At 57.8% G+C, this 115,343-nt stretch carries 98 protein-coding genes and 4 tRNA genes (2 of these 102 running past the window's edge); 35 read left to right on the forward strand and 67 right to left on the reverse strand.

From position 1 onward, the window contains the following. Nucleotides 1-22, forward strand: the final stretch of a protein-coding gene (locus FXO11_RS11460) for an aldo/keto reductase (protein WP_148863098.1). 833 nt of this gene lie to the left of the window's left edge; the window shows 22 of its 855 coding nt (coding positions 834-855); its start codon lies beyond the left edge, outside the window; its stop codon occupies nucleotides 20-22. Between the two features lie 127 nt (nucleotides 23-149). Here FXO11_RS11460 and FXO11_RS11465 read toward each other — a convergent pair whose 3' ends face one another. From FXO11_RS11465 to FXO11_RS11490, 6 genes are all read right to left on the reverse strand, one after another. Further along, nucleotides 150-1,895 carry an ABC transporter substrate-binding protein gene (locus FXO11_RS11465; RefSeq protein WP_148863099.1) on the reverse strand — a complete coding sequence of 582 codons (1,746 nt, stop codon included), beginning with the start codon at nucleotides 1,893-1,895 and terminating at the stop codon, nucleotides 150-152. Between the two features lie 318 nt (nucleotides 1,896-2,213). Then, on the reverse strand, nucleotides 2,214-2,489 hold the full coding sequence (locus tag FXO11_RS11470; RefSeq protein ID WP_148863100.1) for a DUF2160 domain-containing protein: 276 nt from the start codon (nucleotides 2,487-2,489) through the stop codon (nucleotides 2,214-2,216). An 11-nt stretch (nucleotides 2,490-2,500) separates the two neighbouring features. Beyond that, a complete protein-coding gene (locus FXO11_RS11475) occupies nucleotides 2,501-3,301 on the reverse strand; it encodes a carbohydrate ABC transporter permease (protein ID WP_227546145.1) in 801 nt (266 codons plus the stop codon). 14 nt (nucleotides 3,302-3,315) lie between these two features. Next, on the reverse strand, nucleotides 3,316-4,182 hold the full coding sequence (locus FXO11_RS11480) for a carbohydrate ABC transporter permease (RefSeq protein WP_148863102.1): 867 nt from the start codon (nucleotides 4,180-4,182) through the stop codon (nucleotides 3,316-3,318). After that, nucleotides 4,179-5,294: an ABC transporter ATP-binding protein gene (locus FXO11_RS11485; protein ID WP_148863103.1), complete on the reverse strand. Its 1,116-nt coding sequence runs from the start codon at nucleotides 5,292-5,294 to the stop codon at nucleotides 4,179-4,181. Before FXO11_RS11485 ends, FXO11_RS11480 begins: the two co-directional genes overlap by 4 nt. 6 nt (nucleotides 5,295-5,300) lie before the next feature. Beyond that, entirely contained in the window at nucleotides 5,301-6,404 is a 1,104-nt protein-coding gene (locus FXO11_RS11490) for an ABC transporter ATP-binding protein (RefSeq protein WP_148863104.1), read from the reverse strand. Between the two features lie 303 nt (nucleotides 6,405-6,707). Here FXO11_RS11490 and FXO11_RS11495 point away from each other — a divergent pair, with 303 nt between their 5' ends. Further along, nucleotides 6,708-8,588: a sigma-54-dependent Fis family transcriptional regulator gene (locus tag FXO11_RS11495; RefSeq protein ID WP_148863105.1), complete on the forward strand. Its 1,881-nt coding sequence runs from the start codon at nucleotides 6,708-6,710 to the stop codon at nucleotides 8,586-8,588. A gap of 43 nt (nucleotides 8,589-8,631) precedes the next feature. Here FXO11_RS11495 and glpK read toward each other — a convergent pair whose 3' ends face one another. Then, complete coding sequence (glpK, locus tag FXO11_RS11500) at nucleotides 8,632-10,113, reverse strand: glycerol kinase GlpK (RefSeq protein WP_148863106.1); 1,482 nt, start codon at nucleotides 10,111-10,113, stop codon at nucleotides 8,632-8,634. A gap of 298 nt (nucleotides 10,114-10,411) precedes the next feature. Here glpK and FXO11_RS11505 point away from each other — a divergent pair, with 298 nt between their 5' ends. Both FXO11_RS11505 and glpD read left to right on the forward strand, forming a co-directional pair. Further along, on the forward strand, nucleotides 10,412-11,170 hold the full coding sequence (locus FXO11_RS11505; protein WP_148863107.1) for a DeoR/GlpR family transcriptional regulator: 759 nt from the start codon (nucleotides 10,412-10,414) through the stop codon (nucleotides 11,168-11,170). Between the two features lie 283 nt (nucleotides 11,171-11,453). Then, a complete protein-coding gene (gene glpD / locus FXO11_RS11510; RefSeq protein WP_148863108.1) occupies nucleotides 11,454-12,977 on the forward strand; it encodes a glycerol-3-phosphate dehydrogenase in 1,524 nt (507 codons plus the stop codon). A 59-nt stretch (nucleotides 12,978-13,036) separates the two neighbouring features. Here glpD and FXO11_RS11515 read toward each other — a convergent pair whose 3' ends face one another. Then, complete coding sequence (locus FXO11_RS11515) at nucleotides 13,037-14,233, reverse strand: M24 family metallopeptidase (RefSeq protein ID WP_148863109.1); 1,197 nt, start codon at nucleotides 14,231-14,233, stop codon at nucleotides 13,037-13,039. Nucleotides 14,234-14,537: 304 nt separating this feature from the next. Between FXO11_RS11515 and FXO11_RS11520 the strand changes: the two genes are divergently transcribed. Next, complete coding sequence (locus FXO11_RS11520; protein ID WP_148863110.1) at nucleotides 14,538-15,788, forward strand: ABC transporter substrate-binding protein; 1,251 nt, start codon at nucleotides 14,538-14,540, stop codon at nucleotides 15,786-15,788. A gap of 156 nt (nucleotides 15,789-15,944) precedes the next feature. Here FXO11_RS11520 and FXO11_RS11525 read toward each other — a convergent pair whose 3' ends face one another. From FXO11_RS11525 to edd, 3 genes are all read right to left on the reverse strand, one after another. After that, the gene (locus FXO11_RS11525; protein ID WP_148863111.1) at nucleotides 15,945-16,505 is read right to left on the reverse strand and encodes an LOG family protein; all 561 of its coding nucleotides are present in this window, start codon (nucleotides 16,503-16,505) and stop codon (nucleotides 15,945-15,947) included. 106 nt (nucleotides 16,506-16,611) lie between these two features. After that, on the reverse strand, nucleotides 16,612-17,634 hold the full coding sequence (locus tag FXO11_RS11530; protein WP_227545871.1) for a glucokinase: 1,023 nt from the start codon (nucleotides 17,632-17,634) through the stop codon (nucleotides 16,612-16,614). Continuing rightward, entirely contained in the window at nucleotides 17,631-19,451 is a 1,821-nt protein-coding gene (gene edd, locus FXO11_RS11535; RefSeq protein ID WP_148863112.1) for a phosphogluconate dehydratase, read from the reverse strand. The genes FXO11_RS11530 and edd overlap by 4 nt, the downstream gene beginning before the upstream one ends. Nucleotides 19,452-19,767: 316 nt before the next feature. Between edd and gap the strand changes: the two genes are divergently transcribed. Both gap and pyk read left to right on the forward strand, forming a co-directional pair. After that, complete coding sequence (gene gap, locus FXO11_RS11540; protein WP_148863113.1) at nucleotides 19,768-20,775, forward strand: type I glyceraldehyde-3-phosphate dehydrogenase; 1,008 nt, start codon at nucleotides 19,768-19,770, stop codon at nucleotides 20,773-20,775. 54 nt (nucleotides 20,776-20,829) lie between these two features. Then, nucleotides 20,830-22,278, forward strand: a complete 1,449-nt coding sequence (gene pyk, locus FXO11_RS11545) for a pyruvate kinase (RefSeq protein ID WP_148863114.1) — start codon at nucleotides 20,830-20,832, stop codon at nucleotides 22,276-22,278. Between the two features lie 334 nt (nucleotides 22,279-22,612). On the opposite strand, the gene FXO11_RS11550 is transcribed toward pyk, so the two are convergent. Genes FXO11_RS11550 through zwf form a run of 3 tightly spaced genes read right to left on the reverse strand, consistent with a single transcriptional unit; the run spans nucleotide 22,613 to nucleotide 25,472 of the window. After that, nucleotides 22,613-23,269, reverse strand: coding sequence for a bifunctional 4-hydroxy-2-oxoglutarate aldolase/2-dehydro-3-deoxy-phosphogluconate aldolase (locus tag FXO11_RS11550; RefSeq protein ID WP_148863115.1), 657 nt, complete (start codon nucleotides 23,267-23,269; stop codon nucleotides 22,613-22,615). A 21-nt stretch (nucleotides 23,270-23,290) separates the two neighbouring features. Then, entirely contained in the window at nucleotides 23,291-24,010 is a 720-nt protein-coding gene (gene pgl / locus FXO11_RS11555) for a 6-phosphogluconolactonase (RefSeq protein ID WP_148863116.1), read from the reverse strand. Continuing rightward, nucleotides 23,997-25,472 (reverse strand): glucose-6-phosphate dehydrogenase, encoded by a 1,476-nt coding sequence (zwf, locus tag FXO11_RS11560; protein ID WP_148863117.1) that lies wholly within the window; start codon nucleotides 25,470-25,472, stop codon nucleotides 23,997-23,999. Before zwf ends, pgl begins: the two co-directional genes overlap by 14 nt. Nucleotides 25,473-25,745: 273 nt before the next feature. Here zwf and FXO11_RS11565 point away from each other — a divergent pair, with 273 nt between their 5' ends. From FXO11_RS11565 to pulA, 3 genes are all read left to right on the forward strand, one after another. Then, nucleotides 25,746-26,618 (forward strand): MurR/RpiR family transcriptional regulator, encoded by an 873-nt coding sequence (locus FXO11_RS11565; protein WP_148863118.1) that lies wholly within the window; start codon nucleotides 25,746-25,748, stop codon nucleotides 26,616-26,618. Between the two features lie 320 nt (nucleotides 26,619-26,938). After that, complete coding sequence (gene lamB, locus FXO11_RS11570) at nucleotides 26,939-28,213, forward strand: maltoporin LamB (RefSeq protein ID WP_227545873.1); 1,275 nt, start codon at nucleotides 26,939-26,941, stop codon at nucleotides 28,211-28,213. 208 nt (nucleotides 28,214-28,421) lie between these two features. Then, complete coding sequence (gene pulA / locus FXO11_RS11575; RefSeq protein WP_148863119.1) at nucleotides 28,422-31,592, forward strand: pullulanase-type alpha-1,6-glucosidase; 3,171 nt, start codon at nucleotides 28,422-28,424, stop codon at nucleotides 31,590-31,592. A 146-nt stretch (nucleotides 31,593-31,738) separates the two neighbouring features. Here the strand turns inward: pulA and FXO11_RS11580 are convergent, their stop codons facing one another. The 10 genes from FXO11_RS11580 to FXO11_RS11625 all read right to left on the reverse strand — a co-directional run bounded on the left by FXO11_RS11580 (nucleotide 31,739) and on the right by FXO11_RS11625 (nucleotide 41,828). Next, nucleotides 31,739-33,604 carry a SurA N-terminal domain-containing protein gene (locus tag FXO11_RS11580; RefSeq protein WP_148863120.1) on the reverse strand — a complete coding sequence of 622 codons (1,866 nt, stop codon included), beginning with the start codon at nucleotides 33,602-33,604 and terminating at the stop codon, nucleotides 31,739-31,741. Between the two features lie 298 nt (nucleotides 33,605-33,902). Continuing rightward, on the reverse strand, nucleotides 33,903-34,175 hold the full coding sequence (locus FXO11_RS11585; RefSeq protein ID WP_148863121.1) for an HU family DNA-binding protein: 273 nt from the start codon (nucleotides 34,173-34,175) through the stop codon (nucleotides 33,903-33,905). Between the two features lie 237 nt (nucleotides 34,176-34,412). Beyond that, nucleotides 34,413-36,830, reverse strand: coding sequence for an endopeptidase La (lon, locus tag FXO11_RS11590; RefSeq protein ID WP_148863122.1), 2,418 nt, complete (start codon nucleotides 36,828-36,830; stop codon nucleotides 34,413-34,415). 371 nt (nucleotides 36,831-37,201) lie between these two features. Further along, complete coding sequence (clpX, locus tag FXO11_RS11595) at nucleotides 37,202-38,485, reverse strand: ATP-dependent Clp protease ATP-binding subunit ClpX (RefSeq protein WP_148863123.1); 1,284 nt, start codon at nucleotides 38,483-38,485, stop codon at nucleotides 37,202-37,204. 188 nt (nucleotides 38,486-38,673) lie between these two features. Then, nucleotides 38,674-39,309, reverse strand: coding sequence for an ATP-dependent Clp endopeptidase proteolytic subunit ClpP (clpP, locus tag FXO11_RS11600; RefSeq protein ID WP_148863124.1), 636 nt, complete (start codon nucleotides 39,307-39,309; stop codon nucleotides 38,674-38,676). A gap of 394 nt (nucleotides 39,310-39,703) precedes the next feature. Beyond that, entirely contained in the window at nucleotides 39,704-41,014 is a 1,311-nt protein-coding gene (gene tig / locus FXO11_RS11605) for a trigger factor (RefSeq protein ID WP_148863125.1), read from the reverse strand. A gap of 218 nt (nucleotides 41,015-41,232) precedes the next feature. Beyond that, nucleotides 41,233-41,317 (reverse strand) — tRNA-Leu (locus FXO11_RS11610). A gap of 74 nt (nucleotides 41,318-41,391) precedes the next feature. After that, nucleotides 41,392-41,467: transfer RNA gene (locus FXO11_RS11615), tRNA-His, on the reverse strand. A 167-nt stretch (nucleotides 41,468-41,634) separates the two neighbouring features. Next, nucleotides 41,635-41,711 (reverse strand) — tRNA-Arg (locus tag FXO11_RS11620). A gap of 40 nt (nucleotides 41,712-41,751) precedes the next feature. Beyond that, a tRNA-Pro gene (locus FXO11_RS11625) sits at nucleotides 41,752-41,828 on the reverse strand. Nucleotides 41,829-42,132: 304 nt separating this feature from the next. Between FXO11_RS11625 and folD the strand changes: the two genes are divergently transcribed. Beyond that, nucleotides 42,133-42,990, forward strand: a complete 858-nt coding sequence (folD, locus tag FXO11_RS11630) for a bifunctional methylenetetrahydrofolate dehydrogenase/methenyltetrahydrofolate cyclohydrolase FolD (protein ID WP_148863126.1) — start codon at nucleotides 42,133-42,135, stop codon at nucleotides 42,988-42,990. Nucleotides 42,991-43,078: 88 nt separating this feature from the next. Here the strand turns inward: folD and FXO11_RS11635 are convergent, their stop codons facing one another. The 3 genes from FXO11_RS11635 to FXO11_RS11645 form a co-directional block, all read right to left on the reverse strand. Further along, on the reverse strand, nucleotides 43,079-45,259 hold the full coding sequence (locus FXO11_RS11635; protein WP_148863127.1) for a malate synthase G: 2,181 nt from the start codon (nucleotides 45,257-45,259) through the stop codon (nucleotides 43,079-43,081). Between the two features lie 154 nt (nucleotides 45,260-45,413). Further along, a complete protein-coding gene (gene cysS / locus FXO11_RS11640; RefSeq protein WP_148863128.1) occupies nucleotides 45,414-46,796 on the reverse strand; it encodes a cysteine--tRNA ligase in 1,383 nt (460 codons plus the stop codon). Between the two features lie 43 nt (nucleotides 46,797-46,839). Next, nucleotides 46,840-48,516, reverse strand: a complete 1,677-nt coding sequence (locus tag FXO11_RS11645; protein ID WP_148863129.1) for a glutamine--tRNA ligase/YqeY domain fusion protein — start codon at nucleotides 48,514-48,516, stop codon at nucleotides 46,840-46,842. A gap of 190 nt (nucleotides 48,517-48,706) precedes the next feature. Here FXO11_RS11645 and FXO11_RS11650 point away from each other — a divergent pair, with 190 nt between their 5' ends. The 15 genes from FXO11_RS11650 to phnP all read left to right on the forward strand — a co-directional run bounded on the left by FXO11_RS11650 (nucleotide 48,707) and on the right by phnP (nucleotide 60,781). Further along, entirely contained in the window at nucleotides 48,707-49,216 is a 510-nt protein-coding gene (locus FXO11_RS11650; RefSeq protein WP_148863130.1) for a peptidylprolyl isomerase, read from the forward strand. After that, nucleotides 49,213-49,938: a UDP-2,3-diacylglucosamine diphosphatase gene (locus FXO11_RS11655; protein ID WP_148863131.1), complete on the forward strand. Its 726-nt coding sequence runs from the start codon at nucleotides 49,213-49,215 to the stop codon at nucleotides 49,936-49,938. Before FXO11_RS11650 ends, FXO11_RS11655 begins: the two co-directional genes overlap by 4 nt. Before the next feature lie 211 nt (nucleotides 49,939-50,149). Next, nucleotides 50,150-50,989: a phosphonate ABC transporter ATP-binding protein gene (gene phnC / locus FXO11_RS11660; RefSeq protein WP_148863132.1), complete on the forward strand. Its 840-nt coding sequence runs from the start codon at nucleotides 50,150-50,152 to the stop codon at nucleotides 50,987-50,989. A 66-nt stretch (nucleotides 50,990-51,055) separates the two neighbouring features. Beyond that, nucleotides 51,056-52,045 (forward strand): phosphonate ABC transporter substrate-binding protein, encoded by a 990-nt coding sequence (gene phnD, locus FXO11_RS11665; protein ID WP_148863133.1) that lies wholly within the window; start codon nucleotides 51,056-51,058, stop codon nucleotides 52,043-52,045. A gap of 106 nt (nucleotides 52,046-52,151) precedes the next feature. Then, complete coding sequence (gene phnE, locus FXO11_RS11670) at nucleotides 52,152-52,916, forward strand: phosphonate ABC transporter, permease protein PhnE (protein WP_148864895.1); 765 nt, start codon at nucleotides 52,152-52,154, stop codon at nucleotides 52,914-52,916. 57 nt (nucleotides 52,917-52,973) lie between these two features. Then, entirely contained in the window at nucleotides 52,974-53,687 is a 714-nt protein-coding gene (gene phnF, locus FXO11_RS11675) for a phosphonate metabolism transcriptional regulator PhnF (RefSeq protein WP_148863134.1), read from the forward strand. Then, on the forward strand, nucleotides 53,684-54,136 hold the full coding sequence (gene phnG / locus FXO11_RS11680; RefSeq protein WP_148863135.1) for a phosphonate C-P lyase system protein PhnG: 453 nt from the start codon (nucleotides 53,684-53,686) through the stop codon (nucleotides 54,134-54,136). Before phnF ends, phnG begins: the two co-directional genes overlap by 4 nt. Next, nucleotides 54,133-54,744, forward strand: coding sequence for a phosphonate C-P lyase system protein PhnH (gene phnH / locus FXO11_RS11685; RefSeq protein WP_148863136.1), 612 nt, complete (start codon nucleotides 54,133-54,135; stop codon nucleotides 54,742-54,744). The genes phnG and phnH overlap by 4 nt, the downstream gene beginning before the upstream one ends. Next, nucleotides 54,744-55,859 (forward strand): carbon-phosphorus lyase complex subunit PhnI, encoded by a 1,116-nt coding sequence (locus FXO11_RS11690; protein WP_148863137.1) that lies wholly within the window; start codon nucleotides 54,744-54,746, stop codon nucleotides 55,857-55,859. The genes phnH and FXO11_RS11690 overlap by 1 nt, the downstream gene beginning before the upstream one ends. Next, nucleotides 55,856-56,731: an alpha-D-ribose 1-methylphosphonate 5-phosphate C-P-lyase PhnJ gene (locus FXO11_RS11695; RefSeq protein WP_148863138.1), complete on the forward strand. Its 876-nt coding sequence runs from the start codon at nucleotides 55,856-55,858 to the stop codon at nucleotides 56,729-56,731. The genes FXO11_RS11690 and FXO11_RS11695 overlap by 4 nt, the downstream gene beginning before the upstream one ends. Then, complete coding sequence (gene phnK, locus FXO11_RS11700) at nucleotides 56,721-57,551, forward strand: phosphonate C-P lyase system protein PhnK (protein ID WP_148863139.1); 831 nt, start codon at nucleotides 56,721-56,723, stop codon at nucleotides 57,549-57,551. The genes FXO11_RS11695 and phnK overlap by 11 nt, the downstream gene beginning before the upstream one ends. A gap of 58 nt (nucleotides 57,552-57,609) precedes the next feature. Continuing rightward, on the forward strand, nucleotides 57,610-58,317 hold the full coding sequence (gene phnL / locus FXO11_RS11705; protein ID WP_148863140.1) for a phosphonate C-P lyase system protein PhnL: 708 nt from the start codon (nucleotides 57,610-57,612) through the stop codon (nucleotides 58,315-58,317). Continuing rightward, the gene (locus FXO11_RS11710; RefSeq protein ID WP_148863141.1) at nucleotides 58,314-59,459 is read left to right on the forward strand and encodes an alpha-D-ribose 1-methylphosphonate 5-triphosphate diphosphatase; all 1,146 of its coding nucleotides are present in this window, start codon (nucleotides 58,314-58,316) and stop codon (nucleotides 59,457-59,459) included. The genes phnL and FXO11_RS11710 overlap by 4 nt, the downstream gene beginning before the upstream one ends. Continuing rightward, nucleotides 59,449-60,054 carry a phosphonate metabolism protein/1,5-bisphosphokinase (PRPP-forming) PhnN gene (phnN, locus tag FXO11_RS11715; RefSeq protein WP_148863142.1) on the forward strand — a complete coding sequence of 202 codons (606 nt, stop codon included), beginning with the start codon at nucleotides 59,449-59,451 and terminating at the stop codon, nucleotides 60,052-60,054. Before FXO11_RS11710 ends, phnN begins: the two co-directional genes overlap by 11 nt. Then, nucleotides 60,026-60,781: a phosphonate metabolism protein PhnP gene (phnP, locus tag FXO11_RS11720; protein WP_148863143.1), complete on the forward strand. Its 756-nt coding sequence runs from the start codon at nucleotides 60,026-60,028 to the stop codon at nucleotides 60,779-60,781. The genes phnN and phnP overlap by 29 nt, the downstream gene beginning before the upstream one ends. Before the next feature lie 142 nt (nucleotides 60,782-60,923). On the opposite strand, the gene FXO11_RS11725 is transcribed toward phnP, so the two are convergent. Continuing rightward, a complete protein-coding gene (locus tag FXO11_RS11725; protein WP_148863144.1) occupies nucleotides 60,924-61,694 on the reverse strand; it encodes a ferredoxin--NADP reductase in 771 nt (256 codons plus the stop codon). A 126-nt stretch (nucleotides 61,695-61,820) separates the two neighbouring features. Here FXO11_RS11725 and FXO11_RS11730 point away from each other — a divergent pair, with 126 nt between their 5' ends. After that, complete coding sequence (locus tag FXO11_RS11730) at nucleotides 61,821-62,702, forward strand: LysR family transcriptional regulator (RefSeq protein WP_148863145.1); 882 nt, start codon at nucleotides 61,821-61,823, stop codon at nucleotides 62,700-62,702. A 5-nt stretch (nucleotides 62,703-62,707) separates the two neighbouring features. On the opposite strand, the gene miaE is transcribed toward FXO11_RS11730, so the two are convergent. Next, nucleotides 62,708-63,340: a tRNA-(ms[2]io[6]A)-hydroxylase gene (gene miaE, locus FXO11_RS11735; RefSeq protein WP_148863146.1), complete on the reverse strand. Its 633-nt coding sequence runs from the start codon at nucleotides 63,338-63,340 to the stop codon at nucleotides 62,708-62,710. A gap of 449 nt (nucleotides 63,341-63,789) precedes the next feature. On the opposite strand from miaE, the gene FXO11_RS11740 reads away from it, so the two are divergent. Then, nucleotides 63,790-66,384 (forward strand): bifunctional aconitate hydratase 2/2-methylisocitrate dehydratase, encoded by a 2,595-nt coding sequence (locus FXO11_RS11740; RefSeq protein ID WP_148863147.1) that lies wholly within the window; start codon nucleotides 63,790-63,792, stop codon nucleotides 66,382-66,384. Nucleotides 66,385-66,688: 304 nt separating this feature from the next. Then, complete coding sequence (locus FXO11_RS11745; RefSeq protein WP_148863148.1) at nucleotides 66,689-67,159, forward strand: YchJ family protein; 471 nt, start codon at nucleotides 66,689-66,691, stop codon at nucleotides 67,157-67,159. Here FXO11_RS11745 and thpD read toward each other — a convergent pair. From thpD to FXO11_RS11905, 32 genes are all read right to left on the reverse strand, one after another. Then, nucleotides 67,156-68,124 carry an ectoine hydroxylase gene (gene thpD / locus FXO11_RS11750; RefSeq protein WP_148863149.1) on the reverse strand — a complete coding sequence of 323 codons (969 nt, stop codon included), beginning with the start codon at nucleotides 68,122-68,124 and terminating at the stop codon, nucleotides 67,156-67,158. The genes FXO11_RS11745 and thpD overlap by 4 nt on opposite strands. A 225-nt stretch (nucleotides 68,125-68,349) precedes the next feature. After that, a complete protein-coding gene (locus FXO11_RS11755) occupies nucleotides 68,350-69,393 on the reverse strand; it encodes a sodium:calcium antiporter (protein ID WP_148863150.1) in 1,044 nt (347 codons plus the stop codon). 13 nt (nucleotides 69,394-69,406) lie between these two features. After that, nucleotides 69,407-70,852 carry an NADH-quinone oxidoreductase subunit NuoN gene (gene nuoN, locus FXO11_RS11760; RefSeq protein WP_202980222.1) on the reverse strand — a complete coding sequence of 482 codons (1,446 nt, stop codon included), beginning with the start codon at nucleotides 70,850-70,852 and terminating at the stop codon, nucleotides 69,407-69,409. Next, nucleotides 70,849-72,399 (reverse strand): NADH-quinone oxidoreductase subunit M, encoded by a 1,551-nt coding sequence (nuoM, locus tag FXO11_RS11765; protein ID WP_148863151.1) that lies wholly within the window; start codon nucleotides 72,397-72,399, stop codon nucleotides 70,849-70,851. The genes nuoN and nuoM overlap by 4 nt, the downstream gene beginning before the upstream one ends. A 136-nt stretch (nucleotides 72,400-72,535) precedes the next feature. Next, nucleotides 72,536-74,407: an NADH-quinone oxidoreductase subunit L gene (gene nuoL / locus FXO11_RS11770; protein ID WP_148863152.1), complete on the reverse strand. Its 1,872-nt coding sequence runs from the start codon at nucleotides 74,405-74,407 to the stop codon at nucleotides 72,536-72,538. Continuing rightward, nucleotides 74,404-74,712, reverse strand: a complete 309-nt coding sequence (gene nuoK, locus FXO11_RS11775) for an NADH-quinone oxidoreductase subunit NuoK (RefSeq protein ID WP_148863153.1) — start codon at nucleotides 74,710-74,712, stop codon at nucleotides 74,404-74,406. Before nuoK ends, nuoL begins: the two co-directional genes overlap by 4 nt. After that, nucleotides 74,709-75,251, reverse strand: a complete 543-nt coding sequence (nuoJ, locus tag FXO11_RS11780; protein WP_148863154.1) for an NADH-quinone oxidoreductase subunit J — start codon at nucleotides 75,249-75,251, stop codon at nucleotides 74,709-74,711. The genes nuoK and nuoJ overlap by 4 nt, the downstream gene beginning before the upstream one ends. 46 nt (nucleotides 75,252-75,297) lie before the next feature. After that, nucleotides 75,298-75,840, reverse strand: coding sequence for an NADH-quinone oxidoreductase subunit NuoI (nuoI, locus tag FXO11_RS11785; protein WP_148863155.1), 543 nt, complete (start codon nucleotides 75,838-75,840; stop codon nucleotides 75,298-75,300). Then, nucleotides 75,840-76,832: an NADH-quinone oxidoreductase subunit NuoH gene (gene nuoH, locus FXO11_RS11790; RefSeq protein WP_148863156.1), complete on the reverse strand. Its 993-nt coding sequence runs from the start codon at nucleotides 76,830-76,832 to the stop codon at nucleotides 75,840-75,842. The genes nuoI and nuoH overlap by 1 nt, the downstream gene beginning before the upstream one ends. Then, entirely contained in the window at nucleotides 76,829-79,603 is a 2,775-nt protein-coding gene (gene nuoG, locus FXO11_RS11795) for an NADH-quinone oxidoreductase subunit NuoG (RefSeq protein ID WP_148863157.1), read from the reverse strand. Before nuoG ends, nuoH begins: the two co-directional genes overlap by 4 nt. A 4-nt stretch (nucleotides 79,604-79,607) precedes the next feature. Next, nucleotides 79,608-80,978, reverse strand: a complete 1,371-nt coding sequence (gene nuoF, locus FXO11_RS11800; RefSeq protein ID WP_148863158.1) for an NADH-quinone oxidoreductase subunit NuoF — start codon at nucleotides 80,976-80,978, stop codon at nucleotides 79,608-79,610. After that, nucleotides 80,975-81,499, reverse strand: a complete 525-nt coding sequence (nuoE, locus tag FXO11_RS11805; RefSeq protein WP_148863159.1) for an NADH-quinone oxidoreductase subunit NuoE — start codon at nucleotides 81,497-81,499, stop codon at nucleotides 80,975-80,977. The genes nuoF and nuoE overlap by 4 nt, the downstream gene beginning before the upstream one ends. Next, the gene (gene nuoC, locus FXO11_RS11810) at nucleotides 81,499-83,283 is read right to left on the reverse strand and encodes an NADH-quinone oxidoreductase subunit C/D (protein ID WP_148863160.1); all 1,785 of its coding nucleotides are present in this window, start codon (nucleotides 83,281-83,283) and stop codon (nucleotides 81,499-81,501) included. Before nuoC ends, nuoE begins: the two co-directional genes overlap by 1 nt. A gap of 115 nt (nucleotides 83,284-83,398) precedes the next feature. Continuing rightward, nucleotides 83,399-84,079: a NuoB/complex I 20 kDa subunit family protein gene (locus FXO11_RS11815; protein WP_148863161.1), complete on the reverse strand. Its 681-nt coding sequence runs from the start codon at nucleotides 84,077-84,079 to the stop codon at nucleotides 83,399-83,401. Between the two features lie 203 nt (nucleotides 84,080-84,282). Beyond that, nucleotides 84,283-84,696: an NADH-quinone oxidoreductase subunit A gene (gene ndhC, locus FXO11_RS11820; protein WP_148863162.1), complete on the reverse strand. Its 414-nt coding sequence runs from the start codon at nucleotides 84,694-84,696 to the stop codon at nucleotides 84,283-84,285. Nucleotides 84,697-84,843: 147 nt separating this feature from the next. Further along, nucleotides 84,844-85,836 (reverse strand): zinc-dependent alcohol dehydrogenase family protein, encoded by a 993-nt coding sequence (locus FXO11_RS11825; RefSeq protein ID WP_148863163.1) that lies wholly within the window; start codon nucleotides 85,834-85,836, stop codon nucleotides 84,844-84,846. Between the two features lie 39 nt (nucleotides 85,837-85,875). Further along, nucleotides 85,876-86,622: a sulfite exporter TauE/SafE family protein gene (locus FXO11_RS11830; RefSeq protein WP_148863164.1), complete on the reverse strand. Its 747-nt coding sequence runs from the start codon at nucleotides 86,620-86,622 to the stop codon at nucleotides 85,876-85,878. Nucleotides 86,623-86,655: 33 nt separating this feature from the next. Next, a complete protein-coding gene (locus FXO11_RS11835) occupies nucleotides 86,656-88,848 on the reverse strand; it encodes a TRAP transporter permease (protein WP_227545875.1) in 2,193 nt (730 codons plus the stop codon). Between the two features lie 339 nt (nucleotides 88,849-89,187). Beyond that, nucleotides 89,188-90,222, reverse strand: coding sequence for a TAXI family TRAP transporter solute-binding subunit (locus FXO11_RS11840; RefSeq protein ID WP_227545876.1), 1,035 nt, complete (start codon nucleotides 90,220-90,222; stop codon nucleotides 89,188-89,190). A 279-nt stretch (nucleotides 90,223-90,501) separates the two neighbouring features. Then, nucleotides 90,502-91,977, reverse strand: a complete 1,476-nt coding sequence (gene putP, locus FXO11_RS11845) for a sodium/proline symporter PutP (protein ID WP_148863165.1) — start codon at nucleotides 91,975-91,977, stop codon at nucleotides 90,502-90,504. A gap of 246 nt (nucleotides 91,978-92,223) precedes the next feature. Beyond that, complete coding sequence (locus FXO11_RS11850) at nucleotides 92,224-92,961, reverse strand: AraC family transcriptional regulator (protein WP_227545878.1); 738 nt, start codon at nucleotides 92,959-92,961, stop codon at nucleotides 92,224-92,226. Between the two features lie 109 nt (nucleotides 92,962-93,070). Then, a complete protein-coding gene (locus FXO11_RS11855) occupies nucleotides 93,071-94,399 on the reverse strand; it encodes a phospholipase effector Tle1 domain-containing protein (RefSeq protein ID WP_148863166.1) in 1,329 nt (442 codons plus the stop codon). Between the two features lie 435 nt (nucleotides 94,400-94,834). Next, on the reverse strand, nucleotides 94,835-95,476 hold the full coding sequence (tmk, locus tag FXO11_RS11860) for a dTMP kinase (RefSeq protein ID WP_148863167.1): 642 nt from the start codon (nucleotides 95,474-95,476) through the stop codon (nucleotides 94,835-94,837). Nucleotides 95,477-95,507: 31 nt separating this feature from the next. Then, nucleotides 95,508-96,545 carry an endolytic transglycosylase MltG gene (mltG, locus tag FXO11_RS11865; protein ID WP_227545880.1) on the reverse strand — a complete coding sequence of 346 codons (1,038 nt, stop codon included), beginning with the start codon at nucleotides 96,543-96,545 and terminating at the stop codon, nucleotides 95,508-95,510. A 2-nt stretch (nucleotides 96,546-96,547) separates the two neighbouring features. Beyond that, nucleotides 96,548-97,360: an aminodeoxychorismate lyase gene (pabC, locus tag FXO11_RS11870; protein WP_168203163.1), complete on the reverse strand. Its 813-nt coding sequence runs from the start codon at nucleotides 97,358-97,360 to the stop codon at nucleotides 96,548-96,550. 8 nt (nucleotides 97,361-97,368) lie between these two features. Then, nucleotides 97,369-98,610, reverse strand: a complete 1,242-nt coding sequence (fabF, locus tag FXO11_RS11875; protein WP_148863170.1) for a beta-ketoacyl-ACP synthase II — start codon at nucleotides 98,608-98,610, stop codon at nucleotides 97,369-97,371. A gap of 331 nt (nucleotides 98,611-98,941) precedes the next feature. Beyond that, the gene (gene acpP, locus FXO11_RS11880; RefSeq protein ID WP_004581833.1) at nucleotides 98,942-99,175 is read right to left on the reverse strand and encodes an acyl carrier protein; all 234 of its coding nucleotides are present in this window, start codon (nucleotides 99,173-99,175) and stop codon (nucleotides 98,942-98,944) included. 120 nt (nucleotides 99,176-99,295) lie between these two features. Then, nucleotides 99,296-100,039 (reverse strand): 3-oxoacyl-ACP reductase FabG, encoded by a 744-nt coding sequence (gene fabG / locus FXO11_RS11885; protein WP_148863171.1) that lies wholly within the window; start codon nucleotides 100,037-100,039, stop codon nucleotides 99,296-99,298. A gap of 40 nt (nucleotides 100,040-100,079) precedes the next feature. Next, on the reverse strand, nucleotides 100,080-101,015 hold the full coding sequence (gene fabD, locus FXO11_RS11890; RefSeq protein WP_148863172.1) for an ACP S-malonyltransferase: 936 nt from the start codon (nucleotides 101,013-101,015) through the stop codon (nucleotides 100,080-100,082). 189 nt (nucleotides 101,016-101,204) lie between these two features. Continuing rightward, nucleotides 101,205-102,176, reverse strand: a complete 972-nt coding sequence (plsX, locus tag FXO11_RS11895) for a phosphate acyltransferase PlsX (protein ID WP_264766227.1) — start codon at nucleotides 102,174-102,176, stop codon at nucleotides 101,205-101,207. A 94-nt stretch (nucleotides 102,177-102,270) separates the two neighbouring features. Beyond that, nucleotides 102,271-102,450 (reverse strand): 50S ribosomal protein L32, encoded by a 180-nt coding sequence (gene rpmF, locus FXO11_RS11900; RefSeq protein WP_148863174.1) that lies wholly within the window; start codon nucleotides 102,448-102,450, stop codon nucleotides 102,271-102,273. A 127-nt stretch (nucleotides 102,451-102,577) separates the two neighbouring features. Next, a complete protein-coding gene (locus FXO11_RS11905; protein ID WP_148863175.1) occupies nucleotides 102,578-103,126 on the reverse strand; it encodes a YceD family protein in 549 nt (182 codons plus the stop codon). A gap of 142 nt (nucleotides 103,127-103,268) precedes the next feature. Here FXO11_RS11905 and FXO11_RS11910 point away from each other — a divergent pair, with 142 nt between their 5' ends. Beyond that, nucleotides 103,269-103,886 carry a Maf family protein gene (locus tag FXO11_RS11910; RefSeq protein ID WP_148863176.1) on the forward strand — a complete coding sequence of 206 codons (618 nt, stop codon included), beginning with the start codon at nucleotides 103,269-103,271 and terminating at the stop codon, nucleotides 103,884-103,886. Here the strand turns inward: FXO11_RS11910 and sppA are convergent. The 3 genes from sppA to rluC form a co-directional block, all read right to left on the reverse strand. Beyond that, a complete protein-coding gene (gene sppA, locus FXO11_RS11915; RefSeq protein WP_148863177.1) occupies nucleotides 103,862-104,893 on the reverse strand; it encodes a signal peptide peptidase SppA in 1,032 nt (343 codons plus the stop codon). The two genes, FXO11_RS11910 and sppA, sit on opposite strands and share 25 nt — an antisense overlap. 124 nt (nucleotides 104,894-105,017) lie before the next feature. Further along, the gene (locus FXO11_RS11920; RefSeq protein ID WP_148863178.1) at nucleotides 105,018-105,668 is read right to left on the reverse strand and encodes an HAD family hydrolase; all 651 of its coding nucleotides are present in this window, start codon (nucleotides 105,666-105,668) and stop codon (nucleotides 105,018-105,020) included. 299 nt (nucleotides 105,669-105,967) lie between these two features. Further along, complete coding sequence (gene rluC / locus FXO11_RS11925; RefSeq protein WP_148863179.1) at nucleotides 105,968-107,023, reverse strand: 23S rRNA pseudouridine(955/2504/2580) synthase RluC; 1,056 nt, start codon at nucleotides 107,021-107,023, stop codon at nucleotides 105,968-105,970. Between the two features lie 607 nt (nucleotides 107,024-107,630). On the opposite strand from rluC, the gene rne reads away from it, so the two are divergent. Both rne and FXO11_RS11935 read left to right on the forward strand, forming a co-directional pair. Next, nucleotides 107,631-110,930: a ribonuclease E gene (gene rne / locus FXO11_RS11930; protein WP_148863180.1), complete on the forward strand. Its 3,300-nt coding sequence runs from the start codon at nucleotides 107,631-107,633 to the stop codon at nucleotides 110,928-110,930. Between the two features lie 278 nt (nucleotides 110,931-111,208). Beyond that, nucleotides 111,209-111,748 carry a YecA/YgfB family protein gene (locus FXO11_RS11935; RefSeq protein WP_148863181.1) on the forward strand — a complete coding sequence of 180 codons (540 nt, stop codon included), beginning with the start codon at nucleotides 111,209-111,211 and terminating at the stop codon, nucleotides 111,746-111,748. On the opposite strand, the gene FXO11_RS11940 is transcribed toward FXO11_RS11935, so the two are convergent. Continuing rightward, on the reverse strand, nucleotides 111,733-112,605 hold the full coding sequence (locus tag FXO11_RS11940) for a PHP domain-containing protein (RefSeq protein WP_148863182.1): 873 nt from the start codon (nucleotides 112,603-112,605) through the stop codon (nucleotides 111,733-111,735). The two genes, FXO11_RS11935 and FXO11_RS11940, sit on opposite strands and share 16 nt — an antisense overlap. 78 nt (nucleotides 112,606-112,683) lie before the next feature. Here FXO11_RS11940 and FXO11_RS11945 point away from each other — a divergent pair, with 78 nt between their 5' ends. The 3 genes from FXO11_RS11945 to FXO11_RS11955 all read left to right on the forward strand — a co-directional run bounded on the left by FXO11_RS11945 (nucleotide 112,684) and on the right by FXO11_RS11955 (nucleotide 114,511). Continuing rightward, a complete protein-coding gene (locus FXO11_RS11945) occupies nucleotides 112,684-112,983 on the forward strand; it encodes a YciI family protein (protein WP_148863183.1) in 300 nt (99 codons plus the stop codon). 410 nt (nucleotides 112,984-113,393) lie between these two features. Then, nucleotides 113,394-113,987: a TIGR04211 family SH3 domain-containing protein gene (locus FXO11_RS11950; protein WP_227545883.1), complete on the forward strand. Its 594-nt coding sequence runs from the start codon at nucleotides 113,394-113,396 to the stop codon at nucleotides 113,985-113,987. A 233-nt stretch (nucleotides 113,988-114,220) separates the two neighbouring features. After that, nucleotides 114,221-114,511, forward strand: coding sequence for a PilZ domain-containing protein (locus FXO11_RS11955; protein WP_148863185.1), 291 nt, complete (start codon nucleotides 114,221-114,223; stop codon nucleotides 114,509-114,511). An 80-nt stretch (nucleotides 114,512-114,591) separates the two neighbouring features. On the opposite strand, the gene rraA is transcribed toward FXO11_RS11955, so the two are convergent. Together rraA and ppsA are read right to left on the reverse strand one after the other, a co-directional pair. Beyond that, nucleotides 114,592-115,077, reverse strand: coding sequence for a ribonuclease E activity regulator RraA (gene rraA, locus FXO11_RS11960; protein ID WP_148863186.1), 486 nt, complete (start codon nucleotides 115,075-115,077; stop codon nucleotides 114,592-114,594). 101 nt (nucleotides 115,078-115,178) lie between these two features. Next, on the reverse strand, nucleotides 115,179-115,343 hold the end of the coding sequence (ppsA, locus tag FXO11_RS11965) for a phosphoenolpyruvate synthase (protein ID WP_406565650.1). The gene runs 2,172 nt beyond the window's last position; only the last 165 of its 2,337 coding nucleotides appear in the window; its start codon lies beyond the right edge, outside the window; its stop codon occupies nucleotides 115,179-115,181.

Below are 115,343 nucleotides of genomic sequence, written 5' to 3' on the forward strand. Positions count from 1 at the left end.
TCGTGGGGAGGAAGTGCCCTAGCGAGGCCAACTATATGGCCGTCGCGTCTCGCATGTAGCCGCTAGTAAGCCCAGTTCCTGCCCTCTTCATGAAAAAAGCCACCGGAGAACGCATCGTCCGGTGGCTTCTGCTTTAACCCATCAACAACTCAACTCTCAGCCTCTTCCCAGCTCTTCAGCAGTTCCTGATAGGGAACGGTTTCGCCCTTCGGCTTCTCGTTCTCAAGCTTGGGTTTTGGCGCACCCGGTTGGTCCAGCCAGTAGCTGGCTTCTCGCGGCTCGTTCAGTTTGGGGCCGCAAGTCGCCATGACCTTCGCCCGCTCCAGGCGCATCATGATGTTGTCTTGGGCTTCGGCCAGGCCATCGAGTGCCTGCTGCGGCGTCTGCTCGCCACTGGCGACCTGTGAAATATACTGCCACCACAACTGAGCCAGCTTGGGATAGTCAGGCACGTTGGTGCCGGTCGGGCTCCACTGCACCCGTGCCGGGCTGCGATAGAACTCCACCAAACCACCCAGTTTGGGCGCGGCTTCGGTCATGGCTTCCGAGTTGATATCCGACTCGCGAATTGGCGTCAGACCTTCCAGCGTCTTTTTCAGCGAAACGGTCTTGGACGTGGCGAACTGAGCATAGAGCCACGCCGCCAGCCGGCGTTTCTCCGGCGTGGATTCCATGAATGTCCATGAGCCCACGTCCTGATAGCCCAGCTTCATGCCCTCTTCCCAGTATGGACCGTGGGGCGAAGGCGCCATCCGCCACTTGGGCGTGCCGTCTTCGTTGACCACCGGCAGGCCTTCCTTGGTCATGCTGGATGTGAATGCTGTGTACCAGAAGATCTGCTGGGCCACGTTGCCTTGCGCTGGCACCGGACCGGCTTCCGAGAAGGTCATGCCTTGGGCTTCGGGAGGCGCATACTTATCCAGCCAGTCGACATATTTCTGCGTGGCGTAGACCGCGGCCGGTCCGTTGACCGCGCCGCCGCGGGTGACGCTGGAGCCCACCGGATGGCAGTCCTCGACGCGAATACCCCACTCGTCCACCGGCAGACCGTTCGGCAGCCCCTTATCGCCAGCGCCGGCCATGGAGAACCAGGCGTCGGTAAAACGCCAGCCCAGGGAAGGATCTTTCTTGCCGTAGTCCATGTGGCCATAGACCTTCTTGCCATCAATTTCTTTGACGTGCTCGCTAAAGAATTCGGCAATGTCCTCGTAAGCGGACCAGTTCACCGGCACACCCAGATCGTAGCCGTAGATCTCTTTGAACTGCTTCTTCAGATCGTCGCGCTCGAACCAGTCGGCACGGAACCAATACAGGTTCGCAAACTGTTGATCCGGCAGCTGATAAATCTTGCCATCCGGCGCTGTCGTGAAATCAAGGCCGATAAAGTCGTCCAGGTCCAACGTGGGCGAGGTGTATTCCTTGCCCGCCCCTTCCATCATGTCGGTGATCGGCACGACCTTACCGTAACGGAAGTGAGTACCGATCAGATCGGAGTCGTTGACGTACCCGTCGTAGATGTTGCGGCCCGATTGCATCTGGGTCTGCAGCTTCTCGATGACGTCGCCTTCCTGGATCAGGTTGTGCGTGAGATTAATGCCGGTGATTTCCGAAAAGGCCTTGGCGATGACGTTGGCTTCGTATTCGTGCGTGGCAATAGTTTCGGACACCACGTTGATATCCATACCGCGGAATTCTTTGGCGGCTTCGGTAAACCACGCCATTTCCTCAAGCTGCTCTTGCTTGCTCAAGGTCGACGGCGTGAATTCGTTCGTCACCCATTTCTCGGCCGCGTCGGAATACTGGTCGGCGCCGGCGTGCATACTGAACCCGATACTGAGTGCGCCAACCGCAGTGCTCAGCAACAGGGCCCGCGGATAGTTCTTATTGTTCAACATATCCAACCTCGTCTCTGTATTGTTAGTTTTGTCGACCTTCGGGCCGTCGCCAGCCCCATTTCCATCCATAGGCCCGTGCTTGAGGCAACCGCCGGGACACAGATCGAAAACCCTTCGCTCTCGTTTGCGATTACTTTCCAAACAATAGTTCGTTTTTTAAACACTAGTTCGTTTGCGAAAAACATACAATTTCGAACGTACGCTCCAGCGTCTTTCAGTACCCCTCTTTATCGTGGCTTTTTATCATTCCTTTTCATCGCCCCTATTCATCATTCCTTTTCATCATTCCCTGTCATCACCCCCTTTTCATCATTCCTTTCAGCCCCAGCGAAGAAGGACGCCCAGCCAAATCACCGAGAGGGCCAAGGCTATCCACAGGGACAGTTCCGTTAATCCCAGAAAAGCCAGATGGATATAGGCGCTGCTGACCAGGCCGATGAACAACCGGTCGCCCCGCGTGGTCGCAATGGGCAGGAAGCCCTTGCGCTCAACACATGGCGAAACCACTTCGAAAACAGTCATCGCCAGTAAAATGGCGCCGATAACGGCAAAGAAGATTGCGGTCGGTAGGGTCCACTGCATCCAGGCAATCATTGCGAGCCTCCTTAAACCCGACCCAGGGCAAAGCCTGTGGCCACATGGTTACGTACAAACCAGACCACCAGCAGGCCAGGAATAATGGTTAGCACGCCGGCCGCAGCCAGCACGCCCCAGTCGATCCCGCTGGCGCCAACCGTACGCGTCATGATGGCGCCGATCGGCTGGGCATCCACCGACGTCAGCGTTCGCGCCAATAGCAACTCCACCCAGGAAAACATGAAGGCAAAGAAGGCCGACACGCCGATACCCGAACGGATCATCGGGATAAAAATCTTGATGAAGAAGCGGGGAAAGCTATAGCCATCGATATAGGCCATCTCGTCATATTCCCGCGGCACCCCCGAGATGAAGCCTTCCAGAATCCACACCGCCAGCGGCACATTGAACAGGCAGTGGGCCAGCGCTACGGCAATGTGGGTATCGAACAAACCGATCGAGGAATACAGCTGAAAAAAGGGCAGCAGGAACACCGCCGGTGGTGCCATACGGTTGCTTAACAGCCAGAAGAACAGATGTTTGTCGCCTACGAACTTGTACCGGCTGAAGGCGTAAGCCGCCGGTAGCGCAACGATCAGGGTAATGACGACGTTGATGGACACGTAGATCATCGAATTGATGTAGCCGGAATACCAACTCGGGTCCGTGAAGATCACGGCATAATTGTCGAGGGTGAAAGTCTTCGGCCACAGCGTCAGCGAACTCAGAATTTCCTGATTGGTCTTGAACGACATGTTCAGCAGCCAGTAAATCGGCAGCATCAGGAACAAAATGTAGAAGGCGATGCCGAAACCTTTGCGTTGATTCATCTTCATGATGGCCCCTACTTGTCTCTATCCGGATAGGTAATGGCGGTAAAGAACAGCCAGGAGACCAGCAGCACGATCAGGAAATAAATCAGCGAGAACGCTGCTGCGCGGCCGATATCGAACTGCCCCACGGCCATGGTGGTCAGCGTCTGGCTCAGGAAGGTGGTTGAGCTGCCCGGCCCGCCACCGGTGAGCACGAAGGGCTCGGTGTAAATCATGAAGCTGTCCATGAAGCGCAGCAGCACGGCGATCACCAGCACGCTTTTCAAGCGTGGGAGCTGGATATAGCGGAAGATCGCCCAGCGCGAGGCGCGGTCAATCTCCGCCGCCTGATAGAACGCCTGAGGAATCGCCCGCAACCCGGAATAGCACAGCAGCGCCACCAGCGGCGTCCAATGCCAGACGTCCATAAGCAGAACCGTAAGCCAGGCATCGACGGTATCGGCGGTATAGTTGTAGTCGAATCCGATTTCGTTCATGGCCCGCCCGAACAAGCCAATATCACCGCGGCCGAAAATCTGCCAAATGGTGCCGACGACGTTCCAGGGGATCAGCAGTGGAATCGCCAGCAGGATCAGGCACAGAGATGCCCGCTTACCGGCCGTCGGCATCATCAGCGCGACGCCAATACCCAACGGAATCTCGATCAACAACACAGCGGACGAAAACACAATCTGGCGCCCGAGGGATTCCTGTAAGGCCTCGTTGCGCAGCACATCCCGAAACCAGTCGATACCGACAAAGTAGGCGCTATTGGGACCGAAGATGTCCTGCACCGAATAGTTCACCACGGTCATCAATGGAATCAGTGCTGAGAACGCCACCAGTAGAAAGACCGGCAAGACCAGCCACCAGGCTTTGTTGTTGGGTATTTTTTTCATTCCGCCTGCTCCTCCGTCACGCGGCCGTCGACCAGAAATTCATCGACGTAGAGCTTCATCCACTGTCGGGGAAAGCCGACGTGAAGCGTTTTGCCTGCGATGTCCTGATCTTCGTCCACCCTCGCCTTCAGGGTCTGCTCGCCCAGCGCCAGGGTTACGATTTTGTAGGTGCCCAAATCCTCGACGTCGTGCACTTCACAGGGGTAGGCATCGTCCGCGGGCGATGTCGACAGCTGCACGAATTCCGGGCGAATACCCAGCTTGATATTGCCGCTCCGATTTGCGCGAACGCTGTTCATCAAGGTGTCGTTCAGCGGCACGGTAATCCCGCTAAACTGCACACCCTCCTCCACAGGCTGGGCTTCGATGAGATTCATCCCCGGACTGCCGATAAAGAAGCCCACAAAGGTATGGTTCGGGTTTTCGAACAGTTCACGCGGCGTGCCGAACTGAACAATCTGGCCGTCGTACATCACGGCAATCTTGTCGGCGAATGTGGAGGCCTCGAGCTGATCATGGGTGACGTAAACCATGGTGATGCTGAACTGCTCGTGGATCTGCTTGAGCTTACGCCGCAGTTTCCATTTCAGCTGCGGATCGATCACGGTCAGTGGTTCGTCGAACAGGATGGCCGAGACATCGTCCCGCACTAGACCACGCCCCATGGAAACCTTTTGTTTCTCATCCGCGGTAAGCCCTTTCGCCTTTTTATGCAGCACCGGTTCGAGCTCAAGAATGGCGGCGATCTCTTCGACCTTGGCCTTGATCCTGGCTTTAGGCATGTCTGCATTCTTGAGCGGGAACGCCAGGTTGTCGTAGACGGTCATGGAGTCGTAAACCACCGGGAACTGGAATACCTGAGCGATATTGCGGTCCTTCGGCGACAGCTCGTTCACCTTGACGTTATCGAACAGCACCTCGCCTTCGGAAGGCTGCAATAACCCAGAGATAATATTGAGCATCGTGCTCTTGCCGCAGCCGGACGGGCCGAGCAGCGCATAGGCACCGCCCTTGTGCCAGGTATGGCTCATTCGCCGGATCGCGTAATCCTCCGCACCGGACGGCTCGCGACTGTAGCTGTGGGCAAGCGAATTCAACTGGATCTCGGCCATCGTCGCTTACTCCTCGTTGGCTGGGACGGAACGAACGTGGGCCGGCGCATGGACGAGCTCTCCGGCCTTGTCGAAAACGAACAGCTTGCCGATGGGCAGGTAGATCTTGATCGGCGTTTCGGTGTGGTATTCGTGCACGCCCATCAATTGCAGCACCAACTCGAAATGCTCGTTCTTCACGTGCATAAAAGTCTCGGAGCCGCTGATTTCCGCTAATTCCACCGTCATCGCCAGCTCCAGGTCGTCGTCATGCTGGGGCACCAGGCTGATATGGCTGGGGCGAATGCCGAAAGTGTAATCGTCGGGCTTGAGCTGACTCAGCTCGCGAGTCAGCGGATGGTGGGCGTACTCGTCGAAGCTGACGTCGGTTTCGGTCACTCGCCCGGGCATGAAATTGATCGGCGGCTCGCTGAACAGCCCCGCAGCCACGCGGTTGGTGGGCTTGCGGTAGACCTCCATCACCGGACCGCTTTGGATTATCCGCCCTTCGTGCAATAACGTGGTGACACCGCCCAGGGCCAGCGCCTCGTTGGGTTCGGTGGTGGCGTATACGCCAACGCAGTTGCGCGCCTTGAACAGTTCGCGCAGCTCGGCCCGCAACTCTTCACGCAGCTTGTAGTCCAGGTTCACCAGCGGTTCGTCAAACAGGATCAACGTGGCGTCTTTAACCAGCGCCCTTGCCATGGCCGTGCGTTGCTGCTGGCCACCGGAGAGTTCCAATGGGTAACGCTTGAGTAAGGGCTCGATCCGCAACATTTCGGCCGTTTCCCGTACCCTGCGGTCGATCTCGGCAGGCGGCATCTTGGCCAGCTTCAGGGGCGAAGCAATGTTGTCCCAAACCGTGAGATTGGGATAGTTGATGAATTGCTGGTAAATCATCGAGATGTTGCGCTTCTGCACGGACTCGTGCGTCACGTCCCGGCCCTCCACCAGCACACGGCCCTGATCCGGCTTGTCCAAACCGGCCATCAAACGCATCAATGACGTTTTGCCCGCGAGCGTACGCCCAAGCAGCACGTTGAAGGATCCCGCCTCAAACGTAATATTGGCATCAGCCACATGGGGTACGCCGTCCACAATGCGGGAGACGTTATCCAGAGTGAGCGACATTGAAAGTTGTCCTTGTTCTTATTCTGGATGAGAACCACCGGCACCCTTCACTTCACCGGCCACGTTCGCTTTCGAATACAACAAGGCAATGAACATACCAAAGCGCGGCCAGCTTTCTGCTGGATTACTTAACAGACTGTTTTCATGAATGTATTAAGCGACCGCTCAGTTTTCCTATTTGGTTTCACTTTTTCGTTTACGAATACGCCTGTTCAGATTGAACATTGACAAGCGAACAGTGTGAACACACTATTGAACAAAAGTTAACATTCCGATAAGCATAAAAAGACAGGATGGTCGACGGTGAAACCAGCGAGCACGAATGAGGAATTTGCGGAAGTGATCGCCGCGTCATGGGCGCGCTGCCAAGCCTTCGGCCTGACCCATGCCACGGAGCCGGAATGCGGCCCCCTCGATCGTCCTCAGCGCGCCCTTTTGCGAGAACAGCATCAAGCGTTGCTGGAAACCACAGAGTGCGAGGTCTTGCCCTACTACGAAAACATCCTGGCGAACAGCCGCTCGCTCATCATGCTATCCGATGCCCAGGGCCGCCTGCTGAGCCACTGGGGCGATCGCCGTTTTGTCGAACCCGGACGGGAAGCGTTGTTTCAGGAAGGCACCAGCTGGCAGGAGCAGATCAACGGCACCAATGCCATTGGTACCGCCATTGCCTGCGGTCAGGCGGTTCAGGTTCGGCGCAACGAACATTTCCTGACCGCCAACCGCTTCATGGTCGGCTGCGCAGCCCCTATTCTAGACGTGAAACAGCAGTTGGTCGGCGTGCTCAATGTCTCCAGCGACGCCTACTTGCCTCAAGCACATACACTGGGCATGGTGAAGCTGATGTCGATATCGGTGGAGAATCGGTTGATGGCCCGGACCTACGGCGCCGACTGTTACCTGCTGACGCTCAACACTAATCCGGACAATCTGGACAGCCAATGGTCGGGACTCATCGCTTTCGATGCCGCAGGCGAGGCCGTAGCGGTAAATCGCCGGGCGAGCCAGCTGCTGGGTACTCACAAGCTGCATCAGCCCGTCACCGCGCTGTTCGATACCGAGCTCGACACACTACTCGATCACGCTGAAACAGGGGCTTTCCAACTGAGTACGAACGCTCGACGCCGGCTCTATGGCTCATTGAAGAAGCCCGTCTTTGCCGACGCCAGCGTAGCCGCAAAGCAGGAGCGCCCCCTTAAACCGGGGGAGACGCGTATCCTCCATTTTAACCAAATCGAATTTGGCGATCTGAAAGTGCAACGCTGTATCCGTCAGGCGTTGCGGGTCGCTGACAAGAACATACCCCTCTTAATCCACGGCGAAACCGGGGTGGGTAAAGAAGTATTCGTGAAGGCACTGCACGCATCGAGCGAACGCCGCGATCACCCGCTGGTGGCTGTCAATTGTGCAGCCATACCTTCGGAGCTGGTGGAATCGGAGCTGTTTGGCTATGAGAAAGGCGCTTTTACCGGCGCGAGCAGCCAGGGCGCGAAAGGCTTGATCCGAAAGGCGCACTGCGGGGTGCTCTTCCTGGATGAGATTGGCGAAATGCCGCCCCGCGCACAAGCACGATTGCTACGTGTATTGCAGGAACGGGAAGTCACGCCGTTAGGTTCGACCGAAGCCTACCCGGTGGATATCCGGCTGGTGTCGGCCACCAACCAACCGCTGCGCGAACAGGTCGAAGCCGGCCACTTCCGGCAAGACCTCTACTACCGCATCAACGGCCTCAGTATCGAGCTGCCGCCGTTAAGAGCACGAGTCGACAAGCGCGCGCTGTTTCGTCAGGTACACACGCTTTACCGTGAACCGAACCAGCCCGGCGAATTGCAGGATGCCATCCTCGATATCTTCGAACAGCATCCCTGGCCCGGCAACATTCGGCAACTGATCAACGTAATGCAAGTCGCGTTAGCCTTAGCTGACCGGGAACCGGTGGAAACCTGGCATCTACCGGACGACTTCCTGCGTGATATACAGTCGACGAACGCCGCTCGTCTAGAACGTCCCATGCCACAGACCGAGTCAACATCGACGGATCGCCCCACCAGAAGGACCAATCCACTGGAAACGTTGCTCGATGTCTATAACCAGCACCAGGGCAACGTTTCCCGCACCGCACGGCACTTTGGCTTTAGCCGGAATACTGTCTACAAGCGACTACGGGAATTGGGGGTGCGATAGTGTTCGCCCTATAGCGCCACCAGCATGCTAGCCTCGCCGACGCTTAATGAGTCTGCAGGCGATCCACCGCTTCAACCCAACCCTCGTACAGCCCATCGCGCTGCGCCTTGGTCATCTCCGGCTGGAAACTGTGTTCGCATTGCCATAGCTCTTCCAGAGCGTCCAGAGACTCGAAAATACCCGCCTTGAGGCCGGCCAGATAGGCCGCGCCCAACGCCGTGGTCTCAATCAGTTTGGGGCGATCGACCGTCGCGCCCAGAATGTTGGCCAGGAACTGCAACAGCCAGCTATTCTCAACCATGCCACCGTCGACCCGCAGCGCCGTTGGGCGCAATCCATCCTTTTCCATCGCCTTTTGCAGATCCTTTGTCTGGTAACAGACGGATTGCAGACCCGCCGTGACGATTTCCTTAATCCCGGTGTCTCGGGTGAGGCCGAAGATGGCGCCTCGCGCCTTCGGGTCCCAGTGCGGCGCCCCCAGTCCGGTAAAGGCCGGAACCAGGTAGACGCCGTGATTCGCTGGCGTCTGCGCGGCCAGGGACTCGGTTTCCTGGGCCATGCGGATGAGCTTGAGTCCGTCGCGCAGCCATTGGATGGCGGCTCCAGCAATGAAAATACTGCCTTCCTGAGCGTAGGTGGGTTTGCCGTTAATCCGGTAGGCAACGGTCGTCAGCAGCCGGTAGTTGGAACGCAAGGGTTTGTCGCCGGTATTAAGCATCAAGAAGCAACCGGTGCCATAGGTACTTTTGGCCATCCCCTCACGAAAACAGGTCTGTCCGAACAGGGCTGCCTGCTGATCGCCTGCCATGCCGTAAACCGGGACCGACGTACCCAGCCATTCAGCGTCGATATCGCCGAATGCGTCAGACGAATCGAGCACGTCCGGCAGCAGCTCGGCCGGTATATTGAACAGCTTCAGTAATTCCGGGTCCCAGGCTTGGTCGTGGATATTGAACAACAGCGTGCGCGAAGCGTTGGTGGCATCGGTGTAATGGGATTTGCCGCCTGTCAGGCGCCATAACAGAAACGTGTCAATCGTGCCGAATGCCAGCTCGCCATTTTCTGCGCGCGCCTGAGCGCCGGGAACCTGATCGAGAATCCAGCGGATCTTGGTGGCAGAGAAGTAAGGATCAACCAAAAGGCCCGTTTTGTCCTGGATCTTTGGCTCATGCCCATCGGCTTTCAGCTGTTCGCAGAATTTGGCGGAACGCCGGTCCTGCCAGACGATAGCCTTATATATTGGCTCGCCCGTAGCCCGGTTCCAGATGACGGTCGTTTCCCGCTGGTTGGTAATCCCGATACCGGCGATATCGCTGGCGCTCAGACTGGCTTCTTTGAGCGCGTTACGGCAGGTGTCCAGCACCGAGGTCCAGATATCTTCAGGATCGTGCTCGACCCAGCCGCTTTCGGGAAAGTGCTGCGGGAATTCCTGCTGGCTGGTGGCGCGACATTCGCCTGTATCATCGAAGATCATGGCCCGGGAACTGGTGGTTCCCTGGTCGATCGCCAAGAGGTATCTCGTCATGATCGCACCTTTCCTTGTCGTATTATCGATTTTTGTTTGACCGCATTCTTAACCTTTTCGAAAACGAATCCAACCGCTTTTTTTCGTTTTCGATGACCGGTTTTCGCTGGGTGGTGGTGACAGTATGGGCAGAGAATGTACCGCAGCCGCAACCCGGCTGCCTTATTAGTCCGTCGATTCCCTGCTATCCTGCACAGGTAATCTCATGATTTGCGTCCATTAATTCCCGTCGCGGATCACCGTAGCGCCGTTTTCGCAACACCGCAGACGGCGAACCAGAACCCACTGAGCAGCAGGTATGGCACAAAAACATCGACACGACCTGATCATGGAGCTTATCCAGAAGAACGGTTTCGTTACCACCGAGCAGCTCGTCGATCATTTCCAGGTGACCCCGCAAACCATACGCCGGGACCTGAACCAGCTCGCCAAGCAAAGCCGCGTACGGCGCCATCACGGTGGCGCCGGTATCGATTCGAGCACGGTTAATACCGCCTACCAGACCCGCAAAATCATGGAGCTGGAAGCCAAGGAGCGCATCGCCGAAAGTCTGGCGTCGATGATTCCCGACGGAGCCTCGCTGTTCATCAATATCGGCACCACCACCGAAACCATCGCCCGCGCGCTGCTCAACCACAACAATCTCCGTGTCGTCACCAATAACCTGCACGTGGCGTCAATCCTGGCCACTCGGGAGGACTTCAATATCATCATTGCCGGCGGCGAAGTGCGTAACCGCGATGGCGGTATTGTCGGCGAGGCCACCCGGGACTTCATCAATCAGTTCAAGATGGATTTCGGTGTCATCGGTATCAGCGGCATCCACACAGATGGCTCCCTACTCGATTTCGACTACCGCGAAGTCCGCGTGGCGCAGACCATCATTGCCAACTCCCAGCAAGTCCTGCTAGCAGCCGACCACACCAAATTCGGCCGCAACGCCATGGTACGGTTGGGCAGTATTACTCAGGCGGATCACTTCTTTACCGACCAAAAACCGCCCCATGAGATTCAGCGCCTGCTGACTGACAACGACGTCGAAGTTCATGTTGTTTGAACCCTATTCCGGGGCAAAGGATAGCGCGGCATTGACCCTGCAATCGCTTCGGTACGCATTCAGATCGTCATTATTTTCGAGCTAACCAGACAGTGCACCGGCGAAGAAAAGCCGGATTCGTGCCACATCACAGTGTTCGTTTTTATTCTTTGTTTTCCTTTACGAATACCCCTCTTTTTCGCATACTGCATGGACTGGCCATTTAATCATCAGAATTAAACGCCGCCGAGCCCCAAACATCACGACTTCGCCCTAACGACGCCAAGGCAGGAGATCCTCCAGCATGAGTTCTGAGACCCCAGAATACGATCTCGTCGTCGTCGGCGGTGGTGTCAACGGTACCGGCATCGCCATGGATGCGGCCGGTCGGGGGCTCAAGGTCATGCTTTGCGAGATGCATGACCTCGCATCGGCAACATCCTCCAGTAGCAGTAAATTGATCCATGGCGGCCTGCGCTACCTGGAGCATTACGAATTCAAGCTGGTACGCCAGGCGTTGGCCGAGCGCGAGTCACTGCTGCGCAACGCCCCCCACATCATGTGGCCCATGCGGTTCAGGCTGCCCTATCAATCGCACTTGCGTCCGGCCTGGATGATACGCACCGGTCTGTTTCTCTATGACCACCTGGCGAAACGGGAGCTGCTCAAGGGCTCCAACAGCATTCAGTTCAATGGCGGCAGTCCCCTGGTCAGCGAGATCAGTAAAGGCTTCGAATATTCAGACGGTTGGGTAGACGATGCGCGCCTGGTGGTGCTGACGGCCAAGGCCGCTCAGGAGCAAGGGGCGGACGTACGGACGCGCACCCGGTGCACCCGCGCAGAACGGGACGGAAAATACTGGAGCGTCACCCTGACCGATCAGATAACGGGGGATCAAAGCCACCTCCGCTGCAAGGCGATGGTTAACGCTACCGGCCCCTGGGTCAGCGCCCTCTTCAAGGACACCCTGAACATCCCCGCGCCCAAGCAAATCCGCATGGTCAAAGGCAGCCATATCGTGGTGCCTAAAATTCACGATGAGCCGGAAGCCTACATTCTACAAAATGCGGACGAGCGTATTATTTTTGTCATTCCCTACGAGGATGATTTTTCGCTGATTGGCACGACGGATGTGGATTACGAAGGCGACCCTAAGAAGGCGGTCATCTCCCAAGAGGAAACCGAGTACCTGATCGGTATCGTCAATGACTACTTCAAGAACAAACTCTCGCCCAGCGACGTCGTCTGGTCCTATTCCGGTGTACGCCCGTTAATGGACGATGAAGGCGGCTCAGCCCACACGGCCTCACGGGATTACACGTTCGAGGTCGATGAAGAAAAGGGCAAAGCACCTCTGATTTCGGTCTTTGGCGGTAAGATTACGACCTATCGAAAGCTGGCCGAAGCAGCGACGGACAGAATTTGCGGCTTTTTCCCGAAGGCCGGCGAGAGCTGGACACGACATGCGCCTCTGCCGGGTGGCGATTTCACTAGCCAAGAGGACTTGCTTAACGCGTTCAAGATTGAGTATCCCTGGCTGCCCTCGGGCCTTGCCCACCGTTACGTTAGGACCTACGGCACACGAACACGGGTCATGCTCGAGGGCTGTGAGTCCATGGGCGATATGGGCAGGCATTGCGGGGGCAATCTCTACGCTCGCGAAATCGATTACTTGCTCAACCACGAATGGGCGCGGGATGCCGAGGATATCGTGTGGCGTCGCACAAAGCTTGGCCTACGGCTCACCGCGCCTGAGCTTAGCGGCATTCAGGACTACCTGGACCACCATTCGCAGCAATTTTCGAGGAAGGTTGTCCATTCCGCCTGACTCTCGTCAATTCATCGTCAATCATTATTGACGTCCTTTAGCGAGTCTCTGAACAATGCCTAGTGTGCTTGCGACGCCAGTTGCCAGTGGTTACGCGTCAAGGGCTGCCCACCCTCGGCGCCAACGCATACAGTCTCGCTAAAAGCCATGCCCCACTTCCCCGGAATCCGGAAACACAAAGGCAAGTGAAACACCATATTCTCCTCGAACCGATCCTGCTGTCCCGCGGCGATGAAGCCTGAGCCTTCGACCCACGACGGCGGGAACTGGGCGCCGACCGTATAACCGTATACGCCCGAAAAGAAAGCTTCGTCCGTGTACCTCTGCCAAGCGTCGGCTGCGCGGCGGGCCGCATCGTCAAAGGTATTGCCGGGCACCATAGCTTCGACCAGGGTTTCATAAACCCGGCGGCAAATGTCAGCCCATCGCTGCATATTCGAATCAATGGGGTTATCCCCGGCAACCACCGTGTGCATCATCGGAGCCGTGTAGCGCTGATAGGTAGAACCCAGCTCCAGGAAGACGGAGTCGCCAGCCTGAATCGGGAATCGACGATGGTTGGTATGGATCACGCCACTTCGCCTGCCGGCCACGACAATCGGCTGCATACTCATAAACTCGCTGCCCGCCGCCAACATGGCGTTTGCCGCCGCAGCCGCTACCTCACTGTCGGTCACTCCCGGCGAGACAGCCTCGCGGGCGCTGCGTATGCCGGCTTCGGTCATCCGGGCCGATTGCTCCAGGCAAGCGATCTCTTCATTAGACTTGATGCGCCGGATGCGCCCCAGCAACCCTGAGCCATCCACCCATTCGTGGTCGGGCAAGCGTTGCTGCAAACCCAAAACAATACCGCTGCGCAAACCGCCGCCCCAGTAATCCAGCCCGATCCGCTGCCCCATGCCCGCCAGGGCATCCGCCAGAGGATCGAGCACCTCGCGCGGATCTTCCCAGCGGTAACCGAGGATAGAGTCACAACGAGACGTCGCGACCGCGGGCCCCGTTTCGATAGAGGGTACTTGCAGTACGGCACGGCCGGGCGCGTAAGCCAGTGCCGTATGGACGGATACTTCGAAGGTGTTGTAACCCGTGAGGTAGTAGATATCGGCCGGCTGGGTAATGAGTAGCGCGTCCAGGCCGGCCTCGGCCAGCCGCCGATCCAATGCCTGGCAGCGACGATCGTATTCGGCATCGGTGAATGCAGTCTCACGCGCAGTTAGCGTCTCCCGGAGCCGTTTCTCGTAGGTCGTGAAATCCATTCGCTACCTCCTGCGCTGCTTTCCTGCAGTTTAGGGATAAGCGGCGTACGGACACAACCCCATAGCCGAGCGACGGGACACAAACCCCGTCACCAAACCAGATCGAAAAACGCTTACAACCCGTTACCCACCACAACCTTTCTACTGAATACTTTGACCTAAGTATCGTTGTATCGGGCTACGGCCCGGAACAGACTCAGTTGTGTAGAAGTACTACCCATTCTAAAAAACACTATTCATTCGAAAAACAATAGGGCTCGCCGCCGGAGCAGGACCGGCTTCCGTGCCACGGAGAAAACACAACATGTCACTCGCGCGATTGGTATTGGCCAGCCTGATGCTTACCTTCGTCTGCGCCATGCAGGCAGCCGCCGCCGTAAATATCGGCTTCAATTATCCTCAGACCGGCCGCTACAAAGACCAGGGCCTGCAGGAACGGCTCGGGGCTTTTATGGCGGTGGAGGAGATCAACCAGGCCGGCGGCATCATGGGCCAGCCCATAGAACTGGTGATTCGCAACAACAGCAGTGACCCCGAGCAAGGCGCGGCCAACACCGCCGAGATGATCGATAAGCACGACGCCAAGATGGTCTTTGGCGGCGTATCCAGCGCAGTGGCCATCTCCTCCGGAGAAGCCGCCCGCCAGCGTGATCGACTCTATTTCGGCACCCTGACCTATTCCAACGCCACCACAGGCAGCGCCGGTCACACGCACATGTTCCGCGAGCCCTACAACGCCTGGATGGCTGCCAAAGCCATCAGTAAGTATCTGGCCGCCAAACACGCCGGTCAGAACTACTACTATATTACCGCCGACTACACTTGGGGTTGGTCCACCGAAGACTCCATGCGCCGCTTCACCGACACCTTGGACAAACAGGCGCACCCCGGGGTAAAGACGCCTTTTCCGCGAGCCCATCTCAGCGATTTTCGCGATGCCTTGGAATCGGCTGCCGCCAGCGATGCCGATGTGCTGGTGATGGTGCTGTTTGGCGACGACATGGTCCGCGCTCTGAACATGGCTTACGAAATGGGCCTTAAAGACAAGATGCAGGTTGTGGTCCCGAACGTCACCCTGGGTATGGCCCAGGACGTCGGCCCAACTATCATGGAAGGCGTCATCGGCGGTGCGCCCTGGGTTTGGGAAGTGCCCTACCAGTACAACTACCCGCGAGGTCAGAAATTCGTCGAGGAGTTCGTGCAACGCTATGAGATGCGCCCGTCCTCCGCCGCCGCTTCCGCCTATAGCATCCTGTATCAATATAAGGACGCGGTCGAACGCGCCGGTACCTTTCAGACCGCCGCGGTTATCCGGGCGCTGGAAGGCTATCGCTACAGTTTGCTGAAGGACGAACAGGAATGGCGCGCGTTCGACCACCAGAACGTACAAACCGTGTACGTGGTCAAAAGCAAACCGCGTGAAGAGGTTATGAAAGACCCGCTGGGCGCGGACTACTTCGAAATCGTAGACACCCTGGACGGCAACTCAGCCGCGAAAACCCTGGAAGAATGGCAGGAAGAACGCCGTGCCGCGGGTAAGCCCACGAATCTGTAGTACCAAATAAAGCGAGTACCAAAAAAGCTAGTACCAAAAAAGCTAGTACCAAAAAAGCTAGTACTAAGAAATTAGTATCAAAAACTCCGGCGGTTCATTTTAGCCGCCGGAGTTTTGCCTGCCGGATTTGTCAGCGCAACCTCACAGATTGCCAGCTCAACCCCACTTGGTCTGAGGTGAACGATAGCCTTCGAAGCTAGCCAATATTCTGCCTGGGTCGTCTTGAACGATGAGCATGTCACGATACAGAGGTTTCAGAAAACCGTTGTCGCGCATGGTATCGAAGAAACCAAACAGCTGATCGTAATAGCCGGCCACATTGAAAAAGGCGCAGGGTTTGTCGTGGTAGCCCAATTGCGCCCAGGTCCAGACTTCGAAGATTTCCTCAAGCGTGCCAGGTCCGCCGGGCATCGCGATAAACGCGTTGGCCAGGGCGTTCATGCGCGCCTTTCGCTGGTGCATGTCGTCCACCACCAGCAGCTCGGTTACGCCAGCGTGAGCCACCTCCCGTTCCTTGAGCATATGCGGAATCACGCCGATCACTTCACCGCCATGTTCAAGCACTGAATCCGCCAGTATCCCCATCAGGCCGACTTTACCGCCGCCAAAAACCAAGCCGTGGCCGGCCTCGGCGATGGTTTTGCCCATAAGCCGGGCACCTTCGGCGAAAACCGGATCTTCGCCGGGGCTGGAACCACAAAAAACTGCAATCCTCATCGTCTATCCGTTCCTTCAACACTGCGAACGTTAATGAAAGCAGATCGACGGCCGGGACACAAACAAGGATGCCCGGCGAAAGCCGGGTTCTCAGGGGCCACGAAGGTCACGACACTTCGCGGTTACGTAACGCTTCGGCAGCACCCAAAAGGCCGGTGTACGGCTCCATAACCATATACACCGGGGTCGATTCCATCAGCGGACGCATCCGGCCCTTGTCTTCAAACGCTTCGCGAAATGGGCTTTCGACGAAGAAGTCCAGGAAACGGGGCAGTATGCCGCCACACAGATAAACACCGCCAACGCTGCCAACGGTTAGCGCGGCATTCCCAGCCGTGCGTCCCAGGATTTCGCAAAAATGCCGCAGGGTATGCCTGGCCAGCGGGTCATTCTCTTTTATCGCGGCTGTCGTTATCTTCTCGGGCGCATCCAGTGGCGCCGAAACACCCTGAATCTCCGCGTGAGCCTGGTACAGGTTAAGCAACCCCTGGCCACAGAGAATGCGCTCTACCGATACGCGACCGAAACGGGCTTTGAGAATCTGCAGTATGGTGATCTCCGTTTCATCGGTGGGCGCAAAATCAACATGCCCGCCTTCGGTCATCAAGGGCACCCAGCCGTCCTGGATGGGCACTAGCCCGGAAACACCCAATCCGGTGCCCGGTCCAATCACCAACTTTGCCCGCGACTCGTCGCCGGGGCCGCCGCACACATGGACAAGCTGGTCTTGCCCCACATTCGGTACACCTAACGCCATCGCGGTAAAGTCGTTGATCAACTTGAACGACCGTAGCCCAAATTGTTCGCGTATGGCTTGCAGTCCGAAACGCCAGTGATTGTTGGTCATACGGAACTGCGCATGAGGATCTTTCGAGGAAGGCACCGGCCCCGCCACGGCGAGACAAACATCCTTGACCCGTTCGATGCCGACTTTTTGCATATAGGCCTTGATGGCGCTATCCAAATTATCGTATTCGCCACAGGGCAGAACCTCGATGGCATGCAGATGCACGTCACCTTCCCGGGTCAGCGCGAAGCGGGCGTTGGTCCCACCGATATCGCCGACCAGTTCTAGCACGGTTTGATCGGTAATGGGGGGTTGATCAGTCATGGAGGCTTGGTCAGTCATGCGTCATGATTCCAGAAAAAACTTGCGCCCTCCTCCGGCGTCCCGGCGGAACGACGGAGCCACCCGAACAATTCTCGACCCAATCCGGTATGCGCCCGGGAGAGGTCAACCTGCGCCGGCTCCCGCGTGACCAATTCCTCGTCAGGGACCTCGAGGTCCAGACGCCCTTTAACCGCGTCCACGCAGATCGTGTCACCCGCCTTCACTTTAGCCAGCGGGCCCCCATCCAACGCCTCGGGATAAACATGAATCGCTGCCGGCACTTTACCGGATGCGCCCGACATGCGGCCGTCTGTGACTAACGCGACCTTGAAGCCACGATCCTGGAGGACGCCGAGGTACGGTGTCAGTTTGTGCAGCTCCGGCATGCCGTTGGCTTTCGGCCCCTGGAAACGCACCACCACAATGCAATCCTTATCCAAGTCGCCAGCATCGAACGCCTTTGCCAGATCGTTCTGGTCATCGAAAATGACCGCGGGCGCGCGCACCACATGGTGCTCCTTCTTCACGGCGGAGACCTTGATCACACCGCGCCCCAGGTTGCCATCGAGCACCCGGAGGCCGCCCTCCGGTGCGAAGGGATCGCTGGCAGAACTCAGCACGTCCGGATTTCCGGTTTCCTTGGCTGCGGGCGTCCAGACTAGTTTTTCGCTCTCCAGCGACGGCATACGGGTGTAGCGATCCAGCCCACGGCCCACAACGGTTTCCACGTCCTCATGCAGATAGCCATGCTCCAGCAGCTCCCGAATCAGGAACGGCGTGCCGCCTGCGTCGTGGAACGCATTCACGTCCTCCTGGCCATTGGGGTAGATCCGTGTCATCGACGGTACCGCTGAAGACAGCTCGGAATAGTCGTTCCAATCGATCGTGATCCCTGCCGCTTTGGCAATCGCGATCCAGTGCATGGTGTGATTGGTTGAACCGCCGGTCACCAGCAACGCAACCAAGGCGTTGACGATACTCTTCTCGTCCACCATGTTACCCAGGCCAAGCTTGCCACCGTTGGGCCGGGACAGCCGGATCACCTGTTCGGTAGCCTCGCGGGTCAATGTATCGCGTAGATCGGTATTGGGATGAATAAAAGCCGAGCCCGGTACATGCAGCCCCATGACTTCCACCAGCAGCTGGTTGCTGTTGGCGGTGCCGTAGAACGTACAGGTGCCGGGACTATGATAGGACTGGCTCTCGGCTTCAAGCAGCTCGTCCTTACCGACCTTGCCCTCGGCATAAAGCTGGCGCACGCGCTGCTTCTCTTTATTGGGCAATCCGGATGGCATGGGGCCTGCAGGCACCAGGATCGTCGGCAGGTAGCCGTAGCTCAGTGCGCCAATCATCAGGCCCGGCACAATTTTGTCGCAAATCCCCAGCAGTAATGTGGCGTCGAACATATTGTGACTCAGCGCCACCGCCGTACTCATAGCGATCACATCGCGCGAGAACAGGCTCAGCTCCATGCCTGGCTGACCCTGTGTCACACCGTCGCACATGGCGGGCGTACCGCCGGCAAACTGGGCTACCGAACCCATGCCATGAGCCGCTTCGCGGATAATATCGGGGAAACTCTGGTAAGGCTGATGGGCGGACAACATGTCGTTGTAGGCCGAAACGATAGCGACGTTGGCCTGGTTCATAAGCTTAAGCGTGTCTTTGTCGGACTTTCCGCATGCGGCGAAGCCGTGGGCGAGGTTGCCACATGACAGTGTGCCCCGTTGCGGCGACTGCTCACCGAGTTGTGCCATGCGCTGCAAATAGTCCTCACGCTCCGCCCGGCTGCGATCGATTATCCGCTGGGTTACTTTTTCCACGATCGGATGCATGTATCTCTCCTAAATGTCTACCGCTGCCTGAATGTCTACCACTGCACAGTCCCCTGAATTGCCGGCTCGCGCTTGAGCGTTGCGCCGGGAACGTGCAGAGATCACCCCAGTCTAATTTTTAACCAAAATCCGCCAATAAGAGCGATTATGGATGTAATGCTACGTAATTCATTTGCAATTTTCACGAAATAATCTACATAAAACGAATTTATTTTGTTATGTTTACTACATCAATTTGGCATACCGACCTGGAGAGGTCCCGATCCCCCTCCAGGCCGCCGACATAGACAACAAGCAGAGTCCGCGGAGGCCTGATATGACTATTCGAATCGCTATCAACGGTTTTGGACGCATTGGCCGCAACACATTGCGTGCCCTTTATGAAAATAACTACCGGAACGACATGCAGGTTGTCGCCATCAATGACTTGGGCGACGCCGAAACCAACGCTCACCTGCTCAAGTACGATAGTGTTCATGGACGCTTCGGCGGTGATGTCAGCCACGATTCGGAATCGCTATCGGTCAACGGCGACCGCATCGCCATTATCGCCGAACGCGATCCGGCAAAGCTTCCCTGGAAAGACTATCACGTCGACGTCGTTCTCGAATGCACCGGGATTTTCACCTCCCGTGATGAAGCCGCCGCTCATATCCAGGCCGGTGCCGACAGCGTGATCATCTCAGCCCCTTCCGGAGACGCCGATGCCACCATTGTTTACGGCGTCAACGATGACGTGCTGACCGCTGAACATCAGATTATTTCCAACGCATCCTGCACCACCAACTGCCTCGCACCGGTGGTTAAAGCCATACACGAGGGTGTGGGCATCGAAAGCGGTCTGATGACCACGATCCATTCCTACACCAACGACCAAAAGCTCAGCGATGTCTACCACAAGGACATCTACCGGGCGCGTTCGGCGACCCAATCCATGATTCCCACCAAGACCGGAGCGGCTGCCGCTATCGGCTTGGTGCTGCCCGACTTGGATGGCAAGCTCGATGGCCTGGCCGTGCGCGTGCCGACGATCAACGTCTCTCTGGTGGATCTGAGCTTCATTGCCAGCCGCGAAACCACAACCGACGAAATCAACGCCCTGGTTCGCGAAGCGGCCGAGAAGAATCCAATTCTGGGCTATAGTGAAGAAAAACTCGTCAGCATCGACTACAACCATTCTGCCTTGTCGAGTGTTTTCGATGCCAATCACACGCGGGCACTGGGCCGTCACGTGAAAGTCATGGCGTGGTACGACAATGAGTGGGGCTTCTCCAACAGAATGCTCGATAACACCCGTACCCTCATGGCGGCCCGTAATAAGTAAGGCCCCAACCCCGCGGCCGCAAAGCACTCACTTAAAAGAACCAGAGGATTTTCAATGCTCAGGCGCACCAAGATCGTCGCCACACTGGGACCCGCCACCGACTCCCCCGAATCGCTCGCCGCCATCATTGCGGCGGGCGTCGATGTGACCCGTCTGAATTTCTCCCATGGCAGCGCCGAAGACCATATGGAGCGCGCGCGTCGTGTGCGGGAAGCTGCCGAGGCTCAAGGCCGGTTCGTTGCCCTGTTGGCCGATCTGCAAGGTCCGAAGCTTCGGATCGCCCGCTTCACGGATAATAAAATTACCGTACAGGCTGGCCAAACGTTTGTTCTCGATGCCGCGATGGACAAAGAGGCCGGCACCGAGGAAAGGGTCGGTATAGATTACGAGCAACTGATTCGAGACGTGGTTCCCGGCGACATTCTGGTGCTGGACGATGGCCGCATCGAGATGGAAGTCGAACATGTGGACGATCACAGTATTTCGTCCCGCGTATTGATAGGCGGCCCCCTGTCGAACAACAAAGGGCTGAACAAGCGTGGCGGCGGTCTTTCGGCCGATGCGCTGACCGCCAAAGACAAGCAGGACATCAAGACTGCTGCCGCCCTGGGGGCCGATTATGTGGCGGTGTCTTTCGTCCGCACTGCGGATGATATGCACACCGCCCGGGCGCTTTTGCGTGAGGCCGGCTCTCAAGCTGCTCTGATTGCAAAGATCGAGCGTGCGGAGCTTGCGCATAACACCGACCAGCTTGATGCCGTTATCGAAGCCTCCGACGCCGTCATGGTCGCTCGCGGCGATCTGGCGGTGGAGATTGGCGACGCCGAACTGGTCGGGGTGCAGAAACACATCATCAGCCGCGCACGAAGCCTCGACCGTGTAGTGATTACGGCCACCCAAATGATGGAATCGATGATCGAGAACCCGATGCCAACCCGGGCCGAAGTATCGGATGTCGCAAATGCCGTCATGGACTACACCGATGCCGTGATGCTGTCTGCCGAAACCGCGGTGGGGGATTACCCCAGGGAAGCCGTCGACGCTATGGTGCGCATCTGTCTGGGCGCGGAAAAGCAGCCTTCGATGCACCAATCCAACCATCGCATCCATGAACGCATGGAACGCGTCGACGAAGCTATCGCCCTGTCGGCCATGTACGCCGCCAATCACTTGGAAGACGTCAGTGCCATCATCTGTTTGACGGAGACCGGCGCCACTCCCCTGCTGATGTCGCGGATTAAGTCGAGCCTGCCCATCTACGCCTTCTCTCGGCACCACAGCACTCAGCACAAGGTTGTGTTGTATCGTGGTGTGCAAACCGTACCTTTCGACTCAGAACTGGTTCCCAACGAAGAAACCAACGCGCGCGTGGTAGCGGAGCTGGTAGACCGTGGCGTGGTCAAGGAAGGTGACCTCGTGGTGGTCACTAAAGGCGATTACGTTAATGCCCAGGGCGGCACGAATACGATGAAGATTGTTCGGGTAGGCGCGGCTATCCAATAGGGTCCGCTTACAGGATAGATCTCACCCGAAAGACTGACGACTGCGTTTGGTGCTCCCACCATCGTGGACTTTGGCAGGGAAACCCCTCTCCCAGAGGTTTCTCCTGCCCTTTTTATTTCTTCTTTTTTCTTCCTTTCCCTTTTTCCCTCTCATACCGCTAGCGCTAGTCATACCGCTAGCGCAAGCACGCCTAGAGTTATCCCATTCGCCAGTTAGCGCCGAAGGTAAGCATTTAGCACTGATGAAAGTGGTGAAAGTGAAGAAAGTGAAGAAAGTACGCTTATAAAAAAAGCGCCCGCAGGCGCCTTTCCAATCGTTTTTTTGAACTTGGCATTCAGCCTTTCAGCAAAGCCAGGCTCTCTTTCGCGATCGATGTAATCCGGTCCCAGTCTCCAGCGTCAATCGCATCTTGCGGCGTCAGCCAACTGCCGCCGACAGCGGCGACGTTTTCAAGACTCAAGTAGTCCGAGGCCGTTTCCTTCTTGATCCCTCCCGTCGGGCAAAAGCAGACATCCGGGAACGGGCCTGCGAACGATTTCAATGCATCGACGCCCCCCGAAACCGCAGCCGGGAAAAACTTGAAGTGGCGGAATCCGCGCTGATAGCCCATCAGCATTTCGGACATTGTGGCTACGCCAGGCAACAATGGCGCTCTCGCGGTGATCGCATGCTCCAGCAGTGATTCGGTCACGCCAGGGGTAATCACGAACCGGGCGCCAGCCTTGTCCACATCGCGGTATTGCTCGATTGTGGTGACGGTGCCGGCACCCACCCAAACTTCGGGCAACTCGGTACGCAATTCGTGGATCGCATCCAGGCCATACGGCGTACGCAGAGTAATTTCCAGGATATTGATACCGCCAGCCACTAGCGCCCGACCCAGCGGGAGGGCATGTTCCGGCTTGTTGATGGCGATAACCGGCACCAGAGGACAGGCTTCCAGCAATGCCTGAACCTGGTTGCGGTGTGCTTCTGTCAGCAATGAGGGCATCAAAATTTCTCTCTTTAAAATTCAGGGGCTCCAGAACAAACGGACACCGGCGCCGAGAAACGCCCTAACGGGCATCTCTCGTATGGCCTTCATATCGCTAATCGCGGTCATCAGCGTATCCATCTTGTCGTCGCCACGAAGATGCAGGGCAACCCATTCCGCCCCTTCCAACGCACTTCGGGTCAGCGACAACCGTGGCAATGGCTGAGATGCGGGATGTAGCGCCATGCAACGGTCTGCGAGACTCTCATCCAGTGCTCCGTCGATCTCCGGCGCGTCCGGAAACAGTGAAGCGGTGTGGCCATCGTTGCCCATGCCGAGGATCACCACGTCGAGCGGCCAGGCCATCTCGGCCAGAGCGGCTTCCGCGAGCGGCTGCCCGGCATTGGCGGTATCGTGCTTCTGTTTCAAACCGACAAAGCGAGCCTTGTCAGCCGGACCTTGCAGCAGCGTTTCCCGGAGCAACCGCTCATTACTGTCGCTGGAGTCCGTCGCCACCCAACGTTCGTCTGCCAGGGTGATGTCTACCCGGGACCAATCCAGGGGCATCTCCCGCAGTTTTTCAAAGAACGGCTTGGGTGTACTGCCGCCGGAGACTGCCATGCTCGCGCGATCCTTCACCTCTAACGCCTTTGCAAGACGTTCAGCGACAGCATCGGCCAGACGCGAAGCAATCTCTGCAGCGTCCTCGCCAAGTACCGGTTCAATCGTCGGTGGCCAATCCACCTCAGGCATCTTCATACCAACTCCTGCCATCTCGGGTTATCAGGGCAATCGACGCCACCGGACCCCAGGTGCCGGCCGCGTAGCGTTTGGGTGGGGAAGCGTGCTCTTCCCAGTTGGAAATGACCTGGTCGACCCACTTCCAGGCATACTCCACCTCGTCGCGACGCACGAAGAGGTATTGATTGCCTTTCATGGCTTCCCAAAGCAGACGCTCGTACGCATCCGGTATGCGCTCCTGGTCAAAGGTCTCGGAGAACGTCAGTTCCAGTGGGCCTTGCCGCAGGCGCATCCCCTTATGCAACCCCTGGTCTTTCGTGAGGATTTGCAAGGACATACCTTCATCCGGTTGTAGCCGGATAATCAGCTTATTCGCGGCCAGATGCTTTTGATCGGGATCGAAGATGTAATGCGGCGCCGGTTTGAAGTGAATAATGATCTGCGACAGCTTCTCCGGCAGACGTTTGCCCGTCCGAATATAGAAAGGCACGCCGGACCAGCGCCAATTGGAGATCTCCGCCTTTAGCGCCACGAAGGTTTCCGTGGAACTGCCACGCACGGCATCTTCCTCTTCGAGATAGCCGGGCACCGGTCGGCCCGTTGAGGTTCCGGCCGTGTATTGACCACGCACCAAATGGGTTTCGACCAAATCCGGCGTTATCGGTCGCAGGGCCTTGAGTACCTTGACCTTTTCATCCCGAATACTGTCTGCCGACAGGTCGGACGGCGGGTCCATGGCGATCAGACATAGCAACTGCAGCAAGTGATTCTGGATCATATCCCGCATCTGGCCGGCTTTGTCGAAGTAGCCCCAGCGCCCTTCGATGCCAACGCTTTCAGCCACAGTTATCTCCACATGGGAGATGTGGTTCTGATTCCACTGGGTCGCAAACAGGTTGTTGGCAAAGCGCAGCGCGATCAGATTCTGGACGGTTTCCTTACCCAGATAGTGATCGATACGGAAAAGCTGGTTTTCATTGAAGACCTCGGCCAGCTCGTCATTGATTTCGTGGGATGATTCCAGATCGTGCCCAATCGGCTTCTCGACCACGACGCGCGTCGCCCCGTTTATACAATCCGTCTCTTTGAGGTTGCGGGCGATCATGCCGTAGATGGACGGTGGCGTCGCCATATAAACGATCAAAGCGCCGCCGCCCGTCTCGCGCCACTCGCGCAGACTGACGTAATCGTCGGTCGCCGCAAAATCGAGTTGTTTGTAATCGATGCGACTGAGGAAGCGGGACATCACGGCCTCGTCGAGCTCATCCACCTTGACGTATTCCTGCAGTTTCTGCTTCAGCTTCTCCCGTGCACCCTCGGCGTCATAGTCCTGCCGGGCCAGAGCGAGAATGCGCGTTTTCGGCGCAAGGAGGTCGGCCGCGTCAAGCTGGTATAGTGCGGGGAAGAGTTTACGCTGTGCCAGGTCACCCAGGGCGCCAAACATAATAAGGTCGCACTGGTTTTCGTTTTTCCGGCTCATTCATCGTCCTTCAAAGCTGTTTAGGCGCCTTTTTGTCTCTGCATCGCGCACTGTTCTGTTTCTACATCACGCAACACGGGTGACAACGCTCAGGCGCGGTCCTCAGTAAACAATGTAGTAATTTTGACAAAATAATGGCATCAAAAACCCATAATTCCAAGAATATTTATTTAATCTTGACTATTTTACTACACAAGCGACGTACGAAAACCGGTATAATCCGCAGTCATAGCGTCTATTCAGTCAAGCAGAGTCTATCCGGGATAGCCAAACATGAATAAAACCAGTGACACCACTGCACCGAATCTGCTGGAACAGATCCAGGGGAAGCTCGAGAGCCTGAACAAATCCGAGCGTAAGGTCGCTGAAGCCATCCTCCGCGATCCCAGTGCAGCCACCCGTTACAGCATCGCCGCCTTGGCGCGGGCCGCCGATGTCAGCGAACCTACCGTCAATCGCTTCTGCCGTGGTTTCTCAACCTCCGGCTTCCCGGATTTTAAGATTCAACTGGCCCAAAGCATCGCCACCGGCACGCCTTATGTCAGCCAGAATGTGCGCCCTGACGATGACGTTGCCACCTTCTCCGACAAAATCGTACTCAGCACAATAGCCAGCTTGGATAAGGCGCGGCAGGCGCTTGATCCTGTCGCTATCGGAACCGCTATCGACTACCTGATCCAGGCCAAACAGATCAATTTCTTCGGCATGGGCGGTTCCGCGCCAGTGGCGATGGACGCTCAGCACAAGTTCTTCCGTTTCAATATTCCGGTTGTCGCCTACGACGACGTGCTGATGCAGCGCATGGTAGCCGCCGGCAATCATACCGGCGATGTCATCGTGGTTATTTCCTATACCGGGCGTACCCGGGACCTGGTGGACATCGCCGAATCCGCCCGCAACAATGGCGCGACGGTGATTGGCATCACTGCCCCCAACTCCCCGCTCTCCAGAGCCTGCACCGTAGCCTTGGAAGTAACGGCACCCGAAGACACCGAGGTTTACATGCCGATGACCTCGCGCATCATTCACCTGATGATCATCGATATCCTGGCCACAGGCGTAACCCTGAAACGGGGCAGTGATTTCCAGGGTCACCTAAAGAAAATCAAGGACAGCCTCAAACCGACCCGCTTTAGCGCTGAGTAGTTGTCAGGTGCCTACTCGGGAGCGGCACCCACACAAGCCGCTCCCCTAAAATTCCCCACCGTCCCCTGCTACGCCCCTCCTCCCCCTTAAAACTCACCCCCCTTTTCTCCCGGTCTGGATGATGTGACGTCCTATTGCATTGCGGACTATGGATACGGGTTTCCCGAAACATGGGCAGGAAGCCGGGAAGATGGCGCCCCGAGAACGGGCGCCTCGGTCTTTCCTGGGGTGAGTAAACGCCTAGCGGTCTGGCTGGAGCCCGCTTGACCTGACGGTGACGAACCCTGCGCTCATAACAACACGAAAAGCACAGGACAGAGATGATGCAAAATAACAACAGACGACTGTTTAGACTGACTCCGATCGCAGCGGCCATCGCGTCCGCGGCTTTCGCAACGCCGGCTTTCGCTGTGGACTTCAGTGGCTATGCGCGTGCCGGGGCTTCAACCAACTTGCAGAGCGGTGGCGAGCAGACCTGTTTCGGAAGTGGCGCTGCCGGTCACTTCGTGGGCCGCCTCGCTGACGAGTGCGATACCTATGCCGAAATCGGGCTGGGTGACGAGCTGTATAACGAGAACGGCAAAACCTTCCGTTTCGACTCCATGGTCTCCTACGGGACCAACAACCAGGGTAACGATTTCCAGAGCTTCACCGGCGGTGATGGCGGTTATGGCGGCGGCGACATTGCCCTGCGCCAGCTCTTCGTGTCCGGCAACGCCTTCGACTCCATGCCCGACGCAACGCTTTGGGCGGGTAAACGCTACTACCAGCGCCATGACGTTCATCAACTGGACCTTTATTATCTGAACAACTCCGGCTACGGCGGCGGTATCGAGAACATCCCGGCCGGGCCGGGCAAGCTGTCTCTTGCCTTTATCAACCACGATAATCCAGACGGCGAACAGTTTATCCAGAACAACAAGTTCGATGTTCGCTATGCATTCCCCGTCGGCGCCAGCACGCTAACCCTGGTCGGCATCTATGGCATGGCAGACCTCACCGATCAGCAGGAAGACGCCGGCTTTGAGGACGAGGACGGCTACTTCTTCACCGCCGAACTCGCAACCGGCATCCTGGGCGGGTTCAACAAGTTCGTGCTGCAATACGGTGCTGATTCCATGGGCTTTGGCGCTTTCGAAAACGGCGGCGGCGGCCGGGTCGCAAACAGCAATGTTTCCGGTTATCTGGAAAGCAGCTGGCGCGTGCTCGATCACGGTGTGATTGGCCTGAGCGGCAACTGGGAAATGGGCTATTCTGCGTTGTACCAACAAGGTTCCGCCCATGACTCCAACGCTGACGATGCCGAACGCTTCAGCGTCGTGGTACGCCCAACCTATAAATGGTCGCCGGTTCTGAGCACCGCCATAGAGGTTGGTTACGACGATTTGCAGAATGCGGGTGTCGACTCTGAGTCAACCGACCTACAGAAAGTCGCTATCGCACAGCAATGGTCTGCTGGCGGCAGTTACTGGGCCCGCCCGGTCATCCGCGCCTACGCAGCCACCTTCTTCGGTGACCGAGCCGAGGCTGCCCGCGCCGGCGACGGCGTCGATGGAGACATCCAGCTCGGTGTCCAGATGGAAGCCTGGTGGTAAGCCATCAATAAATATTAGCGTCCTTCCTTGACAGAAAACCTCCGCGCCTGCCCTCCAGGCCGGAGGTTTTTTTCGTTTATAGCCCTTCAACTACGCCCCAAAACCTACGCCGCGAGAAAACCCGACAAAGAGGATGTTCCGCTACGACACGCAGGCGACTATTTCTTGCGCAGTATCAAAAACAACAACCGCACAAGGAATGCTTCTCATGTCTCAACGCAATATTCTTAAATTGGCCTGCATACTCAGCCTCTCGCTGGGTGTGGCAGCCTGCAATTCCGGAGATGACGATTCTCCCGATCCCGGCAATCCGGGCGAGCAGAGCGAGCCGCTGATCGAACCCGGCCCCAATGAGGCCGTACTCTATTACCTGCGCCCCGATACCACATACGAGGGCTGGGGACTGCACCTATGGAACAACGAGACCTGCTCCGGCGCCGCCGCCCCAACCGACTGGGCCGAGCCGCTGGCGGCGGAAGGCGTTAGTGAAACCTATGGTGCCTACTACATTGTCGACACAACCGAGGATGCCGCCTGCCTGAACTTCATCATGCATAAGGGTGACGAAAAAGACCTCGGCGACAACGACATGCTGTGGCGGTTCGATGAGCTGGGACGCCGGGTTTTCACCCTCAGCGGCTCAAGCGAACTGTCCAGCGATCCGATTTCCACCGAAGCCACCAGCATTGAAGATGCCAGCGCCCATTGGGTGGACGCCGAAACTCTACTCTGGGACGACGCCGAAGGCGCAGCGCGAGTTGAACTGCGATACGCCGAGGACGCCCGCATTCAGATCGGTGACGGTCAGCTTAGCGGTGGAACAGCCGTTGAGCTGTCTACCGGCACCCTCTCTTCAGAAGCCGCAAACAAATTCCCGCATCTGGCCGGCTGGCCGGCTTTCGAGGTTCCGCTGACAAATAGCGAGCGGGCCCGGGCGCTCAAGGGGCAATTGGTAGCCGCAGCTTTCAACAGCAACGATGAGCTGATGGCCGCGACACGCATCCAGATCCCCGGGGTTCTTGACGATCTTTTCACCTACGACGGGCCTCTCGGCGCCATCGTCTCGGACAGCGGCGTGAATTTTCGGGTCTGGGCGCCGACTGCCCGGTCGGTACGCCTGCATGTATTCAATGCCCGCAAAGAGACGCTCGACAGCTATCCGGTGGACATGACGGCGGATCCGAATCGGCCGGGAACCTGGATATACTCTGGCCCGCTTTCCCTCGACCGCATGTTCTATCAGTACGAAGTAACCGTTTTCCATCCGCGCACGGACGCCGTGGAAACAACGATGACCACCGACCCTTACGCCCTGAGCCTGTCCACCAACGGACAATACGCACAAGTGGTGAGCCTCGACGACAGCGACCTCAAACCCGCCGGTTGGGACAGCTTGGCACCTCCAGCCGTTGCCAGCCCGGAGAATATCGTTGTCTACGAAACTCACATTCGTGATTTCAGCGCGGGCGACGCATCCGTTTCCGTGGACAGCCGCGGCAAGTACGGCGCTTTTTCCGAAGCCGGAAGCAGCGGCGTAGCTCACTTGCGGCGACTGGCCGCTGCGGGCGTAACTCATCTGCACCTGCTACCTGCATTCGACATCGCCACCGTGGACGAAAACCCGGCGAACGTCGTGGATATTGACGACAACTTCAGCCGGCTGTGCGATTTGTCCGAAGAAGCGGCCAGCCAATGGTCGAGCTATTGTGGCGACGGCACTATTCGCTCGGTGCTTGAGTCTTTCGATCCCACCACCGGTGATGCTCAAGCGCTTTACTCCGCATTGCGCGGGCTGGACAGCTTCAACTGGGGGTACGATCCGGTGCACTACACCGTCCCTGAAGGCAGCTATGCCTCGGAAGCAGACGGCACCGGACGCATCCTGGAATTCAGGCAGATGGTTCAGTCGCTCACCGACATGGGCTTCAACGTGGTCATGGACGTGGTGTACAACCACACCAACTCTTCGGGCCTGGCGGATAAGTCGGTGCTGGACAAACTGGTGCCAGGCTACTATCACCGCCAGAATCCGCAAACCGGCGCGGTGGAGCAATCCACCTGCTGTGAAAACACGGCTTCCGAACACGCCATGATGGAAAAGTTGATGATCGACTCGCTCGTTACCTGGGCAGATCAGTACGGCATTTCCGGCTTCCGTTTCGATCTCATGGGCCACCACATGCTGAGCAATATGACCAAGGCCCTGGAAGCCGTTAAAGCGGTCGATCCCGACGCCTACTTCTACGGCGAAGGATGGAACTTTGGCGAAGTGGCCTCCAACGCTCGCGGCGTCAACGCTATTCAAACCAATATGGCGGGCACAGGTATCGGTTCGTTCAATGACCGGAGCCGCGATGGCATACGTGGCGGAGGACCGTTCGATGGCGGTACCGCATTGCGTCAAAACCAGGGCGTCGCCAACGGTCTTTATACCCAGCCCAATGCGTTGAACTCCGGCTCAGAGGACGAAAAGCTGCGACTGTTCCAAACCATGGATTGGATTCGTGTCGGTATCGCCGGCGGTCTGGCTGAATACAGCTTCGAAACCGCCGACGGTCAGGTTCGCACCGCAGCCGAAATCGATTACAACGGTCAAGCCGCGGGCTACACGGCCGATCCCCAGGAGTTGGTAAACTACGTTTCGAAGCACGACAATCAGACGCTCTGGGATAACAACCAATACAAAATCCCGTCCACGGTTTCCAGCAGCGACCGCGCAAAGATGCAGGTGGTCGGACTATCGGTGCCGATTCTCAGCCAGGGCATTCCCTTCCTCCATATGGGCTCCGAACTCCTGCGCTCCAAATCCATGCAACGGGATAGCTACGACTCCGGCGACTGGTTCAATGCTGTCGACTTCAGCTACCAGGAGACCGCATGGAATCGCGGTCTGCCAAGGGAAGACAAGGACGGCGACAACTGGCCCGTCATCCTGGACATTCTGGCCGACCCCAATGCCGAACCAACACCGGCGGATATCTTGACGACCCGTGATGCCGTGGAAGCTTTGCTACGAATCCGCCAGACGTCACCCCTGTTCCGGCTCCGAACCGGAGCGGCCGTGCAACAGCGCCTGACGTTTCATAATACGGGCCCAGGCCAGGTCCCAGGCGTACTCGCCTACAGCCTGGATGACGGCACGAACGCTGGTGCTGATTTGGACGCCGCGCGCGATGCGATCATGGTTGTCATCAACGCATCGCCCACGAGTCAGACCATCGGCACCGCACTGAGCGGCTTCACCTTGCACCCGGAGCTTAATGGCCGTGTTGCTGCGACGGCTTCTGCTGGCGACTTCACCGTACCGGGTATGTCTTTCGCGGTGTTCGAGCAGATCCAGTCGGGAGGGCAAGGCGCCGGGGCTCCGGTCCAGCCTTAACGGGCAATCGCATTCACCTCGTCACAAATCAAAAAGGCAGGGCTTTTGGCCCTACCTTTTTGATGGCTTCCTGCTCACGCAGCTCTGTTGCTTACGCTGCTTTTCTGCTCAAGCGATGTCCTTGCCTATCGCTACGCCCCGATTTATCAGGGACGTTCGATGTCCGCGTCACTGCGCAATGACTCTGCGTAGGCGCCGTACTCACGCTGCCCACGCTGATTGGCGAGGAAGTTCGTCAACGCCTGGATCTCCGTATCCTTGCCTTCGACGTTACCATCCTGCACGCTCTGCAAGCTGATGATCACCGAGCGCTGTGCGCCGCTAACCCAATCATAGGTCGTCTTGTCGTCAGCCGGACGAGTCATGCTGAACGCTGCATTCAAGACATCGAACTCTACATCGCGGGCGTTACGGGCCACGGACTCATGGGAAGTCCACTCGGCACCGACATCCTCGGCAACCTCGGCCGGTTCGTCGCCGTCCTGCAAGCGAGCCACCAATTCTTCGCTTCGTGCGGACAGTGCTTCGCTAATACGCTGGGCTGTGAGCTGCTCCCGAATCTGATCGCTAACCGCGGCCAGCTCGAGTTGCTCTTCCGTATGATTCTCCCGCACATGAGCGACCACAGCCGTGGTGTTATCCACGTCGATAACTTCGGTGTTGTAGTCACCGGAGAGCACATCCTCGGAAAACAGCTGGCGCACTAGACCCTGGTGATCCAAGGGTGCTTCCGCGCCTTCGCGAGTCACGCCTTCACGGGTCTGTATGTCCAGTCCCAGCTCTTCAGCCGGCACTTCCAGGCTAGGCTCGGAATATGAAATATCAGCCAGCTGGCTGCGTAATTCGGAGAAACGGCGGCCAGCCTTTTCACGGGCCAACTGCTGACGAAGCGTCTCGCGCTGATCCTCGAAAGACGGACCTTCAGTTTTGCGAATATCCGTCAATTTGATGATGTGATAGCCAAATTGCGTCTCGACGGGTTCGGATACATCGCCCTCGTCCATGCTAAACAGCGCCTCTTCAAACGCGCTGTCGTACACGCCTTGACCAGCGTATCCCAGGTCGCCGCCCTGCTCCGCGGAGGCCACGTCTGCCGAGTAGGCCTCAGCCAGCTCGCCAAAGTCTTCACCCGACGCCAGCTTCTCCTGCACTTCGTCCAGCTTGGCCTGAGCGTCGTCACCGGATTCGATCAGGATATGCGCGGCGCGACGTTGTTCTTCGCCCCCGACGTTGGCGCGCTGCTGGTCATAGTAGTCGCGCAGCTCTTGCTCGCTGATTTCCACATCCTCTGCTAAATCATCGAGAGACAAGACCAGATAAGCGACATCCAACCGCTGCGGCTGCAGGAAATTGGACTTATTGTCATCGTAGTAATCCTCGACATCGCCCTCTGTTACCTCAACCTCATCCGCAACAGCCGAGGCAGGGATACGCAGTGTATTAAAGGACCGGGATTGCGACTGTATGCGCAGGATGTCTTTGGCCGTCTGTTCGTTGACGATAGCGCTCGTCAAGATGCCGCTACGAATCTGGTTCACCATAAACTGGGTGCCTAGCGCTTCGCGGAACTCTCCCACGCCCATGCCCAAATTGCGTACGGCGCTGGTAAACGCTTCGCGGCTGAACTGGCCATTCGTTTGGAATTGGGGCATCGAGGTAATTAGCTGGTCAACGTCCTGCTCGGACAGTGCCAGACCTTGTGCCTGGGCGTCCTGGGTCAGCACCGCCTCCTGGATCAGGCCCTCCAGTACGTTCTGACGAATCTGGTCCTCGTTCAAAAGCGAAGGATCAGCGTTTTCCATTTGGGCCAACTGCCGCTGGCGCTGCATTTGTACGGTGCGGGTAAACTCACGCTCGGTGATGTCCTGACCGTTAACGGTAGCAACTTCAGGCTCCCCAGCGAACCCGCCGATGATGGCATCCACACCGAACATGGACAGACCGATTACCAGCAGCACAATGATGATTTTGGCAATCGTACTCTGGGCATTATTCCGGATATCTTGAAGCATGTTCCTCCCAGACGTCAGCTTGGCCGGCACTTGAATCGACCCACCCGGCTTGCTGCGTTAGGCCTCTTATTGATGTTCCTCGGGAATACCAGTCGCTGCATGACACCGTCGGAAAATCAGGCAAGGGCAGCGTACTGAACGTAAAAAGGCGCATCCTGCTAGGGATGCGCCTTGAAATCTGTGGGGCAGTTAATCAGTAGATTTCAGCATGATCAGGTGTGTCGAATTACCGGGACCAGATGCCTTGAAGAAACTACCCCGGCAATGCCTCCGCAGGCACTGCCGCGAAAGTCGCCTCTTACTTGACGGCGTCTTTCAGAGCCTTGCCTGCCTTGAAGCCAGGAACCTTTGAGGCTGGAATCTTGATTTCAGCGCCAGTCTGCGGGTTACGACCGGTACGCGCTGCACGCTCTTTTACAGAGAATGTACCGAAGCCGATCAGGGTAACCTGATCACCTTTTTTCAGTGCGTCGGTGACAGAGGCAACCATAGCATCCAGGGCACGTCCTGCACCGGCCTTGGAAATATCTGCTGACTCTGCGATTGCATCGATAAGTTCGGACTTGTTCACACTAAACCCCTTCGATTTCAGGTTGAAGATGTTATAGGTTGGTTTCTTTTTTTCGGAGCTTCCCGACTATCGCACAAGCGGTCGGAGAATTCCATTCTTCGGTTTTGTTATTCCTTTCGGTCATCTGGTATCGATCGGAATATCCTCAAAAACCCCGGGAGCCCTTGGTACAGGCTGCTTCAGGAGGAAACAGTTATACCAACGGGCTCTCAGGCGTGTCAACAATGCCTTCTACGTTTAATGTGTATTTATGCGTTCGCCGGTATCGCCTTCTTCATCGCGTTTTTTTGCCGGTGTACCGTCTTTAGTCAGGTCCGCCGCATCCGGGTCTGGCTGATAGGCCAGCGCCACATCCAACACCTGATCAATCCAAGTCGCCGGCACGATCTCCAGTGATTCCTTGATGTTTTCAGGTATCTCCTTGAGATCACGGACATTTTCTTCTGGAATAATCACAGTCTTGATACCACCTCGATGGGCGGCAAGCAGCTTCTCCTTAAGCCCTCCAATCGCTAAGACGCGTCCGCGCAACGTGATTTCGCCGGTCATGGCCACGTCTGCTCTTACGGGGATTCCGGTAAGGGCGGAGACCAACCCGGTACACATACCCACGCCCGCACTCGGGCCATCTTTCGGCGTCGCGCCTTCGGGAACGTGGATATGGAGATCGTTGTGCTCGTAGAAGTCTTCCTTTATACCCAATCCTGTAGCTCGACTACGGACAACGGTCAGGGCGGCCTGGATGGACTCCTGCATGACGTCGCCCAGCGAGCCCGTCTTGACAACCTTCCCCTTACCGCGGGTCAGCGCACATTCAATAGTCAGCAGCTCGCCACCTACCTGGGTCCACGCCAGACCGGTAACCTGACCCACCTGATTGGACTCTTCCGCCAGGCCGTACTTAAATTTGCGTACGCCGGAGTAATGCTCCAGAAGGTCCGGCGTCAGCTCGACCGACGCCTTCTCTCCCGACTCGACATGCTCACGCACGACCTTGCGGCAGATCTTGGCAATTTCGCGCTCGAGACTACGCACACCGGCCTCGCGGGTGTAGTAGCGAATCAGGTCGCGCATGGAATCGTCGGACACTACCAGCTCATTCTTACGCAGGCCATTAGCTTTGAGCTGCTTGGGCAGCAGGTGCTGCATGGCGATGTTGACCTTCTCGTCCTCGGTATACCCCGGAATGCGAATAATCTCCATGCGGTCCAATAGGGCCGGCGGAATATCCATGGAGTTGGACGTACAGACGAACATCACGTCGGAAAGGTCGTAATCCACTTCCAGGTAGTGATCGTTGAAGGTGTGGTTCTGCTCTGGGTCCAACACCTCGAGCAACGCTGACGCTGGGTCGCCGCGGTGGTCCATACCCATTTTGTCGATCTCGTCGAACAGGAACAGCGGATTCTTCACGCCGACTTTGGATAGCTTCTGCAGCAGTTTGCCCGGCAACGCGCCAATGTATGTTTTCCGATGACCGCGGATCTCGGCCTCGTCACGCACACCGCCCAATGCCATACGCGTGTACTTACGATTTGTGGCACGAGCCACGGACTGTCCCAGGGACGTCTTACCGACACCAGGCGGCCCCACCAGGCACAGCACCGGCCCCTTGATCTTCTTCACCCGGCTCTGCACGGCCAGGTATTCGAGGATACGTTTTTTTACTTCGTCCAGGCCGTAATGGTCTTGGTCGAGAATTTCGCGAGCCTTGTCCAGATCATGGCGAACACGGCTGCGCTTCTTCCACGGCACCGCCAACATCCAATCGATGTAACCCCGGACAACCGTCGCTTCGGCGGACATCGGCGACATCATTTTGAGCTTGTTCAGCTCTGCGTCGGTCTTCTTGCGCGCCTCTTCCGGAAGCCCGGCCTCCTCGAGTTTCTGTTCGAGCTCCTCAAAATCGTTATTACCTTCCCCGAGTTGACCCATCTCTTTCTGGATGGCCTTCATCTGTTCGTTGAGGTAATACTCGCGCTGACTGCGCTCCATCTGCTTCTTGACGCGGCCGCGTATACGCTTCTCAACCTCGATCAGGTCGATTTCACCGTCAAGACGGCCCAGCAAGAGCTCTACTCTCTTGCGTACGTCGAGGCTTTCAAGCAGTTCCTGCTTCTCGTGGATTTTCAGTTCCAGGTGGGCGGCCATGGTATCCGCGAGACGCTCAAGGTCATCAATGCCCGTCAGCGAATTGGTCACCTCCGACGGTACTTTTTTGGAAAGTTTGACGTATTTTTCAAACTCTTCGGACAGCGTCTTGACCATGACGGACTCTTCGCGCTCCGGCAGCGTATCCTCGTCCAGCAGCGCGGCACGCGCCATGAGATACTCGCCTTCCTCGATGGAATCCATACGCGCACGGGCGTTGCCCTCGACCAGTACCTTCACGGTTCCGTCTGGCAACTTCAGCATCTGCAGCACGGTCGCCAGCGTGCCCATGTCGTAAACGTCCTCCGGCGCCGGATCATCCGTGCCCGCATCGCGCTGGGCAACCAACAGGATTTCCTTACTCCCCTCCATGGCCGCTTCCAGGGCTCTGATGGACTTCTCCCGGCCAACAAACAGGGGAACAACCATGTGGGGGAAGACCACCACATCCCGCAGGGGAAGCATCGGATAATCATTCATGGGGGATTCAGGTATCGGTGTCATAGAGATTCCTCTGACTGACGTGTCGAGAGACACGTGGCGGAAACGATCAAACGCAAGCGCCGTTACCTTGATCGCATACAAACGGACTATAAGCCGAACAGCCTCCAGGCCATCACGCCACAGAACGGCGACTGCCAGCTTCCTTTGCCTTTTATCATTGGGGTTCAGCTAAGGGAATACAATGCCTATCGGTGTCCTGTTGTAACAGGATTGTTGAGAACTGAAGCGTTTCTCCAGACAGCAAAAAGGGGCGCGAGCGCCCCTTTTTGCTTCACATGAACTCCGTTCCACCAGAGCGTCGCCCCAATGAGAACGTTGTTCCACAAGATCATGAGCCCTACAGCAACGAAGACCCAGATCGAGCCGCCGAGTTAATCCTCCGGCACCGCCTTGGCGTGGTCGCTGTTGGCGTAGATCTTAAACGGCTCGGAATCGCCGCTGATGACGCTTTCGTCGATGACCACTTTGCTGACGTCATGCTCAGATGGAATCTGGTACATGGTATCCAGTAGCGTCGCCTCAAGGATGGAACGCAGACCGCGAGCACCGGTTTTGCGCTCCATGGCTTTGCGAGCCACCGCGCGCAGCGCGTCATCGCGGAAATCGAGTTCCACGTCTTCCATGTCGAAGAGCTTCTGGTACTGCTTGGTTAGCGCGTTTTTAGGCTCAGTGAGAATCTGAACCAGCGCTTCCTCGTCCAGCTCTGTCAACGTGGCTACCACGGGAAGACGACCGACGAACTCAGGAATCAAGCCATACTTGACCAGATCTTCCGTCTCCACATCCTTGATGATATCGCCCGTACTCTTGCGATCATCCTCACTGACCACGGACGCCGAGAAACCGATACTGCTCCGCTCGGAGCGCTCGCGGATCACCTTATCCAGACCCGCAAATGCGCCGCCGCAGATAAACAGAATGTTGCCTGTATCCACCTGCAGGAACTCCTGCTGCGGATGCTTACGGCCACCCTGAGGCGGCACCGAAGCCACGGTACCTTCGATCAGTTTTAGCAGCGCCTGCTGAACACCTTCCCCCGATACGTCTCGGGTAATGGAGGGGTTGTCGGACTTACGGGAGATCTTGTCGATCTCATCGATGTAGACGATACCCCGCTGGGCTTTATCCACATCGTAATCACACTTCTGCAGCAGCTTCTGAATGATGTTCTCGACATCTTCACCGACATAGCCAGCTTCAGTCAGCGTGGTGGCGTCTGCAATGGTGAACGGCACATTCAGCATTCGCGCGAGGGTTTCCGCCAGCAACGTCTTACCGCTACCGGTAGGACCGATCAGCAGAATGTTACTCTTGCCCAGTTCCACCTCTGCTTTACCTTCACCGTAGCGGAGGCGCTTATAGTGGTTGTAGACCGCAACCGAGAGGACAACTTTGGCTCGGTCCTGGCCAATGACATACTGGTTCAGCGTGTCGCGGATTTCTGCGGGCGTTGGCAGCCGATCACTCTGCTCTTCCTGTGCACTTTCCTGGATTTCTTCCCGGATAATGTCATTACACAGGTCGACACACTCGTCGCAGATGAATACCGAGGGCCCTGCAATGAGCTTGCGGACTTCATGCTGGCTCTTTCCGCAAAACGAGCAGTAGAGCAACTTGCCGTTATCGTCGCCCCTGCCGTTTCTGTCATCTGCCATTGAAATACCTCTGTCTTGGCTTACATTTCTTTTGCCGGGAACCGGATCAGAGATTCCGGCCGTTCCCGACATACGTCCGCGATTCTATTTACGATCACGGCACGTCCCTGCGAATTCTGGTGGCCCCCGCCGAAGGTCTGGACCGTCGCCTATATAGAGCCGCCCTTTGACGGGCCACCGAATCAGTATTATTTATTCGACACGCGTTTATCAAGTACGGAGTCGACCAGACCATAGTCCTTGGCCTGGTCCGCGTCCATGAAGTAATCGCGATCGGTATCACGGGAAATGGTCTCAAGGTCCTGACCCGTGTGCTGCGCCAGCAGACGGTTGAGCGTCTCACGGATCTTGAGGATTTCACGGGTGTGGATTTCGATGTCGGAAGCCTGACCCTGGTAGCCGCCCAGCGGCTGGTGAATCATCACCCTCGAATGCGGCAAGCACGCGCGCTTACCCTCAGCGCCACCGGCGAGCAAGAATGCCCCCATGCTTGCGGCCTGACCAATACAAAGGGTGGCCACATTGGGCTTGATGAACTGCATGGTGTCGTAAATGGACATACCCGCAGTTACGGAGCCGCCCGGACTGTTGATATAAAGATGAACGTCCTTATCCGGGTTCTCGGATTCCAGAAACAGGAGCTGCGCGACGATCAGGTTCGCCATGTGGTCCTCGACAGGACCCACCATGAAGATGACACGCTCCTTGAGAAGACGGGAATAAATGTCAAACGAGCGCTCACCGCGGGCGGTCTGCTCGATAACAATCGGTACCAGACCTGAATTGGTCACCATGGTCGGGCCGTCATAAGGTTTTTGCATCATGATGTGCCTGAACTCCTTTACTGTTTGAGCGAACCAGTCGGTGATATGGGGATCACCCGACCGGAAGTCAACTGAGCGCTCTCCAAAAACAGGCCCAGCTTTGTTCCTAACACCCTGTTTTCTGGGGAGGAGCGATTTAGGTTCTTCCTTAGAGACCCTTTGAATAAAAGAGGCCCTTTGAATAAATCCCGAACAGCTTCAAGCGGTCAGGTCTTATTCAGAAGGCTCTTAGGGAACTTCATCAAAGGTTCCTTAGATAAAAAACAGCCGGTAAATCCGGCTGCTTCGTAGTGTAGCGCATCTATTCCCGAGGAAACGAAACAGATCTTTGTGGGAGTGTTGCACAACAGCACTAACACGCTACGTTGTGCAACTCCCACAACCACAGCCATTTTTAGCGCTGAGGCTGTCCCGCCTGAACCGCTTCCTCGTACTTCATCTTCTTCTCTTTAACCTTGGCTTTTTCAAGCACATGGTCGACAACCGCGTCTTCCAGAACTACAGATTCGATCTGGGCCTTTTCCTGCGGATTGCTGTTGTAATGGGCAATTACTTCATCAGGCGATTCGTAGGTCGATGCGATCTCCTGAATCTTCTCATCAATCTTTTCCGGTGCAGCTTTGATGTCGTTCTGGCGAATCAGTTCCTGGAACAACAAACCGGTTTTGACGCGGCGCTTGGCTTGATCAGTGAACAGCTCAGCCGGCAGCTGCTTGGGATCCATTTGCATCTGACCGCCAAAACGCTGAACCGCGTCCTGCCGTAGACGATCAATTTCCTGATCGATCAGCGCTTGCGGTATTTCGACCTCGGTACTCTCAAGCAAACCGTCAACAACGTCGTTCTTGACCTTGTTGGATACCGCTTGATTGAGCTCGCGCTCCATATTCTTCTTCACTTCGGTGCGGAAACCTTCCTCATCTTCAGCCTCAACACCGAATTTCTTGAAGAATTCCTCGTTCATTTCCGGCAACACCGGCTCTTCAACCGTATGAACCGTGATTTCGAACTTGGCCGGCTTCCCCGCCAGCTCTTCATTTTGGTAATCCTCGGGGAAGGTCACTTCGATTTCGAGCTCTTCTCCGGCCTTAGCGCCGGTAACACCTTCCTCGAAGCCGGGAATCATTTGACCCGAACCGAGTGTCAACTTATGGCCTTCGGCGGAACCACCTTCAAAGGCTTCGCCATCGATATAGCCTTTGAAATCGATGGTTACCACATCCTTCTTCTTGGACTTGCGCTTTACCGACTTCATGTCAGCCTGCTGACGACGCAGGTTGTCGATCATGTTATCGAGGTCTTTATCACCCACGTCTGCCTTGGGCTTCTCGATTTCGATCGTGCTCAGATCACCGAGCTCAATCTCCGGCAATACTTCGAAAATAGCGATGAACTCAAGGTCCTTGCCTTCGTCCATGGCCTTCGGCTCGAAACGCGGCCAGCCTGCCGGTGAAATATCCTTCTCTTCAAGCGCCTTGACGTAGCTGTCGCGCATGACTTCGCTCACAATTTCCTGGCGAACCCCCGCTCCAAAACGACGCTTAACGACGCTCATCGGCACCTTACCCGGGCGAAAGCCATTCAGGCGAACAGTGCGCGCGGTTTCCTGCAGACGCTTTTGCACAGCCTGATCAATCTCCTGGGCGGGCACACCAATCGTCATGCGACGCTCGATGTTGGACGTCGTTTCAACAGACACTTGCATGGAAGTTCCTCGAATTACCGATTCATGGGTTAGTGGATACGGGCGAGAAGAAATACATCCTATAAATGACGCTATTTCCGCTCGAACCCGCGAAAACTAAAACGCGTATTTTATCACGCTTTTGGTGGCAGAGAGAATCGCCAGAGAAGTCGACTTCACACAATTGAGCGGTGAAATGACTATGGAAGTAACAAAAAGAAAGGGATAAAGAAGAGAATTGGTGCGAGAGGAGAGACTCGAACTCTCACGGGTTGCCCCACTGGAACCTAAATCCAGCGCGTCTACCAGTTCCGCCACTCTCGCTGACCACCGACCGGAGCACCGATGACAGCCGCCACCTTAGATCCCAGTCAAAACGAACACAACTTCCGAAAAAGTGGGGTGGACGAAGGGGTTCGAACCCTCGACCGCAGGAGTCACAATCCTGAGCTCTACCAACTGAGCTACGTCCACCACATTATTGCGCCGAGCTCGCACGTTGCGGGCCCAGACTTGAGACCGGAAAGGCGGCAAAGACTGCTACCTATTCCAACTTTGCTGCGGGGCCTGATTCCGTTCCTAGAACCGCGGTTACGGAAACTCCAGACTAAACTGGGGAACTTTAACCCGCCGGGTTTGAATGGCGCGCCCGGTAGGACTTGAACCTACGACCCACGGCTTAGAAGGCCGTTGCTCTATCCAGCTGAGCTACGGGCGCTTGACCTTTCGCCCACCTGAATGACCAGGTTTTTTAAAAGTGGTCGGGGTAGAGAGATTCGAACTCCCGACATCCTGCTCCCAAAGCAGGCGCGCTACCAGACTGCGCTATACCCCGTTCCATACGACCTGAACAACAGATGCCTCAGCAAAGTTGGCGCGAATGATACCGGCGGTTCCGGGGTCCGTCAACATCGATTTCCGATTACTTGCCTTTCTTGCTCACTCTTTTTCTGCTCCGTTGGCCGAAACGCGGAAGCGTGCGACAATAGCGCGCAATTTTCCACGGGTCACGCTCACCATGACGAACGCCGCGCGCGCTATCACCCGGCGCTCCCACTGCGGCACACAGTCCGTGTTGATCCCGCAATCACACGCACGCGCAGACTAACAACCTGCGCCAAAATCAGATTACACAGGCAATGACAGCAGAACTGATTGATGGAAAGAAGATCGCCGCCCAAGTCCGGGAGGACGTCAGACTAGGCGTCCAGTCTCGCATCGACCAAGGGCTTCGCGCCCCAGGCCTTGCGGTGGTGCTCGTCGGCGAAGACGCCGCCTCAAAGGTCTATGTAGGCAACAAGCGCAAAGCCTGTGACCAGGCCGGGATTATTTCGCTGTCTTACGATCTACCGGTGGATACGACCCAGCAAACACTGGAATCGCTGATCGATGAGCTTAACGCGAATCCCGCAGTCGACGGCATCCTGGTGCAACTGCCCTTGCCAGAGCACCTCGACGCTGACCCTATCCTGGTAAAAATCCATCCGGACAAGGATGTGGATGGCTTCCATCCTTTCAATATCGGACGACTCGTCCAACGCCGCCCGGAACTGCGGCCTTGTACGCCTGCGGGCATCATCACCCTGCTCGACTCCATTGGCACCCCTTACAAGGGCCAGCACGCGGTTATTGTGGGCGCATCCAATATCGTCGGACGCCCTATGGCCATGGAATTGCTCATGAAGGGTGCGACCGTCACCGTCACCCACCGCTTTACCCATAACCTGCCCGGCTATGTTGCCGAGGGTGACATCGTGATTGCGGCGGCCGGCAAGCCCGGGTTGGTGAAAGGGGACTGGATTAAACCCGGCGCAACAGTGATCGACGTCGGCATCAATCGCACCGAAGAGGGCAAGCTGATCGGCGATGTGGAGTTCGCCAGGGCCGCCGAGCGTGCGGCCTACATTACGCCAGTGCCTGGCGGCGTCGGCCCAATGACGATTGCAACGCTTTTGCAAAACACCCTCTTTGCCGCCAACGAGCTGCACGCCGATTGACAGTATGCGACGGGCCAGAAGCCCGAATGTCGCCAAAGAAACAACAAAAAAAAACCCCGCCGAGCGGGGTTTTTTTGTGTCCGGACGCTTATTGACCGAACTTGGCCTTGGCCTTCAGGCGGTAAGCATGCAGAAGCGGCTCGGTGTAGCCGTTCGGCTGCTCGCGACCTTTTAGCACCAGGTCAACCGCGGCCTGGAAAGCGACGCTCTCGTCGAAGTCCGGCGCCATGCTGCGGTAGGCAGGGTCTTTAGCGTTCTGGCGATCAACCACCGAAGCCATACGCTTCATGGTTTCCATGACCTGCTCTTCGGTACAGATGCCATGGTAGAGCCAGTTGCAAATGTGCTGGGATGAAATACGCAGAGTCGCACGGTCTTCCATCAGCCCCACATCGTTGATGTCGGGCACCTTGGAACACCCCACACCCTGATCGATCCACCGCACCACATAACCCAGGATGCCCTGCGCGTTGTTGTCCAGCTCTTGCTGGATTTCATCTGCAGACAGCGCTTCCGGATTCTCCAGTAGAGGGACCGTCAGAATATCGTCCAGACTCGCGCGGGCCCGCTTGGCTAACGCCTCCTGAACCTCGGCCACACTCACCTGATGATAATGCAGCGCATGCAACGTGGCTGCGGTCGGCGACGGTACCCAAGCGGTATTGGCACCCGCTTTCGGATGGCCGATCTTGGCCTCCATCATTCCAGCCATCAAATCCGGCATGGCCCACATGCCCTTACCGATCTGCGCATGGCCCTTCAGGCCCGACTCCAGACCGATATCCACGTTCCACTGCTCGTAAGCCTGGATCCAGGCGGCAGACTTGATATCGCCCTTACGGATGATCGGTCCCGCTTCCATGGCAGTGTGAATTTCGTCACCAGTGCGATCGAGGAAACCGGTATTGATGAAGATACAGCGATCTTTGGCGGCTTCGATGCAAGACTTGAGGTTAACCGTCGTGCGGCGCTCCTCGTCCATGATGCCGACTTTCAGGGTATAGCGCGGCAGACCAAGCGCGTCTTCGACACGACCGAAGAATTCATTAGTGAAAGCCACTTCTTCCGGTCCGTGCATCTTTGGTTTGACGATGAACACGCTGCCTTGGGTCGAGTTCTGGAACGGTCCATTGCCCTTCAGGTCATGGATGGCGATCAGCGACGTCAGCACGCCGTCCATCAGACCTTCCGGGATCTCGTTGCCGTCCTTGTCCTGGACCGCGTTGATCGTCATCAGGTGGCCCACGTTGCGCACCAGCATCAAACTGCGGCCCTTCAGGCTCAGCTCGCTGCCGTCAGGCGCGGTGTACGTGCGATCAGCATGCATTTTGCGGGTAACCCGCTCGCCGCCTTTCTCGAAGGTTTGCTCGAGATTGCCCTTCATCAGACCGAGCCAGTTGCGGTAAACCACGACCTTATCATCCGCATCCACGGCGGCCACGGAGTCTTCGCAATCCATAATGGTGGTCAGCGCGGACTCAACCAGAACGTCTTTGACGTGGGCACCGTCGTCCTTTCCGATCGAATGGGTGGCATCAATCTGGATTTCGAAATGCATGCCGTTCTTCACCAGCAGGAGCCCGGTAGGCTCGCTCGCGGCGCCGGTGTAGCCCACAAATGCGGATTCGTCTTTCAGGCCGGTGGCTTTGCCATCGTGCAACTTAACAACCAGCTTACCGTCCTCGACAAGGTACTTGGCTGCATCCTTGTGACTGGCATCGGCCAGCGGAGCGGAACCGTCGAGCATGTTGCGGGCATATTCGATAACCTTGGCGCCGCGCACCGGATTGTAGCCCGGACCTTTGTCGGCGCCATTCTCCTCGGAAATGACGTCGGTGCCATAAAGCGCATCATAGAGACTGCCCCAACGGGCGTTAGCCGCATTCAAGGCGAAACGCGCGTTCATCACAGGGACGACAAGCTGCGGACCTGCCAGGGTGGCAATTTCAGGGTCCACGTTGGCAGTGGAAATATTGAAGTCCGACGGCTCGTCGACCAGGTAACCAATCTCTTTCAGAAACGCCTTATAGTCGTCCAGCTTGATCGGCTGCCCTTTGCGCTCGGTGTACCAGCCATCCAATTTCGCCTGGATATCGTCGCGCTTTGCCAGCAACGCTTTGTTGCGCGGGGCCAGCTCGTGAATGATGGCGTCAAATTCTGCCCAGAATTTGTCAGCATCAACGCCGGTGCCCGGGAGCGCTTCGTTGTTCACAAAGTCGTACAAGACTTTAGCGACCTGTAGGCCGCCGACTTGGACGCGTTCTGTCATCGTTATCGCCTCAGTGGGTTGCTATATTCAATGGTTTGCGAGCGCGGAGTTCTGGACGCTATCCGGTCCACCTCCTTTGTATGACCGCCGACCATCACTACTGGCAGCATGCGCTTTTCGAAGCGCGATAGTTTACGTGAAAGTACAGATAAATTCATGTCCGACGCCAGCTGGTGCCTTCCCGTGAATCGTCCAGGACGATACCCTGCGCGGCCAACGCATCGCGGATACGGTCAGCCCCCGCAAAATCCCGGTTACGGCGAGCTTCGGCCCGGGCTTCGATCTGCCTCTCTATTTCGTCGGCGCCGGGCCCTTCAGCACTGTCCGCCTGGAAAAAGGCTTCAGGATCCTGCTGTAATAATCCCACAACGCCGCCGAGGCGCACCAGCACCCCCGCCAGTTTGGCCGCTTCCTTATCGTCTTCGCTGCGTCTCAGGCGGTTGATTTCAGAGGCCACCGCATGAAGCACCGTATTGGCGCCAGCGGTATTGAAGTCATCATCCATCGCTTCCTGGAAACGCTGATCGAACTCAGTCTCCGCCACGTCGCTGACCGGCTCCAGACCACGTAGCGCATGATAAAGACGGGTCAGGGCGCTGGACGCCTCCATGAGGTTGTCTTCAGAATAATCCACCTGGCTGCGGTAATGACTCGACACCAAAAAATAACGCACGACCTCGGCCGGATACTTGTCCAGAATCTCGCGAATAGTGAAAAAGTTGCCGAGAGACTTGGACATCTTCTCCTTGTTCACCCGCACAGCGCCCGCGTGCATCCAGTAGTTGACGAAATGCTTGCCCGTGGCGGCTTCGGATTGGGCGATTTCGTTCTCGTGGTGGGGGAACAGAAGATCCGGGCCGCCACCGTGGATGTCGAACGTATGGCCCAGGCAGCAGGTAGACATGGCGGAGCACTCAATGTGCCAGCCAGGACGACCGCTACTCCAGGGAGACTCCCAGCTGACCTCGCCGGCCTTGGCCGCTTTCCAAAGCGCAAAGTCGGCGGGCGTACGCTTCACTTCGGAGACGTCCACCCGGGCACCGGCAATCAGATCGTCCAGCTTCTTCCTGGAAAGCTTGCCGTAGCCCTCAAACTGCTCCACCGCAAAATAGACGTCGCCGTTATCCGCTGGGTAGGCAAACCCTTTGTCGATCAAGATCTGGATCATCCGCAGCATGTCGTCCATATACCCGGTCGCACGGGGCTCTTCGTTCGGTGCAATGACACCCAGAGCCCGCTCGTCTTCGTGCATGGCTTCGATCATGCGTTCGGTTAGGGCGGTAAAGGCCTCACCGTTCTCGTCCGCTCGACGCAGAATCTTGTCGTCGATATCGGTGATGTTGCGCACGTAGGTGACGTCGTAACCGCGGTGCCGCAGGTACCGGGTGATCACGTCGAAAGCGACCAGCACCCGCGCATGCCCCAAATGGCAGAAGTCGTAGACCGTCATACCACAGACATACATCCGCACCTTGCCTGGTTCCAGGGTTTTCAGTGCTTCCTTTTTTTGCGTCAGGGTGTTGTAGAGCTGAATCACGTTATTTGGGTCCAAGGTTGTTTGGGGCCGATGCTGTCGATGCTTACTTTTGCGCCTTCGCCCAGGAGTCGCGAAGGGTCACTGTGCGATTGAAGACCGGCTTTTCGGCCGTCGAGCGGGCGTCGTCCAGAAAGAAATAGCCCTCGCGCTCAAACTGGTAAGGAATATCGTCGCGGGGCTGCGCCAAGCTTTTCTCGACGCGGGCGCCAGCTTTGACAATCAGGTTTTCGCTATTAATGTGGGTGACAAAGTCCACATCCTTGTCGCTGTCCGGAGCCTCGTGATTGAACAGACGGTCATAGAGATAGACATCGGCCTCGACGCTGTCGTCAGCGGAAACCCAGTGAATCACGCCGTTGGGCTTGTAGCCCTCGGGGTTCACCCCCAATGTCGCGGGATCGTATTCGCAACGCAGTTCAACGATCTCGCCGCTGTCGTCACGGATAACGTCGCGACAGGTCATCACATAGCCACCCCGTAGACGCACAGCCTGCTGCGGCGCCAGACGCTTCCATTTACGTGGCGGCTCCTCGGCAAAGTCCTCGCGGTCGATATAAAGGGTGCGCGTCCATGGCACTTCACGGCTGCCCATTTCCGGGTCTTGCGGATGCACCGGCAGCGTTAGCGATTCGGACTCACCTTCGGGATAGTTGGTCAACGTCACCTTGATCGGGCGCATCACGCACATGGCGCGCGGAGCACGAGCGTTTAGGTCTTCCCGGATGGCATGTTCGAGCATACCCAGGTCCACGGTCCCCCCAGCCTTGCTCACACCCACCATGTCGCAGAAGTTGCGTATGGACTGCGGCGTAAAACCGCGGCGACGCATGCCGGAAATGGTCGGCATGCGCGGATCGTCCCAGCTATCCACGAACCCTTCGTCCACCAAACGCTTGAGCTTGCGTTTGCTGGTGATGGTGTAGTTCAGGTTCAGACGTGCGAACTCAATCTGGCGCGGCTTGCATGGCGCTGAAATATTATCGATCACCCAGTCATAGAGCGGGCGATGATCTTCGAACTCCAGAGTGCACAGCGAATGGGTCGTACCTTCCATCGCATCCGAAATCGGGTGGGTAAAGTCGTACATCGGATAGATGCACCACTTGTCGCCGGTCTGGTGGTGCGACGCAAAGCGGATACGATAAAGAATCGGGTCGCGCATATTAATGTTGGGCGAGGCCATGTCGATCTTGGCTCGCAGAACCAGAGCGCCGCCCTTGTGCTTCCCGTCACGCATCTCGTGGAACAGCTTCAGGTTTTCCTCGACCGGGCGGTCACGGTACGGGCTGTTGCGGCCCGGCTCCGTCAGGCTGCCCCGGTACTCGGCAGCTTCCTCGGCTGTGAGCGCGCAGACGTAGGCTAGACCCTTTTCGATCAGCTCCACAGCAAAGTCGTAAATGGCGTCAAAGTAGTTGGATGCATAGCGCACGTCGCCAGACCACTCGCCACCCAACCACTTCACATCGCGTGTGATGGCATCGATGTACTCTTGCGATTCCTTTTCCGGATTGGTGTCGTCGAAGCGCAGAGTGCACTCGCCATCAAAGGTTTCAGCAATGCCGAAATTCAGGCAAATCGACTTCGCGTGACCAATGTGCAGGTAGCCGTTGGGCTCCGGCGGAAACCGGGTCACCACTTTGCCCTGATGCTGACCACTAGCAACGCTTTCTTCGATCAGGTTTCGGATAAAGTTGTTGGCTTTTCGGGATTCTGCGCTCATAGATACTCATCTGGTGATCGATGGAAAACCGCTATTATACGCATAGATGAGGCTGTATCTCATGCATCCGCATGAATGCTCGCGTACAATTTTGCCAATAGAACGTTTCGGGCAATCCAGGAGTTGTTCAGAGGCTCCACCACCCAACCCGAAGACTTGTCTGACCGAGAGATAAACACAGGAAACCCTAATGATTCTGCTGAAAACGAACCACGGTGATATCAAGATCGAACTGAATTACGACAAGGCGCCCAATACCGCCGCCAATTTTGAGCAGTACGTGCGCGACGGGTTTTACGACGGTCTGATCTTTCACCGAGTCATCAGCAACTTCATGGTTCAGGGCGGTGGCTTCGAGCCAGGCATGGTGCCGCGTAAAACCGGCGCATCCATTCGCAATGAGGCGAATAACGGTCTGAGCAATATGATTGGCACCCTAGCCATGGCCCGGACCATGGATCCGCATTCGGCGACCGCTCAGTTCTTTATCAACGTCGAGAACAACGGCTTTCTCGACCATACCGCGGAAACCGCCGAGGGCTGGGGCTACTGCGTATTCGGCAAAGTGGTTGAAGGCATGGACACGGTCAACAGCATTCGCGGCGTACGCACAACCATGCGCCACGGCCACCAGGACGTGCCGGCTGACGATGTCGTGATCGAGTCTGCGGAAGTCCTGGAGGATGGAGGCGCGGCGTGACCACGCTTTTCATCTCGGATCTCCATCTTGAAGAATCGCGCCGGGATATCACCGACGCGTTTCTCAAGTTCCTTGAAGACAGGGCAATCCATGCCAACACGCTTTATATCCTCGGGGACTTCTTCGAGGCCTGGATTGGCGACGATGAACACACCCCCTTGCAGGAAGAAGTGGGCGATGCGCTTCGAAAGCTGACCGATACCGGCGTCACGCTTTATTTGATGCATGGCAACCGAGACTTTCTAATCGGCGAGGATTTCTGCAGTCGCGTCGGCGGTACGTTGCTGGATGACCCGACCCTGATCGACCTCTACGGCACGCCGACGCTGCTCATGCATGGCGACAGCCTGTGCACGGCCGATGTGGAATACCAGAAATTCCGCGCCAGTATGCGCAACAAGCAATGGCAGGACATGTTTCTCAAGCGGCCATTGGAAGACCGCCAGTTGGTGGCCCGTCAATTGCGTCAGATGAGCATGGCCAAGAACCAGGGCAAGCAGGAAGCCATCATGGACGTCACCAAAGGCGAAGTCGTTGAGGTGATGGAAGCGCACGGCGTGCAACGCCTTATCCACGGCCATACCCACCGCCCTGCTGTGCACGACCTCGAGGCCGATGGCCAGGCAGCGAAGCGCTTCGTGCTGGGCGATTGGGATAAGCACGTCTGGTGGATCGAAGCCAGCGCGGACGCCCCACCCGAACTCTTACACGAACCGCTGTAACATGCCCGGGCGTCACTAGCACGACGCCGGCATTGCAATAGCCCGAGACCGGGGAGGCGCTTAGCCCTCCCCAACCTCGCTTGCTCACATCCCCGCCTGTCACAAACTCTTCAATCGCACGACACGAAACTGCCACGCATTCGTCACACGCTCTCCCTAAGGTCTAGACATCTGGACGACAACGTCCAATCGACGACTGCGGGAGGCAATCATGCGGCATGACACCGTCATCGACATCAGCAGGCTGAGCAAAAGCTTCGGTGCTAACAAGGCACTGAAGAACATTGAACTCAGCATCTGCCCGGGAGAGATGGTCGCGCTGCTCGGCCCCTCGGGCTCCGGCAAATCCACCCTGCTCCGCCACGTTGCCGGACTCGCCTGCGGTGACCGTAACGCCGACGCATCCATCAACGTGCTCGGCAAGAACGTGATGCATGGCGGGCGCCTGAAGGGCGACATACGCCGGACCCGTGCCGATATCGGCTATATCTTCCAGCAGTTCAACCTGGTCAGCCGCAGTTCCGTGATGACCAACGTACTGATCGGTCGATTGGGACGCATACCGGCCTGGCGCGCGACCCTGGGCCTATTCACCCCCGACGAGCGCCGTAGGGCTATGGCCGCATTACAGCGAGTGGGCCTCGCCCACCACGCCGATAATCGCGCGTCTCAGCTTTCCGGAGGGCAACAGCAGCGGGTGGCCATCGCCCGGGCGCTGGTCCAGGAGGCCGAAGTCATCCTCGCCGACGAACCCATTGCTTCACTCGATCCCGAATCTTCCCGCCGCATTATGACCAGTCTTCGCGACATCAATCAGAAGGACCGCAAAACCGTTGTGGTCACCCTGCATCAAGTGGACGTCGCATTGGAATACTGCCCGCGGGTCGTCGCCCTTAAAGACGGCGAAATCTTCTACGACGGACCTGCGGAGCACCTATCCCCCAGCACTCTAAGAGCGCTTTACGGCCACTACCCGGATTGGGTGGACAGTCCCGAATCAGCCGCCCCGCGGCACACCCCCACTTTGGTCGCGGCTGCCCAGGCCGGCTGATAGTAAAACCAAAAAACCATAGTAAAACCATAGCAAAACCAAAAACCCGACAGTCTGGAGGACGTCATGAAAGCCCTTACCCGATCGCTTATTGCCACCGCCCTGGTGCTCTTTGGCCTAACCGGCCAGGCCGTAGCCGAGGATATGAAAACCCTGAACTTTGGCATTATTTCCACGGAAAGCTCACAGAACCTACGGCAAGTCTGGGACCCCTTCCTGAAAGACATGGAAAAGCAGACAGGGATGGAGGTGAAAGCCTTCTTCGCACCGGACTACGCCGGCATCATCCAGGGTATGCGCTTCGACAAGGTCGACGTGGCCTGGTATGGCAACAAATCTGCCATGGAAGCCATTGATCGCGCCGGCGGCGAGATCTTTGCCCAAACCGTCGATGTCACCGGCAACCCCGGGTACTGGTCTCTGCTGGTGACCAGCAAAGACAGCCCGCTGAACACCGTCGACGATATCTTCAAGAACCCGGGCGAGCTGACATTCGGCAATGGCGATCCCAACTCCACATCAGGCTACCTGGTGCCTTCCTATTATGTCTTTGCCAAGCGCGACGTTCAGCCCAAAAACGTTTTCAAGCGGGTGCTGAACAGCAACCACGAGAGCAATCTGCTGGCAGCCGCCACCGGCCAAGTGGATTTCGCCACGAACAACACCGAAAGCCTGGCTCGTTTGCAGGAAACCCACCCAGAGAAGGCGGAACAGATCAAAGTCCTGTGGAAATCACCGCTCATTCCGGCCGATCCCATTGTGTGGCGTAAGAATCTGCCCGAGTCGGCCAAGACAAAGATCTGGAATTTCTTCATGGACTACGGCAAGGGCGAGCGAGAAGCCAACGTTCTCGCCGATCTGCAGTGGGCACCTTTCAAAGCGTCCAGCAACGATCAACTGATCCCCATCCGTCAACTCGCACTCTTCAAGCAGCGCGCTGAAATCGAAAACAGCGACAGCCTCTCCGCCGAAGAGAAGTCCACCAAGCTGGCCGAGATAGACGCAAACCTAGCCAGCCTGGAACGCCGCATGGCCGCCCTCGACGCCCGCGACTGATCACCGAACCCGAGCCGGGGACCTACTAGCATTCGCATGAGCCCCGGCTCATCCAAGGAGAAACCGAGTGACCGCACTCAACGTCGATCAACACCTACAGGCCCATATGCGGCACCGCCGGACCTCGCTGTGGCAATGGCTGGGCTGGGCCCTGTTCGTGGCCGTGCTGATCGTGTCCTGGGAAGGCGCCGATATGCGACCCATGACGCTGATCAACGACGCGGGAAACATGGCGGTGTTCGCAGGGGATTTCTTTCCACCCAATTTCGACAACCTGGACCTGTATCTGGAGGAAATGCTTATCACCATCCAGATCGCCGTTTGGGGCACGGTTTTGTCGATCGTTATGGCGATCCCCCTGGGCATTTTATCGTCCGAGAACCTGGTGCCCTGGTGGATCTACCAGCCGGTTCGCCGGGCGATGGACGCGTGCCGCGCGATCAACGAAATGGTCTTTGCAATGCTCTTTGTCGTGGCTGTAGGACTAGGGCCCTTCGCCGGTGTTCTGGCGTTGTTCGTTCACACCACCGGGGTACTCGCCAAGCTCTTTTCCGAGGCTGTCGAAGCTATCGATCACGGGCCGGTCGAAGGCGTTCGAGTCACCGGCGCCAGGCCGGTGCACGAGATCATCTATGGGGTGATTCCCCAAGTCCTGCCTCTATGGATCTCCTATTCACTTTATCGCTTCGAATCCAACGTCCGCTCCGCAACGGTGGTCGGTATGGTCGGCGCCGGCGGCATTGGCGTCATTCTTTGGGAAAGCATACGCGGCTTTATGTTCGCCGAAACTTGCGCCGTCATCCTCGTGATTGTGGCGACGGTCACGCTGCTCGATGTGCTCTCCCAGCGAATCCGTAGGCGATTCATCTGAGTGTGGGAGCTTCGCCCGCATCCACACTTGTCTAGATATCTATACCACGGAGTCCAAATGGCGATTTATCAGGCTATAGCCCAGAAACTTCAGGATGAAATTCGCGAGCAGTTCCAGGTCGGGGAATACCTGCCGCCGGAACACCAGCTCGCCGATCGTTTCAGCATCAACCGTCACACGCTACGCCGGGCGGTAGAAGAGCTCATTCAGGCCGGCATGCTGGAGCGCCAGCATGGCCGCGGCACCCTAGTCCTGAACAACTGCATCGAGTACGAAATCGGTGCCCGCGGACGCTTTTCCGAAGCGCTGGAGAATATGGGCCTGCATCCCTCGACCGAGGTGCTGGATTTTGCGCTGATGGAGGCTGGGCGCAAGGAAGCCCATCATCTGGGCATCGCGCCGGGAGCCGGCATCGTCCGGATCGACACCCTGCGCCGGGCCGACGGGCGCCCCATGACGTTGTTATCCCACTACCTGATCGCCACGCGGGTACCGGATATTCAAGATCACTACCAAGGCGGCTCGCTGCACGCGGTGCTGGAATCGGTTTACGGTCTTCGCCTGCAACGCCAGCAGAGCTTTATCAGTGCCGCGCTGCCCCGGCGCGACGAAATTGCACACCTCTGCTGCGCCCGCCATCAGCCTTTACTCATTATTCGTTCACGCAATGTGATCGCCGGTACCCGGGAGGTCGTCGAGTACAGCATTTCCCGGTGCCGGGCCGACCGCTTTGAACTACGTGTTACACCCGATCCGGAGATATCCCCATGACCCAAAGCCAATCCCATGCGCGACAGGGCTGGATGGCGGTGCTTTCGCGCGCGTCCATCCGAGAACTGGAAGACGGCCTGACCCTGTTGGATTCACCCCCAGCCTACCGCCACCTACGTCCACCGGAGTGCGGCATGGCTATGGTGCGCGGACGTACGGGTGGCAATGGTGGAGCGTTCAACCTCGGCGAGGTCACCGTGACCCGCTGCGCGCTATCGCTGGACGATGGAACCACTGGCATGAGCTGGGTACTCGGTCGCGACAAGCGTCATGCCGAGCTTGCCGCGCTATTCGACGCCCTGTTGCAAACCGGCCGGTACGACGAGCTACAGCACCAGCTGATCGAACCCTGCCGTGGCCGCTGGCAAGCCGCACAGACACGCAAGACGCGCCAAGCCGCAGCAACCAAGGTGGACTTCTTCACGATGGTCCGAGGAGAGAACGCATGACACCACGCCAAAGTCAGCAGCTTTGGGCCGGCTTCGAGGAACCCGTACACCAATCCCAGCAAGCCTTCAAAGCCATTCTCAAGGCGATGTCCGAGCCCGGTGTAATCGTTGGGCTAGACGGCCCCGAACCGATGGGCGACCTTTGCCCCGCGGCGTGGGCAACCCTGCTCACCCTGACCGACAACGATACTGCGGTTTGGATCAGCCCGGGGCTGGCCCACCGCGGTGTCGAGGACAATCTACGTTTCCACTGTGGCGTACCGATTAGCACCGAATCCGACTTGGCGGATTTCGCGGTACTGACCCTCGATGAGTGGTCTTGCCTGGACGGTTTTGCAACGGGCAATCATGAAACACCCCATCAGACGACAACGCTCATTGTCCAGGTGCCTGCATTGGACGAGGGACATGCCTATCAGCTCTCCGGGCCGGGCATACAAGACTGCCGCCCTGTGCACGTCTCCGGCCTCACCGACGACCACCTTCGCTTGTTCGAGAACAATCGCCAGCGCTTCCCAACCGGCCTGGACATCGTGCTGGTCAGTGCTGACCAGCTCCTGGGATTGCCTCGCACCACGCGGATTCAACTGTTAGAGGAGGAGCACTGATGTACGTTGCCGTTAAAGGCGGAGAGCAGGCTATTGACCAGGCGCATGCGCTCATGGCCCACCGCCGCCGGGGGAATCCCGGCATCACCGAACTTTCAGTCGCGCAAATTCGTGAACAGCTTCACCTGGCAGTCGACCGGGTGATGAATGAAGGCGCGCTATACGACCCAGAACTGGCCGCTCTCGCCATTAAACAGGCCAGCGGCGACTTGGTGGAAGCCATTTTTTTGGTGCGTGCCTATCGCACCACGTTGCCCCGGTTCGGAAGCACCGAACCGATGGACACAGCGGCCATGCGCGCTGAGCGCCGGGTATCCGCCATTTTCAAAGACCTGCCCGGGGGCCAGTTATTGGGTCCGACCTATGACTACACCCACCGGCTGCTCAACTTTGCGCTGCTGGCCGAAGGGCACGATTCCGCACCACCGGCCGAAGCGGACACCGAGAGCGGTTTGTTGCCCCGGGTCAACGCCATCATGAATAACGACCGCCTGCTGGAAACCGAAGTGCCCGGCCCCGCAGCGGCCACCGATCTCACCCGTGAGCCACTGGAGTTCCCCGCCGATCGCGCCACCCGTCTACAGGCCTTGGCACGGGGTGACGAGGGGTTCCTGCTGTCACTGAGCTACTCGACCCAGCGTGGCTACGGCCGTAACCACCCGTTTGCGGGCGAAATCCGGACAGGCGAGGTGGCGCTGGAACTTCATCCAGAAGAACTCGGTTTCGCCGTCGTCATCGGCGATATCACCGTTACCGAGTGCGATATGGTCAATCAGTTTGCGCTGGAAGGTGCCGATCCGCGCTTTACCCGCGGCTACGGCCTGGCCTTCGGCCGCTCGGAACGCAAAACCATGGCGATGGCGCTGGTCGACCGTGCACTCAGGGCACGGGAACTGGACGAGCCACAGGATGCCCCCGCCCAGGACGAAGCCTTCGTGCTTGCCCATTGCGACAACGTTGAGGCTTCCGGTTTCGTGTCCCATCTCAAGCTACCGCACTACGTGGATTTCCAAAGCGAACTGGCCCTGTTGCGCCAGCTTCGAGACGAGGCAAAGCGCGGCAATCGCGAAAACGATTCACGTCCCGCCTCGCCCAATCTGGAGGAGCCCGCATGAGCCTCACTCCCCTTACCCGTTCCACCGGTCCCGACCCGGCCTACAACTTCGGCTACCTGGATGAACAGACCAAGCGCATGCTGCGGCGCGGCCTGCTCAAAGCCGTTGCCATTCCCGGATACCAGGTTCCATTTGCCGGGCGCGAAATGCCCCTACCGTATGGCTGGGGTACCGGCGGCATGCAAGTCACCGCGGCCGTGATCGGTGCAGACGACACCTTAAAAGTCATCGACCAGGGGGCCGACGACACCACCAATGCCGTCTCCATCCGCAAATTCTTCCAGCGGGTATGCGGCGTTGCCACCACCGAGAAAACCACCGACGCGACGCTGATCCAGACACGGCACCGGATTCCCGAAACCCCGCTACGGGCGGGCCAGATCCTGGTATTCCAGGTGCCGATTCCCGAGCCTTTGCGCTTCATCGAACCCCGCGAGACCGAGTGCCGCACCATGCATGCGCTGGAGGAATACGGCGTTATGCACGTAAAACTCTACGAGGATATTGCGCGCTTTGGTCATATCGCCACCACCTATGCCTACCCCGTCAAAGTGAGCGGTCGCTACATCATGGACCCCTCGCCCATCCCCCGATTCGATAACCCGAAGATGAACCATAGCCCGGCGCTGATGCTCTTTGGCGCCGGCCGGGAAAAGCGCCTCTACGCCATCCCGCCTTGGACCGACGTCACCAGTCTGGACTTCGAGGACTACCCCTTTGAGGTTCAACAGTGGGAGGCGCAATGCGCTTTTTGTGGCGCGGACGCGAGCTTCCTCGATGAGGTGGTGACCGACGACCAGGGCGGACGCTTATTCGTCTGCTCCGATACCGATTATTGCAGCCAGCGCCAGGAGGCCCGCCATGACCAGTGAAACGTTGGCGGCGCCCGCCGTCACGCCGGAAAGTGAGATTGACGCACGGCCGGCACCTCTGCTCGCAGCTCGCCAACTGACGCACCACTATGCCAACGGCCGTGGATGCGACGACATCGAGCTGGACCTGTTTCCAGGCGAAGTCATGGGTATCGTCGGTGAATCCGGCTCCGGCAAGACCACCCTGATGCGCTGCCTCAGCGGCAAGCTCCGCCCCCAGCACGGCCAGGTCAGCTACCACTCAAGCCAATTTGGCACGGTGGATTTACTGACGCTCAACGAGTCCCGGCGACGCGTACTGGCCCGCACCGAGTGGGGCATGGTGGAGCAAAACCCGCGGGACGGTCTGCGCATGCGCGTGACTGCCGGCGCCAATCTCGGCGAAAGGTTGATGGCCGTTGGCGAGCGCCATTACGGCCGCATCCGCGAGACCGGGGAGCATTGGCTCAACGCCGTGGAAATCGATGTCGACCGCATGGACGACTTGCCGAGGGATTTCTCCGGAGGCATGCAGCAGCGTCTGCAAATCGCCCGCAATCTGGTCACGCGCCCCCGGCTGCTTTTTATGGACGAACCCACCGGCGGCCTGGACGTCTCGGTGCAGGCCCGCTTGCTCGACCTGTTGCGCCAGCTGGTGCGTGAACTGGATCTGGCAGTGGTCATTGTCACCCACGATCTTGCGGTCGCGCGCCTCTTGGCCCACCGGCTGGTGGTGATGCGCCAGGGCCACATCGTCGAGCAGGGTCTGACCGACCAGGTACTGGACGATCCGCAGCATCCTTATACGCAACTGCTCGTATCGTCGGTACTTGCGGGCTGACCCGTCACACGTTATCCCGGGTTGCCGTTGGGCAACCCTCAGATCAGGAGATTGTCACATGGGGGCCATGATTCAGGTCGAGAACCTGTCCAAGTCGTTCACCCTGCATCAGCAGCACGGCATCACGCTGGACGTGCTGCGAAACATCAACCTGAACGTCGACGCCGGTGAATGCGTCGTGCTCGGCGGACGCTCCGGTAGCGGCAAGAGCACGCTGATGCGCCTGCTTTATGCCAACTATCGTGCGCAAAGCGGGTCCCTGCGGATTCGCGGCGCCCAGGGCTGGGTAGACTTGGCTCGAGCCCATCCGCGTCAGATTTGGCGCCTGCGCCGGGAAACCCTCGGGTACGTCAGCCAGTTCCTGCGGGTGGTTCCCCGGGTCACCACGCTGGACATCGTTATGGAGCCCATGCTGGAACTTGGCGTCGACCGCGACGAAGCCGAAACCCGGGCCAGCACATTGCTGCAAAGGCTCAACATCCCCCAACGGCTCTGGTCATTGGCGCCAGCCACTTTTTCCGGCGGCGAGCAGCAACGGGTCAATATCGCCCGGGGATTTGCGGTGGGGCATCCGATTCTTCTACTCGACGAACCAACGGCGTCACTGGACCCCGCTAACCGCGAACAGGTCGTCAGGCTCATCCATGACGCCAAACAAGCCGGCAGTGCGCTGGTCGGCATATTTCACGATACCGACGTCCGGGACCAGGTGGCCGACCGGATCTTCGAGATCGCCCCGGTTGCAGACATGGAGGAAACCGCATGAGTCACTCGTTGATCCTGACCAACGTCAAGGTTGTCACGGCAACCGAAGTCTTCGACGGCACCGTGGTTGTCGAGAACGGCCGAATCCTGCGCATCGATCAGGGCGTCACGTCGCTGGCCCATGCCGTCGATGGCGGCGGCGATTACCTGCTCCCTGGCCTGGTGGAGCTGCATACCGATAATCTGGAGAAACATTTTGCGCCTCGCCCGGGTGTCCGCTGGCCAGCCCGGTCGGCGGTCATGACCCACGACGCCCAGATCGTTGCGTCAGGCATCACCACGGTGTTCGACGCCCTGTCGCTGGGCGACGTGATGGACGACTCCAATCGCTTGCGCTACCTGCAGGATATGGTCGATGCTTTGGATGAGGCGCGCGAGGCCGGCGTTTATCGTGCGGATCACCTGCTACACCTACGGTGCGAAGTCTCCTATGAAGGTCTGCCGGACCTGTTTGGCGTCATGGCAGACCATCCGATGGTCCACTTGGTGTCGGTCATGGATCATTCACCGGGCCAGCGCCAGTTCGTGCGGGAAGACAAATACCGCCAGTACTATCAAGGTAAGTACGGACTTAGCGAGCAACAGATGGAGGATTTCATCCTGAGCCAGAAAGCCAACAGCGAGAAGTTCAGCAGCCAATACCGCCGCACGGTCGTCGACGCGTGCCGCCACCGGGGAATTCCCCTGGCCAGTCACGATGACGCAACCCAGGCACACGTCGCCGAAGCCTGCAGCGACGGCATGACCATTGCCGAGTTTCCCACCACCGAGGCCGCAGCGAAAGCGTCCCACGAGGCTGGACTTAAGGTCCTCATGGGTGCGCCCAATGTGGTTCGAGGCGGCTCCCATTCAGGCAACGTGGCGGCGTCAGCGCTGGCGGAGATCGAGGTTCTGGATATTCTTTCGTCCGACTATTACCCCTCCTCGCTGCTCGACGGTGCGTTCCGGCTGTCTCGCGAGAACGCCGCCTACACGCTGCCTCGTGCTATCGATACCGTCTCGCGGGCACCGGCTCGAAGTGCCGGACTTACCGACCGTGGCGAGATCGCCCAAGGCCAGCGAGCCGATCTTGTGCTGGCCCGTGCGGATACGCTCTCGCCGGTGATCCGGCAGGTGTGGCGGGAGGGCGAGCGTGTTTTCTGAAGTCAATTCTCGAGCCGGGCGCCTGTTCTACGTGATGGGCGCCTCGGGGGCGGGCAAGGACTATCTGCTCAAAGCCCTCGCCCGGTCGCTACCCGCCTACTCACAGGTTCACATCGCCCGGCGTTTCATCACCCGGCCCGCGCATGACGGTAGCGAAGAACATGTGCCTATCTCACGCGCGGAATTTGACTGCCTGCTTGCATCCGGCAACTTTGTGTTGAACTGGGAGGCTCATGGCCTGTGCTACGGAATCGAACAAACCGTCTGTGGCTGGCTAGAGCGAGGATACGACGTCATTGTCAATGGCTCGCGCGCCCATTGTCCGCACGCGATGGAGCAGTTTGGCGACACTCTGGTTCCAGTACTGGTCGATGTTCCCGACAGCCTGCTTGAATCGCGCTTATACGGGCGTGGCCGGGAAAGCCGGGATGAGATTCGCAAACGGCTCAAGCGCCATCATGCCCTCAAGCAGTCCTTCCCAGCCGGCACGCTGGCGTTGAACAACAGCGGCCCGGTGGAAGAAACGGTAGCCGCATTTCTGGCGTTCATCGAAAAGGAGCGGCGCAATGAAACTGACGTTTCTGGGCACGGGTAATGTGCGCCAGGTGCCGGTATTCGGGTGCGATTGCCCGGCCTGCGAGCGTGGCCGGCTCGACCCACAATACAGTCGCGGTGCAGCCAGCGCTTTGGTCGAAGCCGGCGACTTCCGAATCTTGCTCGATGCCGGACGTCACGATCTGGTGGAAAGATTTCAGCCGGGCGATATCGATGCCATCTGTCTAACTCATTACCACATGGACCATGTCTATGGCTTGTTCCGTTTACGCTGGGGTGTCGCTCCCCCGATCCCAGTCTACGGCCCACCGGACGACACCGGCTGTGACGACCTGTTCAAGCATCACGGGATCTTGAATTTCATGCCATCAGGCCGGGTTGGTGAACCCTTCAAACTGGGGCCGGTGATTGTTACGCCGCTGGCGTTGAACCATTCAAAGGTTTGTCACGGCTATGCGCTGGAATGTGGCGGTCAAAAAATCGCCTACCTTACGGACACGGTGGGGTTGCCCGCAGAAACGGAAGCCTTTCTAGCCGGCTGGGGAAATTTCACCTTGATTATCGACTGCACCTGGCCCCCGCTGCAGGACGCACCAAGCAATCACAACGACCTGAACATTGTGCTGGGGCTCGTAGACCGGCTAAAACCCGAGACCACGTGGCTGACGCATCTCGACCATAGCATGGACCAGTGGCTGATGGCCGGCGGCGACCTGCAGCTACCCGATACCCTAGCCGTGGCGCGTGACAATCTGGTTCTTGAATGAGACTCGAACGAAAGATCAAAAAAAAGACCCCGAGGCAAGAAACCTGGGGCCGGAGGGGTTTAGCTAGAATAAACTTAGGGACGCAGGATGGGACCGAGCCCCCGCCTGCATCCTTCCACACGTCCGTCTCTCGTCCGCGCTTTTAGCGCTCGACGAAGGCGCGCTCGATTACGTAGTGACCCAGATCCCCGTGACGCGCTTCCTGGAAACCTTGCGCATTCAGAATGCTGCAGGTGTCCTTGAGCATGCTCGGGCTACCGCAGATCATGAAGCGGTCGTCTTCCTTGTTGAACGCCGGCAAACCCAAATCAAACATGAGTTTGCCGCTCTCCATCAGATCGGTAAGGCGGCCCTGGTTGCGGAAGTCTTCTCGCGTCACCGTCGGGTAGTAAAGCAGTTTGCCATCCACCATCTCACCGAAGTATTCGTTGTCCGGTAGACCCGTGATCTCTTCCTGATACGCCAGCTCAGTCACATGGCGCACGCCGTGGGTCAAGATCACCTTGTCGAAGCGCTCGTAGACTTCCGGATCCTTGATAATGCTCAGGAACGGCGCAAGTCCGGTGCCGGTGCTGATCAGATATAGATTGCGGCCAGGCAGCAGGTGGTCAACCACCAAGGTGCCCGTCGGCTTGCGGCTGACCAGAATCTCGTCGCCCACCTGGATCTTTTGCAGCTTGGAGGTCAGCGGGCCGTCCTGCACCTTGATCGAGAAGAACTCGAGCTGCTCCTCGTAGTTGGCGCTGGCAATGCTGTAAGCGCGCATCAAAGGCTTACCGTCGCTTTCCAGGCCAATCATGATGAAATGACCGTTCTTGAAGCGAAAGCCGGGGTCACGGCTGGTCGTAAAGCTGAACAGCGTGTCGTTCCAATGGCGAACGCTTGTTACAGTTTCGCGATTCATATTGCCCATAACGATCTATCCCAATGCAGCTGTTTAATCAGAACAAAAATGTCTAATAGTTGAGTGCAGCTTACCCCAAGAGTAACCTATCGACAAAATGGGATATTTTCATAACCTTATTCGGTTTAATCGATAATGAGATATACCTTCCGCCAGCTCGAAGTTTTCCTGGCCGCGGCCAATACCCAGAACATCACGCGGGCCGCAGACGCCCTGGCGATGTCGCAATCCGCCGCCAGTAGCGCCCTCAAGGAACTGGAGTCGCAGTTCGATATCCAGTTGTTCGATCGTGTCGGGAAGCGCTTACAACTCAACGAGCTTGGCAGACTGTTCCGCCCCCAAGTGGAAGCCCTGCTGTCACAGGGACGGGAACTGGAACTCGCACTGGATCAGCATACCGAAGTTGGCGCACTCAAGGTCGGCGCCACGTTGACTATCGGCAATTACCTGGCGGTTGGCGTAATGGCGCGCTACATGCGGACTCAGCCCCACGCCCGGGTCTCATTGGAGGTTGCCAACACTCAGACGGTGGCCAGGCGGGTTAAGGATTTCGAATTGGATATCGGGCTAATTGAGGGCGAGCTGCAGTCGGACGAGCTCGAGGTGATTCCCTGGCGATCGGACGAATTGGTGGTGTTTTGCTCGCCGGAGCACCCTTACGCGGATAAAAGCGGCCTCGATGACAACGATCTAACCTCCGCCACCTGGATCATGCGCGAAACCGGTTCGGGCACACGGCAGACCTTCGAACGCGGTATGCATGGCATCCTGCCCGATCTGAACATCCTGCTGGAACTGGAGCACACCGAAGCCATCAAGCGCGCGGTCGAGGCTAATTTGGGTATCGGCTGCCTATCGCGGGTCTGCCTTGCCGATGCTTTCCGTCGCGGCAGCCTGATCCCGCTAGCGGTGCCGGATTACCGTAAATTCGACCGGCAGTTCTACTTCATATTGCACCGGCAGAAGTATCGTAGCGCGGGGATCGGGCGATGGATGGCTTTGTGTCAGGAGCTTTGAGACATTCAAGGGGCTGCTGGCTTGGCGGAGGCTGACGCGACTGGACCGCTATGAAACCGGAATTCCGTATCCGGCTTCTCAATGAGCCCCTTCTCGATGTCAAGAAAGACTGCAACACGATCATCGATGGGCGCGCCAGCGGCTTTCTCCGCCAGCTTCAGGTAATCCTGATAATGCCGCGCCTCCGATTTGAGCAGGCTGCTATAAAACGTTTCCAGCGCCTCGTCCAGATGGGGCGCCAGCGCCGCGAATCGCTCGCATGACCGGGCCTCGATAATAGCGCCGACGATCAGGACATCCACAAGGCGCCCGGGATCCTCCGTCCGCACTTCCTTACGCAGTTCTGCTGCGTACCGCGCAGGTGTCAGATGGTCGTAGGCGACGCCGCGTTTTTTCATAATGGCCAGCACCTGCTCAAAGTGCCGCAGTTCCTCCCGCGCCAGGCGCGACATCTTGTTCAGCAGCTCGGGATTGTCCACATAGCGATACATCAGACTAAGCGCGGTGGACGCTGCCTTTTTCTCGCAATGGGCATGATCGATCAGCATCAGATCCTGATTGACCAGCGCATTTTCGATCCACTGGTCGGGCGTGCGGCATGGCAGGAAGCCATGGATTTCATCAAGTGCGGCTTGCATATCGGCTAAATCGGTTCCCTAGACTATCTATTCAGTGGCGATGGATTATACATGATTCATCCAGGTCATCTCTGCCAACGGCAAACACAAGGCCGCCCTTAGTACAACTTAACTTCGTCAGGGATTTCCGCTAGAATTGCGGCCCGAACTCGGTGTCCTGTCGGGCTAATTCATTGACTGCTGCCGGGGTCCGCGCCGCAAGCGCCTGTCGGTACTGGGATTATCCAGGCGCCTGCCAGTAGATGAATGAATTAGCCAGACGGGACACGCACCGGGGAAGCAATGATGATTCCCCAGTCACCAATAACCCTGCTCAATGAAGGAGCCACTGAATAAGTAACTTACCCTTCCTTAGCCGCCATCTGGCGCGCCCAGGAAGGAAATGTAATCTATTTATTCAGTGCCTCCTTTTGACACCGCAGGGCATCCTAACTGATGAGGGTCTTACCGTGTTAGAAGAGTACCGTAAACACGTCGAAGAGCGCGCGGCACTGGGCATTCCTCCCAAACCCCTGAACGCCGAGCAAACCGCTGCACTGGTTGAGCTTCTGAAAACCCCGCCAGCGGGTGAAGAAGAGGAGCTGGTCTATCTGTTGGAAAACCGCATTCCGCCGGGCGTGGATGAGGCCGCCTACGTCAAGGCCGCGTTCCTCACCGCTGTCGTTAAAGATGAGGCCTCCTCGCCGCTGATCAGCAAGGAAAAGGCCGTCGAACTGCTGGGCATGATGCAGGGTGGCTACAACATCGCCACAATGGTCGACCTACTGGATAACGACGACCTGGCCAAGCTGGCTGGCGAGAAGCTGAAGAAAACCCTGCTGATGTTCGATGCCTTCAACGACGTGAAGGAAAAGATGGATGCCGGCAACGCGGTCGCCAAGGATGTCATGGAATCGTGGGCCAACGCCGAGTGGTTCACCGGTAAGAAGAAAGTACCCGAGAGCATGAAAATGGTCGTGTTCAAGGTTACTGGCGAGACCAACACCGACGACCTATCTCCGGCTCCGGATGCCTGGTCACGTCCTGACATCCCGTTGCATGCCCGCGCAGCCTACAAAATGCCCCGTGACGGCCTGAACCCGGAAGATCCGGGCACCACTGGCCCGATGTCTCAAATCGACGAGATCAAGGACAAAGGCCTTCCCGTTGCCTTCGTCGGTGACGTTGTGGGTACCGGCTCTTCCCGTAAGTCTGCAACCAACTCCGTACTCTGGTTCTTCGGTGAAGACATGCCGGGCGTGCCCAATAAGCGCTCCGGCGGTGTCTGTATCGGCAACAAGGTGGCCCCGATCTTCTTCAACACCATGGAAGATGCCGGCGCCCTGGTTTTCGAAGCACCGGTCGACGACATGAACATGGGCGACGTCATCGAGATCCGCCCGTACGAAGGCAAGATCCTGAATGAAGCCGGTGAGACCATCTCCGAATTTGGCTTCAAGTCCGACGTGATCCTGGACGAAGTCCAGGCCGGCGGCCGTATCCCGCTGATCATCGGCCGTGGCCTGACAACCAAGGCGCGTGAAGCCCTGAATCTGGGTGCGACCGACCTCTTCCGCCTGCCAAAAGATCCGGAAGCCGGCGAAAAAGGCTTCACCCTGGGCCAGAAAATGGTGGGCCGAGCCTGTGGCCTGGAAGAAGGCAAAGGCGTGCGTCCAGGCACCTACTGCGAGCCCGAGATGGCTACCGTGGGCTCTCAAGACACCACCGGCCCGATGACCCGTGACGAGCTGAAAGACCTAGCCTGCCTGGGCTTCCAGTCCGATCTGGTTATGCAGTCTTTCTGTCACACCGCCGCCTATCCCAAGCCGGTCGACGTGGAAATGCAACACTCCATGCCGGACTTCATCCAGACCCGTGGCGGTGTTGCCCTGCGTCCGGGCGACGGCATCATTCACTCCTGGCTGAACCGCATGCTGCTGCCGGATACCGTCGGTACCGGTGGCGACTCCCACACCCGCTTCCCGATGGGCATTTCCTTCCCCGCCGGCTCCGGGCTTGTGGCGTTTGCTGCGGCCACCGGCGTTATGCCGCTGGATATGCCGGAGTCGGTTCTGGTGCGCTTCAAAGGCGAAATGCAGCCGGGCATCACCTTGCGCGATCTGGTCCATGCGATCCCGCTCTATGGCATCAAGCAAGGCCTGCTGACCGTCGAAAAGAAAGGCAAGATCAACGAGTTCTCCGGCCGTATCCTGGAAATCGAAGGCCTGGAGCACCTGACCGTCGAGCAGGCGTTCGAGCTGTCTGACGCCTCTGCAGAGCGCTCCGCAGCCGGTTGTACCATCAACCTGTCCGAAGACTCCGTTGCCGAGTACCTACGCTCCAACATCGTTATGCTGCGCTGGATGATCGCGGAAGGCTACGGCGATCCGCGTACGCTTGAGCGTCGCGCCAAGAAGATGGAAGAGTGGCTGGCCAGCCCGAGCCTGATGCGTGCCGACAAGGACGCGGAATACGCCCACGTCATCGAGATCGACCTGGCCGACATCAACGAACCGATTGTCTGCTGCCCGAACGACCCGGACGATGCCAAGGTGCTGTCCGAAGTGGCTGGCGATAAGGTGGACGAAGTGTTCATCGGCTCATGCATGACCAACATTGGTCACTTCCGTGCCGCCGGTAAGCTGCTCGAGCAGCATAAAGGTCCGCTGAGCACCCGTCTGTGGATGTCTCCGCCGACCAAGATGGACCAGGCGCAACTGATGGAAGAAGGCTACTTCAACACCTACGGCACTGCCGGTGTACGGACCGAGATGCCCGGCTGCTCGCTGTGCATGGGTAACCAGGCCCGTGTGGCGGCCAAGTCCACGGTACTGTCCACCTCCACCCGTAACTTCCCCAACCGTCTGGGCGATGGCGCCAACGTGTACCTGACCTCTGCGGAACTGGCGGCTGTGGGTGCGGTTCTCGGCAAACTGCCAACACCTGCGGAGTACATGGAGTACGCCAAGGACCTGAACAGCATGTCCAAGGACATCTACAAGTACCTGAACTTCGATCAGATGGAGAAGTACACCAGCAAGGCGGCCAAGGCTTCCGTAGCCTAATCTCCTGACTGGGTTGTCCAAGGGCCCTGCCCCGAAAAAACGCCAGCTCCCGCAGCTGGCGTTTTTTTGTCCATACGGATTGGCATGAACGGAAAATCACCGCACATTCCAGGTAAGGCGCAAAAAAGATGGGCACCTTCGGCGCCTCAGAAGCTAAAGCGTCTGCTACATACCCGAGGTTGGAACAAATGTAGCCGATGCTTTAGCTTCGGAGTAGCCCGCAGGGCTGCCTTTGCTTGAGTCTCGCTGGAAGCACGCTGTCCCGTTTTAACCTGGCTTCCCCATAACCGCCCAGGAGCAATAGATGAAGAACGAAGCCTGCCCCTGCGGCAGTCAGCAGCCCTACTCCTCATGCTGCGGGCCACTCCATGAAGGAGGCCGCGTGGCTGCAACGCCCGAAGCCCTGATGCGGTCACGTTTCGCGGCCTTCGCCACGCACAAGCCCGATTACCTGCTGCTCACCTGGCATCCGAAAACACGGCCGTCCCAACTGGACCTGAAAGACGCCCCGGTCTGGACCAGCCTACAGATTCTGGATGCCTCGCAAACCGGCCCTCAAGGCGCCGTGCACTTTCGGGCCATCTACTGGGACAAAGGACAATGGGGCTATCTGGAAGAAAGATCGGACTTTGCCCGGGAAGACGGGCAATGGCTTTATGTCAGCGGGGATCCCCGTCAAGGACTATTGAAGCCAGGCCGCAACGACCGCTGCCCCTGTGGGAGCGGTCGCAAATACAAGGCCTGCTGTATTAATCGTGATGACACAAAAAGTTAAGAGTCACCATGGCGTAGGGGTTGAACACCCTGCCCAGCCAGTTCCGGGAAATCGTCGTGCATGGTCAGTGCCTCATTGTTTTCCCGTGCCCCAAGAAACTCCGGCCGTGTATGGGGCGCGGCATAAGGTTCTCCAAGGCGGTTTTCGACACTGTTGTAGACAAAGAACAGATTCGACCGCGGCCATGGCGACATGTTTTTGTTGGACGCATGCAATGTATTGCATTCGAACAACAGCAACGACCCCGCCGGCCCTTTGGGTGCCTGGATCCCGCCTCGGTTGGCCAGCATCGCCAGGGCGTCCTGATCGGGCACACCCAGACGCTGGGCTTTCAACGAGTCCGTCCAATTCATGTCCGGTGTCTCGCCCATGCACGGCACAAAATAGTGATGGGAACCGGGAATCAGCATCAGAGGCCCGTTGAACTCGTTGTTATCCGTTAGCATAAGTGACGCACTGACGGCTCGCATCCTAGGCATACCATCTTCGGAGTGCCAAGTCTCAAAGTCCGAGTGCCAGTCGAACCCACTGCCCTGAAAGCCGAACTTATCGTTGATGCGTGATTGGTGGATGTAGACTTCGCTTCCTAGAAGCTGACGAACCATCCCGAGAATACGTGGGTCCCGGGTCAGTCGGCTAAAATGATCGGAAAGCTCGTGCATCGCAAATACCGACCGGATCTCTCCCGATTCGGGATCCGTAATGATTTGATCCGACTCCATCAGCTTCTTATCGCTGGCCATCTCTTTGAGCTCGTCAAAGAATGGCTGCATCCGTTCTTGGGAAAAAAATCCCTCGAACCAGAGAAAGCCGTCACGCTCGTATTTGGACAATGCCACTTCACCAAGGGGGCCATCCCAGCGCCATTGGTTGCGAGAATGTACGACAGGGTCAAGACGAACGAAGGGATCGATGCCGTCGCCTTCTTTCAATCGCGAAGGGTAAGGGTTTGTTTCGTTGGTCATAGCGGATAACCTCAATTTCTCTGCAATGCATCAAAATTTTGGCCGTCCGGATTAGCTCCAGGCATCGCTCCGTGAGCCAGTCACGGAACTTCAGAGGGCCCGACGTCTAGGCTGGTCCTTCGGCCATCGCGGGATATTAAAAACACGCTTGCATAGGGCGCTCCAAAACAGATCCAACAGGCTTTGGAATTCCCTAACACTCTATGTGTACCATACTCCGTTTTCTCAACCACCGAACAACAACATAAGGCAAACACCGAGCACGTAAAGTACGATTATTGCGAAACTTTCAGAACCGATGCGGGCTATGCCCTGCTCCTGCCGCCGAATCAACCCCATCATCAGAATGCCGCACATGAGCAAGGTCAGCGCTACCCAGAATTGCGACGAGTCGCGCATGGCGTGATAGATGGAACCGTCTCTGTACGCCACGTCCGACGCCGCCATGAACAACGTATCGAAGGCGTTGCCGCCGATAATACCGCCTATCGCCAGTGTAAGCGCGCCGCGGCGCACCGCTGCGATCGACGTCACCAGCTCGGGAATCGAGGTACTGACCGCCGTAAACAATACGCCCACAGCGGTCAGCGACATTCCCGACGCCGATGCAATCTTATTGGCCGTCGGCTCCAGCAGCCATCCCGCTAGCCCGAGGCCAGCGGTCAACAGTGCGAACTCCACCCCTAGCCTTGATAACGGTGGCATTTGGCCTACATCGTCGGGCACGTCCTGACGCGTCTCCCGGGTGAACGAGGGACGCCACATGGGCTCCAGACGCGCCTTTTTGACCAGCCGAATCCCGTATATATACATCCCGAAAAGAATAGGCGTCGCTGGGTGAACGCCCCAGATCGTGACATCCGGCGACAGCGGCGCAAACAGGATCAGCCCGAGGAGAGAAATCAACAGCGCATTCTGGAGCATGTTGGGCACCGAAGCGGCGGCATGCTCCAGGTTCGCCCGCCGATAAACCAGATCGGCCATCGCCAGAAAAAAAGTCTGTACGGCAATACCGCCCATCGCGTTGCTGATGGCCAATTCGGGATGCCCACGCCAGGCCGCCGTGACCGATAGCACAGCCCCCGAAAGCGACGTCGCCGCCCCCAGGATAACCGCGCCTGCAAGCGCTTCGCCGATACCCAGGCGGTCGGCGAGCTGGTCCACTACCCGGGTCAATCGTGTGCCCAAAATACCGATGATCAGCGCACAGACGCAGAAGATGATCACGCTGACCGAGATAGACCAGTTTTCCGGGCTTAGGCTAGACACACAAACTCCTCTATTAGTGGCCGGCGACCGAAAGGTTAGCCATCCAGTCGATTGCCGGTGTCGGGTAGACGCCCAGCAAAATCACCAACAGCGCCAGCCCCAGCACCACGACGCCTCCAGCACGAACCCCCCAATCGTGGGGCGCATCCCGACGGCGCATGCCCGGCTCGACCAGATAGAGGGTGACCAGCACCCGAAGGTAGTAGTAAAGCCCGATGGCACTGCCAACCAGAATACCGCCCACCAGCCACCAGCGGCTGGCCTCGACCGCCAGGGCAATGATGTAGAACTTGCCGATAAAGCCCGCGGTAAACGGAATGCCGGCCAATGAAAGCAACGTCACCGTCAGCACGGCCGCTAGATAGGGCCGCCGCCAAAATAAACCGCGATAATGATGCAGCGCTGAAGCATCTTCCCCGCTGTAGGGACTGGAAAGCACGGTGACCACGCCAAACGCACCCAGGGTGGTAATCAGGTAGGTGATCAGATAAATCCCTGCCGTTTCCACGGCTAACCCGTCGGCAACCACCAACGCGACCAACAGGTAGCCGAAGTGCGCAATCGAGGAATACCCGAGTAAGCGCTTCAGATTGGGCTGGACCAGCGCAAGAATGTTGCCAGCGAGCATGGTGACTAACGCCAGCGCCGTTAAGATCACGTGTGGACCGGCTTCGTGGAACACCGGTATTTCCATCACGATCCTGAGAAAGACGATGAAGACAGCCGCCTTGCTTGCCGTCGCCAAAAACGTCGCCGACGGTCCTGGGCCCCCTTGATAGACGTCCGGTGTCCACAGGTGGAAGGGCACGAAGGAAAGTTTGAAGCCCAGGCCAACCAGCATCAGGCCAGCACCCGCAATCGCCCAGACACCGCTAGTGCCCGACAGTTCGGCGCCGATGGCAGCAATCTCGAGTTCTCCAGTTTCCGCATAGAGCAACGCCATGCCAAAAAGCAAAAAGGCGGTGCCCGCGGCGGAAAGGATTAGATACTTGATGCCCGCCTCCAGGGAGCGTTCGTCCCGGAAGGTATAGGCCAGCATGCCGTACAGCGGCATCGAGAGTAGTTCCAGGCCGAAAAAGAGGGTGGCAAAGTGGCGACTCGCCACTAACACCATGCCACCCGCGGCAGCACACAGCAGCAGCAGGTAGAATTCTTCCTTGGGTCCGGAATAACCCTCCAGATAGGCGTGGCCGAAGGTTACGCACGCCAGTGACGAGACCAGCACCACGGCCATACCGAACACAGTAAGGCCGTCGAACACCAGCAAAGGTGTTTCTACGGTGTCCATCAGCCCAACCGCCAGCAGCGAAACCAGCGCAGCGTTCAGGCCGACTACCGCCACCAGGAACGTCACCGTGTGCTGACGCCGCCAAGCAATCCCCAGCATCACCACAACGGCCGTGGCGCAAACCAGGATGACAGGCGTGAGGGCAAAGATGTCGGCTTTTGTCAGCATCATTGCCCTCCCATGAGCCAGTGAACCGTATCGACTTGGGCTCCGGCGGCAAATAACCGCTGAACCTCACCCATGACCGCGCCCGTGGTATCCAGCAGCAGCTGAGGATAGAGTCCGAACAGCAGCACCAGGGCCAACAAGCCTGCCATCATGGTGTACTCGCGCCAATCCAGACCGCGCAACCGTTCCTCCCCCTGTGGCGGACCAAAGTGGACCCGCTGCATCAGTATCAGTGAATAGATCGCGGCCAACACCAACCCCACACTCGCCAGAATTACCACTTCCGGCGCCGCCGGGAAGGTCCCGAACAGCACCATGAACTCGCCGATAAAGTTCGCCGTTCCCGGCATGCCCAACGAGGCGGCGACAAAGCACAGGGAGAACCCCGGCAGGCTATCGAAACGTCCCCAAAGCCCGCCCATTTTGCGCATATCACGCGTATGCAAACGCTCGAAGAGTTGACCGCTGAGGATGAACAGGCCCGCCGCCGAGAAAGCATGGGCCACCATCAATACGACGACGCCCTGTAATGCAAGTTCAGAACCGGAGTAGATGCCGATCAACACGAAACCCATGTGAGAAATCGAGGTATAGGCAATGAGACGCTTGATATCCTGTTGCCCGCAAGCCAACAGGGCACCGTAGAAAATACCGATGACGCCCAACCCCATAGCGACCGGCGCAAAGGCCTGCGACGCCTCGGGAAACAGCGGCAGAGCAAAACGCAGCATGCCGTACGCTGCAGTTTTTAGCAGGATACCGGCGAGATCCACGCTACCCGCCGTCGGCGCCTGTGCATGGGCATCCGGCAACCAGCCATGCAGCGGTACAACGGGCAGCTTTACGGCGAAAGCGATAAAGAAACCCAGCATCAGCCACATGGCCGTCGACTCCGACAAGGGCGTCTGCATCAGATCCGCATAGCTGAAGGAGTATTCGCCGGTATTAGCATGGTGGATAAACACCAGCGCCAGAATGGAGACCAGCATCAGCAGACCGCTGGCCTGGGTGTAGATGAAAAACTTCATTGCCGCGCGGATGCGGGTCTTGCCCTCCGAGCCACTGTGCCCCCATAGCGCGATCAGGAAGTACATCGGCACCAGCATCATTTCCCAAAAGAAGAAAAACAGGAAAAGATCGATGGCCAGAAACACCCCAACGACACCAGCCAGGATGAAGAGGAGGTTCAAATGGAAGAAACCGATCCGGTGTGCGATTTCCTTCCAGGAACAGATAACGGCCAGCATGCCGAGAAAGCCGGTTAACGCAATCAGGATCAACGAAAGACCGTCGAGCGCAAGATGAATATCGATACCAAACCTTGGGATCCACGGCACCCGCCATTCCATCGCCCAACGCAGCGTATCCGCATCGCCGGTGGCTGCCGGCAACTGGTAATCCCCCTGCCACCAAAGCACCAGGGTGGTGACGAAGACCGCTAACATGGTGGCCAGGGCAATCCAGCGTGGTGCCTTTTCACCCCAGCGGTCCGCCTGCCAGCACAGAAGGCCGCCAATAAAGGGAATCAGGATCAGCCAAATCAACACCATGGCGTCGACATCTCCTTCGCAGTACGTGCATCGATCGGACGATAGAGCGTGATTTGACGATGCGCCATCCGTTGTCGAGGTCCCATTGACTGCCGAAGTGGCATCTGTTGTAGCGGCCTCATGCGCTCTCCTTTGCTCAGTAATTCAGTGCCAGCACCAGCAAGACCACTGTTGCACCCAGTGCCATCGACGTCGCGTAAGTACGCAACCGGCCAGTCTGGGTCCGTGTCAGCCCGGCATTGAACAGCCGGACCACACCGGCAACCATTCCGAAAATCCGGTCGACTAAATCTTTGCGCATCACGTGCACGATCCACCGGTAAGGGCGGACAAGCGTTCGTTCGAACAGCCAATCGAAGCCCCAGGCGTGATGCCAATAGGTCCAAAGCATCGACGGCCACCCCTTCTCCACACGATTTGCGAGCCACTGGCGGCGATTGAGAAACAACCAAAGACCGATACCAATCCCGGCCAGCGACGTGGCGGCAGCGAGCAATTCCAGCGTCGTGTGACCGGACTGGACCCACTCACCCGGTCCCTTCGGCAGCACGCCCTCCAGAGGCGGTGTTATCAGACCGCCCAAAAAAGTGGATAGGACGCCCAGGACGACCAACGGAAGACCGTGCTGGAGCCCGCGCCCGGGTTCGGCATGGCGGGCATTGTCACTGCCTGCCGCGCCGTGGAAGGTGCCGATAATCAAACGCAAGGTATATAGGGATGTCAGCAAGGCGCCGACCAGGCCTGCCAGCAGCAACCCGCTCTGATCCGCAGCGAAGGCCTGCCAGAGAATTTCGTCCTTGCTGTAGAAGCCTGCCGTCAATAAGGGTAAGGCCACGAGAGCTGCGCCGCCGACAACGAAGCCCGCGTACGCCAACGGCAACGTTCGCCAGAGTCCGCCCAGGCGCCGCATGTCCTGCTCGTGGTGACAGCTGATGATCACCGCACCCGCCGACAGGAAAAGCAGAGCTTTGAAGAAAGCATGGGTCATCAGGTGGAAGACGGCCGCATCGTAGGCGCCCACACCCAACGCCAGGAACATGTAGCCGATCTGGCTCATGGTGGAATAGGCCAACACCCGTTTTATATCGGTTTGCGCCAGCGCTGCGAAGCCTGCCATGAGCAAGGTCAGAGCACCGATGACCCCAACCAGGTACTGGGCGTCCGGCGCCAGATCGAAGAGTCCGTGCAGACGCGCGATCAGGTAAACACCGGCGGTGACCATCGTCGCGGCGTGGATTAAAGCGGATACCGGCGTCGGCCCGGCCATCGCATCGGCAAGCCAGGTATGCAGCGGTAACTGCGCGGATTTACCCAGCGCGCCGCCTAAAACCAGCAGTGCGGCAATCTCCACCGTGGGATTGCCCCGGTCCCACAGTTCAGGCGCCATACGAAGGATTTCGGCGATGTTCAGCGTGCCAACCTCGCTAAACAGTAAAAACAGTCCAATGGCCAGAAAGACATCGCCGATCCGGGTCACGATAAAAGCTTTGAATGCCGCAGCACCGTTGGCTGGGTCCCGATAGTAGTAGCCGATTAGCAGATAGCTGCACAGACCGACGCCTTCCCAGCCGAGAAATAGCAGCAACAGGTTATCGCCCAACACCAATAACACCATGCTGAACACAAACAGGTTCATGTAGGCGTAGAAGCGGGTTATGCCCTCCTCGCCACGCATATACCACGCGGCGAAAAGATGGATCAGGAAACCCACACCGGTTATCACGCCAAGCATGGTGAGAGAGAGCCCATCAAGAGCCAGGCCGATGGTCGGCTTGAAGTCGCCGACGGAAATCCAAGTCCACAAGGTTACGGCCACCGGCTCGCCGTTGCCCGCCAGAAATTCCACGGCAATCACCGCGGTTACCAGCGCCGCCAGCCCAACGCTGGTGAACCCGACAACGGCGCTGCTACGTTCCCCCAGCCGCCCGTGGGAGAAAGCCAGGATAAGCATACCGATCAACGGCAGTAGAAAGGTCCAGGGCAAGAGTGATGTCGACAAATCCATCATCCTCGCATCCCGCTTGCTTTATCCGTATCCAGAGTCCGGAAGCGATGGAACAGTTGGATCAACAGCGCCAGGCCGACACTGGCCTCGGCCGCCGCCAGGGTAATTACCAGCAAAAACATGGCCTGCCCTTCCGGCTGCTGCCAGGCGGTGCCCGCTACAATGAAAGCTAAACCGGCGGCATTGAGCATGACTTCCAGGCTCATTAGCACAAACACCATATTGCGCCGGAACATCAGGCCCGCCAGTCCCAGGGCAAAAAGCACCGCCGCGAGGATCAGACCATGCGCCATGGGGATGCCGCTCATTGCTCCCCTCCTTTTTTGGCGCTCTTGGGAGACTCGGTCGATTTAATCGGCCCTATCCGGCCGACGTGGGACGCCGTCACCAACGCCGCCAGCAACAGCATCGCCGCCAACTCCACCACCAGCAGCCACGGTCCGAAAAGCGTCTTGCCCACCGCCTTGGCTGTCAGGGTTTCACCCTCAATCATTCCTCCGGTGTCGCCGCGCCAGAGACTAAACACCAGCACGCCGAGTAACGCCATGGCGAGAATCGAGGGACCGGCCCAAGTGCTGGCTTTAAGCCATAGCCGTTCCTGGGCAGCCGCGCCTTCGCCCAAGTTCAGAATCATCACCACGAACACAAAGAGCACCATGATGGCGCCGGCATAAACGATAATTTCCAACGCCCCGGCGAAAGGCGCGCCGAGGGCGAAGTACACCATAGCCACCGCGATCAGCGACACGATCAGATAGAGCAGCGCATGAACAGCGTTGGTGCCGGTTATGACACCCAGCGTCGCCAGCACTGCTACCAGTCCACTGAGGTAAAAGGCCAGTTCCATCCTCGCTTTTCCCTTTTTTGAACTCCATTATTTACGTGCTCGCCGATTAGGGGAGCAGCGTCTTCACGTCTATCGGTTCCTGCTCGTTCTGAGCCTTGCCCTTATCCTTACCGGCAATCGATAGGCCGGCGACCTTGTAGAAATGATAATCGTGGTCTTTCCCAGGCCCGTTTATCAGTAGATCTTCTTTTTCGTACACCAGCTCCTGGCGGTCGTACTCGCTCATTTCGAAATCCGGAGTGAGCTGAATCGCCGATGTCGGACAGGCTTCTTCGCACATGCCGCAAAAAATGCAGCGCGAAAAGTTGATGCGAAAGAACTCCGGGTACCAACGGCCGTCTTCCTGCTCGCCTTTCTGCAGCGCTATGCAGTCAACCGGACAGGCCACAGCGCAGAGGTTACAAGCAACACAGCGCTCCTCCCCGTCCGGGTCCCGGGTCAGCACGATCCGGCCCCGGTAGCGGGGCGGCAAGTCCACCGCCTCCTCCGGATAGTTCACCGTCTCCCGCTTGCGGAACGCGTGCATGAAAATAATGCCCATGGTCTTCAACTGCGACCACGTCGCCGTCAGCAGCCATTTCAATGTCATCAGCCACCTCCCGTGGCGGGCGTATCCAGCAGGATGACCGCACCGGTTATTAGCAAGTTGATCAGTGTCAGGGGCAGACAGACCTTCCAGCCGAAGCTCATCACCCGGTCATACCGGGGGCGCGGCAAAGCAGCCCGCAACAGCACGAAGAGCATCAGGAAGAAGCCGGTCTTGAGCCCGAACCAGATAATCGGCGGCAACCAGGGTCCATGCCAGCCGCCGAAGAAAAGCGTCACGATCAGTGCCGAAACGAGCACCATGCCGACATACTCGCCAATGAAGAACATGCCGAACTTCATACTGGAATATTCGATGTGGTACCCATCTGCCAGTTCCTGTTCTGCCTCGGGCTGGTCGAACGGGTGGCGGTGGGTAACCGCGATCCCGGCGATCAAAAAGGTACAGAAACCGAAGAACTGGGGAATGATGAACCACAGATCCGCCTGAGCCTGCACAATCTCACGCATATTGAACGACCCCGCCAGGGCCACCACACCCATCAGCGCCAGGCCCATAAAGACTTCATAGGACAATGTCTGTGCCGACGCGCGCATGGCACCGATCAATGCATACTTGTTGCCGCTGGACCAGCCCCCGAACAACACCGCGTAGACGTTGATGCCAGCCATGGCGAAGAAAAACAGCAGGCCGATGTGCAGGTCCGCCACGCCCCAGCCTGGCGTTATGGGGATGATCATGAACGACAGCAGCAGCGAGGCCATCGCGATAGCCGGGGCCAGCACAAACAGCTTGCGATCGGCGAAGGGGGGAATCCAATCTTCCTTGAAGAAGATCTTGATCATGTCCGCGAAAAGCTGCATCGACCCGAACGGCCCCACCCGATTGGGGCCATGGCGATCCTGCCAGAGCCCCAGCAAGCGGCGTTCGATGACGGTCATCACCGCGCCCAGCAGGACCGCGCCCAATAGAATCACCACCGCCTGGAACATGGCGTAAAGAACGGCCAGCACTTCCGGCGTTAGCCAGCTCATGGACGCGCCTCCCCGCCATCGGGCCGTGCTTGATCCGGCACAAAGGTATCGGACCCGGCCAGGCTGACCACGGCCCAGCGCTCAGCTTCGAATTCGGCACCCTGGCCCGCGGGAACACCCACGAGACCGGAGGGCATGCCCGGGTCGATACTCAGTGGGAACTGTTGGCTAATAGGCCCGGCAGCAATCGTCAGGTGTTCGCCCTCGGTGGCGCCAAGCTGTCGCGCATCGTGTTCGCAGAGGATGACGCAAGCCTCGCCGGCTCGCTCGATAATGGGCTCTGCCCGGGCGGAGGTCTCCTCGCCGCCGAACAGCCGAGGCAAAACGACGACCTGCCATTCATGCGTCCGCGCATCGAAGGCCGGCGGAATACTGTCGGCATAGCGGTAACGTCCAGGTGCCGGCTCGACCAGACGAATGCCCGAGTCGCCCGCGGTCAAATGGCCACCGACCTCGTCGGTAAACTTGTTCCAGGCCTGGGGCGAATTCCAGCCCGGCGCCCAGGCAAACGCCACCGTATTACGAGGCCGGTCGTAGCCGTTGTAGCCTTCCATCGAAAACGAGAAAGGCGTATCGGCGTCCTGCGGCGCCCGAGGTTCGCTGACATTCAGGTGGGCCCGCATGGAGGTGCGCCCACTGTAACGATGCGGCTCACGGGCCAGCTTGGTACCGCCCACCCGATAGTCGGCGCCCGGCGCTGCGTCAACGATACGCGCGAGCGCCGGGTAATGATCGGCACACGCCTGAGTCACGCTGTCCAGGTTGATGTCCGAAACCATCTGGCGCTGCAGTCCACACTTGAGTGCATGCAGCCAACGCCAGCTTTCGTGGATGTTGGTTTCCGGGCGGATATAGGCGGGGTCGTACACCTGGAAGAAGCGCTGTGCCCTGCCTTCCATGCTGACCAGTGTGCCGTCCGCCTCGGCAAAACTCGCCGCCGGCAGTGACAGATGAGCGCGGTCCAGGGTCTCGGTGCGCTGATGATCCATCACGATCACGGTCGTGGCTTGGCTCAGTGCGCGATCGACCTGCGCTTTCGGCAAACGTTGGTATAGATCGTTCTCCAGCACGACGAGCGCGTCCGCCCGACGTTCGTGCAATTCGTCCAAAGCCCATTCCAGCGAATGGCCACCCAGCATCGGCATACCGGTACTGTTCGCCTCGCGCCGAACCAGCATAAAGCCCCCGTCGCAAGCCCGGCGCGCCAGGGCGCGGGCAATGTTGCCGGCGGCATCGAGGATATCGGTGGAGCACAGCGAGCCACCGCTGACGACCAACGGCCGGTCAGCAGCCATCAGCGCAGATGCAATCTGTTGAGCAACCTCTTTGTCGGCGTGCTCCAAATCCGCCACGTCCGGCGCTGCCGCATCGATAAAGTGCGCAATGGCATAACCGAGGCGGGCAATATCCTCCGGCGCCCGTCGCGGCGTCGGCTTGCTGATGCTATCCAGCCCCGTCGCGGTGGGATAGAGCGAGAACAACGGATAGCGGCTATCTTGGCCCAGCGTCTTGATCGCCTCTGCATTCCAGGCGGGAATGCCACGGCTTTCCGCATGCTCACCGCGCCGCCCCAGGATCGCCTGGCGTACCGATAACCCGATGCGAGCGGCGCTCTGAATCAGATCCTCACCCAGTACCAACACGGCGTCATGCTCTTCCACCTCGCGTAGCGTGGGTGTCCGCAGACCGGTGGAAGCGCTCAGTTCAGCCATGCGGTGCAGGCAGGCCAGTTCGCTGGCCGCAATGCCCGTCGAAAAATTGTCGGGTCCGACCAGCTCACGCAACTGGTGATTACTCTCCAGGCTGGCGCGGGGAGAACCGATCCCGATTACCCGTTGCGCATCCCGCAGGGCGTCGGCGCCGCGATCCAGCGCTGCGTCGACAGAGAGCGCAACGACCGGTTCAGCCTCACCGCTACGCCATTCCGGCTGTAACGGCCGGTCTTTCCGGTTGACGTAGCCGTAACCGAAGCGACCACGGTCGCAAAGAAAGAAACGGTTGACCTCGCCGTGGTAACGGTTCTCGATGCGCCGGATATCCCCGTAGCGCTCGCCGGGGGAAATATTGCAGCCCACCGAGCACTGGTGACAGATGCTGGGGCCAAACTGCATGTCCCACTTGCGGGTGTACTGTTCACTGTGGGTTCGATCGGTGAATACACCGGTCGGACACACTTCGGCGAGGTTGCCGGAAAACGGACTTTCCAGCGTTCCTTCCTCGTATCGTCCGAAGTAGATATTGCTATTGGCGCCGAAAGCCCCAAGGTCGGTGCCGCCTGCGTAGTCGTTGTAGAAACGCGTACAGCGATAGCAGGTAATGCAGCGATTCATCTCATGGGCGATGAACGGTCCCAGGTGCTGGTTGCGGTGCGTGCGCTTGCGAAAACGGTACCGGCGACGGTCGTGGCCGGTCATGACCGTCATATCCTGCAGGTGGCAGTGGCCGCCCTCCTCGCACACGGGGCAATCATGGGGATGATGGATCATCAGCCATTCGATAACGCTGGCGCGGAATTCACGGGCCTCATCGTCGTCAATAGAGATTCGCGTTCCGTCGGACGACGGCGCCATGCACGCCATCACCAGCATGCCCTTGTCGTCGTCCTCATCCTTGTACTGTTTGACGGCACACTGTCGACACGCCCCCACACTGCCCATGGCCGGATGCCAGCAGAAATAAGGAATATCCAGCCCCAGCGATAGGCAGGCGTGGAGTAGGTTATCCGCTCCGTCTACCTCGTAGGAATCGCCATCCACATGGATCGTCGCCATACGCTTACACCTCGCCAACCGGTATCGGATCCGCGTGCGCTTCCCGACGCGGGTGACTGACACCGTCTTCAAACTCCCTGCGGAAATATTTCAGGGCGCTGGACAACGGCATGGCGGCGCCAGGCGCATGAGCGCAGAACGTCTTGCCGGGGCCCTGGTCGTCCGCCAGTTTGTTCAATAACTCGATGTCGCCTTCTTCACCTTCGCCGCGCTCCAGGGCTTCCAGAATACGCACGGTCCAGGGCAGGCCATCGCGGCAAGGCGTGCACCAGCCGCAGGATTCCCGGGCAAAGAAAGCCTCGAGATTACGCATTAGCGAAACCATACTTTGTTGGTCGGTCACCACCGTTAGCAGTCCCGTTCCCAGGCGGCTGCCCTCTTTGCCGATGGTGTCGAAATCCAGCCCCAGGTCGAGATGCTCAGGCAGCAGAAAGCCGGTACTGCCACCGCCGGGCAACCACGCCTTCAATGTCTGACCGTCGCGGATACCACCGGCCCGCTCCAGGATCTCCCGCCCGGGGGTGCCGATCGGCAACTCCCAAAGCCCGGTGCGATTCACCCGGCCCGAGACGCCGTAAATTTTGGTGCCGCCGTCTTCGCTCAAATCTCCCGAAATTCCCTGAAACCATTCGGCGCCATGCCGCATGACAGCCGGGGTATTGCAGAGCGTTTCCACATTATTGACCACCGTGGGTTTGCCCCAGGCGCCGGATTGACCGGGGAAAGGCGGCTTGGCCCGAGGGTTGGCCCGTTTGCCTTCCAGGGAATTGATCAGCGCCGTTTCCTCGCCGCAGATATAACGGCCGGCGCCGGTGTGAAGCGCGATATCGAAGTCGAAACCACTACCGGCGATGTTGCCGCCCAGCCAGCCGGCGGCACGGGCCTCATCCAATGCGCGCCGCAACGAACGCTCGGATTCGATGTACTCGCCGCGCAGAAAGATATAGCCAAAGCGTGAGTTGTTGGCGTAGGCCCCAAGGATCATGCCCTCGATCAGCAGGTGCGGCAGTTGCTCCATCAATAGGCGATCTTTGAACGTGCCCGGTTCCATTTCATCGGCATTGCAGACCAGATACCCCCGCGGCAGGTCGCCTCCCTGCATGGTGAGACTCCATTTAACGCCTGCTGAAAAGCCAGCGCCGCCCCGCCCTCTGACGTTGGCGGTTTTCATCGCCTCGATCACATCCTGGCCACTGAGTTCGTTCAGTACCTTCTTTACCGCGGCGTAGCCATCTTTTTGCACATACTCATCCAGATGGACGGGTTCGCCGTCGTCCCGCAGACGCCAGGTCAGCGGATGGGTTTCCTCGCGGCGCTCATCCGCCGTCTGGCGCAGCTGGCAGCGGTATCTGAGCTGGGAAATTTCTCGGCTCATGGGTAACCCTCCAGAAGCACATCCACGTCCCCGGGTTCAACCGGACCGAAGGTATCGTCATCGATCATCAGCGCCGGACCACGGTCGCAGGCGCCTAAACAACACACCGGTAACAGCGTAAAGCGACCGTCGTCCGTGGTTTGGCCAAAACCGATGCCCAGGCGCTGGGATAGCGCTTCACGCACAGCGTCGTAATCGGTCAGGAAGCAGGAACTGCTATCGCAGACCAGGATCACGTGGCGGCCTACGGGCTGCCGAAAGATCAGACTGTAAAACGTCGCGACGCCCTCGACCGAGGCCGGCGAAACACCCAGCACCTCGGCAATGGCCGGTATCGCGCCATCGGGCACCCAGCCGTGCCGGCGCTGCACGATCTTCAGTGCCTCGATGCACGCCGCCTGGGGCTGTTCGTAATGATCGCGCTCATGGCGAATCGCTTCGCGGTCATCGTCGCGCAGGACGAAACCATCGCCGTCGGTGGCAATCGGCGTTGCACGCGTTGTCGTCGGTTCACTGCTCATCAGCGGTCCACGTCAGCCATAACAAAATCGATACTCCCCAGGTGGGCGATGAGGTCCGGTACAAATCCGCCCTTCATCAACGCCGGAATCTGCTGCAAATGCGGGAAGCTCGGCGTCCGTATCCGGGTGCGGTAACTGGCGGTATTGCCGTCACTGGTCAGGTAGTAGCTATTGATGCCTTTGGTCGCCTCGACCAGTTGGCAGGACTCGTTGGGTTTGAGTACCGGTCCCCAGGACACCTGGAGAAAATGCGTAATCAGGGTTTCGATGTGCTGCAACATACGCTCACGGGGCGGCGGCGTGGTCAAAGGATGATCCGCTTTGTACTCGCCCGCCGGCATGTGATCGACACATTGCTGAATGATGCGCAGGCTCTGGCGCATCTCTTCGATACGGACTTGGCCACGGTCGAAGGCGTCGCCGTGGTGCCCCAGGGGCACATCGAACTCGAAATTATCGTAACCGGAATAAGGCCGCTGCTTGCGCAGATCGTAGTCGCAGCCTGTCGACCGCAAATTCGGGCCCGTGACGCCCCAGGTTATGGCCTCTTCGGTGTTGAATGCCGCGACGTGGCGCGTGCGCTCCCGGACCAGCGCATTCTCCATCATCGCCCGCTCGTACTCGCGCAGGCGTTTGGGCATCCAGTCGAGAAATTCCTGTGTCAGCTTTTCCCAGCCTTTGGGCAAGTCCTGGGCCACACCACCGATGCGGAAAAAAGCCGGATGCATCCGAAAGCCGGTTATTCCTTCGATGACCTTGTAGGCGCGCTGACGGTCACTGAATGTAAAGAAGACCGGCGACATGGCGCCAAGATCCTGCAGGTATGTGCCCAGGAACAGCAAATGACTGGTAATCCGGAACATCTCGGCCAGCATGATGCGAATGGTCTTTGCCCTGTCCGTGACCTCAATACCGGCAAGCTTTTCCACCGCCAGGATATAGGGGAAGTTGTTCATCACCCCGCCGGTGTAATCGACCCGGTCCGTGTACGGAATAAAGCTGTGCCAGGACTGACGCTCGCCCATTTTTTCAGCGCCGCGGTGGTGATAACCGATGTCTGGAACGCAATCGATGATTTCCTCGCCATCGAGCTGCAGCACGATCCGAAAAGCACCGTGCGCCGAGGGATGGTTGGGCCCCAGGTTGAGGAACATGAATTCCGCACCATCGCGCTCGCGCTGCATACCCCAGTCTTCGGGCTCGAACTGCAGCGCGCGCTGCTCGGTGTCCTGTCCTTCAACCGTCAGGGTGTAGGGATCGAATTCGGTCGCCCGGGCCGGATAGTCTTTGCGTAAGGGATGCCCGGTCCAGGTCGGTGGCATGAGAATCCGGGACAGCTGAGGATGACCGGTAAAGGTAATGCCGAACATGTCCCAAACTTCCCGTTCGTACCAGTTGGCATTGGCAAAGACGGGGATACAGGTCGGCAGTGTCAGATCGGCTTCGTCAAGCGCGACCTTCAGCATCACATCGCGGTTTCGGTCGATGGAAAGCAGATGATAGAACACCGTGAAATCGCTGGGCGGGAGCCCTTTGCGCTGGCCCCTCAGGCGCTCGTCGATAGCCGAGAGATCGAACAGCATGGTAAAGGGCTGTTCCATGCCCTGCAGGAAGGCCAGGATCTCGATGATCAGGTTTCGTGGCACCCAGACCACCGGCATACCGGTCAGCGTCGCCTGTTCGACGAACACGGTCTCGCCGAAGCGGTGCCTGAGGGCTTCAAGCACCGGATCGCGTACAGCTTCATTGTCCGCTTGCCCTCTAGCGGGCGTAGCAACGCTCATAGTCGGCCTCAGATGAGGATGAATGACCAGGAACCGCCTGTTTCATATCCGTACACAACCCACGGCATGCTGTTCTGAATACAGAACATCATCCTTCTATACGGCACGGATACGGTTATAGGCTGTCGGGACTACGCAACTCCGTCGCCTGAATACGGCGATCCCTATGTTTCAAACGCTGTGACGGCATCTCCGCCTGGTAGACACCTTGGTCGCCCACCACCCAAGACAGCGGGCGGCGCTCCTCGCCGATGGAGTCCTGCAGGAGCTGCAAACCTTGTAGGAACGCCTCGGGACGCGGCGGGCAACCCGGGACGTATACGTCCACCGGCAGGAATTTATCGACGCCCTGCACGACCGAGTAAATATCGTACATGCCGCCTGAATTTGCGCAGGAACCCATAGAGATAACCCACTTGGGCTCAAGCATTTGGTCATATAGTTGCTGGATTACCGGCGCCATCTTTATGAAGCAAGTACCGGCAATGACCATGAAGTCCGCCTGCCGCGGGGAGGCGCGAATGACCTCGGCGCCAAAGCGGGCAATATCGTGGGGCGCAGTGAAGGCTGTGGTCATTTCCACGTAACAACAGGAGAGGCCGAAATTGTAGGGCCAGAGAGAATTCTTACGGCCCCAGTTAACGGCCGAATTGAGCACATCCTCCAGCTTGCCTGTGAAGACGTTGCGCTCAAGTTGACGCTTGATGGGGTCCTCCACCTTGCGGCGCTGGCCCAGCGGGTAACGGTCGGTGTCGGCGGCTACGGCGTCATCGGCCCGCGTCAGGGTGTATGACATGTACGTTCTCTCCCTCAGTCGGTAACTTCCGGACTCCTTACTTCTTATCTTTCTTGTTTTTTCTTTCTGGCTTTCTGGTGTTCTCATTCGGACCGCATTCAGATCCATGGATTACCGTTCATGGTTGCCGCCTTCGAAACTTCGAAACGCCTTCAAAAAAGTGCCCTCAAAAAACAGTGCCTTCGAAGAAAAGCGCAAGCCATTCAGTGGGAGCCATTCGCTGGCGGCTTACGGCCTTTGGGCGCCCAGTCCAGTGCACCGACACGACTGTCGTACAACAGCCCTGCCAGCAGGATGAAAATGAAGATGGCGGCGCCCCAGAAACCGGCCCAACCCACTTCGCGAACTGAAACGGCCCAGGCAAACAGAAAAACGGCCTCGATATCGAAGATCACGAACAGCATCGCGACTAGATAGAACTTGACGGAAAAGCGTTGTCTGGCGGAACCGGTGCCAATGACACCCGATTCGAAGGGAATATCTTTGCTGCGACCTTGGCTACGGCCGCCCAGCAACATAGAGGCACCGATCATAAAGGCGCAAAGAGCCAGGACGGCAAACACGAAGAGACCGACGGCCCAGTATTCAGCGATCATCGCAGTAACAGGCTGCTCCATAATCTCCACCGAGGTAAACCCGCTAATCCGTGTGGGTCCGAGCCTTCGGGAACGGCTTGAAGGCTCTCGAACTAAAGACTAACAGCCAAATCAGCAGGATGCGAATCACCTTGCTGGAATAATAATCAACTCGGGATTAACGTTCGGTCATCTGAGCAAAAGAATCTTGCCGGTTGCTTCCCCGGCTTCAAGCCGTTGGTGGGCGGCGGAAATATCCCCAAACGTGAAGGTTTTACTATCCAGCAACGGTTTTACCGCGTGGTTTTCCAGCATTGCGGCGAGAGCGTCCAGCAATCGTGGCTGGTCATCCATACCTATACCGTGCAACAGAGGAACGGACCGGAAGATCACGTGCAAAGACAGATTCTTGGCATGCAGTTGAGACAGGTCATGTGTTGAACGAGTATTGATCGAACAGAGCCGACGGGAAATACCCGTGGCCTCTATCGCTCGATCCAGGTTATCACCGCCTACGGTGTCGAACACCAGATCGAAACCACGACCGCCGGTCAGCCGGGATACATAGTGCTCAACCGATTCGTCACGGTAATAGATAATGTCATCCGCACCCAGCGATTCGGCCAACTGAGCCTTCTCTTCGGTGGATACCGTTGTGGCGACACGGGCGCCCAGGTGCCGGGCAATTTGCACCGCCACATGCCCGACGCCGCCAGACCCGGCATGAATCAACACCTGCTCACCCTCCGTCAGCGCTGCGCGGTCCGCCAATGCGGTCCAGGCCGTAAGGAAAACCAGCGGCAGGGCTGCACACTGCTCCAGCGGCACAGCCATCTTCGGCGTATGCTTCGCCAATAGCCGCTCGTCAGCAACCATGAAATCCGCCAACGCGCCCTGCCAGCCCTTCACCCCGCCGGCACAGCCGAACACGGCATCGCCTTCGGCAAAACGGGACACGCCCGGCCCTACCTTATCGACAATCCCGGCAACATCGCCGTTGAGAATGGCCGGCATCTCGGGACCGGACCGAACGAAGCCGGAACGGATCTTGGTTTCAATGGGATTGACGCTCGAGGCTACAACGCGGATACGCACCTGACCGGCCTGCGGCTCCGGCGTCTCCACCTCACGCTCGACAAAGACCTCCGGCCCGCCAAATTCTTCTATAACCATCGCTTTCATAGTGCGCTCACCTCCACAGTCTCCTTCCCACTTTACGGTTCAATAGACAATCAAACGGATCAGAATGGCCGCGACCATGATCAACGTCAGCCATTTGATCCATTCGGCGCCCTTGGGCCCCATATTCACTTTGACCGCCAAAATCGCTCCGGTGATGTTACCCACGGCCAGCAACAGACCGGTCCCCCACCGAACCTGATCGTTGACGGCAAAAATGGCCAGGGCCGGCAAGGTGTATATCAGGATAATCGCCACCTTGAGAACGTTGACCTGGCGCAGATCGATCTTGAGCATGCGATAAAGTACAACGATGAACAATGCTCCCACACCGACCTGGATAAAACCGCCATACAGACCAATAAAGAACATGGCCAGGTACACTGCGGCCCCGAGCCGGTCCGGCGTCAACGGCCGGGTGTTCAAGGTGGGCTGCGGCAGCAACATGAAAATCGACGCGCCGATCATTGCCGCGACCAGCACGAATTCGAAGATCGTCGAGGAAACCCAGGTGGCGATCCAGGCGCCCAGCAGCGAGCCAAGCACCGCCGGGATCGCCAAGCGCATACTGATCGCGAAATTGCCCTGGCCGCCACGGAAGAAGCTGCCAACGGCGGTCACGCTCTGTAGTGTGATGGCTACCCGGTTTGTGCCATTGGCTACCTGGGGCGGCAACCCGAGGAACATCAGCAGCGGCAAGGTCAGCATCGAACCGCCTGCCGAAAGCACATTGATGAAGCCCGCTACGCCGCCGATGAGCACCAGCGCTCCAATCTCTACGACACTCATTCGCCGGCACACCTCCCTGTCGGAACAATCACGTCAAACGGTTGCGGGCACCCGCTTTCCCTTGCGGCCGCTCCAGACCAGCAATCCCAAGAAAATCACCAGCCCCGCACAGTCGATCCAAAGCATGCCGTGAGGCCAGAGCATGAATGCGCCGACCGGGAACATGAGCAGACGCAAAGGCCAGCCGAGACGATGCTCAAGAAAACCTTCGAGACCGGCAATGATGGCGTAAATGCCGAACAAGCCGAAGATGAAGACGCGAAGCATCTCGACCAGGTCGCCGGAGATCAACGGCGAATAGGCAAACAACAACGGCACGATATAGAGGCCTTTAGCCAGCTTCCAGGCGGTAAAGCCTGTGCGCATTTGCGGCGTACCGGCAATGGCCGCAGCCGCGAATGCGGTAAGACACACCGGCGGCGTGACATTGGAATCCTGGGAGAGCCAGAAAATAATCATATGGGCAGATACCAGCGCCATGGTGATGGCGTGGGGTGATAGCGCCTGATCCAGCAGTTGCGAACTGAACGTATCCGGCACCGCCGCCAGCATCTCCGCCGCTATGGCTTTATCCATCGGCGCATTGAGCAATTGCACCTGATCCGGCGCCGCCAGCATGAACACCGCTTTGGCCTGCTCCGGCAGATTGCCGCTGATCATCAGGTCGAGCAGCTGGCTCTGTGCAATCAGGTTGTAGATGGCCGGTGCCGAAAGTGTCGCCAGAACGATATAGGCCGCCGTTACCGGCAGCCCCATACCGAGGATCAACGAGGCCAGAGCCACAAGAACAATCGTCACCAGCAGGCTGCCGCCGGCCCAATCGGTGATCATCAGCGAGAAGGTGTTGCCGATACCGGTCGTCGAGACGACCATGACGATCAGGCCCACCGTGATCAGAAGAATCGCCGTGGTGATAATGTTGCGGGTCCCCAGCGCCATAGCGTCGAGGATATCCACAGGCTTCATCGGTTTGGCTGAAAGCCAGGAAGCGGCGATCACCGAGAGAATCGCAATACCCGCCGCGTAGGTTGGCGTGAAGCCGTAAATCAATGCCGCCACCAGAACCACCAGCGGCAACAGGTAGTGCCAGCCGCCTTTCAGCACCTCCTTTAGCGTTGGCGTGTACTCTTCTTCCAGTTTGACTGCGTGGCTGCGCTTCGCCTCGACACGCACAAACATGCCTACCGAAAGGAAGTACAGCAAGGCGGGCAATGCCGCAACGCCAATAATCGTAAGGTACGAAACCTGGGTATAGGAGGCCATGATGAACGCCCCCGCGCCCATAACCGGCGGCATAAGCTGGCCACCGGTCGACGCGGCGGCCTCGACACCGGCGGCAAAACGCGCCGGAAAGCCAGCCTTACGCATAAGCGGGATCGTAATCACCCCGGTAGACACCGTGTTGGCGACACTAGAGCCCGATACCGACCCCATGAGGCCCGAGGAGAAGACAGCGACGAAGCCCGGCCCGCCGACAAAACGCCCAGCCGCGCAACGAGCCAGGTCGATAATGAAGTCGCCCGCCCCGGACTTCACCAAAAAGGCGCCAAACAGGATGAACATAAACACGTAAGTCCATGAAATCCTGGCTATCGATCCGAGCATACCCTGCCCGCCAATGTAAGAGCGGAACAGCACCGTCTCCCAACTCAAGCCGGGGAAATTAAATATTCCATCAACATATTTGCCCCACCACGCGACATAAGTCAGCGCGACGATACATAGCACCGGGATAAACCAGCCGGTGGTGCGCCGGGCAAACTCGAGGATCAAGAGTACGGCGGTGATGGATACAATCCAGTCCAAGGTAGAGAAGGTTACCCCCCGGGCGTACAGGGCATCCTCAAACCCGATCAGGTAGAGGGCGCATGCCAGCGCGGCGAACCCCAATAGTAGATCGACGCCTAAAACCAAACGCTGGGAGCCTACCTTTTGCGTGCGTACCATCGGCATCGTCAACGAGCACAGGAGCCCGAACAGTCCAAAATGAAGCGCCGACGTCCATAATTCCGACAAGGTCGAGAAGGTATTGAAATAGAGGTGACTGACGGCGATGGCAATCGCCAATAGAAAAATACTGCGGCCTATAATCGGATGTTCAAGCCGTTCGGGCGCCTCGGTACTGCTTTCATCACGAATTTTTTCCAGAGCGGCATTCTTATCCGGGCCGTCGTTATCAAGATCGCTGCTCTCTGGTCGAGCGGACCTTTGCTCAGTTTTACTCACGGGGAACCCCAATCAGAAGGGGCCAGCAAATGCCGGCCCCGGTATTAGGAACCTCTGATTAAGTCTATTGGCGATTCTGGCTCTCCCTGAAAGCCGGAATCAAGGCGCGGCTTCGCAGGAAGGCTGGTTGCCTTTTAAGAAGTCGCAACGCAGCAGTCCGGCTTTCAGGGAGAGCCCCTTTGGGCAAGCCTTGAGGGCCTTTCTGGACTGCGTTGCGAATCTTGGCAAGGACTACCGCCATTGCCGGCGATCCGCGCCTTGCCAGAAAAGCCCTCAAGGCTTGCAGAATCGCCAATAGACTTAATCAGAGGTTCCTTAGGTGGATGGAAATATCCAGTGTTACTCGGCAATCAACCGGTCCGGAATTTCCAGTCCTTTTTCCCGATAGAATCGCGCAGCGCCAGGATGCAACGGCATCGGCAAACCGGCTATCGCCTTTTCCAGCGCCATGGCCTTGGTGGCCGGATGGATGTTGTTCAGGAACGGTAGATTGGCATACATGGTCTTGACGATTTGATAGACGTCCTCTTCCGGCAAATCCGCCCGCACCGCCAGGATATTAGGCTGAGCGATCGTGTTGATCGGTTCCGCCTGGTTGGGGTAGGTTTCAGCCGGAATGGTGTAAGGCGACCACAAATCGAATTCGCTGTTGACCTGTTCGAGCTGCTCGTCAGTGACGTTGAGCGTGGTGATTTCTTTGCCCATGTTGGCGTAGGCCCGCGTCACGGCCGAAGCCGGGACGCCAGCCGGTATATTCATGCCGTCGATGTTGCCGTTCTGCAAGGCATCGGCACTGGGTCCATACCCCAGGTAAGCTATGTCCACCTTTTCCAGATCAATGCCGAGCGCCCCTAGGATGTAGCGGCCGGAGCCCTCGGTGCCCGAATTGCGCGCGCCGATCGAGAACGTCTCGCCGTACAGGTTTTCCATATCCGACATCGTGCCGCTTTCAGCCATCCCGGCGCGAATCACGAAGTGCTCCACGTTCTGCCACAACATCGATACCGAGCGCAGGTTCCTATAGGCCTTGGGGACCGGGCCGGTACCTTTCCATGCCCAGGCGCCGTATAGCCCCTGGAGAATACCGAACTGGGCCTGGCCTTCGTCCATCAACTTGAGGTTCTCACCCGATCCGGCAGAACTGATAGCGGAGACGGAAATGCCCGTCGAAGGTTCAAGCTTGACCTTGATCAGCGTGGATAAAGCAACACCCACGGGGTAGTAGGTTCCGCCCGTCGTCGCGGTGCCCATGACGTAATTGCTTTCCTGGGCGTATGCCGACGTATTGAACCCAAGTACGACTGCCGCAGCCAAGCCCATAGCGCTCTTTATAAAGTGGCGCTTATCCATGCTTTTCCCGTGTCTTCTTTTCATGATCTTCCCCTGCCTCCTTGGTAGACGATATTGTTATAGGTTTTCTTGTTTCGGCCGTTTGAGAGGTCTGTACGCTTTATCTGGCAACGACACAGAAGTTGAGAATAGACACAAACTGGAGCCGCTGCCATTTTCAACACTAAGACATAAGTAGACATGGCGAAGGCTATTCGGCGAAATGGCCTATAGAAAAGGGGTGCCAACGGCACCCCTCACAAATCGCGATCATTCAATTTAAAACCGGCTTCACAAGCGCTAAGCCGTTCTTCCGCTAACCGCTCAGCGACCCACGACTTTATCGAAGCCATCCTGGATCGTCTTGGACGGCTCCGGTGTCGCCAGGGAAACCACCACGATGGCGATAGCCGCCAGAATGAAGCCTGGGATGATCTCGTATAGCTCGAAAATACCGCCCGAGATGTTGCCCCAGATCACGACCGTTACACCGCCGACGACGATACCGGCCAGCGCACCCAGGCGCGTCATGCGCTTCCAGAACAGCGACAGGATCAATGCCGGACCGAAGGCCGCGCCGAAGCCGGCCCAGGCATAGGACACCAGTTCCAGCACCTGGCTGTCAGGGTCAAAGGCCAGCATGCAGGCCACAATGGCGATACCGACCACCGCGAAGCGCCCTACCCAGACCAATTCACTCTGAGATGCATCCCGGCGGAATAGGGCTTTGTAGAAATCCTCGGCAAGCGCGGACGAAGACACCAGCAGCTGGGAATCCGCCGTACTCATGATAGCTGCCAGGATCGCGGCCAACAGTATGCCGGCAATAATCGGATGGAACAGCGCATCGACCAGCAACATAAAGGCGCGCTCTCCATCTTCCAGTGGCGTTTCGAAATAGCCGATCGCGGAAAAGCCTACGAGCAGCGCACCCAGCAAACCAAAACCACTCCAGATCACGGCGATACGGCGCGCGGTTGGGATATCGTCTGCACTACGGATAGCCTTGAAGCGGGCCAAAATATGCGGCTGGCCGAAATAGCCCAGCCCCCAGCCCAGCAGCGAGAGGATCGCTAGAAAGCCGAGCGCATTGCCGTCTGCCCCGGTAAAGGCACTCAGGAACTCGGGGTTTTTGGCGTCCATCGCCGCCTGAGTTGCGGACCAGCCGCCATCGGCAGTGATGGCCAGGATCGGCACCAGGAGCAAAGCGGCGAACATTAGCAGGCCCTGGACAACATCGGTCCAGGCTACAGCCAGGAAACCGCCGAAAAAGGTGTAGGACACCACCGCCAGGGTACCGATGATGACGGCTGTGGAGTAATCGAGCCCAAACACCGTTTCGAAAAGCTTTCCCCCGGCAACCAGGCCGGAGCTGGTATAAAACAAAAAGAACAGCAAGATAAAGAAAGCCGAAATCACCCGTAATGCCCGGGACTTGTCTTCAAAGCGGTTCTCGAAATAAGACGGCAGCGTCAGCGAATCACCGGCCGCCAGAGAATAGTTCCGCAAACGGCGGGCCACGATCAGCCAGTTGAGCCAGGTTCCGACCAGGAGGCCAACCGCTATCCAGATTGCTTCGTAGCCGGCGGCGTAGGCATAGCCCGGCAGCCCCAGAAGTAGCCATCCACTCATATCCGATGCGCCGGCACTCAATGCCGACGGTAGCGGTCCGAGGCTGCGGCCACCGAGAATATAATCGGAAAGATTTGATGTACGTTTGTAAGCGATGTAGCCGATGGCCAGCATCAGCAGAATATAAACCACAAAGGTCGCACTGACCCCGATATTGTTTTCAACCATCTAGACTGTCTCCCCCGTCATATCGACGACGCCGAAGGCTTAATGACATGCATTAGCGTCACCCCAGTATGGCCGAAATACCGAACTCAGGATGAAGCAACGTTAATAAAATGCCGAACATCACGCTAATGTAGTGCCATGAGAGATCGGTCGCTTGCAAAAAACTACGGATTTTTTGCGAAAAACTACACTTCCTCACCTCAACCTAGAAATCCAAATCAAGCAAAGGAACGAGTGTTACGGGTATTAACGCAACGCTGACGGGGTAACGCCACGGTGTTTCTTCATGGCGTTGGTCAGTGCGCCCTGGCTGGAAAACCCGGTACGTAAACTGATTTCCGCAAGGGAAAGACGCGGCTGCCGGAGAAGTTCGATCGCGCGATCCAGCCGGGCGTGGATGATGTATTGGTGAGGACTCATGCCGGTCATCTCTCGAAAGGTTTCATGAAAACGACTGACACTGAGGCAAGCTTCGCGGGCCAGATCCTTAACCGTGATCTTCCGATGTAAATGCTCGCGCACATAATGCCGGAGCACTTCGGTATTAAAAGTCTGAGGCCGACGCCGAAGTATGCGATTGCCGCTGAGGCGATGGGAAAGACAGTGGACGATGCCGGTGGCGAAGTGTTCGTGCAGTGAGCGGTTGTCCGGAGCTTGGTGAAGCTCCGCCGCACACAGGTGAATCAGGTTCTGCAGCCGGTTGTCCATCTCCAGATGCTGAGGCCGGTCAAACAAGGGAGCCAGATGGTCGTAATCGTGATGCCGGGGATTGGACAAAGCCGGCGCCGAGACATCCAGGTCAATCACCAGCACATGATTAATGTCGTTGCCGAAGTAATCGTGCCGCGTTTCAGTGGGCACGAAACAGGCACGACGGTTGTCCAGACCCACTTCCCACCCCTGCCCGGCGAGTCCCGAGCTACCCTGCAGGCCAATCACCACTTGATGATGTTCGTGGGCGTGGTGAGCCGCATTTTTCGGCAATTTCAGAACTCTGGCGTTAAGCATATGAGGTGTAGTGGTGGCCATCACTGGAATTGTCGCTTATTTAAACACATTATCGGAAGCTATTCATCCGAGCTCCCGCGGCCAACTAAGCAGCAAATTCCACTCCGACTTCACTACCCACGCACCATCTGACCCGCGCTGTGCGGTCGCCGATGCGTGGATGGCGTAACCGCAGCGAAGCGCCCTCGCTAACCACCCCGCTGCCGCTATAGCGTAGGCGGGCTCCGGATTCCGACATATCCACGAGCGTGCATACCTCACCCACATTCGGCATGTCCGCCACGGCAAGCGCTTCCGGAACAATCAGTCGCAAGTGCCGGCGCTCGTGGAAGACCGGTGTGCCCTCTTCGAGCGCCTCCTCAAGGTTGCGCCGGTTACCGAACAATCCGTCGGCCTTCAACCGATCCGTCGCCGAGATATGCACCTTCTCGCTGACCGAACGCTCCAGTCCCAGAAAGTTTCGTTGGATACCGCCGATGGGTCGACGGTACTCGCCAAAAGCGCGGTAAGCCCAACTGAAACTATCGTTCAACGGCGCACTGATACGCTCTTCGGGAGCGGTCCGGAAGTTACCCCCCAGCTGCCATTCCAAACCGTGTTGGTTGGCCTGGGCAATCATGAATTGCAATGCCAGGTCAGATAGGCCGGTACTTGGATAGCCGCCACCCACATCGCCATGAACGCCCGGTAGCCAAACTTGGAGTGTACGGTGAGAGACGGTGTCTTGCCGGTGTTCGTCTGCATTGTCCGCATGGGTCCACAGAGCAGGCTGGAACGGCGCGCGGCGCTCGTCTATGGCCAAGGCCTGCACAGCGTAGGATACGGAATCGCATAGCTGCGTATCGTGGAAACCCACCCAGCGACGCGACAGCCGCCTTAGACCGGGCATGGGGATACCCAGTGCGCCCACGGTATCGAAAACGCCGAGGAAACGTATGGGAATCCGCCGGCTGGCCTGACGTAATTCGTCCATCAAAGCTGCCTGGGGCAGCGTGTCACGGGCATTGCCCGGCTCCGCCCGGTACCACTGATAAGCTTGCGGCAGATGTTTCATTTCCGACTTGGGCATTAGGCCCATCACATGAATGAAGCCCGCCAGACTACGCACGGTGTAAGCGCCACGACTGAAACCCAGAAGGTAGATATCGTCACTGGGCGCCCAATTATTGGCAATGAACCGATAGGCCTGCAACAGATTGGTCGAAAGACCCATACCGAACGCGCCGGTAAGCCAACGCCGGGTTCTTCCAGCCGTACCTACCTCACCGTCATAGTAAACGACCTGGTCACGGCGACCGGAGTGCGCTTTCAACGCCCTGACGCACTTTAGAATATTGGACGGTTCCCCCTTGCCGGCATCGATTTCCGGCTTGTTCCAGGTTCCGTCACAGCAGACGACGATGGCTTTGGACATAACCTGCCCTCCGTGCTTCCGATGCGCACCCCACGGACTGCATGCCCAACGCCTTGAGGTCCGGGCCGACCGCCAACCGATTCAAGGGTTTGCGACACCCCTTGTTCATTCGCTTTGATGCACGTGTCTTTGAAATAGATTATTAGCGTTCATGCACCCGTTTCTGACGCTCATATACTAGAACTCCACGCAGACGCCGATGGATGCGTAAAACGTTTATCGTTTAACCACCTCAAAAGCGTAGCAGACAATCTATGATCGGTTAGGCAGGCCAGGTGTCACCCCACTGCTTTAAGGAGCCTGGATTAAGACATGGAGGGGCTGGGTAACACAGGAGACGGCGGATGGGGCCGGCAGACCGTGCACTAGTCAGTCAACGTCGCGACGCCAGGGTTGGAAGCCGCACAGCCGAGGGGCAAAGCTCTCCAATCGCTCTTAAGCCTCGGTGGCATGGATATCGAGAATGGCTTGCAATGCGCAGGACAACTGATCGCTAACGGCAGCCAGCGGCTGAGCAGCATCGAGGGTATGGTAGCGTTCAGGCCATTGTGCCGCACGCTCAAGGTAGGTGCTGCGAATTCGCTCGAAAAACGCCACGGTTTCACGCTCGAAGCGATCCAATTCGCCACGCTTCTTGGCTCGAGCCATCCCCACCTCGACCGGCGCGTCCAGCAAGATCACATGATCAGGCCGCAGCGGCCCCTGAACCAGGTTTTCCAGTACGGAAATCCGCTCGTGCGAAACACCGCGCCCGCCGCCCTGATAAGCGTAAGTCGCGTCCGTGAAACGATCGCACAGAACCCAGCGACCCGCCTGTATCTGCGGCAGGATGAAGTTATTGAGGTGCTGAGCCCGGGCGGCGAAAATCAACAACAGCTCGGCCACGTCGTTCACCGATTCATCCCTGGGGCAAAGCAGCAGCTCGCGAATATCTTCCGCCAGCGGCGTACCGCCCGGCTCGCGAGTTACGACCACGTCTATATCCCGGGACTTGAGCCAGCTCTCTGCATGTCCGAGCTGGGTCGATTTGCCGACGCCCTCGGTCCCTTCGAACGTAATCAGATATCCGCGTTTCATAGAACTCCGCTGAAATGCGGCCTTTTCAGGCCTACTGCGCCTGGGGCGCCGAACGATAATCGGACCGGCGACGCAGCTGATACTCCCGCACCGCCTTCTGATGCTCTTCAAACGTTTTTGAAAACACGTGCGAGCCATCGCCGCGAGCCACGAAATAGAGCGACTCCCCTGGCTCGGGATGAAGTGCCGCATGGATCGCATCGCGGCCCGGCAAAGCAATGGGTGTCGGCGGCAAGCCGGAAATACGGTACGTGTTGTAGGGCGTCGTCGTACGCAAGTGCTTGCGCGTGATGTTGCCGTCGTAGTCGTCGCCCAGCCCATAGATAACGGTGGGATCGGTTTGCAGCCGCATCCCTTTTTGTATTCGCCTAACGAATACACCCGCTATCTGACCGCGCTCGTGAGGCACGCCCGTTTCTTTCTCGACGATCGACGCCATAACCAGCGCTTCATAGGGCGTCTCGTACGGCACGTCTTGCGCCCTGCTCGCCCACTCTTCCGCCAAAATGGATTCCATGCGCTGATAGGCCCGGCGCAGGATATCCAGGTCGGTTTGATTACCGGTAAATACGTACGTATCCGGAAAGAAACGCCCCTCCGGATGTTGCTCGGGCTTACCCAGGCGCGCCATGATCTCGGTATCGGTCATGTCCGTGGTTAGCAACTCCAGATGGTCCTGAGTCGCCAGGGCCGCCCGTAGCTCACTGAACCGCCAACCCTCGATGAATTGCACAGACCAGGTTTTCGTCTCTCCCCGCACCATTTTGTCGATCATGGCCATGGGTGTCTCGCCGGGTATGAACTCGTAGGTGCCCGCTTTGATCAGATTCCGCTCGGAATTCAGGCGGCTCCAAACCTTCAGCCATAGAGCATCCTCAATCAGCCCCTGACGCTCCAGCTTGCCAGCGACGGTATTGAATGCACTCCCCGGCTCGACATCGAACAATAGCGGTTCCGTCAGTGCAGCAGGCTCTTCGAGGGTCTTTAATCCCTGCCATAGCCAGAGAGCGGAGCCACTGAGAAGCAGGACAAGCCCGAGAACGGAAACAAGTAGAATTCGTTTAAGCAAGATCAGGAACCAACGGCTTCAGCAAGAAAGGACCGAATTTTGGCAAGGCTGGGGCCCATAGGCAACCGGGTATCGTTGATTTGTTCAATGGCAATGGCACCGACGACGCTGTTGGTCAACAACAAACCGTCAAAGTCCCAGTGCTGCAGGTCCACCTGGGTTATGGGTCGATAGTCGACTGTTTCTTCCTGGCCATCCAGGTAGTCAATGATGGCTTGGCGTGCCACGCCGGCAACCGCTAATACCGAGGCTGGTGGGGTAACCCAGACACCGGCAACCCGCGCAAACACGTTGGTTCGTGTGCCTTCCAAAAGCCCCCCCGAACTGTCGGTCATCAAAGATTCGTAGGCCCAGTCCGGCATCGCCTGGCTAGCCAAAACCTGTGGCAGCCGGTTTAACGTTTTCATACCCGCAACCAGCGGATCGACCACCAGCGGATGCGGACAAATGGTCACGCCAACCGCACCGCGCGGTTGCGGAGGCAATCGGTGATGACTCGCGATTAGCCGCGGCTTGCAGTTCGCGTCGGGCCGGTAACCACGACCGCCGGTCCCACGCGTCAAAATGAGCTTGAGCACCCAGTCGCCGCAATCGCCGTAACGCTCCGTCGCCTCATGTAAAACATGGGCGAGCGTGTCCGCGCCGAGGGGTATACCGAGCCTTTCAGCGCTAGTGAGTAAGCGCTGAAGATGAAAGTCGACAAGCGTCGGGCGATGGTTACGAATGCGGATGGTCTCGAACAGACCATCCCCATAGGCGAGCCCGCGATCGTCAGCGGGAATCGATTGCTCTTCGGCCCAGATACAGGCGGCCACGGCGCCGTTCAGTCCTCGAGACGACGGAAAATCAGGGTGCCGTTAGTGCCACCGAAACCAAAGGAGTTCGATAGAGCCGCTGTGATCGTGGCCTTGCGTGACGTGTGGGGCACGAAATCCAGATCACAGCCCTCTTCCGGATCATCCAGATTGATGGTCGGTGGCAACACGCCGTCCCGGAGCGCCAACAACGAGAAAATCGCCTCGACGGCACCGGCCGCGCCGAGTAAATGGCCGGTCATCGACTTGGTACTGGAGATGGCCAACTTGCGGGCGTGATCACCGAAGACCGCTTTTACAGCATCCACTTCTGCCACATCGCCCACTGACGTGGAGGTGCCATGGGCATTGATGTAACCAATTTCAGCGAGGTCGATGCCCGCATCCTTGAGCGCATTGCGCATGGAGCGCTGGGCGCCTTCCCCGGACGGCGCGGTAACATGGTGCGCGTCGTCGCTCATACCGAAACCGACCACTTCACCGTAAATAGTTGCACCACGGCGCTTGGCGTGTTCCAACTCCTCGAGTACCAGTACCCCGGAGCCATCGCTCAGCACAAACCCGTCACGCCCCTTATCCCACGGGCGGCTGGCCTTTTCCGGCTCGTCGTTGCGGGTGGACAATGCCCGGGCAGCGCCAAAAGCAGCAATACCGGTGGGTGTGGTGGCCATCTCGGAGCCACCCGCCAGCATCACGTCGGCGTCGCCGTACTGAATGGTCCGCGCCGCATAGCCAATATTGTGGGTGCCGGTGGTGCAGGCTGTGGTAATAGCAATGTTCGGACCCTTGAAGCCGAACTTGATTGCCACGTTGCCGGCGAGCATATTAACGACCGAGGCCGGAACGAAGAAAGGAGACACTTTTCTCGGCCCCTTCTCCGCCAGCGTCAAGACGTTCCTCTCAATAAATTCGAGGCCACCGATACCGGAACCGATAGCGATACCCACGCGTTCCGGATCGCAGGCGCCATCACCATCAAGACCGCTATCTTTAACAGCCTGAGACGCCGCAGCGATGCCATAGTGAATGAAGGCATCCATCTTGCGCGCATCTTTTGCACTCAGGTACAGATCGAGGTCGAGCTCTCTGATTGCACCTCCGATCCGGGTGTTGAAATCCGACGCATCGAACCGTTCAATCGGACCGATGCCGCTTCGACCGGCAAGGACACTCTCCCAGGATGAAGCCACGTCATTTCCTACGGGAGAGACCATACCGAGACCAGTGACTACGACACGTCGTCCAGACATTATTCCTTCACCTATCGTTGTGCATCCGTTGCGTGATCTTTATTGATTTGCAGAGGTCAGGCAACGCTATCTTTGGATGATTGTCGCTTCCGGCATGTTGAAGCCGGCCATGCGACCGCCAGAACGAATACCAATCAGACTAGGGCCCCAGCTTACGGGGTCTGCGGTTTATCGCAAAACCGCGTGACGCTTTCATGACATAAAAAACTTGCGGTAGAGGGTAGCCCGCGCTCGTAGTTCGATCAGGCTACCACGCAGCCGCCAACAAAAAAGCCGCCCTTAATTACCTAAATAAGGACGGCTTTCGCTTGGCTTTCAACAGGTCTGAGTATCAGGTATGCGCGACAATGTAGTCGATCGCATCCTGGACACTGGTGAGCTTCTCCGCTTCTTCATCGGGAATCTCGGTCTCGAATTCCTCTTCGAGAGCCATAACCAGCTCAACGGTGTCCAGTGAATCGGCGCCCAGATCCTCTACGAAAGAAGATGTGCTCTGAACTTCAGACTCCTTCACGCCCAGTTGTTCGCAAACAATCTTCTTTACGCGCTCTTCGACTGTACTCATATTTTCCTCACTTAAATCGCAACCAAGCACAAATTTGCGTGCAGTTTAGTTTAATCCCCACCCGCAAACAAGCAGGGTTTGAAGCTAAAGGCTTGTTGTTCAAGGGATTACAACAAGACTTTATCCCATGAACATACCACCATTCACGTTAATCGATTCACCTGTAATGTAGGCTGCTTCCGGCGATGCCAGGAATGCGACGACGGCAGCGACCTCCTCAGGCTCTCCCAGACGGCCGGCAGGAATGACACTCATCATAGCGTCCCTCTGGCCATCGTCCAGTTTCTTTGTCATATCCGTATCAATAAATCCCGGCGCAACGCAGTTTACCGTGATACCCCGATTCGCCATTTCTTTGGCAAGACTACGCGTCATACCCTCAACTCCGGCCTTGGCGGCGCAGTAGTTGACCTGGCCCGGATTGCCCATGCCGGCCACTACAGAGCTGATATTGACGATCCGCCCCCAGCGCGCCTTGCCCATACCTCGAAGCACGACTTTGCTGGTGCGAAAGACGGAACTGAGATTTGTGCCAATCACCGCATCCCAGTCATCTTCCTTCATCCGCATAAGCAGATTGTCACGGGTAATACCCGCGTTATTAACGAGGATCAGAGGCGCTCCGGATTTTTCCGCGATTGCCTTAAGTCCGGCATCGACACTCGCGGCATCCGAGACATCCATGACCAGGCCGTAACCGTTTTCTTTGCGGGATTTAAAGTCTTCGGTAATGGCATCGGCACCATGCTGCGTCGTTGCCGTGCCAACGACTTCAGCGCCTCGCGCTGCGAGGGCCCTAGCGATAGCGCGACCGATTCCACGACTGGCACCCGTAACCAGGGCTACCTTGCCTTCAAGCGACATAACGCTTTCCTTCTCCTGAGTGCTTACTTGACCCGAGTGCTTACTTGGAAAATCCGTCGATGGCCTTTTGCAGAGCGTCGGGATTATCTATAGCAAATGTAGTCAGATTTCGGTCGACACGCTTAGCCAAGCCCGCGAGAACCTTACCAGCGCCACATTCAACTGCAACCGAAACGTCCTCTTCCGTCAGGTAGCGTACAGAATCAGCCCACTGGACCGGAGAATAAAGCTGACGCAGCAAATTCTGCTTGAGCGCATCGCGATCCTGTTCCGGTGCAGCGTTGACATTCTGCACCACCGGCATGACAGCATCATTGAAACTAACGTCTTCCAGAGCCTTTGCCAGTTCCTCCGCCGCAGGCTGCATCAATTCACAATGAGAGGGCACGCTTACCGGAAGCGGCAACGCCCGCTTGGCACCCTTACCCTTACAGATTTCGATGGCGCGGTCCACCGCGGATGCATTGCCGGCGATCACCACCTGGCCGGGGGAATTGAAATTGACCGCAGCCACGACCTCGCCTGCGGCAGCCTCCTCGCAGGCTGCGATAACCACGTCATCCTCAAGACCCAGCACGGCGGCCATGCGCCCCTTGCCTGCCGGTACGGCGCTCTGCATGAGCTCACCCCGGAGACGAACCAACTTGACCGCATCAAAAAAGTTAAGGCTTTCGGCCGCTACCAGCGCACTGTACTCGCCTAGGCTATGACCTGCCAGGAAGTCAGGTCTATCGCCGCCTGCCACAAACCATTGGCGCCATAGAGCGACACTGGCGGCTAGCAACGCCGGCTGGGTCACGGCAGTGGCATTGAGTTCCTCTTCAGGACCATTCTGACAAATAGACCAAAGATCGAAGCCCAACACTTGCGAGGCCTCGGAGAATGTCTGTGCAACGATCGGCCAAGCTTCCGACGCTTCAGCAAGCATGCCTACTGATTGCGATCCCTGACCTGGGAAAAGAAATGCTGATTTCATAGCGCGCAGTCTACCCCTGTTTCTTGCCTAAGAAGATTAGCCAATGGTACAAGCCTTTTCTCCTCAAAACACGGGTCTGGAGCTTGATACTTTTCAGGAAACTTCAGACTAGCGCCCTCTAACACAAGGATCTGCCAGTTAATTCGCCACCTAATGCGTGTCGCCGGCGGTTCTTAACCAAACAGTGCACTAGAACATCAATTCGTCCAACTGCTCGTTGATACGACGAGGAACTTCGAGACTGACTTCGCGACCCGCCTGGCGGATAGCCGCAAGCATGGCCCGCTCGTTGGCATTGCCATGGCTTTTGATGACGACGCCCTGCAAACCAAGCAGGCTGGCGCCGTTGTGACGAGAGGGATCGATGGTCTTGAGTAGGCGCGTGAGGGTCGGGCGCGCCAGCCAGCCGACAACGCGGCCGTAGAGGGTCCGGGTAAAGGTTTGGTCGAGCAGTTCCATCAACATGCTCGCCACGCCCTCGCCGGTTTTCAGGGCGATATTGCCGACGAAACCGTCGCAAACCACCACGTCGGCCACGTCGCGAAAAAGGTCGCTACCTTCGACATAGCCAATGTAATTGAGATTCTCGGCCTGGGCGAGCATATGCGAAGCGAGCCGGACCTGCTCGTTACCCTTGATTTCCTCCTCGCCCACATTGAGAAGCGCAACCCGGGGCTCTTGCAAGTTGTTGACTGCCGAGGCCATTAACGAGCCCATCAAGGCATACTGATATAGGTTCTCAGCAGAGGCGTCGACGTTAGCGCCCAGATCCAGCACGTGACAGCGACCACGCAAGGAAGGAATCAACTTGACGATAGCCGGCCGCTCGATACCCGGATACATCCGCAACAACGAGCGCCCGAAGGCCATAAGCGCGCCGGTATTGCCCGCACTGACACACCCTTGAGCTTCGCCGTCGCGCACCAGGCGCAAAGCGACAGCCATCGAAGAGTGTTGTTTATGCCGCAGGGCATGGGACGGACGTTCGTTCATCCGAACGATGTCGACCGCTTCGACAATCCGAATTCGAGGGTGGGGCTCTAACAGAGAAGCCTCAAGCTCACTCTGTTGTCCAACCAGAATGATGCTCAAGGCTTCGTTTTCTCGCACAGCGTCAAGCGCTGCCGAGACTGCGACGGCGGGACCGCGGTCGCCGCTCATCGCATCTATGGCAATGGTGATTGAGTTCACCCTTTACCTATCATGCAGTGGTGCATTCAGACAGTGACCCAAAAATCAGGCCGCGCCAGGACGATTACTCGTCGCCGGACTCAATCACCTGCTTCCCACGATAGAAACCGTCGGGAGACACGTGGTGACGACGATGCACTTCACCGGTAGTGGACTCCACTGACAGCGTAGGCTTGCTCAACGCATCGTGAGAACGACGCATGCCGCGCTTGGAGCGGGTCTTACGGTTCTGTTGTACAGCCATGGTTTTACTCCTGAGCTAAAAAATAACAAGTCGTCGGCTAAACCGGTTGGGTTGCCGACCGGGTCCGTGACGCACTGTTGATGAGTGACTCTGATTGGCAAATCTAACGCCTGAATCGCCCCATCAATCAGTGATCGTCTTTTTTCTTTTTGAGTTCCGCTAGCACGCTGAACGGATTCTCACGCTGTTCCGGTTCTGAATCGGGCGCTTCGTCCGCCTCGCCTTCAAAAGCTTCCAGTGTACTCGACGCCGGGCACTCTTCCCTTTCGTGCAGGGGGTAAGGTGGCACAACCAGCAACAACTCATCCTCTACCAACTGCCAGAGATCCGCCTGAAAATTATCCATCAGGAACGGCTCCAGATCCCTCGGCAGCTGACGTGCCTGCTCATCACCGATCACCAAGCCCAGCGTGAACGCCGAGGTCAGTGTCGTATGCATGGGCGACATGCAGCGCTGGCATTCCAGTACAACCGGTGCTTCCAGGCGGCCTTCAACAACACGCCGTCTTTCAGCGTCCATCCCAAACTGCAAATGAGCACTGACGTCGCCATCCGATTCCACCAGAATGTCTGCGAAACGGGATAGCGAGCGTAAGGCAATGACCCCTTCTAGACGGGCATTTTGCTCCGCCAGTTTATTGGGATCGATAGTCCGGGGCAGTTCGGCATTCGACATAGGCGCGCAATTTTAGGGTGCTGCCAGGCCCCTGTCAAAGAGTTCTGCGCGTTATTTCGGCAACTACACAGATGCGGACGGGGATTTCAGCGGGCCGCACCGTCCGGTATGCTCAACGAAACCATCAGCCACAGGATTCAGTGTGACCGCCAAACCCCTGCTTCTCGCATCCTCGTCCCCCTACCGAAAGGCCCTACTCGAGCGCTTGCACATTCCATTCACATGCGCCTCGCCGGACATCGATGAAACGCCGAAGCCCGGCGAAAACGGCGAAGAGCTTGCGGTACGACTGGCCGAGGAGAAAGCGACCGCCCTGGCCGACCGCTATCCGGGCCATTTGATCATCGGCTCAGACCAGGTCGCGCAACTCGAGGACGGCACCTTACTGGCGAAGCCCGGCAATCACGAGAAAGCCTGCCAACAGTTGGCAGCCTGCAGCGGGCAGTCCGTGCTATTCCTGACCGGCCTGGCGCTGATGGACGCCGACACAGGTAGCACCTGGAGCGTCTGCGAACCCTTTCGCGTGCACTTCAGGACTCTGGAGAAAGAGGATATCGACCAGTACCTGAGCGTGGAGCAGCCTTACGACTGCGCCGGCAGCTTCCGCATGGAGGGCCTGGGAATCGCCTTATTCAAGGGTTTCGAGGGACGCGACCCCAATAGCCTGGTGGGCCTGCCCCTCATTGCCCTGGTAGATTTACTTAAGGAACAGAAAATCTACCCGTTGTCGATCGCCTACCGAAGCTCCAGGCGGGACTGAATGAGCGCATTGGCGAGCCCGCTTCCTACAGAAACGCCGAGTTCGTCGATCAACTGTTTGAACGGTGACGGGCGATGACTGTAGTCCACCAGATCCTCCTGGCCGATGATGTCCCGAGCGACATAGCTGGCGCTACCCAGTCCGTCGACCAGACCCAGGCCGAGCGCCTGCTCTCCCGTCCAGATCAGCCCGCTGAACAACTCCTTGCTGTCTTTCAGGCGGTCACCCCGCCCTTCCCTAACTTGCTCGATAAACTGCTGATGCGTGGTGTCGAGCACTTCATTCCAGAAGCTGACCTCCTCAGGCTCTTCCGGGGAAAACGGGTCCAGGAACGCCTTGTGCTCACCCGACGTGTAAAGCCGCCGATCGACACCCACCTTATCCATTAAACCGGTAAAGCCGAAGCCACCGGCAACGACGCCAATGGAGCCAACCAGACTCGCCTTATCGGCATAAATTTCGTCGGCTGCCGCAGCAATGTAGTAAGCGCCCGACGCACCAATATCGGCAATAACCGCGTAGACTTTCTTGTCCGGATGCACTTGGCGCAGGCGCTCGATCTCATCGTTAATATAGCCGGACTGCACCGGACTGCCGCCAGGACTGTTGATTCGCAAAACGATAGCCTTGGCGTCCGGCGCCTCGAACGCGTCTCGCAACGCCCCGACGATACTGTCGGCATTCGCCTCTTCCTCGGACGCGATTGGCCCCCGGATTTCAATCAGCGCCGTATGTTCGCCGACGGCATCGCCAAGCCCGCTTTCCACCGGCGCTTTAAGCATGAACAGCAGCGCAAACAGATAAACAAACGTCAGAACCTTAAAGAATATGCCCCAGCGCCGACTCTTACGCTGCTCCGACTGCAGGGACATCACCAACTTCTCAATCAGTTTCCAGTCCCGGCGGCTCTCGGGTCGAGACGCGCCATCCTTGCTCGCCTCCGGCTCGGGACGCTGCTCCTGCGAACCACCCCAACTGCTTTTACCATCATTATCCCAGTCAGACATACCTCTTCCTTTTATGCATCGAACCGGCACACCAAGAGCCGATCCTTTCTAAACGCCAAGCCAGACACTTAACCCTTAAACCAAGCACCTAGCCTTCGGCCTACCCTAAGCCAGACCTTTAAAACTAAGCCAAGTACAGAGCCTGGCGTAATGCCGCCATATCGCTGGCAACGGCGGCCGGCGCGAACTCCTCCAGTCGCGCCCGGGGATGCACACCCCATTCGACGCCGATGGCAGGCATGCCGATACGTTGCGCCATATCCATGTCGTAAATGGTGTCGCCAATCATCACTGCCTCGCCGGGCTCTATGCCGAAATGCTCGACAATCTCCATCAACATAGCGGGATCCGGCTTGGAGCGCGTTTCGTCCGCGCAACGGGTGACGGCAAAATGAGCGCCCAAGCCGCTGCTCTCCAGCGCCCTTGCCAACCCCCGGCGACTCTTGCCCGTGGCTACTGCGAGCTGGGCATTGGCACCCGCCAGCTCTGCCAGCAACTCGCTGATACCGGCAAACACGTTCTGCGGCGTTGTTTGCTTACTAAAAAAATAGCGCCCATAGCCTTCCCGGATCGCCTGAATTTCATCCATCGCCAGACCTGGATAAAGCGTCTGCAACGCCTCGATGATCCCCAGACCGATAATATCCTTGTAGGCATCACGCTCCAGCGCCGGAAAGCCCAACTCAGTGGCCGCGAGATGAAGACTATCGGCAATATGGTCGACGGAATCGATCAACGTTCCATCCCAGTCGAAAATTACAATCTTGGGGGTCATGTAATGACTGACTCCAAATCAGTTTTAGGGAACCTCTGATTAAGTCTATTGGCGAGTCTGCAAGCGTTGAGAAGCTCAGTGGCAAGGCGCGGTTCGCCGGTAATGGCCTGAGCCCTTACCAAGAGCCGCAACGCAGCCAATGAGCTTCTCAACGCTTGCCCGCAGGGGCTTTCCCTGAAAACCGGACTCCGCGTTGAGCCTTCTTGAAAGGCAACCAGCCTTCCCGTGAAGCCTCGCCTTGATTCCGGTTTTCAGGGAAAGCCAGAATCGCCAATAGACTTAATCAGAGGTTCCTTAGATTAATCAGAAACACCGGCGCCCGAACGACGAACCCGAAGTCGCTCCAGCATCGCAGCAAAACCGGCCTCGTGGGGAGCTTCGAAACGGGCCTGCTGGCCATCGGGCAACGTCAGCTCCAATGCAAAGGCATGGAGCATCAACCGCTGACCGCCTTGAGCGCGGAAGGCCTTCAGGCTCACGTCATCCATATACTTGTCGTCACCGGCGATCGGATGCCCGCCGAAGGCACAATGCACACGAATCTGGTGGGTTCGCCCTGTTACAGGAAAAGCTTGCACGAGGCTGTAGCCGTCAAACAGTTCCAGCACTTGAAAACGCGTCAGCGCCACCTTGCCGGCGTTAGAGACCCGGACCATACGTTCTCCGGAACGCAGCTCGAAACGCTCCAGTGGCGCATCCACACTGGAACAGCTAGCCGGCCAGTGGCCCGCAACCAGCGTGTGGTATAGCTTGGTGACGCGCTTACCCCGGATTTCGTCCTGCAGGTGGCGCAGTGCCGAGCGCTTCTTGGCCACCATGATCAGACCCGATGTATCACGATCCAGGCGATGCACCAACTCCAGAAACCGGGCATCCGGCCGGGCAGCGCGCAGCGCTTCGATTAAGCCAAAGCTGAGACCGCTCCCACCGTGAACCGCCATCCCCTGGGGCTTGTTGATCACCAGCAGTTGATCGTTCTCGAAAATCACCGCCCCCTCGACCAGCTTACGGACCTTGGCACTCGGCGCCGGAACCTCCGGCTTTTCTTTCTGAACCACAGGCGGTATACGCACCTCATCGCCGGCGGCAAGGCGGGTATCAGGTTTGCAGCGCTTTTTGTTGATCCGCACTTCGCCTTTACGCACGATGCGATAGACTACACTACGGGGAACGCCCTTGAGCTGTGTGATGAGAAAGTTGTCCAGGCGCTGTCCGGCGCCTTCTTCATCGATACGGACCCAGCGCACCTCCGACTTTTGCGGCACAGTTTCTGGCCGTTCGCTCTGATGCCTATCAGGCAGGCGTCGCTGCGCGGCGGGTTTAGGGCGTTTTGTGTTGGAAGCTTGCCTGGGCATGATGCTGCGTGGTTCCGGGTACAACGGTGCGGGATTGACGGGTCGGAGGATTGCTGTTATGTTCCGGCCTGCTTTATATGCTCAGAATCGACCCCTAAATCTCGGTGGCCGATTCAAGCGAGCCCGAAGTATACCGACACTATTTGAATCTTTGAAAGCCGGTGGTCAAGACTTTGAAAGCCGATGGGCTAACAAGCCTGACCAGCGCGCCGAGCAGAAGGCACCTCCTCAACGCCTGTAGATCTTTTTGGGGTCCAGGGTTTGGGTAGGACGTGTTCAATCCGCACGGAAAACCGGCGGGTGACATCGCGAAGAATCATTGCAATCACGCCGGACCGGGCCGTCCAGCTTACGAATATGACGTGAGACCTTGGCGCCGGTGTGAACTTGAACTGGATAGCATGCGTCAATTGACACTGAATCGTTACGGTTACGCCCTGCAATTGGTGGAAAGACAAGCCGTTAGCCTTCTCAGGAACTGTGGACGGGTTACCGCCGCCGCCTGATTGTGTCCGGCTGCCATAGTTGCAGCCAGCAGCATCCTACCTCGCCGATGAACGCCAGTTTGGCCGGTTTCCGTCGTTAACCGACAGGAAACTCGTTCTTCATGAAAAGAATGCTCATAAATGCAACTCACCCAGAGGAGTTGCGCGTTGCACTGGTAGACGGACAACGGCTTTTCGATCTCGACATTGAAGCGAGCAATCGGGAGCAAAAGAAATCAAACATCTATAAAGGCAAGATCACTCGGATCGAGCCTAGCCTCGAAGCCGCGTTCGTGGACTTCGGCGCCGATCGCCACGGCTTCCTTCCCCTGAAAGAAATCTCCAAGGAATATTTCAAGAAGTCACCGAAAGATATCGATGGCAAGATCAATATCAAGGACGTCTTGTCGGAAGGCCAGGAAGTCATTATCCAGGTCGATAAAGAAGAGCGCGGCAACAAAGGCGCCGCCCTCACCACGTTTATATCCCTGGCTGGCCGCTACCTGGTACTCATGCCCAACAACGCTCGGGCCGGTGGCATTTCCCGCCGAATCGAAGGTGACGAGCGAGCTCAGCTCAAAGAAGCCATGAACGGAGTTGATGTTCCTCGCAACATGGGCGTCATCGTTCGCACCGCCGGCATTGGCCGAATGTCCGAAGAGCTGCAGTGGGACCTGAATTACCTCACCCAGATCTGGCAGGCTATTACCGACGCCGCCGCCAGTCGCCAGGCTCCTTTCCTGATCCATCAGGAAAGCAACGTCATCATCCGCGCAGTACGTGACTATCTCCGCCAAGACATTGGCGAAGTCCTGATCGACTCCGAAATCGTGCATGAGGACGTACTGAGCTTTGTCCAAGCGGTCATGCCCTCCTTCGAGAACAAGATCAAGCTGTACAAGGATGAAATCCCCCTGTTCAGCCGCTACCAGATCGAAGGCCAGATCGAGACGGCCTTCCAGCGGGAAGTAAAACTGCCTTCCGGCGGCTCTATCGTCATCGATCCGACCGAGGCGCTGGTTTCCATCGATATCAACTCTTCGCGCGCGACCAAAGGCCACGACATCGAGGAAACAGCGCTTCAGACCAATCTGGAAGCAGCTGAAGAAATCGCCCGTCAGCTCCGCCTGCGGGACATCGGCGGGCTGATCGTTATCGACTTCATCGACATGACGCCGGCCAAACACCAGCGCGAAGTCGAGCAAAAAGTGCGCGAAGCGTTGGAAATCGACCGTGCCCGGGTCCAGGTGGGCAAGATTTCCCGTTTCGGCCTGCTGGAAATGTCACGCCAGCGCCTGCGCCCATCCTTGGGCGAGACCCGTAGCGAGGTTTGCCCCCGCTGTGACGGCCAAGGCACGATCCGCGGAATCGAATCACTCGCGCTGAGCATTATGCGCCTGATCTATGAAGAATCCGCCAAGGACAAAACCGGCGAAGTCCGGGCCATTGTTCCGGTATCCGTTGCTACCTTCCTGCTCAACGAGAAGCGCAAGCAGCTCGCCGATATCGAAGCCAGTCAGGAGGTCACCCTACTGGTCGTACCGAATCCGCACATGGATACTCCCCACTTCGAAATCCTGCGCGTGCGGGACGACGAGGTTACCGCGGTGGATCGCACGACGAGTTATCAGATCGCCAGTGATTTCAAGGAAGAAGACACCGCGGAGATCCAGACTGCGCGCGAACAGCCCGCTCGCGAAGAAGCCGCTGTGAAAAGCATCCGCCCGGCAGCGCCGGCGCCGGCGCAAGCGGCACCAGCAGCATCGGTGGCATCACAACCGGTCGAACAGCAAGAAGAAGGTCTTTTTAAGCGCCTATCGCGCAAAATTTCAGCTTTCTTCAACGAAGAAACCGCAGAAGAATCCAGCCGCCAACAGGAAAGCGCCAGTCCCAACCAGACTCAGCGCCGCGATGCCGGCGGCGGACGCCAGGACCGCAGGAAATCTCGCGTAGCCCGCGACGACGGCCGTGGCTCCGCGCGTCAGAGCGACAAAGAACCTCGCCAGAGCGAAAGCGAAGGTGGCAGCCGCGGCACCCGAGGACGTCGCGGCGGCGAGCAGCAACCGCAAGGCCGGAGCGATCGCAATGCACCTGCTCAGAACGGCAAGGGCAGCGACCGTTCAAACAAACGCAAGGACAGCCGCGATAACCGAGGAAGCGACGACAAGCGCCCTCAAAAAGACCAGGATCGTAGTGGCCAGACAGGCCCGCAAGGCAAGGACAATCAGCAAGCGGCCAAAGGCGGGGATGACAGCAAACGCCGCCGTCCGCGTCGGCCGCGCAACCGCGACGGCTCACCGGCAGAGTCGACTCAACGTCGTAGCGACGAACGTAAAGCTGCCAAACCGCAGTCTTCCGATCATCAGACGGAATCGAAACCCGACGACAAGCAGAAGGATGCCGTCGCCAAAACAGACCCTCGGACCGATGACAACGCTGGTAAACCGCAGTCGGCCGACAGGTCGCAGCCGGTCGATAAGTCATCGCAGGGAGTCCAAGCTTCCGGCGCCAACAAGCGCGACGCTAACACAGACGCCAAGCCTGAGCTGCAGACGGAAAAAGCCGGCAAGCCGGCGCGTGAAGAGGTTCGCAAGGACGCAACCGACGTAACCCCAAGTACGTCAGCGGACCCTTCTGGCAAAAGCGACATAGGACAGGCCGACAAAGCAATGTCGCCAGGTGAAAAGGACGCGCCAAAACCAGAGGCCAAGCCCAAAGCACCTGACACCGGCAAGAAAGCAGCTGAAGACGACAAGAAACAGCCATCGTCAGCCGGTGATAAGGACCGGGGTAAAGCGCCGAAGAAAAGCGACGAGACGCCCGCACAAACGGCTTCCGCAGGCAGCAAGACGCCCGAGGCGAAATCCGAGCCGCAGGCAGCTGACAAGCAACCTGCCGTGTCCCCGGAAAAGCCCGCCACTTCGAAGGAAAAAGCCGAACCTCAGCCAGAACCGCTGTCTGGGAAAGCGGCAAGTCCGCGCAAAACCGAAGACGCGAAGCCGGAGAAGCCGGCAACCAGCGACGTGACCAAGCCGGCGGAGCCCGCAACCACGCCGCCCGCCGAGCCACAGACGGCGCCGCCAGCGCCACAAGGCGCCTCCACTGCGGAGAAAAGTACAGCGAACGGCAAGACTGGGCCGTCGGAGCAGCCTAAACAAGATGCGGCCTCTCCGGCACCCCAGAAGTCAGCCGAGGGGGCTCCGAAACCCCCGTCGGAGGATGCCAAGGTCGACACGCCTAAGTCGCAGGCAAAGGCAAAACCCGCACCGGAAAAAACCGACGCGGACGATGCACCCGCACTAACTGAGTCGGGACGCGCCTACAACGACCCACGGGAAGTGCGCAAGCGTGAACTTGCGGCGGAAAAAGAAGCCGGCCAAAAGCAGGACAGCGGCGACAGCAAGCCATCGTCGGAAAGCTGATTTGCAATGACTGGGCGGCGGCAGCCGTCCGCGTGCAATACCCTGGATAAAGCGGGTCCTCGTTGAGAGGCCCGCTTTTTTTACTGCCCTTACAGTAACCAGCCTAAAGACCATTGATATCCGGTAACGCAGAAGCTTATTGTGTTGCTGATACAGCCGCTATACTAGCGTCCCTAACCCGAGTTCATGAGTTCCGCCAGCATGCACCTATACGCTGACGGATAGTGAACCTGAGTTGATGAGCACTAACTGCGCCGCCGGACCGGGAGTTTCGAAGAATGCTGTCGCCACAAGAAATTGAAGCCGTAGAAGATATTCTTTTTGCAGAGCCCTGGGGCGACGACGCCCTGGATTTTTTTGGGTTGCACGGCGTGGTTAGCGCAAGCGTTGTTGGCCCGCACGAACTGGACTCCAAAGCTGTTTTCCTGATCGCCACCGGACTGGATGAAGTACCCGGTGGCGATGTGCCCAAAGCGTTCGATCACGCAGTGCACAAGATGGGCGAAGCCATGACGGCCTCCCTCGACCGGGGCGAGACTTTGGAGCTCCCGGAGCCCGAGGACGGAGACCCGATGAATGCGCTGGAAAACTGGTGCGCAGGCTTCGTAGACACCTTTCTTCAGCATGAAGACGAATGGCTTGAGGTGGACGAAAAAGAGACTGCAGATCTACTGGTGCCCATGCTCGCCCTGTCGGGACTGTTCGAAGACGAAGACTTCGACCGGGTACGCAACAGCGAGACATTGAGTCAGGAAATGGCCGACGCCATCCCCGATTCGCTGACCGACCTATACCTACTGTTTCACGTTCCCGCCTGAATGCCCGGCAGATGCTGCCAGACCGGCTCTAGCCCGTCAGGCAGCACGCCCGGAAGCCGCCCCAGTTCGCACCAGCTCGGGCCCGGGAAATGAAAATCGCTGCCCTGAGACGCCCAGTAGCCCTCACGTCGACACAGTTCCGCCAGAAAACCCAAGTCGCCGCTGGATTGACCAGACGTGAGCACCTCCATGCCCTGCCCGCCAGCGGCAGCGAAATCCTTCATCAACGCCCGCAGTTTAGTGGCGGTCATCTTGTACTTCCTCGGATGCGCCACCACCGCGATCCCGCCGGCGGCTCGGATCCAGCCAACGACGGTTTCCAGCGAGGGCCAGCAGGCCTTTACATCCCCGACTTTTCCCGCCCCTAGGTAGCGTTTGAAGGCCTGAGCACTGTCTTTGACCACCCCTTCGCTGACAAGCACCCGGGCGAAATGGGGCCGTCCCGGTACGTCGCCGCCGGCCTCATGCGTTGCCTTGCCCAGCAGATCGTTCACTTTTAGCTTTCGCAAACGCTCGTCGATCATGTGCGCCCGCTGCCAGCGATTCTGCGCCTGCCCTGTCAAAGCCTCAGTCCAGGCGGAATCCGCGTTATCAAACCCCAAACCAACGATATGAATGGTGAGAGACCGCCATAGGCACGACAATTCGATGCCATTGATCAAAGTGATGCCACTTTCCTGAGCCGCCTGGCGCGCCTCGGCCAGCCCGTCGGTGGTATCGTGATCGGTCAGGGCCAGATGGGTCACGCCATTATTGGCCGCACGTCGCACAACATCGCCGGGGCTGAGCATCCCGTCTGACGCTGTACTGTGGCAATGTAAATCGATACGGATAGTTTGTGTTGCAGATATGGTCATATGGCAGCTAACCCTTTAATGTACGGCACAGGATACGCGTGTCGCCGATGCGATTAAATCACTGAAAAGGGAAACGCCATGTACTACGCAATCATCAGTCAGGACGTGGAGGATAGCCTGCCTCTCCGCAAAGAAGCCCGTCCAGCCCATATCGAAAGACTTGAGCAGCTGAAAGACGAAGGACGACTGTTGGTGGCAGGCCCCCACCCCGCTATCGACAGCCCGGATCCCGCCTCGGCTGGCTTTACGGGCAGTCTCGTCGTTGCTGAATTCGACTCGCTGGAGGCCGCCCAAGCCTGGGCTGACGCTGACCCTTACCTCGCTGTCGGCGTCTACGCAAACGTTATCGTAAAACCCTTCAAGCCGGTACTGCCGTAACATTCAGGACTCGCCGGAATATTGACATATGGTAATCAGGTGGCGCTTGATCGCATCGACAACTATGCCAGAATTCCCGGTTTAAGTGGCTTCTGAAAAATAGCCATACGCAGCGTCGGGACTTCATCGCCCACCTGAAGGCAGAAAAAAGCCAGAAATATAAAGGTCGCTTTCCCGACCTGCCACACGCCCCGGGACGCCTCCGATACTTTAAACTTTCGATACCCTATACTTTCGGTGCCCTATACTTTCGGTACTACGCGCTCTCGACACATAAGTTCTAGACACTATCTCGACACTACAAGCAGGAACGATTCGTTGTGATTCACAAGCCATTCACATTGACGAAACTATTAGCAGCTGTGCTACTGATAGCACTTTCAATCCCCGTCCTTGGCCAGACCAGATACGTGGACGATGAACTGCTGATCATGCTGCGCAGTGGCGCGGGCAACCAGTTCCGCATCCTTGATAGCCTGTCGTCCGGCACTCGACTTGAGGTTCTGCAAGAGGAGGGAGCGTCAGGGTACAGCCAGGTGCGGACTCAGGATGGCCAGCAAGGCTGGGTACTCACGCGGTACCTGTCATCGCAGCCCATTGCCCGTGACCGCCTGTCTGCCGCCCAAAAACGGCTTGAGCAATCAGAAGCACAATTGAAAGAGGCACAGCAGAGTCTCGATGCACTCCGTGCCGAGCGCAATGAGCTCGCGTCGTCGGAAGAAAGCCTGGAGTCGAGAGCAGGCAAGCTGAGCTCGGAGCTGGAGCGTATCAAGGAAGTCTCGTCGAACGCCCTGAGCCTGGACCGCCGGAACCGGGAGCTGCAGGAAAGTAATCAGCAGCTACGCAAGGAGGTTGAAGTACTGACTGCGGAAAATGAGCGACTGGAAGCCAAGAAAGAGTCGGATTTCATGCTGCTGGGCGCCATGCTCGTCGGCGCCGGCATTTTGATTGCTGTGGTTCTTCCCTGGCTCAAGCCCACCCGTAAAACCGACAACTGGGCCTGATTAACAAAGAAAGCCGAGCAAAGCTTGAGTCACCCGGAAGATGTATAAACAGTTACTCTCTCGGGTGAGCTCCCTCCGACAAAGCACACGATGTTGTGTCCGCCTGCACCCCAAACCACTAAGTATTTGACGTTAACGCTGCTTTATTACAGATCGTTCTTTGACACTCCCGTTTTGTCGCTTTATAACAGATAAAACAACAGAGCGAAAAAGGTGTACTCATGGAAGGCATAATGCGCGAATTTTCCGAGAAACGCGATTTTCACCGGATGCAGGTCAACACCGAAATCACTATCACCGACTCGGAAGGCAGCCAGCACAACGGAATCTGTAAAGATCTAAGCGGTACCGGCATGCAAATCTTGCTTGACTCGTCTTTTGCCGAAGGCTCCCGGCTTCACACTGTTCTGCCATCAACCAGTGACCAATTCCCACCTTTTGAAACCGTCGCCGAAGTACTACGTTGCGAACCGACGGAGGGCGGCTACCTGATTGGCGCGGTGATCCGGCAGGTTAAACATTAGCGGCGGCGATAGGTCGCTATACGTTAGAGATCGGCATGAAGACGGTAGAAGCCCGGTGTCACCACCGGGCGATAACAGGTTTATTCAGGTGTTGAGAGCGGCTTTTCCGACACGATAATGCCGTTATTATCCGCGTAAATGTAGTGCCCCGGCTGGAACGTTACCCCGTGAAAGGTGATGGGCACGTTCAGGTCGCCAATACCCCGCTTTTCCGTCTTGCGCGGAATGGTCCCCAGAGCCTGCACCCCTAGACGGGTTTCGCCGATGACGTCGACATCGCGAATACAGCCGTAGATGACAATCCCTGCCCAGTCGTTACTAACCGCTTTCTCGGCAAGCATATCGCCAAGCAGCGCCGCACGACGTGAGCCACCGCCATCCACCACCATAACTCGGCCTTTGCCGGGCAAAGCAACCTGCTCTTTGACGACCGAATTGTCCTCGAAGCACTTCACGGTGACAATTTCACCGCCGAAAGCTTTAATGCCACCGTAATTATTAAAGCCGGGTTCGACGACAGTCACCTCAGGGTATTCATCGCACAGATCGGGGGTCACGATATCCATGACATTCTCCTTCAGCTCGTGAACGGGAAAGTGATCGAAAGATCAAAGAAAAGCCGGTGGGGGCACCACCGGCTTTTTTAGAACCGTATTTCAGGCCAGCATTAAACCAGCTCTTCGTCAGCGAGGAAGAACCAGGTATCAAGTACGGAGTCCGGATTCAGGGACACGCTGTCGATGCCCTCCTCCATGAGCCACTTGGCCAGATCCGGGTGATCCGAAGGGCCCTGGCCGCAGATACCGACATACTTGTCGGCCTTCCTGCACGC

This window comes from Marinobacter fonticola (assembly GCF_008122265.1).
Taxonomy (GTDB): domain Bacteria; phylum Pseudomonadota; class Gammaproteobacteria; order Pseudomonadales; family Oleiphilaceae; genus Marinobacter_A; species Marinobacter_A fonticola.

What these genes read in the sequence shown, in the direction of transcription:
- thpD (WP_148863149.1), bottom strand. Translation starts at nt 68,124, where the DNA reads ATGACCAACGAAACAAACCCTTACCCTTCGCGATTGAAAGAAGGCGAC.
- FXO11_RS11645 (WP_148863129.1), bottom strand. Translation starts at nt 48,516, where the DNA reads ATGAGCGCAGAATCCCGAAAAGCCAACAACTTTATCCGAAACCTGATC.
- nuoF (WP_148863158.1), bottom strand. Translation starts at nt 80,978, where the DNA reads ATGAGCCGAGAAATTTCCCAGCTCAGATACCGCTGCCAGCTGCGCCAG.
- FXO11_RS11840 (WP_227545876.1), bottom strand. Translation starts at nt 90,222, where the DNA reads ATGAAAAGAAGACACGGGAAAAGCATGGATAAGCGCCACTTTATAAAG.
- FXO11_RS11725 (WP_148863144.1), bottom strand. Translation starts at nt 61,694, where the DNA reads ATGGGCAATATGAATCGCGAAACTGTAACAAGCGTTCGCCATTGGAAC.
- phnH (WP_148863136.1), top strand. Translation starts at nt 54,133, where the DNA reads ATGACACCACGCCAAAGTCAGCAGCTTTGGGCCGGCTTCGAGGAACCC.
- miaE (WP_148863146.1), bottom strand. Translation starts at nt 63,340, where the DNA reads ATGCAAGCCGCACTTGATGAAATCCATGGCTTCCTGCCATGCCGCACG.
- FXO11_RS11505 (WP_148863107.1), top strand. Translation starts at nt 10,412, where the DNA reads ATGGCACAAAAACATCGACACGACCTGATCATGGAGCTTATCCAGAAG.
- clpX (WP_148863123.1), bottom strand. Translation starts at nt 38,485, where the DNA reads ATGGCAGATGACAGAAACGGCAGGGGCGACGATAACGGCAAGTTGCTC.
- FXO11_RS11515 (WP_148863109.1), bottom strand. Translation starts at nt 14,233, where the DNA reads ATGGATTTCACGACCTACGAGAAACGGCTCCGGGAGACGCTAACTGCG.
- FXO11_RS11920 (WP_148863178.1), bottom strand. Translation starts at nt 105,668, where the DNA reads ATGACCCCCAAGATTGTAATTTTCGACTGGGATGGAACGTTGATCGAT.
- nuoL (WP_148863152.1), bottom strand. Translation starts at nt 74,407, where the DNA reads ATGATGGATTTGTCGACATCACTCTTGCCCTGGACCTTTCTACTGCCG.
- FXO11_RS11635 (WP_148863127.1), bottom strand. Translation starts at nt 45,259, where the DNA reads ATGACAGAACGCGTCCAAGTCGGCGGCCTACAGGTCGCTAAAGTCTTG.
- edd (WP_148863112.1), bottom strand. Translation starts at nt 19,451, where the DNA reads ATGCATCCGATCGTGGAAAAAGTAACCCAGCGGATAATCGATCGCAGC.
- phnE (WP_148864895.1), top strand. Translation starts at nt 52,152, where the DNA reads ATGCGGCACCGCCGGACCTCGCTGTGGCAATGGCTGGGCTGGGCCCTG.
- FXO11_RS11730 (WP_148863145.1), top strand. Translation starts at nt 61,821, where the DNA reads ATGAGATATACCTTCCGCCAGCTCGAAGTTTTCCTGGCCGCGGCCAAT.
- FXO11_RS11745 (WP_148863148.1), top strand. Translation starts at nt 66,689, where the DNA reads ATGAAGAACGAAGCCTGCCCCTGCGGCAGTCAGCAGCCCTACTCCTCA.
- FXO11_RS11490 (WP_148863104.1), bottom strand. Translation starts at nt 6,404, where the DNA reads ATGTCGCTCACTCTGGATAACGTCTCCCGCATTGTGGACGGCGTACCC.
- rraA (WP_148863186.1), bottom strand. Translation starts at nt 115,077, where the DNA reads ATGGATATCGTGACCCCCGATCTGTGCGATGAATACCCTGAGGTGACT.
- FXO11_RS11905 (WP_148863175.1), bottom strand. Translation starts at nt 103,126, where the DNA reads ATGTCGAATGCCGAACTGCCCCGGACTATCGATCCCAATAAACTGGCG.
- folD (WP_148863126.1), top strand. Translation starts at nt 42,133, where the DNA reads ATGACAGCAGAACTGATTGATGGAAAGAAGATCGCCGCCCAAGTCCGG.
- pyk (WP_148863114.1), top strand. Translation starts at nt 20,830, where the DNA reads ATGCTCAGGCGCACCAAGATCGTCGCCACACTGGGACCCGCCACCGAC.
- FXO11_RS11530 (WP_227545871.1), bottom strand. Translation starts at nt 17,634, where the DNA reads ATGACTGACCAAGCCTCCATGACTGATCAACCCCCCATTACCGATCAA.
- FXO11_RS11855 (WP_148863166.1), bottom strand. Translation starts at nt 94,399, where the DNA reads ATGTCCAAAGCCATCGTCGTCTGCTGTGACGGAACCTGGAACAAGCCG.
- gap (WP_148863113.1), top strand. Translation starts at nt 19,768, where the DNA reads ATGACTATTCGAATCGCTATCAACGGTTTTGGACGCATTGGCCGCAAC.
- rluC (WP_148863179.1), bottom strand. Translation starts at nt 107,023, where the DNA reads ATGCCCAGGCAAGCTTCCAACACAAAACGCCCTAAACCCGCCGCGCAG.
- FXO11_RS11485 (WP_148863103.1), bottom strand. Translation starts at nt 5,294, where the DNA reads ATGGCCGAGATCCAGTTGAATTCGCTTGCCCACAGCTACAGTCGCGAG.
- FXO11_RS11690 (WP_148863137.1), top strand. Translation starts at nt 54,744, where the DNA reads ATGTACGTTGCCGTTAAAGGCGGAGAGCAGGCTATTGACCAGGCGCAT.
- putP (WP_148863165.1), bottom strand. Translation starts at nt 91,977, where the DNA reads ATGGTTGAAAACAATATCGGGGTCAGTGCGACCTTTGTGGTTTATATT.
- clpP (WP_148863124.1), bottom strand. Translation starts at nt 39,309, where the DNA reads ATGATGCAAAAACCTTATGACGGCCCGACCATGGTGACCAATTCAGGT.
- nuoN (WP_202980222.1), bottom strand. Translation starts at nt 70,852, where the DNA reads ATGATGCTGACAAAAGCCGACATCTTTGCCCTCACGCCTGTCATCCTG.
- phnG (WP_148863135.1), top strand. Translation starts at nt 53,684, where the DNA reads ATGACCCAAAGCCAATCCCATGCGCGACAGGGCTGGATGGCGGTGCTT.
- nuoE (WP_148863159.1), bottom strand. Translation starts at nt 81,499, where the DNA reads ATGAGCAGTGAACCGACGACAACGCGTGCAACGCCGATTGCCACCGAC.
- nuoJ (WP_148863154.1), bottom strand. Translation starts at nt 75,251, where the DNA reads ATGGAACTGGCCTTTTACCTCAGTGGACTGGTAGCAGTGCTGGCGACG.
- phnF (WP_148863134.1), top strand. Translation starts at nt 52,974, where the DNA reads ATGGCGATTTATCAGGCTATAGCCCAGAAACTTCAGGATGAAATTCGC.
- rpmF (WP_148863174.1), bottom strand. Translation starts at nt 102,450, where the DNA reads ATGGCTGTACAACAGAACCGTAAGACCCGCTCCAAGCGCGGCATGCGT.
- fabD (WP_148863172.1), bottom strand. Translation starts at nt 101,015, where the DNA reads ATGAAATCAGCATTTCTTTTCCCAGGTCAGGGATCGCAATCAGTAGGC.
- FXO11_RS11470 (WP_148863100.1), bottom strand. Translation starts at nt 2,489, where the DNA reads ATGATTGCCTGGATGCAGTGGACCCTACCGACCGCAATCTTCTTTGCC.
- FXO11_RS11815 (WP_148863161.1), bottom strand. Translation starts at nt 84,079, where the DNA reads ATGTCATACACCCTGACGCGGGCCGATGACGCCGTAGCCGCCGACACC.
- acpP (WP_004581833.1), bottom strand. Translation starts at nt 99,175, where the DNA reads ATGAGTACAGTCGAAGAGCGCGTAAAGAAGATTGTTTGCGAACAACTG.
- FXO11_RS11550 (WP_148863115.1), bottom strand. Translation starts at nt 23,269, where the DNA reads ATGCCCTCATTGCTGACAGAAGCACACCGCAACCAGGTTCAGGCATTG.
- sppA (WP_148863177.1), bottom strand. Translation starts at nt 104,893, where the DNA reads ATGTCTGACTGGGATAATGATGGTAAAAGCAGTTGGGGTGGTTCGCAG.
- rne (WP_148863180.1), top strand. Translation starts at nt 107,631, where the DNA reads ATGAAAAGAATGCTCATAAATGCAACTCACCCAGAGGAGTTGCGCGTT.
- nuoC (WP_148863160.1), bottom strand. Translation starts at nt 83,283, where the DNA reads ATGAGCGTTGCTACGCCCGCTAGAGGGCAAGCGGACAATGAAGCTGTA.
- tmk (WP_148863167.1), bottom strand. Translation starts at nt 95,476, where the DNA reads ATGAAACGCGGATATCTGATTACGTTCGAAGGGACCGAGGGCGTCGGC.
- FXO11_RS11955 (WP_148863185.1), top strand. Translation starts at nt 114,221, where the DNA reads ATGCGCGAATTTTCCGAGAAACGCGATTTTCACCGGATGCAGGTCAAC.
- nuoG (WP_148863157.1), bottom strand. Translation starts at nt 79,603, where the DNA reads ATGGCGACGATCCATGTGGATGGCGATTCCTACGAGGTAGACGGAGCG.
- nuoI (WP_148863155.1), bottom strand. Translation starts at nt 75,840, where the DNA reads ATGACATTGAAATGGCTGCTGACGGCGACGTGGTCGCAGTTGAAGACC.
- phnK (WP_148863139.1), top strand. Translation starts at nt 56,721, where the DNA reads ATGACCAGTGAAACGTTGGCGGCGCCCGCCGTCACGCCGGAAAGTGAG.
- FXO11_RS11710 (WP_148863141.1), top strand. Translation starts at nt 58,314, where the DNA reads ATGAGTCACTCGTTGATCCTGACCAACGTCAAGGTTGTCACGGCAACC.
- phnC (WP_148863132.1), top strand. Translation starts at nt 50,150, where the DNA reads ATGCGGCATGACACCGTCATCGACATCAGCAGGCTGAGCAAAAGCTTC.
- FXO11_RS11830 (WP_148863164.1), bottom strand. Translation starts at nt 86,622, where the DNA reads ATGAGTGTCGTAGAGATTGGAGCGCTGGTGCTCATCGGCGGCGTAGCG.
- FXO11_RS11935 (WP_148863181.1), top strand. Translation starts at nt 111,209, where the DNA reads ATGCTGTCGCCACAAGAAATTGAAGCCGTAGAAGATATTCTTTTTGCA.
- tig (WP_148863125.1), bottom strand. Translation starts at nt 41,014, where the DNA reads ATGCAAGTGTCTGTTGAAACGACGTCCAACATCGAGCGTCGCATGACG.
- FXO11_RS11825 (WP_148863163.1), bottom strand. Translation starts at nt 85,836, where the DNA reads ATGAAAGCGATGGTTATAGAAGAATTTGGCGGGCCGGAGGTCTTTGTC.
- nuoH (WP_148863156.1), bottom strand. Translation starts at nt 76,832, where the DNA reads ATGAGCTGGCTAACGCCGGAAGTGCTGGCCGTTCTTTACGCCATGTTC.
- FXO11_RS11580 (WP_148863120.1), bottom strand. Translation starts at nt 33,604, where the DNA reads ATGCTTCAAGATATCCGGAATAATGCCCAGAGTACGATTGCCAAAATC.
- fabG (WP_148863171.1), bottom strand. Translation starts at nt 100,039, where the DNA reads ATGTCGCTTGAAGGCAAGGTAGCCCTGGTTACGGGTGCCAGTCGTGGA.
- FXO11_RS11480 (WP_148863102.1), bottom strand. Translation starts at nt 4,182, where the DNA reads ATGAAAAAAATACCCAACAACAAAGCCTGGTGGCTGGTCTTGCCGGTC.
- nuoK (WP_148863153.1), bottom strand. Translation starts at nt 74,712, where the DNA reads ATGAGCGGCATCCCCATGGCGCATGGTCTGATCCTCGCGGCGGTGCTT.
- pulA (WP_148863119.1), top strand. Translation starts at nt 28,422, where the DNA reads ATGTCTCAACGCAATATTCTTAAATTGGCCTGCATACTCAGCCTCTCG.
- FXO11_RS11650 (WP_148863130.1), top strand. Translation starts at nt 48,707, where the DNA reads ATGATTCTGCTGAAAACGAACCACGGTGATATCAAGATCGAACTGAAT.
- fabF (WP_148863170.1), bottom strand. Translation starts at nt 98,610, where the DNA reads ATGTCTGGACGACGTGTCGTAGTCACTGGTCTCGGTATGGTCTCTCCC.
- FXO11_RS11940 (WP_148863182.1), bottom strand. Translation starts at nt 112,605, where the DNA reads ATGACCATATCTGCAACACAAACTATCCGTATCGATTTACATTGCCAC.
- FXO11_RS11565 (WP_148863118.1), top strand. Translation starts at nt 25,746, where the DNA reads ATGAATAAAACCAGTGACACCACTGCACCGAATCTGCTGGAACAGATC.
- FXO11_RS11945 (WP_148863183.1), top strand. Translation starts at nt 112,684, where the DNA reads ATGTACTACGCAATCATCAGTCAGGACGTGGAGGATAGCCTGCCTCTC.
- nuoM (WP_148863151.1), bottom strand. Translation starts at nt 72,399, where the DNA reads ATGGTGTTGATTTGGCTGATCCTGATTCCCTTTATTGGCGGCCTTCTG.
- ndhC (WP_148863162.1), bottom strand. Translation starts at nt 84,696, where the DNA reads ATGGAGCAGCCTGTTACTGCGATGATCGCTGAATACTGGGCCGTCGGT.
- FXO11_RS11525 (WP_148863111.1), bottom strand. Translation starts at nt 16,505, where the DNA reads ATGAGGATTGCAGTTTTTTGTGGTTCCAGCCCCGGCGAAGATCCGGTT.
- lamB (WP_227545873.1), top strand. Translation starts at nt 26,939, where the DNA reads ATGATGCAAAATAACAACAGACGACTGTTTAGACTGACTCCGATCGCA.
- phnP (WP_148863143.1), top strand. Translation starts at nt 60,026, where the DNA reads ATGAAACTGACGTTTCTGGGCACGGGTAATGTGCGCCAGGTGCCGGTA.
- pgl (WP_148863116.1), bottom strand. Translation starts at nt 24,010, where the DNA reads ATGAAGATGCCTGAGGTGGATTGGCCACCGACGATTGAACCGGTACTT.
- FXO11_RS11695 (WP_148863138.1), top strand. Translation starts at nt 55,856, where the DNA reads ATGAGCCTCACTCCCCTTACCCGTTCCACCGGTCCCGACCCGGCCTAC.
- FXO11_RS11465 (WP_148863099.1), bottom strand. Translation starts at nt 1,895, where the DNA reads ATGTTGAACAATAAGAACTATCCGCGGGCCCTGTTGCTGAGCACTGCG.
- phnD (WP_148863133.1), top strand. Translation starts at nt 51,056, where the DNA reads ATGAAAGCCCTTACCCGATCGCTTATTGCCACCGCCCTGGTGCTCTTT.
- phnL (WP_148863140.1), top strand. Translation starts at nt 57,610, where the DNA reads ATGGGGGCCATGATTCAGGTCGAGAACCTGTCCAAGTCGTTCACCCTG.
- FXO11_RS11520 (WP_148863110.1), top strand. Translation starts at nt 14,538, where the DNA reads ATGTCACTCGCGCGATTGGTATTGGCCAGCCTGATGCTTACCTTCGTC.
- FXO11_RS11475 (WP_227546145.1), bottom strand. Translation starts at nt 3,301, where the DNA reads ATGAATCAACGCAAAGGTTTCGGCATCGCCTTCTACATTTTGTTCCTG.
- plsX (WP_264766227.1), bottom strand. Translation starts at nt 102,176, where the DNA reads ATGAGCGGCGACCGCGGTCCCGCCGTCGCAGTCTCGGCAGCGCTTGAC.
- lon (WP_148863122.1), bottom strand. Translation starts at nt 36,830, where the DNA reads ATGACACCGATACCTGAATCCCCCATGAATGATTATCCGATGCTTCCC.
- glpK (WP_148863106.1), bottom strand. Translation starts at nt 10,113, where the DNA reads ATGACGAGATACCTCTTGGCGATCGACCAGGGAACCACCAGTTCCCGG.
- zwf (WP_148863117.1), bottom strand. Translation starts at nt 25,472, where the DNA reads ATGAGCCGGAAAAACGAAAACCAGTGCGACCTTATTATGTTTGGCGCC.
- glpD (WP_148863108.1), top strand. Translation starts at nt 11,454, where the DNA reads ATGAGTTCTGAGACCCCAGAATACGATCTCGTCGTCGTCGGCGGTGGT.